We start from the raw sequence: 115,343 nt of genomic DNA, 5'->3' as shown, positions 1-115,343 counted from the left end.
TAATAAAATGGTAACAAAGAGCGTCTTCGGCGCTCCAAAGGGGACGACTGGGTTCTATGGGGGGAGCGGTGGACTGCTGGGCAGCTAGATAGGCCATCACGTATACGTGGTTAAAGGCCAGGCGTTCGCCGCTATATTCGCTCAAAAGCCCCGTATCCAAGAGTGCCAGGAGAATGCGATTAGCGGGGCGCATCGTTTTCGATGTTGACGCGGCTAGGGGCTTTTCGTCGATGCTTGGTTCCTCCTCCGGAGAGGTTAGGGCGAGACTCTGGAGTTCAGTGACGCTTTGTTCAATTTCGCGGATAGTGAGAGCAGGCTTGCGGCTTTCTATAAAAGTGCGCGCCAGGGTGATCAGTGAGGCGGTGGGAATCTTAGGCCCGCAGAGGCGATTCACGTAAGCATCTATTGCGCGTGGAATGGTATTGGACAAGTCTCCTGCTAAAAGGGCCCACAGGTAAAGCGTCCATTCCAGAGGCGAGTAAACCGGTGTGGGATCAACCCATCCTCGAACCAGCAGATCATCGAGAGGGACGAGCCCGGTTTTCTGGGAAATTTGGGAGCCAATCTGTTGGTTCCACAGCCGACTCCATCGCGCAATGAATTCTGCGGTTTGATCCCGCGTCCAGGCGGCCAGGAAAAGGGGCTCAATGCCTAAACCTAACAATCCGTCCAAGTATTGGTCAGAAGCCGCCAGCATTAAGCGGACGTGGGGATAGCGCTCAAGCAGGGACCTAAGGTAGGAGGTGGCGGTTCCCAGCATTTCAGGAGGAATTTCATCAACCCCGTCTAACAATAGTGCTATGTTGCCATCGCCAAAAGCACTCTTAAGGAAGCTCCATAGACGGGGTTGGGCGGAAAGAGGCAAAATGCGACTGAGTGCCTTGTAAATAGGCTCCAGCGGGTCCTTGGTATCGGGCAGAAAAGGCTCGATATCCAGGTAATGTAAGAAAACGGGGGTAAGATTGTTAGCATATTCCAGGTCAGTTTCGCGGCGTGCAAGGAGAGAGGCCAGGAAAGCTAGGGTGACCGTCTTGCCGCTCCCTGGTTTGCCGAGGATGGCAACGCGTGCTTGCTGAGCCAGGGCTTGGAGAGGGGTAAGCCTGGGGGCACCATAGCGAGAGGCAAACTCGGGCCATTCTGGTAAGGGTGGGAAAATTTGCTCATAAACATAGGGCAATCGCGAATCGGCCTCCTCCAATGGGAGCGGAGGCGGCGCGAGCAAGCGAGGGGGAATCACAATCTCATCCAGCGAAAACAAAGCAGCCGAAAGGTGACTACGCTGGGCGCGCCTTAGAGCGTCCTGCCGAATCGCAAACTCTGTTCCAGCCAACTGGCGTTGTCTGAGATGCTTAAACCATTGCTTCAGGCCCTCACGAATTGCCGGCCATTCCTTGCTCAGGCGTGATAAAACAAACCAGAATAGTGTTCCGGTCAGAAATCCGATCCAGAAAGAAAGGCGATCAAGTTGCAAGCCAAAGAAATTCTGCATGATCTACCCCGCGTAAAGGATTCGTCCACATGAGGAACAAAAGACTAACTGATGGGGGAAACGAGCCGCTTGACGTTCTGCGGGAGTTAATGTAGAGCCACACGCCGAGCAGGTTTCATCTATCACTGTGGCTACAGCAATTCCGCGTTTGCGCAAGCGTAATTGCTGATAGATGGCCTGATTCTGGGGCTCAATTTGGTTGAGGATAACTTCGCGTTCGCGCAGCAGGCGCTCCCGGCTACGTGAGAGAGAGTCGAGTTCGCCTCGTAGGCTGGCGTGCCGCTCGGCTTCTTTGGCTTGCGCTTGTTGCACTTGAGCCTCCGCTTGGCGATACTCCGTCTCGGCCTGTTCAAGTTCTATCATGGCTTCTAATTGACGATCTTCAAGAGTAGCCAGCGTACGTTTTAGCGCTTGAACTTCATTTTCTAGATCGCGCAGTTCCTTGGGGATTTTCACTCGTCCTGAGTAAAGGTTTTCTTCGCTTTGCTCCAGTTTGATCCGCTTGGCCTGGACATCTTGTTCTATGCGTTTGAGCGCAAGTTGTTTTTCTCTGAGCGTCATCTCGGCTTGCTGAAGGTGACGTTGGGCTTCTTCTAATTGAGAATGATCTGACAGCAAGGAGCTGATCTCTTGGGAGCGGGTTTCGATCTGGTCAAGTTGTGAATCAATTTTCTGGAGCTGTAGGAGATGAAAGGCCTGACTCATAGGATCAACTTCCAGGGGAGGGAATTTGGGAGTACATGTTGGTCATTCGTTCCAAAGAGCTTTCATTATAGAATGCATGCTGGAGATAGTTGCTTTGAAGTTGTTGGAGAAGGGGTTTAATATTTAGCCAGTCCAACGCTAAAATTGTAGCATGAAGTTGGATGCCTAGGTCAGACTTCTCTCTTTTACGCTGGAGTCATCCGATGGCGTCTGCATTGACATTAGTCTGCAAAAACTCAGACATATTTTTGCCCGCTATGCTGCATATTGCGAGATTGGGCAACGGTTTTTTTTCTCTTGGCTTAGTTAGTAAATGGCAGTTTACAAGCACGATTCAGAGATGTCACTTGCCGGGCGTTCTAGTCGCGCAATCTTCTCGCATTCGATGACGCTAAAAATGCTGGACGTAGGGTGGTTCTGCAAAACCCGGCAGACATTCACAAAGGGGTAATCGTTTGGAAAACCCATCGGCAAGCACCTTGTCCTCAGGGCTTCTATGATTTGCGCCACAAGGTCCTGTACAGAGTGGTTTATGCGGGCGCTCTGATTGTCTGTGATAATTTAAGACCGCGTCCCGAACTTGTCTGGTCCGCAAGTGCACCAGTTGGCGCAACCGACCTTAAAGTGTTTCTGCCTGCAATTATCGTGGTTTCTCCAACCATGCGGATGTTGTTACCGAAAAGGTCCATGGGACCGCTATCAGCCAACCACACATAACCGACTCTCAAGCTAACCATCCTCGATCCGTGTTGGTAGGTGATGGTTGGTTTTAGTATACTTTTTAACATGGCAAAGCAGCGGTTCCCATGGATTGGCAGTCTAATGATTCTTGGGGTGGTGGGGTTACCATATATTTTTGCGGCTCTTGTCACTCCAGAAGGATACGTTTTTGGAGGTTTCTTATTTAACCCTCTAGATGGAAATTCTTACCTAGCCAAAATGTATGAGGGCTTTCTAGGGGAATGGCGATTTCGCTTGCCTTATACTGCCGAGGCGTCTTACTCAGTCTATCTTTTCACTTTTTATATCTTTCTAGGGCATTTGGCGCGACTTTTTCATCTACCCCTGATTGTTATGTTTCATCTGGCGCGTTTGCTGGCGGATTTGATTTTCATGTTGGCACTGTGGCGTTTTCTCAATGTCCTTATGGAGGATTCGGGTCAAGGAATTGTCCGGATGTATTACTGGGCTTTGCTTGGATCTGGTCTGGGGTGGTTATTCAGCCTGACCGGTGGATTTACGGCGGATTTTTGGCTGGCAGAAGCTTATCCACTGCTTTCCATGTTTGCCAATCCTCACTTTCCTCTAGGGACAGGGTTACTCTTGCTTTTCTTCTCCAATCTCTTGAAGCCATTTTCTTGCCCATGGGTGATTGTACTGTCGATTGTGCTTGGTGTAACCCTAGCCATTGTTTTACCGTTTGGGGTAGTGGTTGGTAGCCTGGTAGGGGGAGGATATTGCATATGGTTATGGTATAAGCGTCAGAAAGTCCCATTGAGTTGGATGTTTGGCTTTGCGTTGGGAGGGGGAAGCGTGTTAATTCTTCAATATACGGCGATTTTGCAAGATATATGGCTGCGGGGGTGGAATGCCCAGAATCTGACCCCATCCCCACCGCTGTGGGATTATCTGGTGGCCTTTTCTCCAGCGCTAATTCTGGCCTTCCTGGGACTGACCCAATCTAAACAGGGCATTTCATTAAGTCTCCCGTTTTTGATCATCTGGTTTATCGCGGGGTGGGTGATGGCCTACAGTCCGTGGGGGCTTCAGCGGCGTCTTCTGGTAGGTTTTTACATCCCTGTAGTAATCCTTGCCGTGCGAGGAGGAAGTTTGCTCCGGCACTGGCTGGGAAGGGTAGGAGGGTTTATCGAACAATTGGCATTGATTCTTGCCCTTCCCACAGGTTTTTTGATAATCCTTATGGGTCTAGCTGGGGTTCGTGCGCAACATCCGCTACTAACCCTGAGAGCCGATGAGTATGAGGTGTTGGAATGGATCTCCGAGCATACCCCGCCAGAGGCATTGGTGTTCGCTGCTCCTGAGACAGGTTTGTTTATTCCTGCTCATACCGGAAGGCGCGTAATTTATGGGCATCCCTTCGAAACCGTGAACGCTGAGGAACAATCGCGTTGGGTGACCGACTCACTTCTTTACGCTAGGGCACCAAAGGACTTGACCCAGCGGTTAAGGGAAAGGGGAGTGGATTTTGTCTTCTGGGGCCCTCGCGAGCAAAGCGCGGCACAAGTTAAACAATTGGATTTTCTGCCAGTATTGGTTCAAGCGGGAGATACTGCTCTTTACGCCATTCCGTTGATACCATGAGATCAATTCGTCACCCCCCCACAATAGCCTGGTTATTGATGATTCCGCTCCTCCCCTGGCTACCTGAAATGGGCAAGTGGGCGTTTCCTCCCGGTTCATCATTTACTGATGGGCTAATTGCTCATTTCACAAATGCTTGGTTGATCGCGGATGCGTGGCGGCGTTTTGGTGAAATTCCATTGTGGTCGGATACCTATTTAGGGGGATTCCCGCTAATTGCGGATCCGTTGAATGGATTGTGGTACCCCTTCGGCTGGCTGAGTCTAATTTGGCCCTCAGCCTGGGGTTTTAACTTAACCCTAATGGGACACCTTCTCATGCTTGGCGCGGGGATGTTTCGCTGGTTGAGGTTGGAAGGATATGATCAGCGGGCAGCCTTGTTAGGTAGTTGGGTACTTATGCTATTTCCAAAGGTTATAGCCCATTGGGGAGCCGGTCATTTTACCATGCTCTACGCTTTTGCGTGGACTCCTTGGGTGTTGGTTGCAGAGAGAATGCGTCGGGGGTGCTCTGAAGGCTCAATCCGAACGTTACTTTTGCCGGGCATGGTTTTAGGATTGGCCTGGCTGGCAGATTTGCGCTGGGGGGCTATTTTAACGGGTATATGGTTGGGGTATGCTATCTTTGGGGAGTGGCAAGGTGGGCGCAAAGAGTCCTTAGTGTATCAGGCAGGTAGGTTGCTTCTACAACCTATTGTTGGGCTAATGCTTTCGGCCCCGCTACTTCTACCCTTTCTGGAATGGTTGCCTCGGACCACGCGGAGTGGATTGCGCCCCGAGGAGGCGATGGTTTACTCGTTACCCCCTTATAGTCTGTTGGGGATCGTGTTTCCGGGGTTTGGGCGTTTTCACGAATGGGTCACTTATCTAGGAGTCGTGCCGGTATGTATGGTAGTACTAGTAATCGCGGTTCCTTCTCTGCGCCGTTCCTTGCGAGGGTGGTTGATCCTGGGGATTTTAGCGCTCATTGGTTCGCTCGGTTCTAACTTGCCCGGCTTTGAAGAGGCAATGCAACTACCCGGTCTGGCTCTGCTGCGAGTTCCTGCGCGACTCTGGTTTGGGGTAGGATTGGTTGCGGCGCTTTGTACAGCGGCAGGCGTGGACTGGTTGATGACTTCTCCTCGCATCATGCATCCGGATGTGGTTTTCTGGTTGAGTGCCATCTGGGGGTTCGTGGTTTTCCTGGCTATAGGATGGAGACTCCTTTTTAGGGAGTTTCCATGGCTGCTAACATTTGGGGCTTTACTGTTGGGGCTCGTCATTCTTGCTATTGCATTGTGGGAACGTCAGCGGCTGAAAAAGGAGATGGGTTGGGTGATCTTGGCTTTAATCTCCTTGGTGGATCTTGTTGTTGCCGGGAGAACATGGATCACGTTCCGATCGGATTCGGAAGTATGGAGAGGAACCTCCGGTTTGGTCAGTTTTTTGGTTGAGCAACCAGGGATATTTCGTGTTTATTCTCCTTCTTTCTCTTTACCTCAGTATGTGGCGGCTCGGTACGGTTTGGAACTGGCGGATGGGGTTCACCCTCTCCAGACAAAGGCCTACGTGGAGTTTATGCAAGAAGCCACCGGAGTGGCGCCAACAGGATACTCGGTTACTTTGCCGCCGTTTGTCCACGGAGATCCTGAGAAAGATAACCGCTTCTTCGTACCCCGTCCCGATCTTTTGGGTTGGTGGAATGTCAAATATGTTGTCTCTGCCTTCCCGCTTGAGGCCGAAGGATTGGAATTGATAGATAAGATAGATGATTCTCTGGTTTATGTGAATCGGTTGGCCTTCCCGCGTGTATGGGTCCAATCCCATCTGAATTGGCCGCCTCGGGTGGATGGAGAAGCGCGAATAATAGATCGGACCCCTAATCAGTGGCATTTGCGGGCACGTGGGCCAGGCTGGCTCATTCTAGCAGAAGTGAGCTATCCGGGGTGGGAAGCCACTCTGGATGGTCAACCTTGGAAAGTGGGCTCGTTGGGAGGGCTTTTTAGAGCGGTAGCCATTCCGGAAGGTGAGCATGTCGTTGTTATAAGATTTAGACCGCGTGCCTATGAAATGGGAATAGGCCTTGCGATACTGGGGTGGGGGATAAGCCTTCTTTCCATCGGCGTAAATCATCGACCTAAGAAACAGCGGGCTGAAAAATGAAGATCTCTCTCTGTATAAAATTTCGTGTAGTCAATACAATACTATCAAGTCCTTGGAAAATTCCGTATTACATCATATTTCTTCTCATGCCATTGTTCTTGTTAGGGGGGGCATTACTTCGGGGCAAGGTGCTTTATTGGGGATTACCTATTTTGCAATTTGTCCCCTGGCGCGTGTTGGCTTACGAGATGCTGAAGGAGGGAATATGGCCACTCTGGAATCCGTTCAATGGTTTAGGGGCTCCCTTACTGGCTAATTATCAATTGGCATGGTTCTATCCGCCGTCTTGGATATTGGGTCTCTTTTATGGCTTGGGAGGTGCACCCTGGTTGGCGTGGGGGTTTACATTGCTGGCTGCTTTTCATCTGGGATGGGCGGGATGGGGGATGGCGCGCCTGTTGAAATGTCTTGGAAGTGGGGAACTAGCCCAGGTGGTGGCTGGGCTAGCTTTTGGCTTTGGTCAGTATTTTTTGGCCCGGATTAATTTCTTCAGTATGCTCTGGACAGGTGCTTGGCTACCTTGGGTGGTGTTTGGTGTGGAAAACTTAATAAGCGCCCCTTCGAGGAGCGCTTTGAGATTGCGCCTCCTCTCCCTGACTTTAGTTTTGACCATGCAACTTCTGGCTGGTCATGCTCAGTTAACCTGGTACACCTGGTTATTTGCAGGGGTATGGGGAATTGTTCGGGGGCGTCAGATCCTTGAAAAGCAATGGGGCACGTTTGTCTTGTATGGGAGCCTGGCGTTAATTTGGGCGGTTGGATTGAGTCTGATCCAGCTACTGCCCACGGCTGAATATTTGCTCATGTCTCAACGATCTACCCAAGTGGATTATGAACAGGCTATGACGTATTCGTTGTGGCCGTGGCGTTTGACCGGGTTGGTAGTGCCCCGCTTGTTTGGAAATCCTGGGACAGATGGTTATTGGGGATATGCTAATTATTGGGAGGATGCGGTTTACATTGGTTTCTTGCCCTTCCTGATGGCATTGACTACTCTGAAAGATGTATTTCGGTTTCGGATTCCGAAAAGGGACGATCTAAAATTTAATCATCACATTGTGAGGGTTGCCTGGGGGATTATCCTGCTCAGCGTCATTTTGGCTCTTGGTAAAAATACACCGGTTTACTCGTTTTTGTATCACTATGTGCCCACGTTTGATATGTTCCAGGCGCCCTCACGTTGGTTGATTGGGACGATTTTTGGACTTGCGGTGCTAAGCGGCATTGGCGTAGAAAGTTGGCGGAAGCCCGAGGGACGCATGCTTTATGGATTGCGCCTAAGCATTATGGCCGCTTTTGCCATCATGTTGTCAGCGCGGTTGGCTCAAGTGGTGCTTTCAGATCTCAAGCCTTCATTTGCAACTGCCACTTTTCAGTTTGGTCTAGTGGCTCTGGGGGCAATGATTATTCTGCTTCTTACGCCTGGGGAGTCGGTGAGATCGGGGTGGCGGTTGGGGTGGGAGTGGTTGTTCCTTGCTGGGGTGACTATAGATATCCTCATGGCTGCTAGAGGATTGCTTCCCACCGTGCCAATGAAAATTTATGAGCCTCTGGACAACCTTTCTTACTTACGTGCTCAGGTTGGAAGGGGACGTCTTTATCTTTCCGCACAAGATGAGTATGCGCTGAAATTCAAGCGCTTCTTCCGCTTTGATCGGTATGAAGTTGAGGAGAGTTGGCGGGAATTGCGCTATTCCCTCTTACCTAATTTGAATCTATTAGAGCGTATCTCGAGTCTGAACAATTTTGATCCTTTACTGCCAGGGTGTTATGTTGCGTTGATGAATGAAATTGAGTCCCAAACTGAGCCCCTCAAGACAACCTGGTTGCAAGACCTAAATGTTACAGTTGTGGAGGAGCAAAATGATCATGGATTGTGGGGAGTTTCTTTTCGACAACTGGAAGGCAAAGGATGGTGGCAATGGTTTACCTGTGTGAAGAGCGAATCAACCCTCTCCACAACGTTGACGGCACTGAGGGGTGTGATAAACTCGGATTCGCGTTGTTTGATCATTACAGGGACTCAGAAGGTCCAGGAAGTAACACTACCCGCTTCCAAAGCAAAGGTTGTTATGGTTGCCTATAAACCGAACTTAGTGGACCTTGAAGTTGAAACTTTTGGACCAGGGTGGCTAAGGTTGGCTGATCAGTGGTATCCTGGATGGAAAGCCATTGTAGACGGGGTTTCCCAAAAGCCTTTGCAAGTTGATGGATGCTTACAGGCTATAATGCTTATGCCGGGCAAACACACTGTGCAGTTCGTGTATGACCCACTATCCTTTAAGGTGGGTGCATGGGGAAGTCTGCTGGCCTGGGTGGCGTGGATAATTCTGGGCCTGTTGACCCTAAGATCCAAGTCCTAGAGAAGGGATCAGGTTCATGGAAACGGCTGTCGAAAAAGTTCAGCGGTTTGCTGATAGACTACTGGCAAATCTGGAAAAAGTGATTGTGGGCAAGCGCCAGACACTCGAACTGGTGGTTATTGGGTTATTGTGTCAGGGGCACTTGCTCATTGACGACGTGCCGGGAGTAGGTAAAACTATTTTGGCACGGAGTTTGGCAAAATCCCTTGGTTGTGCATTCAGTCGCATTCAGTTTACCCCCGATATGTTGCCCAGCGATGTAACAGGGGTTTCAATCTTCAATCAGGTGACACGCCAGTTTGAATTTCGTCCAGGCCCGATTGTGGCTCAAGTGGTGCTGGCAGATGAAATCAACCGGGCTACCCCAAAAACCCAATCTGCCTTGCTGGAAGCCATGGAAGAGCGTCAGATTACCGTAGATGGTGTCACCCATCCTTTACCGCAACCTTTCATTGTTTTGGGGACTCAGAACCCCATTGAATATGAGGGCACATTCCCGCTACCTGAGGCTCAATTGGATCGCTTTCTGATGCGGATTCGGATTGGCTACCCGGCGCTCATAGATGAAATCCGGATTTTGGAATTGCAGCAACTTCGTCATCCAGTGATGGACTTAAAACCAGTGACCAGCATAGAAGAAGTACTGGAGGCCCAAGAGGCCGTTAAGACCATTTATGTCTCTCCAGCGGTTGCGCGGTATATTGTGGAGTTGGTACGTGCAACACGCGAACATAGCGATGTTTATCTTGGTGCCAGCCCGCGGGGTAGTTTGGGACTGTACCGTGCGGGTCAGGCGCGGGCCGCCATTAAAGGACGTGATTATGTTCTACCAGACGATATCAAGGTTCTAGCTGAGCATGTCCTGGCGCATCGCATGATCATCCAGCCAGCGGCCAAGCTCAAGGATCTAACCGCTGAACAGATTCTGCGGGAAATTTTGATGACCCTGCCGGTGCCGGGTGGGAGTGTAGTACAGAGGCTACAAAGCGAATGATTGTCCGCCGGACTGCCTTGTTCTTTTTGGGATTGTTAGCCGTTGTACTTGTTGCATTTCTTGTGGGTGGAGGTGCCACAGCGCGCATTTACCTGCGCTTAGCTTATGGGATTGGCCTCCTTTTGGTTTTTTCCTGGATTTGGACTTCAAGGGCTTTGCGACAGGTTGAGGTCAATCGGTATGTACGAGGTCTCCGATATCAGGTGGGGCAAACCTTTGAAGAGCGTTTCGAGATTCGTAACCGAGGTCGGTTAAGAATTATCTGGCTAGAAGTGCGCGACCTTTCACCGCTGCCAGGCAAAAATTTTTCACGCGTACTTTCGGAAATTGGGAGCGGTGAGGAGCGCTTTTTTGTGACACGAACTGTCCTGCGCCGCCGGGGAGCTTTCCCGTTAGGTCCCACTATGTTGATCTCGGGAGATCCCTTTGGCTTCTTTGCAGTACGACGCGAGTACCCGGCGCTAAAGACGCTACTTGTTCTTCCATATATGACGGAAATCAATGCCTTTCCTGCTCCCCTAGGGAGATTACCGGGTGGGCGGGCGCTTCGGCGGCGTAGTGCAGAGGTGACCCCTTATGCAGCAGGAGTGCGTGAATACTTACCGGGAGATCCTCTCAATCGTATTCACTGGCGAAGTACTGCTAGACATGAGCGGTTAATGGTCAAAGAATTTGAGCAGGACCCCTATGCAGATGTTTGGCTCTTCTTAGATGCTTATATAAGTGCTCACATTTCCCAAGAGGATACCATTTCTCTGCGCGGGCAACCTTTCTGGATTTGGATGCAGCGCTTAGAAACGGTCCTCCCCCCGAGCACGTTCGAATACGCAGTAGCCGCAACAGCGTCTGTGGCCCGGTATTACTTGCGACATGGGCGTGCGGTGGGGCTAGCCTGTGCAAGCCAAACGTTAAGTGTGTTACCTGCCGAACGTGGTGAGCGTCAGTTAGATAAATTACTGGAGGTGCTGGCATTCGTCCAACCCAATGGTCATTTGCCGATATTGGGCTTGGTGCAAACCCAGGCGAATTTCCTGGTGCGGGGCACAACGGTGGTAGTCATTACGGCTGCCAACGATTGGGATGTTGCCCTGACAGTTGAGGAACTGCTTCGGCGCGATCTTAACCCCGTCCTAATCGTCGTGGATCGTGCATCCTTTGGGGGACATGGCGATGTGGCTCCCCTCCGTGAGCGGATTCAGGCTTTGGGTGTGCCAATCTTTGTGCTCCGCAAAAATGATGATCTGCGGGCTGCGCTTGAGTCTCCCGTGCAAGGGGTTAAGACCTTAAGGTTATGGAACTAATTGCACCTCTTTTCGGTGACTCTATGTAGTTGTTGGGGAGGATTCCTTCGGCGCATGAACAACAACCGGGCCAACTTCGCTCTCTAAAGTTTTATGTGTTCCATCGCAGAAGGGAAATTGCTTGGATTTGAAACAACGACAGAGGGCAACCACCTCCCCAGGCTCTAAGTGCACCGTCGTACGTAGGTGACCAGCTCGATTCTCGGTGGTGTGTTCAGCCATAGGACAGAAACCTCCTTGCAGAAACACATTTAGGAAGGGATGTGATGGCCTTTTTCGGCCTCTGGGTTCTCTCGGATGAGGGCAATTGCATGGGGAAGGGCCGGAAGCACCGTCTCCAAATTCTCAATAGCCCCTTTTGGGCTACCAGGCAGATTGATAATTAGCGTTCGCTTCCGAATACCGGCTACCGAGCGCGAGAGCATGGCATGAGGCGTGATTTGGAGGCTGGCTGCACGCATGGCTTCAGCTATCCCAGGCAAGGGCCGCTCAATAACGCTTTGAGTGGCTTCAGGGGTAACGTCCCTGGGACCTACCCCAGTTCCCCCAGTGGTCAGGATTAGGTCGGCTACGTCGTCATCACACCACTGTAGGAGTACTTGGCGAATCCTTTCTATATCATCTGGGACGATTGCAGTTGCTGTGATCTGCCAGCCCTGATTGCTCATCAATTGTTCTAACTGGGGCCCCGAGGTATCGGGGCGTTCTCCGCGGTAGGAGCGATCGGAGATGGTGAGAATGGCTACTCGAGGTACTTGGCTAGTCATAAGGCATCTCGCGCGTTTAGGTTCTCAATAAGGCGAAGTAACTGTTGGGGTGCAAAGGGCTTTAGTAGAAAAGCATTTGCGCCTGCTTGATCCGCTTCTAGGCCTAAGTCCTCACCAGAGGTCAAGATAATCTTGGGGCGCTGCTCAGGATCCAGCGGCCGCAGCGCAGCCAGAATATCAAATCCACTAAACTCACGCAGGTGAGCATCGAGGATCATGATCGCTGGGTGTTCCTGCTGAACAACGCTCATAACACTCTGCGGTTCTGGAGTAGATGGCGTGAGGACGCGGTAGCCTTCCATTTCAAGCAATGTGCGCAACAACTGGCGTGTGTGGGTGTGATCTTCGATGAGAAGAATTTTTATCATAGGGCCTCTAAGGAGCAGGGGAGGGAGCGGGCTCAGTGACGGGCTGTTCAAGAGCATGCTGGAGTACCTCGTCTACGGTTTCGACCAGCACAAAGTTTATCGCCTGGCGAATTTCTTCGCTTAGGTCCTCAAGATCCCCTTCGTTGTCTTTAGGCAGGATAACGGTCTTAAGCCCGGCACGATGAGCAGCCAGCACTTTTTCCTTAATACCACCGACTGGCAAAACTTGGCCGCGCAAAGTAATTTCTCCCGTCATACCCACATCATGACGTACCAAGCGGCCTGTGAGAAGGGAGACCAACGCCGTAGCGATGGTCACCCCCGCTGAGGGCCCATCCTTTGGCTGCGCGCCGGCCGGCACATGGAGGTGAATATCGGATTTCTCAAAAATATCCGGATCAATGCCCAGTTCTACGGCATGTGCACGGACATAAGAGAGAGCAGCCTGAGCCGATTCTTGCATCACTTTCCCTACCGAACCGGTGGTAATGAAACCCTTATTGCCCGGCATCCGCGTGGCTTCCACAAAGAGAATTTCACCTCCTACCGGTGTCCAGGCCAAACCGATGGCAACGCCAGGGATCTCCGTCCGACGAATAATTTCCTGTGTAGCGAGATATTTGGGGCGACCCAAGAACTCGCGTACTTGTGCGGGTTCCACGCGCACCTGAGTGGTCTTGCCCTCGGTTATTAGGACAGCTACTTTCCGGCAGACGCCACCGATCTCGCGCTCCAAATTGCGTACCCCGGCTTCACGGGTATAGTGGCGGATGATGTTCAAAATAGCCTCATCTGTAAATTCGATTTCTTCCGCTTTAAGGCCGTTTTCGCGAATTTGGCGCGGGATGAGGTAGTAACGCGCGATGTTTAGCTTTTCATTCTCGGTGTATCCCGAGAGCTGAATAACTTCCATGCGGTCAAGCAATGGAGCCGGGATTGTTTCCAAGGTATTGGCGGTCGTGATGAACATGACTTGGGAGAGATCGAAAGCAACCTCGATATAGTTATCCCGGAACTCGGCATTTTGTTCGGGGTCAAGCACTTCCAGCAAGGCAGAAGCCGGGTCGCCGCGGAAATCAACCCCGAGCTTATCAATTTCATCTAGCATGAAAACGGGATTACGCGATTCTACCCGGCGCAGAGCCTGAATAATGCGCCCAGGCATTGCACCAATATACGTTCTGCGGTGACCACGAATTTCCGCCTCATCCCGCATCCCACCCAATGAAATGCGCACAAACTTGCGTCCGAGGGCGCGGGCAATGGACTGTCCAAGCGATGTTTTTCCAACCCCGGGCGGTCCCACGAAGCATAGAATTACCCCCTCACGCTCGCGGCGAATGTGGTTGGTAGAACTCTCGGCCTGTAAGGCCTCACGTCGCTCTTGGCGCAACTTGCGCACCGCCAAAAACTCTAAGATGCGCTCCTTAATATCTTCTAGTCCATAATGGTCTTCATCTAATACCCGACGCGCATTCTGGATATCCAGATTATCGGGTGTGGTAATTGACCAAGGTAGAGAAACCAGCCAATCCAGATAAGTGCGGATGACACCGTATTCGGCAGCGGCGGTGGGAAGTTTGGCCAGGCGATCTAATTCGCGGCGAGCCTGTTTTTCGGCCTCTTCAGGCATTTTGGCTGCTTCGATGCGCTTGCGAAATTCCTCAATTTCAGCAGCCTGTTCGTCTCCCTCACCCAGTTCGCGTTGGATGGCTTTCAGCTGCTCCCGCAGGAAGTATTCGCGCTGTACTTTGTCGATTTCCGAACGGGCTTCTTTCTGGATTTTCTGACTTAATTCTAGAACTTCAATTTCGCGTGTCAGGATGGTCACCAGTTTCTGGAGCTTTTCGCTAATGCGGTTAAGTTCCAGAATCTCTTGGGCGTCGTTGATGTCCATGCGCTGAATATTCGCAATGTTATAGACCAATTGAAGTGGATCGGGGATGGCCGCAATGGTGGCGACCAGTTCGCGTGGCATGGAGGGGATCAGTTCGGCCATGCGCATAAACTGCTCGCGAACGTTGCGTTCTAACGCTTCAACTTGAAGGCCAGTTTCTAGGATTTCGGGAAGGACTTCAACCCTGGCCATCAAGTATGGCTCAGTGGCCGTGAACTCAATGATACGGAAGCGAATTAATCCTTGAACAAGGAGGCGGATAGTACCATCAGGGGCTCGGAACATGCGGTGAATGATAGCGGCTGTTCCTACCCGGAACAGATGTTCTGGCCCTGGGGTTTCAATGTCAAAGACCCTAGAAGCCACTAGCCCAAAGAGGCGTTCACCGGCTACGACATCATCGACCAAACGGATACTGCGAGGCTGACCAATGGTGAGCGGCACCATGGTTTGGGGGTAAACCACCAGCCCCCGTAGCGGTAGGATGGGGAGGACTTCGGGAAGTTTGAGCATGCCCTCCGCGCTATTTTGTGCCTGGGGGTCGGAAGTGGAATGCGTGGGCGACTCACTGGAAGTGTTGAGGTTATCAGAGGGCAGAAGAATTTCCTGGAGATTCTCTTCCGAGCCAAAATCGTTTGTATATTCTTCCCAAGGTCTAAGAACAGGCCAACGGTAGGCTCCCATAGTTGGTTTTACCCCTCGGTCGTAATCTCGATGGATTTGGGTTGACGTTTGGGCAACTCAATACGCAGAAAGCCATTCTCATAAGTTGCCGTGACTTTGTCCCAATCAATTGGGGTCAGGATTTCTACTTCAGTGGCAAACTCACCAAATGGGATTTCCATTTGGTGAACGGCCCGGCGCTCATCTAGAGGTTGAGAACGGACTCCAGACACACTCAATCGGTTGCGGTCGAGCGAGACCACAAAATCCTTCTCGTGCATCCCAGCAACTTCAATAAGCACCACGATCTTATCTTCGGTTTCGTAGATATCTGTGGGTGGGCGCCACGCATGGGAGTGAATGGTAAAGTGATAGGATACACCACGAGCGATCAGCAAAAGGGTTTCACTCCCGGTTGAAGGTTTGTGCGGGTTTGAGCGAAAGACAATCGGAATCATGGTAATTTTCCTTTCCGCCAAAGACCTTATGAGGACGCCAGAGCGTTCCTGGCAGCTTGGAGAACAGCCTCATAGTCGGGTTCCTGACTTAGTACGGGCATATAGTCGGCATATGCCACTTGGTCATTTCGATCAATCACAAAGACTGCTCGGCGAAGAATACGCCTTTCTTTGATCAAACAACCATATTTTTGACCGAATTCAGCATCCATGTGATCAGAAACCACAAGAACGCGATCAATTCCTGCTGCACCGCACCAGCGCTTCTGAGTATATGGAAGATCAGTGCTGATGACAATGACCACAATATCTTCACTGAGTGCAGCGGCTTCTTGATTGAAGCGGCGAGTTTCACGATCACATGTGGTGGTCTCCAATGACGGAACGGCCGCAATAATGCGTACCTTGCCCTTGGTCGAAGCCAGGACAGGGATGGGTTGCCAATCCTGGGTTTGGGCAGTGAATTCTGGTGCCTCATCTCCTATCTGGATATCTGCCCCAACAATCGTAGCATCCTGCCCGGCCAGTTGAAGCAGTCCCTTTCTTTCAGGCCACGCTTGTTTGTTCATAACGCACCTCTAAATAAGAAAAGCGAACGCAGTTGTTTCTCCAGCAATCCAGTGCCCCTGGTGCGACTCGAACGCACAACCAACGGATTAGAAGTCCGCTGCTCTATCCTTTGAGCTACAGGGGCGTGGAAAGTAATCTTCACCAAAAATAATTCTACTGCAATAGGGGAGCGCTGGGCAAGCCTTTAAGAAATAGCTGATTACCGGGAGGGAACATAAGTCCCTCCCGGTGTGTTCTAAATATTATGCTCGGATTTCCTGCCGCTGGAAGAGTATGTAGGCCAGAGCAAACAGCAAGATGGTGGCCGCAATCAGGCCGGTCAAATGCGGCCAGATCAAAAGGACACTCTGGTGCAGCGGCAGAGGTGTCCCCAAGATAGCCCCCTCCAGCTGGAACGGAAGAACAAACCCTAGTGAGCGCACTGTTGGGTTGAGCAGAGCAATAGCGATTTCGGCGTAGAGTGTATTGGGCGAGATACGAGTCAGAGCAAGTTCAAGTTCTGCTTGAGCCAACGCTTCCTCAAGGAAACCATATTGGATAGGGCGCAGGGATTGGGCAAGGAGGCTGGCCAGGATGTTCCAGAACACAGTGAAGAATAACCAAGTTGCAATAGCTGCTAAGGCGGCAGTAGCCGGTTGTCGAAACACCACCGAAAACATCTGGGCAAGCACCAGCCAGATACCACCGTAGAAAATCGTTGCTAGCAAGAACCAGAGCAAACGTCCCACTTCTTCAGTATTGGGCGCTACCCCCAATCCAATCAATCCCATGCCAAAAATGAGCAACCAAATTGCTGAAAAGACCAGTGCCAGTGTGAAGAGCCCTGCCAAAAATTTACCTAGCAAGAGCGCATCGCGGTAAATGGGTTGAGCCAGAATGCGCGAGAGGGTCTTACGGTTAAATTCCCCGTTGACAGCGTCAAATCCCAAGGCGATGGCGATCAATGGCACCAGAAACCCCAGAAAACCAATTAAGGAGGGTAATGGATCTTGGGACAGGGTGAATAGTTTCAAATAGATAAAGCGGTCACTGCCAATAGAGGCGCGAATTTGCTGCATAGCCACGTAGACAGTCCCGCCTGCAGTGAGTAAGATCAGCAGTTCCAGGATGCGCATGCGCGCGCTGGTTAGATGATCGGCCATTTCCTTGGCTACAACTGCCCACAAGCCTGTCCAGGGTGATCCCTCGCGTAGACGTTTGACCTCAGCTCGTTCAAGCGCGGACATGTTCCACCTCCTGGAAGTATTGGGCATAGATTTCATCTAGGCTTTGGGCTTCCATGCTTAGACCGCGGAGCTGCCCACCCGCAGCGATGAGTGACCTGGCAATTTCATGGCGAATATCAGAGGTGGCTTCAACCTCGATGGTTGTCATGTTATTGAGGACGCGAGCGTTAACAGCGCCTGGAACCTGCTTCAAGGCTTCGACGATTTCGGGGGTTGTGTCGGGGGTTTCTACATAAATGCGAAAAGCCTTGCCCAGTATCTTGCGTCCCAACTCATCAACAGTGCCCTCCAGCATCATTTTCCCACGGTGGAAGAGGCCCACCCGGTCGCAAACGGCTTGCACCTGATGCAAGAGGTGCGAAGAAAGCAGAATGGTAATCCCCTCAGCGCGCAAAGTGCGGATGATATCTAAGAATTCCCTCGCCCCTTCAGGGTCCAAACCTTGGGTTGGTTCATCCATGATGATGATTTGTGGCTGTTTGATGAGGATTTCGGCCACCCCTAAACGCTGGCGCATCCCGCGTGAAAAGGTGGATACCGCTTTATCGCGCATCTCACTCAGGTTGACCTTTTGCAGAGCGGCCTCAATGCGCCGATCGGCTTCTTCGCGCGGGAGACCATTCAATTTAGCAATGTAGATTAAATTTTCGTAGGCGGTGAGCTCGTCGTAGAACCCAACTTGATCGGGCAGGTACCCTACATGTGCTTTGACCGTCAGGGGTTGTCGGGTTGGATCAAAGCCTAAGACACGGATACTTCCGGAAGTGGGCTCAGTAAGCCCTAGGATCATAAGGATGGTGGTGGTCTTCCCGGCGCCATTCGGGCCGAGAAGACCGAAGACCTCACCTTTATGAACGGTCAGATTAAGATGGTCAACGGCAACAAAGTCCCCATATTTTTTAGTTAGGTCTTTGGTTACGATGACCTCGCTCATATTTGAGCCTCCCGGGATCACCGACGACCAAAGCGAATCACCGCTAGCATCACGACCCCAACTGCAATGGCAATCAGAACAACTCCGGTAATGCCCCACAAGGTGGAGGTCAACACCGTGATGCGAAAATCCACGGACTTGGAAGCTCCCTGGGTGGGGGTTGCCCGCAGGGTTAGCATGTAGTCCCCCGCAATGGCGTTATCCGCCGGTTTGATTTTAAGCGTTACCTCGCTCTGGGCATTGGTAGCGATTTCATCCACCACCTCTGGATCAAAAGTCGCCGTCCAACCACTGGGAGCGCTGGCTGAGAGTTTCACCCCTTTAGCAGGAGCGCTGCCCGTGTTCTGGACGATCAACTTGAGCGAGGTTTCGCGCCCTGTATAGACCTGCCCGGAAAGACGACCATCTGGGGTGGTGATGCTCAAGGAGGGCTGTCCAGTAACCTCAGCGGTCAAGTCAAGTGATGCTTGGGTATCATTCCCCTGGGCTATAATGGTGATGGGGTAACTACCAGCGGTGATATCTACCAGTGGTTGGGCTTCCACAGTAATAGATTTGCTCTCTTTTGCCCCCAGCGGGAGGGAAGTGACGTCTTGGCCACCATACCGGAAATTCACCTGGAAACCACGCGGCGCATTGGCGCTTAGATTGACTGTAATCTCGTCATCCCCCTCATTTTTGAGGGTCACGCTGTAACGGAAGGTAGTGCTAGGAGAGCCCCGCAATACTGGAAGGTCCACATCAAACGAGAGTCGAGAAGGCTGTTTCTCTTTTATTGTGATTTCAATGGGGAGTTGAGCGCTTGCATTGGGAGTGCGTGCGGTTACCACCACCCGATAGGTACCTGCCTGAATGGTTTTGGGCTGGTCTAGGCGCAATTCTAGATTGGCTTCGCTATCTGCCTGGACATATACAGCCTGAACGGTTTTACCGCCTCCCCGTAAGGTTGCTGTCCATCCTTCAGGTACCTCACTGATCTGAAGACGCACTACTTCGGCTTGTGAAGCGACTCGAACATGCACATCTACAGAGACAGTTTCACCAGGTCCGACGACGAGGCTTGGATAGGTCGTGTAGAGGGTCAAATTAGGAGAATTGCTTTCAGGGGTAATATCCTGCGCATTAGCAGGGATCACCAGAGCAAGGGTGGTGATCAATACTGACACGAAAGCAAGAAAAAGGATAGAGCCAAGGCGTTTCATCGGTTCTTGCCTCCATGTAACATGGGTTTAAGGTGCTGGTTTTATGTCCTTTGTTAGCCTTATTTGGAGCATTGTGCCCCAATCAAACTGTGATGTACTATAGCACGAGTGTATAAAAAGAGTATTAAAAACTCATTTAGAAGAGGCTAATCCTCAACTATGGCTCGAGGACCTGACACTCGAGAGACGAATTGGGGGGAATCTCCAGTCTGCGCCGGATTTCAAGAGCAGTTTCAAGGGTTAGGCTGGAGTGAAAGTGTTCAGGGATCTGGGTTTGCTGTCCCATTAGATCAATGAGCGCTTCTGTGGAGCCTTGCAGGCGGTTGCAGATATGGATAAAAACTTTCCCAGCAGAGATTTCTAATGCGCCGGTATTGCTGGGATTTGCCACTTGTTGTGCCCAATGGCTTAAGAAGGTTAAGGCTGTGGTGTCTAGGACCAGATAGTCCTGCCAAGGAATGTGGTAAGCCAGAGAGGCCTGCTGAAGAAAGTCGGAAGAAATTTTATGGTTCCCTGCACGAATGTTGACATAATCAGGTAAATTTTTTTCGGGAAGTGTTACTGTAGAGAGGGGCTGGAAAATAAGCTTATGCTGAGGGTAATAAAGGATCAACGCCCAGAGGGCCTGGATCTCTGGGTGGGAATCACTGAGGTCGTCGACAATTATTACCAAAAAGTTACGCTGATTCGGCAACGTTGGGAGTGGGGTTATGGTGGCACGAGCAACCCCTGAAGAGGAGATTTGAAGGAAATAGCGATTTGTTAGATATCCTAAAATCAGGCAGGTTAAGAAGAGAACAGGGAGCAGGATGCGGAGTCTTTTTCCCATTTTTCAAGGTCGGTCGCGGCTCTTGGTGAGGGCCTGGTCTTTAGGGCGACCTAAGTGTGAATCGCCATTGCAATTTTGCTGGAGAAGCCACCTGATCCACGGGTAAAGGGGATGTCTTTCATTGGTTCCCAGGATAAGGCTTCTCGTCGGTGTGGGATCTGCGGGTGCTGGGTTCAGATCATACACAAAGACGGTCCCAATATACAACTGCGAACGGATTTGCACCAGCGCCTGGCGCCACCATTTCATCTCGTATTCGGTTGCCAGATAGGTTCGATCCTCTGGGTTTATTTTACCATCGGGAGCGGCCAAGCGGGTAATCCAGAGCATACCCTCTGCGTGGTGATGGGAGAGCATGACCTGGCGTACTTGCTCATAGTGTCGCAACACCCAAGGGGTTGAGGCACTGGCGGGCTTGAGGGGATCACCGCTCAACAGAGGGAGTTGGAGGCTCAAAATCGGCATACGAGAAACCAGCCCATTCTGATATAGCCCCTCCAGGAATTGGAGGTCATCCATCGCGCCGTTGGCAATTTGGGAGGGCGTTGGGGGTTGCAGGCCAGCGGCAACCAGGTGGACAGAAGGTATCTGATCCTGAAGTGCTTTCTGAACCTCAAGGTACAAGTGGGCGTAATGGGATGGGTTGGGCAAACTTCCCCATCCTTCCGGTGTATTGGCCCCAGGGAACAATTCCACGGCCTGCACGACGCCCGGGTAGCGTTGGGTTAGGGTGAGGATGAGCTGAGTCGTGAGGGTTGCGTCGGGACCGGAAGCAACTAGCGCCCAAGCGGGGGGTTGGGTCAGACTGATCATGACGGCAAGTCCCTCTCTGGCCGCTATTTGCATAAGAGGATCCAGGAAACTTAAATCGGGTGTGGTTTCGGGACTAGGTTGAAAACGCTGCCATGCAAGGGGAACGCTAACCCAGTGAGGCTTAAGTATCGCAAGACTCTGGAGGGCTACTTCTGAGAAGTGCCCCTCTGGATAAAAGGTTACTCCGAGAGCTAGATCAGGCGAACCCGGAACGCCCGGGGCAGCATGGCTAGGCTGGGTGATCAGAATCCCCAACCCAAGGGTGAGGATCCAAGCTAGATGGAGCCAACGCTTCATAAGTTATCCATCAATGCCAGGAAAGTTCTGCTAGGAGCATCCCAGCCACAAATCCACTGATTGCCGTAATCAACAATATTTTTACGTCTTTGGCTCGAAGCGAGCGCGGCCAGTGACGATAGATCACACGCAATATGTGTTGGAGAAGGGTAAAGCGGCTCAAGGTTTGAATAACAAGGTCCCACCAAAACATCTCGATATGTCGCAAGAGAGGGGTAAGCATGAAAACCTCCTTTGTTTGCCGCCTAACGGGAGATAGTGGTTTTGAGGATTTTTCCGGTTTTTGTTACAGTGGCTCGGACGATGTGGTGTAGGGTTTTGCCATCTTCAGTCGTGGCTCGGCCTTCGAAAACTAAAAGGTAGATTTCCTCGGTCTGGGGCTTGACTTTGGGCTTCTGCCCCCGGATCTGGGGAAAACGCGTATAAATTTGACGACAAACTTTCTGCAATACTTGGGCGTCCATAAGCAGTCCTTTAGCGGGTGCGGCGACGCAAGAAAGCCGGAACATCCAGGTTATTGGCAGTTGGGATCTCGCCTTCTGGATTGGTAGAAGGGGGCGTTATTGCAGGTTGTAGTGTTGGGGTGACCTCTGCTGAGCGTGACCAGCGGGAACGCGCGGCTTGGGGCATTTCCACGGGGGTTGCACCCAGGCCTGTAATGACTAGGATGACCTGCACGCGATCCTCCATAACGGCATTGGTCACGACACCGGGAATAATTTCGATCTGATTGTTGGTACGCGATTGTAGATCATTCAGGGCTTCCACCACTTCCATGAAGGTCAGATCCGGGCCAGCGGTAAAATTAACAATAAGAGCAGAAGCATTTTCCAAGTTAATTGAATCCAATAACGGGTGATGTAATGCCTGTTCAATAGCTTTTTGGGCCTTATGTTCGCCCTGTCCAAAACCGATGGAGAGCACCGAGCCGCCACCCGACTGCATGACCTGGCGAATGTGGGCGAAGTCAATGTTGATCAGGCCGGGTTCAGTAATTAACTCGGAAATGCCTTGAATCCCTTGGCGTAGCACATCATCGGCCAGGCGGAAGGCCAGTTCCAAGGGAAGATTCTCTGGTGCAATGGCTAACAACCGGTCGTTGGGAATAGTGATCAAAGTGTCAGTGTAAGGGCGAAGACGCGCCAGGCCCTCAGAGGCATTAACCTGGCGACGCCCAACTTCCCACACAAAAGGCAGAGTGACCACGGCTACCGTGACTGCTCCCAGCGAGCGAGCAACTCTTGCGGCGATGGGGATTGCGCCTGTGCCAGTACCACCCCCCATACCGGCAGTGAGGAAGACCATGTCAGCTCCACTCAGGGCGGCGCTGAGCTCGCGGTAACTTTCTTCGGCAGCGGCCTCGCCAACACTGGGATTCCCACCTGCTCCCAGGCCTCGGGTAAGGCGAGGGCCCAGTTGGATCTTGACGGGGGCCAGGGATTGCTGCAGGATTTGGGCATCTGTATTGGCAGCAATGAACTCCACCCCACTGATACCCAACTCAATCATGCGATTGACGGCGTTACAACCTGCACCACCTAGGCCGATGACCTTAAGAATAGGTTTGGGAGCGCTGAGCTCGGTAGTTTTAGAAGTGGTCTCGAGAAATCGGAGATTCATAGTTCACCTCGTCTGATTACAAGGGATGGGAATCAAGATCCGAAGTAAGGGTGTGGACTACACAGCCACTGGCTTTTAATTGACTCAGAACCTCGGGAGCAAACTTTTCTGGTTCTACCAAGGTGACACGTTGAGCAAGAACGGCTTCAGAGAGTGAGGTGCCTAGGGTAGGGGTATCCCCTGCAGGCGCTTGTGAGAGCACCTTGAGGACCAGCTCGGGATGAGCAGCCCAATCGGGGGGCAAGAGAATGTAATGGCCAATGGGACGACCCAAGCGTTCGACCAGAGATGCATCCTTGAAATCAGATGGAGTATTGGTTGGCCTCACTGCTACTTCTGCTAATTTGGATACGGCATCGTTAGCGGGTTTTCCATCCCGAAACCAAGCATGGGCTATAAAAGGGCTGTCAATAGAGGCGGAGAGTAGCCAAAAGTTGCAGGAGAGCAGTGAGGGAGAGTAATCCGCTGGGGGAGTCGAGGCAGTAATGTTTTTAGGATCCAGTGTGCTATAGAGAACCTGAATAGTGGGCATCTCGGCCGGATGGGGAGCGTTAGGGCGACCAAGAAGAGTTTGAGGATCATTGGGCAAACCTGCATGGTAGAGATGAATAGGAAGGGGACGCTCAATTAGAGATTGAGCAATTGCTTCATACCACTCAAAGATGCGGAAGCCGCGTTGATCTTGTGTATCTAAAGATTCATGATAAGGGCGCGCTTCAGGCCATGCCAGTGGACCCCCTTGTCCCCATTCAAGGGGATGATCATGAGTCCAAGCATAGGCAGAAAGGTGCAAATTTTCAATGACCCTAGTTTGTTGGCGCCGTTCAAGAATGGCGAGCACATTCTGGAGGAAGGCGGTGTCCCAGTAATCCCCTCCCGGGGATAAGGGGGGAAAGACGGGATACCCCCCGCAGTAAATAATCCACTGGGCCCAAGGCAGGAAGGCATCTACAAATGCCTCGGCTAAATCGGGATGCATCCAGAAGGCGGCTCCCCAAGTTACTCGAAGGTTAGGCCGGTCAAACACTTGGATGTGAAGGGCCCCCCATTTGATATAAGCCTCAATGATAGGTGCTACTTCTCTTAGTTCGGGCGGGGTAGCGGGAGAAAAGGGAAATTGAATGAGGGGGGAAATGCCCTGTCTGAGCAGATTGCGGATGAATCCTTCGGGGATGGCCCGCGTGACCGGAGACTCCAGCACCAACCAACCCACGTTGAGATGTGAGAGGAGCGGCAGCCAGGTTTGGAGGTCACGGGTCGTGTAATGTAGCGCGTCAGGGTAATAGTGAAACCCCAGGCGATTGACCGAGACATTCTGTGAAGAGGTTGTGGATTTGGAGTATTCAGCGCGTCTCATAGTAATGGGTCGGGTAGCAAAGTAGGGTTATCTTCTCTAATGCAAGAAGTGTGCCAGTTACGTCAAAGGTCCAGGCCTTTTCTCCATAACTGCGAGATATGCGCAGGATCGGTGTGCGCTTGACTTGACAGTCTAGGTCCTTCCGATTAGAATTTGATTACCCTTGATAAGGGCCTGTAGCGCAGTTGGGAGCGCGCTTCAATCGCACTGAAGAGGTCAGGGGTTCGAATCCCCTCAGGTCCACTTGGTGCAGGCCGGAAGGAAAGCGCACCTTAAAAATTTAGTAAGGGCCCATAGCGCAGTTGGGAGCGCGTCTCAATGGCATTGAGAAGGTCGGGGGTTCGAATCCCCCTGGGTCCACACGAGATGTGAGCCAGGAGCCATCTCCCGGCTCACTTTGTAAGACCAGGGCAGGAGTAGTAGATCATCCGTCAGCGAGCTAGGGAAGGTGGAAGCCTAGCGGGGCCTCTGCGGAAGGCCAGTCAAGATCGAACTCGCCTGCCGCCTCGAAACTCGGGGCAGGTCGCCCGGGTGAAGATCAGTAGCCAGGGACGGGTGATGCCCGTTAGCGCATCAAAGAGTGGTCCGGGGTGTGGATTTACCCGGGCAATTGGGGTGGTACCGCGGAGAGCAACCTTCGTCCCTGTGTGGTGGCGAAGGTTGTTTTATTTTGAAAAGATTGTCTTGCTAGGAGTGATCAAGGATGAATTTCTCCATTCCAACGTATAACCCAACTGAAATAGAGCGTAAGTGGCAAGAAAAGTGGGAAACGGATGGGCTGTATCATGCGGATATTGATTATAGCCGTCCCAAGCACTATGCACTAACCATGCTGCCGTATCCCTCGGGCGATTTACACATTGGTCATTGGTATGCAATGACACCTTCCGATGCTCGAGCGCGTTTTATGCGTATGCAGGGCTATAACGTACTTTTCCCGATGGGATTTGATGCCTTCGGACTACCCGCGGAAAATGCCGCCATCAAGCATAACATTCACCCCAAGGAATGGACCTACCGCAATATTGAGCGCATGCGCAGGCAACTCAAGAGCATGGGGGCCATGTTTGATTGGCGGCGCGAAGCCATAAGTTCAGATCCTGAGTATTATCGCTGGACGCAATGGTTTTTCCTGCAATTCTATAAGCACGGTCTAGCTTACCGCAAAGGTGGAATGGTTGACTGGTGCCCTTCCTGCAACACTACCCTGGCGCGTGAACAGGTTGTAGGGGAAGAGCGCGTCTGTGAGCGATGCGGGACACCAGTGATTAAGAAGAACCTGGAGCAGTGGTTCTTTCGGTTGACCAAATACGCAGAGGAGTTATTATCATTTGAAGGTATTGATTGGCCTGAACGAGTGCGCACCCTGCAAATCAATTGGATTGGTCGCTCTGAAGGGGCAGCGGTGACGTTCCGGACTGAGCAGGGAGATCCGATTGAAGTCTTTACCACCCGTCCGGATACCCTGTGGGGAGCTACTTTTATGGTGCTGGCACCGGAGCACCCGCTGGTAGAGAAAATCACAACGCCTGAACAGAAACCCGTGGTTGAGGCGTATGTTTACCAGGCTTTGCGGCAATCGGATATTCAGCGTGAGGCCGCTGATCGTGAGAAAACAGGGGTGTTTACAGGTGGATACGCGATTAACCCGGTCAACGGAGAACGCATTCCCATTTGGATCGCTGATTATGTGCTAATGAGTTATGGCACAGGTGCGATCATGGCTGTTCCCGCCCATGATGAACGTGATTTTGCTTTTGCGCGTAAGTATGGTCTGCGCATCGTCCCAGTCATTCAACCGGAGGGGGTTGTCTTTGATGGCGAGACCATGGAGGCGGCTTATACGGGGCCTGGCTATATGATTAACAGTGGGCCACTCAACGGCACCTATATTAATGGCAAAGGGCATGATGATCCAGGTATTCGAAAGGTCATTGCCTACCTGGAGGCGCACGGCATGGGGCGGGCTGAGGTTTCCTATAAGTTGCGGGACTGGTTGATTTCGCGTCAGCGCTATTGGGGTGCCCCTATTCCAATCGTCTATTGCCCGCACTGTGGTACGGTGCCCATTCCAGAGGATCAGCTTCCCGTGTTACTTCCGGAGGATGTGGAATGGCGGCCGACGGGTGAGAGCCCCTTAAAACTGCATCCGACTTGGCGCTTTACCACTTGCCCATCCTGCGGTGGGCCGGCGGAGCGGGAAACGGATACCATGGATACCTTTATGTGTTCTTCTTGGTATCATTTGCGTTATTTGAGTCCCCACTATGATCAGGGGCCCTTTGACCCCCGCGAGTATGATTATTGGATGCCAGTGGATACTTACACGGGGGGTATTGAACATGCTACCATGCACTTGATTTACACTCGCTTTTTCCATAAGGCCTGCCGAGATATTGGGATTACCAAAGGCAACGAACCTATGCTACAACTCCGCAATCAAGGGATGGTGCTGGGTGAGGATTCGGAAAAAATGTCGAAGAGCCGGGGGAACGTGATCGCTCCGGACGATCTAGTAACCCGTTATGGGGCGGATACCGTGCGGGCTTATCTAATGTTCTTTGCACGCTGGGATCAGGGTGGACCGTGGAACAGTGGTGGTATTGAAGGAGTGCATCGGTGGCTCAAACGGGTGTGGTCGGTTATCCTAGAACCGACTCCTGAGTCAGGTAAGGCAGATGAGACAACCTTGCGCCAGTTGCGGCGAAAGGTTCATCAGACGTTGCGTTCAGTCACGCGTGATTTTCGGGAGTTTGAATTCAATACGATTATCTCCTCGCTTATGGAACTGCTCAATGAGATGAGTAAAGCCAAACAAAGTGGCGCTTGGGGTACTCCGGCGTGGGAAGAGGCGGTAGATATCTACTTGCGGATGCTGGCTCCGGTGTGTCCACACGTTAGTGAAGAGATGTGGGCCTTGCTGGGTAAGCCCTATTCTGTACATACCCAGTCCTGGCCTCAGGTCGATGAAGAGGCTGCTAAAGAGGAGATGATCACAATCGTGGTACAGGTTAATGGGAAAGTCCGAGATCGTCTAATTGTGAATGCTGAAATCGGTGAGGATGAGATCAAGACCCTTGCACTTCAGAGTGAAGCCGTTCAGCGCCATCTAGGAGGCAAAGCCCCACGGCAAGTCATTTACGTGCCACGACGTTTGGTCAGCATTGTGGTGTAATGGGGTGGTATTCGAGTGCTGCTCAATCCTATTGAGCAGCACATTTTTCTTTGTAAGGAGATAGGCATGCGTTTGGAAGATCTCAACTGGATGGATGTTGAGGAATATCTACGGCGAGACGATCGGGTGATTCTAGTTTTAGGGGCCTGTGAGCAGCATGGTTACCTGAGTCTTCTAACAGATGTGAGGATCTCGATGGCGCTTGCAGACGCGGCTAGTCGTCAAAGTGGGGTTCTGGTTGCGCCGCCCCTTAATTTCGGGATTTCTCCTTATTTCCTGACTTATCCAGGAACGATTTCGTTACGCACTGAGACATTCGTCAGAGTGGTCGAAGATATTGTCCAAAGTCTTTATCATCAAGGTTTTCGTCGCTTTGTGGTCTTAAATGGTCACGGAGGAAATATCGCGGCCCAGAATGTCCTAACCGAGATAGCCAACCGTCACGCGGGCATGCGCGTCGCTTGGTATGCATGGTGGCAGTCGCACAGTGTTGAAGAGGTAGCGGCTCGTTATGGACTTAAGATTTACCACGCCGGATGGGCGGAGGCGTTTCCGTTTACTCGGGTAACTGAACTTCCTTCAGGGGAGAAGCGTGTTGAGGGTTATCAGGGCTTACTCAGTGCGGAGGAAACACGGACTACGTTTGGGGATGGTGTGTTTGGGGGAGCCTATCAGGTGGATGATGCTATCCTGGAGGAACTCTTTGACGTTGCTCTTCAGGATGTCTTGGCGCTCCTAAATTTTTGATAACATTCCTCTAATCGGATAATAAATTTGACTTGTCATGTTAAGAAATCGTGTATAATTGATTAACAAATTCTGATATTCTCTTTGCTGCTGTGCCTAGTCAAGATGGCTCTGTGGGCCCTAAAGGGTCACACAGTTGGAGTTTTAGGGTTTCGAATAACGACAAAAAGGGAATGGGTTCACCGACCAGAAACGGAACTGGATGGGTAACAGGGTGTGAATACGGTAGGAAGGGTCTTTCAATTATTTGACATCTTACTACGCCGCGGGCTGGGCATGTAATGGAGAAGCTGATCTTTGGCCCGAGTGCATGGTTTTTACCCATTCAGATAACTGAATCTGGTCATCCCACCGGCAATATGCGAACGAGCCGATAAGACGGGCGAAGCAGCGCGCTGATATTTGACAAAATGGAGCACAAGATCACGGCGCTGCGCGTACAAAAACGCAACCCTAACCGGGTTAACGTTTATCTGGACGGAACCTTTGCTTTTGGGCTGTCACGCATTGTCGCTGCTTGGCTGCGAGTGGGTCAAATGCTCAGTGATGAAAAGATTGCAGCCTTGCAAGCCGAGGAAACGCGGGAAGCAGCCTATCAATCTGCTTTAAGATTCTTAAGCCATCGTCCGCGCTCTGAAGCCGAACTGCGAAGCAAATTGGAGAGCAAAGGATTTGAGCCGTCGGCTGTTGAAGCAACCCTACAGCGCCTGATTGAAGAGGGTTGGGTGCGCGATGATCGCTTTGCCCGTGCCTGGGTAGAAAGTCGGAGTGCCTCTCGTCCGCGTAGTCGGCGTTTGATTACCCTGGAACTCCGGCGTAAGGGGATATCAGAGGAAAATATCCAACAAGCGGTAGCCAATCTTGAGGATAATGAATTAGCGTACCAGGCGGGTTTGCGCTATGCACGTCGGCTTGAGGGCCTGGATTACACCACGTTTTATAGGCGAATGGTGGGTTTTTTGCAACGCCGTGGTTTTGCCTATGGAACTGTTGTGGCAACTGTGCGGCGAGTTTGGGAAGAGATTCAGGCTACCCGCGATACTAAAATGGAATAATGAGGTTAGAAATGGGTGCAAATGGAAATTTTCTACTAATGACGCTGTTACTTTTAATAGGGGATATCATCCTGGTAGGGGTGGTCATTTACTTTGTGAGGCGTTCATTGATCGCTCGTTTGCAGCGGGAGCAGAAGGAGATTGCAGACAGTCTGATAACCAATGCTACCGAACAGGCCAAGCTGATTGAGATTGAAGCCCGTGACAAAGCCCTTAAGATTCTGCAGGAGACCGAGGCTGAGGTCAACCGTCGGCGTTCGGAGATTGCCCGTGAAGAGGACCGCCTGCAAAAACGCCGCTTGGAATTGGATAATCGCATTGAGCGTTTGGAACAACGTGAACAGGCGCTCAATAAGCGGCAGTCCTCTCTCGATAAACGCGCCAACGAAATTGAGCGGCTCTATGAGCAACAAATAGCCGAGTTACAGCGTATTGCCCAAATGAGCGTTGAGGAAGCGCGTAGCTTGCTCTTGGCGGAGGTCGAAAAGGAGGCTCGTGCTGATATGGCGCGTGTGATTCGACAAATTGAAGCCGAGGCACGTGCCGAAGGGGAGAAACGTGCACGCGAGTTAATTGCCGAAGCCATTCAGCGCGTGGCTTCAGATCATGTGGCAAGTGTCACAACCTCTGTTATTTCGCTGCCCAATGAGGAGATGAAAGGCCGTATTGTGGGCCGTAACGGGCGGAATATCCGTGCATTTGAGCAGGCTGCAGGCGTGGATGTCATCGTGGATGATACGCCGGAAACAGTCACCATCTCATGTTTTGATCCCATCCGACGCGAGATTGCGCGGCGTTCGTTGGAGCGTCTCATCAGTGATGGTCGCATCCATCCTGCCCAGATTGAAAAGATTCTAAACGAGGAGCAGCGGGAGGTTGAGAAGGCGATTGTGGAAGCGGGAGAACAGGCGGCTTATGATGCCGGAGTGACAGGGTTGCATCCGGAGATTATTAGGGTGCTGGGGCGGTTAAAATACCGCACATCTTATGGGCAAAACCAACTTGCCCACGCTGTGGAAGTGGCGAAGCTGGCGGCTGTTCTGGCGGCTGAACTTGGAGCCGATGTGGAAGCAGCCCGCATGGGAGGGCTTTTGCATGATTTGGGCAAAGCAATGGATCACAACACCGATGGCACCCACGCTATGATTGGCGCAGAATTTGCTCGTCGGTATGGTGTACCGTCAAAAGTTGTTAACATCATTGCCTCTCACCATCATGAGGTGGAACAAGAAAGCCTCGAAGCGGTGATTGTGGAAGCGGCGGATGCGATTTCGGGAGCTCGACCTGGGGCGCGTCGTGAAGATCTGGAGCAGTATATCAAGCGCCTACGCGCCTTGGAGGAAATTGCCAACTCGTTCAAGGGAGTGAGCCAGAGTTATGCCATTCAAGCGGGACGCGAGATTCGCATAATTGTGCGTCCGGAGGAAATAGATGACTTGGCTGCACTCCGACTGGCGCGTGACGTTGCTAAGAAGATCGAAGAGACTATGCAGTATCCGGGGCAGATTAAGGTCACTGTCATTCGCGAGACCCGCGCGGTAGATTACGCCAAATAGTGCTATGAAGCAGGTACTCAAAGATCTACGTAGTGGACGCACGCTGGTGGTGGATGCTCCAGTGCCTGTTCCGGGACCTGGCACGGTTCTGGTACGTAATGTGGCTTCCCTGGTTTCGGTGGGTACCGAGCGGATGGTCGTTTCGTTTGCCGAGAAGAGCCTTTTGGGCAAGGCACAATCTCGCCCGGACCTGGTGCGTCAAGTGTGGGAAAAGGCACGTCGCGAAGGAGTGCTCACGGCAATAGAAGCAGCGCTTAACCGGCTGAATCAGCCCATTGCTCTTGGTTATTCTTCAGCCGGGATTGTTGAACAGGTGGGTGAAGGAGTCAAAGATCTCCACCCGGGTGATCCGGTAGCGTGCGCTGGAGGAGGCTATGCCGTTCATGCCGAGTACGTGGTCGTGCCGCGTTTGTTGGTAACCCCTCTCCCTAAGAGTGTGGATTTTGAAAGCGGGGCCTTTGTTACCCTTGGTGCAATCGCACTCCACGGTTTCCGTCTGGCTAAACCGCAGATTGGGGAATATGTGGCTGTTATTGGACTAGGGGTCTTGGGCCTTCTAACACTGCAATTAGCCAAGGCGAGTGGTTGTGAGGCGGTCGGTATTGATATTGATCCCTGGCGGGTCGAAAAAGCTAGCTCTCTGGGGGTTCAGGCAACCTTGCGCTCAGAAGCCGAGTCTTTCACGAATGCGTTTACCCAAGGGCGAGGGTGTGATGCAGTGATCATATGCGCCGATACTCCTGCGAATGATCCGGTTGTTTTGGCGGGGAGGCTGGCGCGTGATCGAGGACGTGTGGTAGTCATAGGGGCAGTGGGGCTGGAATTACCGCGCAAACTTTACTATGAAAAGGAACTCTCTTTTATCGTCTCGCGCTCTTATGGGCCGGGACGATATGATCCTAACTATGAGGAAAAAGGATGGGATTATCCATATGGGTATGTGCGTTGGACCGAGGGGCGCAACATGGAGGCAGTGGCTCAATTGATTGGCGAAGGGCGCATTACAGTAAAGCCGCTCATTACCCACCGATTTCCTATCGAAGCAGCCGAACAAGCCTACGCATTGATTGCGGCTAAGAAAGCCCCTCCAAGCCTGGGCGTATTGATCACTTATCCCCAAACGGAGGTTCGATCACCTAGCAGACGGGTTGCCCTCCCCCGGTCAACTATGGTTCCATCGTCCGGAGCAAAAGTACGGTTGGGGGTTTTAGGGGCCGGCAATTACGCTACCGCCATGTTTCTGCCGAATTTGAAGTCTTTGACGGGGGTAGAAAAAGTCGGAATTGTTTCGGCAAATGGCCTGCACGCACGGCACGCGGCCGAAAAGTTCGGTTTCGCTTATGCGGGTTCGGATGAGGGCGAGATCTGGAACGATGCCACTATCAACGCTGTGGCAATCCTGACTCGTCATCAACATCACGCTCGACAGGTTGAGAGCGCTCTAACATCAAGAAAACACGTGTTTTGTGAAAAACCGCTGGCAATTCACTGGGATGAAATTGAGCGGATAGAAGCGTTGCTCCAAAATGAAGAACTACCTTTGTTGACAGTAGGTTTCAACCGTCGTTTTGCTCCCTTGGCCCAGCGGCTAAAGGCCTTCTTTGAGCACCGCGCTCAGCCCCTGTATGTTTATTACCAAGTCAATGCCGGTTATTTGCCATTAACTCACTGGTTACATGACCCTCTACAAGGGGGTGGACGCATTGTGGGTGAGGGGTGTCATTTTATAGATTTCTTGGTGTACCTAGTCGGGGCGGTGCCGATAAGGGTATCGGGCAAGGCTTTGCCCGACCGTGGTATATATTGTGAAGACAATGCGACCCTGGTCTTGGAGTTCCCAGATGGCTCGATGGGGATTGTTTCTTATTTGGCGAATGGGGATAAAAGTTATCCCAAAGAGCGTGTGGAGGTCTTTGGCGAAGGGAAAGTGGCTGTATTGGAGGATTTTCGGGAACTCCACCTGGTTGCAAACGGCCATCGTCGAACTTTCCGTCACTGGTTACGTCAGGATAAGGGACATCGTCGCTTGTTGGAAGCGTTTATCAACGCTATTACAACGATAGGCGCTCCCCCTATTCCATACGAGCAAATTATCGGGGTAGCCAAAGCAAGTTTGGCTGCTCGGGAAGCCCTGAGAACCCAACGCCCGATTGAGATTTTATAAAGAAAAGCCGCGCTTACCCCGTGACCTGGTTGACAAAAGCCTCGAAGATTCTCAAAACCCTTGGACCAACCCGGGTGACACTTTATACAGCCTATCGGATCGGGTTGGCAATGGGGTGGTGGCGGCGGGCAACACACTCTCGAAGTGTGGATTTGGCTGAGGTGCCATCCGTGCAAGGAACTTTGTTTGAGGTTCCAACTCCTCAGCATCTAAGAGCAATTTTGGGGCCGGATGAATCGGCTCAGGCAATAGCACTAGCCGATGAAATTGTACAGGGGAAGTATCGTCCTTTTGGGGGTACACCTGCACCGTTGATCTTAGATCCTCCGCAGCCATTAGAACCGTGGGATCGGTATGGAAGTACTGTAGGGGGCAAAGATATCAAAGAATACTGGGAAGCTGCTCGTCTGGGATGGGTCTTTATCCTGGGGCGCGCCTACATTTTGAGTGAGGACGAAAATTATGCTCAGGCCTGCCAGCGTTATCTTGATCACTTTTTAGGCGCTAATCCCGTTGGCTTTGGCCCTAACTGGGCTTCCGGTCAGGAAGTTGCTTTGCGCATTCCCGCACTGTTATTTGCGTTGCAGGTTTTTAAGACCTCCGTTTTTTTTAAGGTGGAGTTCCAACACCAATTGACGCTCGCCATCCTTGAGCATGCACGCCGAATCCCACCCACTCTGATTTATGCACAGGCTCAGGACAATAATCACCTGCTCAGTGAGGCTCTGGGCTTGTATTTGGCGGGGGTTATGCTGCCCAAATGGCCTGAAGCCCCCAAATGGCGGGAGATGGGATGGTATTGGTTAAACCGAGGCTTCCAGCATCAAATTTCAGCGGAGGGATGTTATGCTCAAAATAGCCTGAATTACCACCGCCTGATGCTTCACTTGGCACTCTTATTCGCTCGGGCAGCCAGAATTGAAAGGCGCGATTTACCACCACCAACCCTGGAGCGATTGGCTAAGGCGGTTTGTTGGTTATGGGCGCGGATGGATGAGGTTTCGGGGACGGTTCCGAATTACGGGCACAACGACGGAAGTAATGTATTGCCCTTTGGTAGCCACGATATTTTGGACTATCGCCCTACGTTGCAGGCAGCAGGGGAGGTCTTTTTGCGTAGTCGGTATCTTCCAGTGGGAATGTGGGACGAATTGGGTCTTTGGTTAGGAGCGCAATCCCGGGGCACAAACCTTATCTCTCACAAATGCTTTTTCCCAGGAATTTTGAAGCCCCGGGGTGAGGCGACATGGGCCTTATTGTACGGGGGAATGTGCCAGGGGCGGGTGGCTCATGCAGATTATCTTCATGTGGATCTATGGGATGAGGGAACAAATCTCCTTCTCGATCCTGGGACGTATGCTTACAATCTTTCCTCGCCTTGGGATAATGGTCTAGCGAAGACTTTAGTGCATAATACCCTTAGAGTAGATGAACGAGATCAATTAGAGCGTCTGGGACGGTTTCTGTGGGACAACAAAGCAACAGTTCGCTTCCTACCTGAGCGTTGTAAGCCAGATCAGAGATGGGTGGCGGAACATGACGGTTATCGCGCACTTGGGCTTATTCACCGACGAACGCTCTCCTGGCTGGGAGGCAAGCACTGGCAGGTTATTGATGAGGTAATCCCCGTTAATAAAAAAGGCGATCAAGTGCATTGTTTTGACCTGCATTGGTTGATTCGCATGGGGGAGTGGCAATGGGATGGTCCAAGGTTGTGGGTAGTGTACCCGGAGTTAAAGAAGCAAGTGCACTTGAGGGTGACGTGGGAAGCCGACGAAGGTCGGATTCAGGCGTTTGCTCAACGGCTGGTTTGCCAGGGCAGTGTGGTGGCTGGTCCTGAGGGAAAGTTTGATCTCCTGGGGTGGTACTCGCCCACTTATCTCGTCCGAGTGCCTGCCCTTTCATTCCTGCTTTCATGGCGCGGATGCGCACCATTAAAACTTGTGACAGATATTGAGGTGGGGATGCAAGGATAGGGGGGATTGGTTAAAATTAGGCTGATGCATATCTTGTTAATCCATCAAGCCTATGCTTCTCTGGATGAAGCTGGCGGTACCCGCCATGAAGAGATGGCCCGATATTTGGTTGCCCACGGGCATCGGGTAACCGTTGTTGCTAGTTCGCTCAATTATTTAAGTGGTAAGCCTAATTCTGAGGCGAAGAAATGGGTCAGTTGTAAGGTCATTGAACCTGGTCTGACGATCTTGCGATGTTACACTTATCCGGCGTTTCATCGCAGCTTCTTCCATCGGACGCTTGCGTTTATAAGCTTCATGCTTTCCTCATTCTGGGTTGGCTTGGGGGTACCTAAGGTTGACGTAATATGGGGAACCTCTCCCCCAATATTTCAAGCCCTGACTGCGTGGTTACTAGCGTTTCTTAGGCGGGTGCCATTTGTGTTTGAGGTGCGTGATCTGTGGCCAGAATTTGCGATAGCCGTGGGGGTTTTGCGTCAGCCTCTCCTAATTTGGGCCTCTGAGAGATTGGAGCGATTCCTCTACCGTCGCGCTAAACGAGTGATTGTCAATTCGCCAGGGTTCATTGATCATGTGCGAACTCGTGGGGCTAGGTGGGTCGAATTGGTTCCCAATGGGGCCGATCCTCGGATGTTCGATCCGCACTCCCGGGGCGACGACTTCCGCAAGCGGTATGGGTTGCAAGACGCCTTTGTGGTTCTCTACGCGGGGGCCCATGGTCTTTCCAACGATTTGGGGGTTGTGTTAGATGCCGCTGAGTTGCTTAAGGGCTATCCCTCAATCCGTTTTGTGCTGGTAGGGGATGGGAAGGAAAAACCCGGGCTGGTGCGTGATGCACAGACCCGGGGATTGGAAAACTTAATCTTCTTACCCCCGTTCTCGAAACGTGAGATGCCTCGGGTTCTGGCTGCGGCTGACGCCTGTATTGCGATTTTGAAGCCTCTAGAAGCCTACAAGACAACTTATCCTAACAAAGTGTTCGATTATATGGCAGCAGGGCGGCCTGTGATCCTTGCTATTGACGGGGTTATTCGGCAAGTCGTAGAGGAAGCGGGGGCAGGTATAGTGGTTCCCCCGGGCAATCCTCGGGCTTTGGCGGATGCAGTTCTGCGACTGGTAGAAAACAAAGACCTAGCTTGGCGCATGGGAGCAGCGGGACGTAAATGTATAGAAGTCAATTTTCGGCGTGATCAAATGGCATGGCGTATGATGAGCATTTTCGAGGAGGTGACAGGGCATGGGTGAAAAAATCTTGATCGTTGAGGATGAAACCACTTTGCAGGAGGCGCTGGCTTATAATCTGCGGCGCCAAGGGTATGAGGTAGAAGTGGCCAGTGATGGCCCTGCTGCTTTGAATGTGGCGCGGCGCTCGCGACCAGATTTGATCATCTTAGATATTATGCTACCGGGGATGGATGGATTTGAGGTCTGCCGTATTTTGCGCCAGGAGATGACAACCCCAGTGCTGATGCTCACAGCACGCGATGATGAAATAGATCGCGTGGTAGGACTTGAAGTGGGTGCAGATGATTACCTGACTAAACCCTTTTCAATGCGCGAGTTACTGGCACGTGTCAAGGCCCTATTACGCCGGGTGCGTATGGTGCGCGAGGAAGTGGGAGGTGGTCATACCCGAAGCGAGAGCCAACCGCCGAGCCTCCAATATGGTAATCTATTGATTAATATTGGGCGGCGTGAGGTTTTGTTGAATGGTAATCCTCTTCCTCTGAAACCTAAAGAGTATGAACTTTTGCTTTATTTAGCACAACATCGAGGACAAGTGCTCACTCGTGAGCAGATTCTGGAGCGGGTTTGGGGTTGGGAGTATATTGGTGATTCGCGCACAGTGGATGTTCATATTCGCTGGCTGCGGGAGAAAATCGAACCTGAACCGGCCAAGCCGCGACGAATCGTGACTGTGCGTGGGGCGGGTTACCGTTTTGAGGGATAGATGCATGCGCGCTTCTTTGACTTGGCGCATTGCGTGGCCTTTTGTGTGCTGGTCTATTCTGGTGGTGACCGGTGTACTGATTATTATGCGGATTTCTTTTGAACATCAGTATCTGGAGCAACAGAAAAGTCATTTATTAGCAGAGGCGCAAATTCTTGGAAATCATCTGGAGTCCTTGCGTCAGACAAACCAGATGGCTGAGATTCGCGAGGAGTTGCTGGCGTTTGCCCGCGCTGCGAATGCCTGGGCGGCGATCTATACTCCTCAGGGCGAGTTGGAGGCCGAGGGTTGGGGGGCGATGTGGCATTTGCAAAGACTTAAATTGGCGCGCTCGGTTGCCTTACCTGAGGGTGTGCTCCATTCTGCTGAGTTCTCTTTCGTGCGCGATGCGTCAGAACGCTTGATGATGGTAACGCTTCCTTTGATAAGCCAGGATAATGGACAAATCTATGGCATTCTTCGTGTAGCCATATTAACAACCATTTCGGACCAAATCCTGAACCAATTGACCTTCCACCTGATCCTTGTCGGCCTAGCGGCGGTTCTACTCGCAGGGAGCATGGCCTTGCTGGTTTCTCGGTTGGTTGTTCTTCCTTTGCGACAACTAACAGAAAGCATTACTCAACTGTCACATAATGGGACTTCTCTAGCACTGATCCAGTCTCGCGAGGATGAGATAGGTCATCTGGCTCGAGCATTTTCGGACATGGCTGGTGAATTGCGCTCTCAAATCGAGGCTTTAGCAGCAGAGCGAGTGCAGTTTGATGCAGTGCTAGAATACATGACCGATGGTGTGATCATTGTTGACGCTGAGGGAAAGGTGCATTTGACCAATCCGGCGGCCGAACGTCTGTTTGGCACTCCGCCTGAAGGCGGTGAGGCAAAATCGTTGATTGAGGTGGTGCGTCACCACCAGTTGGTTGAACTCTGGCGCAAAGCCCTAAGCAACAACCGTCAGTACACTACCACACTGGAGATGACCCCTAATCGTCTGTTTGTACAGGCAATTGCTACGCCTCTGGGAGGAGCGCTCAAGGGAAATGTCTTGCTGGTGATTCAGGACTTAACACGAGTTAGACGGTTGGAAACGGTGCGTCGTGATTTTATTAGCAATGTTTCTCATGAATTACGCACCCCTTTGGCTACCTTAAAGGCGCTTACGGAGACATTGCAAGAGGGAGCCTTGGAAGACCCGCTCATGGCGCGGCGATTTTTGGAACAGATGGACAAAGAAATTGACAACATGACCCAACTGGTGCGTGAGTTGTTGGAACTTTCACGCATTGAGTCGGGTAAAGTTCCGCTTAATCGCCAGCCAGTTTCACCTCTCAGTCTGCTCGAAAGTGCTGCTTCGCGAATGCGCTTGCAAGCCGAGCGGGTTGGTTTGACGTTGGACGTGCATGCAGATTCTACATTGCCCATGGTACTGGCTGATCGCGAACGGATTGAGCAAGTGCTGATAAATTTGCTGCATAATGCTATTAAATTCACACCGCCAGGTGGGCGTATTGATCTGGCGGCTCAAATGGGTGAAAGCGAGGTGATTTTTAGCGTGAAGGATACTGGGGTCGGTATCAGTTCTGAGGCCTTACCGCGGATTTTTGAGCGTTTTTACAAGGCAGACCAGTCACGGTCAGGGGGTGGAACGGGGCTGGGGCTCTCGATCGCGCGTCACACGGTTGAGGCTCACGGTGGGCGGATTTGGGCGGAAAGTGAGATTAATCGTGGAAGCACGTTTTTTTTCTCACTCCCGGTTGCCACTCAGCAGTAGCAAGTGCACCTTAGCGGGGTTATATCTTTAGAGGTCACAAAAGGATGGTGAAGTGATGTTTGGCACAATTGAGATTGATATAGAAATCCCGGTTTATCCAGAGAGGATCTACCGGGCGTGGCTGGATAGCTTTGAACACGCTCAATTCACCCATAAACCCGCCCGGATTGAGGCTAAAGAAGGGGGATCATTTTGGGCACTGGATGGGAGGGTTTGGGGAAGATTACATCGTATCGTTCCTTATAACCACATTACACAGAGCTGGCAGGTTCAGGATGAACCGGTGTCGGCTGATTCGAGTATCGAAATCCGAATTGAGCCCACCTGTACCGGAAGTTTGTTTCGAGTTTGGCATCACGGCGTAAAAGTAGAGAGCGCAAAGGCCATGATAGGTTGGTGGGAAGTCAATTATCTGCGCCCTTTGCAAGATTATTTTGAGGCATTAGTGGGTGACTACATTGCCGATCTAAGTGATGGTTAGCGTCACAATTCGCGCAGGTTAAGTTATAATAAAGATTACACGGGCGGATAGCTCAGTAGGTTAGAGCGCCTCCCTTACAAGGAGGAGGTCGTGGGTTCGAGTCCCGTTCCGCCCACAGGCACGGGTTATCCGGTTGCTTGGCCGCCAGAATCCCACATATGGCGGTCATTATTTTTTCTTGTTCTGGAGACCAAGGCGGACCAGCGTACTAATAATCTGGCCTGTATGAGTTGCGAGAGGGCCTTCCGCGATTTGGAAGATCTGCTAGGCATGAATAGACCAATGAACAAACGAAAGAGTAGGGTTTTCCCAAACGAAATTTCAACCCAACTGTTATCATCATATGGCATTAGGTTGAAGGTGTAGAAAGCAACAGTTTAGAACCATCGTCGGCGGGTGAAATAAATCGCGGTGACCGCCACTAGGCTGATGCAGATGAGCAGAATGATTTGCCAAGCAAAAGATAACTCTTGAAGCGGTAAATCAACGTTCATGCCATAAAAGCCTGTAATAATGACGGGGACATTGAGCAAGATGGTCACTGAAGTAAGGAATTTCATTACCACATTGAGGTTGTTGGAGATGATAGAGGCAAAAGCATCCATCATATTGGTAAGAATGGTGCTTGAAATATTTGCCATTTCAATGGCTTGCTGGTTTTCGGTGATTACATCCTCAAGGAGATCCTCATCGTCGGGGTACATACGAAATAGTTGGGCGCGTTGGAGCCGTTCAAGGAGGAGTTCATTGGATCTTAGGGCGGTGGTAAAGTAGACGAGGCTCTTCTGATACTTTAGGAGTTCCATGACTTCGCGGTTTTGCATAGAGAGTTGGAGTTGGTCCTCGACGGATTCTACAGTACGATTAATCTCACGAAGGTAAGACAGATAGAGATTGGCCGTACTGAGAAGGATGCGAAGGACAAAACGAATGCGTTTAGCAGTCGAGAGATGGCGAACGCGCCCTGAAGTAAATTCATTGATAACTTCATTGGGGTAACGGCACACGGTGACAATAAACTGATCGGTAAGAATGATGCCCAATGGAATTGTGATATAGGGCACGTCTACCATTTGACTCTGAAAGTAAGGGATACGTAAAAGGATAAGCATTTTACCATCGTCTTCACGTTCGGTACGGGAGCGCTCGTCCAGGTCGAGAGGGTAAGTTAAAAAATCCTGCGGAATCCCCTCACAGATCAGCCGCTCAATTTCATCTGAGGTTGGATCTACGACATTGATCCAACATCCGCTTATAATCTCTGGAACTGTCTCAAGAACCCCTTCTCGGCTGCGATAGATGGTGATCATAGTCTCTCTCCCTAATGGTAAGTTTTTCAAGTGTCTGGATTTTACCCCTTCTATGTATCTGCGCAAGTCCTGTAGGATGGAGCCGGGCGAGCGAAAAACACACAATTGAACAACTGGTCTCGATGGTATAATTGGCACGCCTCATATGGTGGGCAATTCTACGCTAAGGGTAATCAATCATTGCGATGAAAACCATTTGTACCGGCTCTATTGCGTATGACTATTTGATGACCTTTCCCGGTCACTTTCGTGAGCATATAGTACCTGAGCATCTGGAGTCCCTTAGCCTTTCCTTCCTCGTTGATTCGATGGTGCGTCAGCGCGGAGGGGTAGCCACGAATATTGCTTACACAATGGCACTTTTGGGCGCGCGGCCAATTGTTTTTGGTACTGTGGGTGAGGACTTTGGGGAGTATCGTCAATTTTTAGAATCAGTTGGGGTGGATACGCGTTACATTCGGGTTGTACCTGGGGTTTTCACTGCCTCTTTCTTCGCCAACACTGATCTAGATAACAATCAGATTTGTTCATTCTATCCTGGCGCCATGACTTTTGCGCGTGATTTAAGCCTTAATGAACTGAGGGATGATCAGCCGGAACTAGTGATCATTTCTCCTAATGACCCGGTAGCAATGGATCGGTATGTGGCAGAATGCAAAGCCATGGGATGGCGCTATATTTACGATCCGAGCCAGCAAGTTGTGCGCGTTAGTGGAGAGGAACTGCGCCGGGGTGTGGAGGGGGCCTTTGGCCTTTTTGTCAATGAATATGAATTTGAATTGCTTCAGAAACATACCGGTTTGAGTGCAGCGTCCATTTGTAATCAAGTTCCTTTGGTGGTGGTGACGTTGGGGGCAAAAGGAGCAATTATCTACACTGAGGGTCAGGAGCTCCGTATTCGGGCAGTAAGCCCTCGGCACATTGCGGATCCAACCGGTGTTGGAGATGCTTTTCGCGCTGGTTTTATCCGCGGACTACAATTAGGGTTAGACTGGGTAACATGTGGTCAAATGGGAGCCTTAGCGGCTGCCTATTGCCTGGAACAGAAGGGTCCTCAGAGTCATGTCTTCACTCGCGAGGAATTTGTGCAGCGCTATCACCAGAATTTTGGTGATTGTGGAGCGCTGAGTATATTGCTTGAGGATTCTATCAACATCTTCTCGGAGGATTAAATGATCAAGTACGATGTCAAAGACTTGAAACTGGCTGAAGGAGGTCGCCGTCGTATTGAGTGGGCGGCGCGTGAAATGCCAGTGCTGGGATTGATCCGTGAAAGATTTGCTAAAGAGCAACCCTTCAAGGGATTGCGCATTTCAGCCTGCCTGCACGTGACAACCGAGACGGCCAACCTGATGCACACCCTTCAGGCTGGGGGAGCAGATGTTGTGCTTACCGCCTCGAATCCCCTCTCAACCCAAGATGATGTAGCTGCTTGTCTGGTCACTCATTATGAAATCCCAGTTTTTGCAATCAAGGGTGAGGACAATGTTGTTTATTACAAACATATTCATGCGGCGTTGGACCATAAGCCCCACTTGACAATGGACGATGGGGCAGATCTAGTCAGCACCCTTCACAAAGAGCGGCGTGATCTGCTAGAAAATATCATCGGTGGAACAGAAGAGACGACAACAGGGGTTATCCGTTTAAGGGCGATGGCTGCAGATGGGGCTTTGGCTTACCCGATTATTGCGGTCAACGATGCAATGACCAAGCACTTATTCGATAATCGCTATGGTACGGGGCAATCTACCATTGACGGAATCATCCGTGCCACTAATGTGCTTTTGGCCGGTAAGAACTTTGTGGTGGCAGGCTATGGTTGGTGCGGCCGTGGTCTGGCGATGCGAGCGCGTGGGATGGGGGCCAATGTTATTGTAACTGAAGTGGATCCGCTCAAAGCGCTTGAGGCGGTAATGGACGGATATCGCGTGATGCCGATGCTTGAAGCCGCCAGGATCGGGGATATCTTCTGTACGGTTACTGGGGATATCAACGTGATTGACCGCCATCATTTGGAAGTGATGAAGGACGGGGCTATTTTGGCAAATTCAGGCCACTTCAATGTTGAAATCAACATTCCTGCGCTGGAAGAAATGGCAGTCAGTAAGCGCTTGGTGCGCCCATTTGTGGAGCAGTATGAACTGAAGGATGGCCGATCCATCTTTCTTTTAGGTGAAGGGCGTTTAATCAACCTGGCGGCGGCGGAAGGCCATCCTGCTAGCGTGATGGATATGTCCTTTGCTAATCAGGCATTAAGCCTAGAGTACCTCGTTAAACAAGCAGATAAGATGGAGCGCAAGGTTTATAGCGTGCCTGAGGAAATTGATCGAGAGATTGCTCGCTTGAAACTGGCAGCCATGGGGGTTGAGATTGATACCCTTACCCCTCAGCAACTGGCTTACTTGAATTCATGGGAAGAAGGCACTTAAGCCTTGGGCGCTGGAAGTTTTTAGTATCTGCACCTGATACCAGATCAGGTGCAGATGTTTTATGGGGTTGAGGTTGGTGAAATCACCTCAATTTCAATAAAGACCGGGTCACCAAAGGGAAAATCATTCGGATCAAATGCCTGCCAGGCGCTCCGATAGCGGCCCTCCTCGGCAGGAGCCTGAAAAAGGATGCGCAAAATAGCGTGGGTACCACTGCGGGCTGGGTAGAGGGCTTGTTCAGGACTGTTGGCACCCAAGAGCGAACCGGCAATGAGGCGTAAGCGATATCGTTCGTCCCAGTCACAGTTTCCGCTATTGATGACCTCCCACCGTTTGTCTAGGATTGCCCCAGTGGGGACAGAACTTCCATCAGGGATGGTGAGATCACTAACAAAGGACAGGTTGTTTTGGCACATGCTGGTGGGAGAAGGGACATGCGCAGGGGTGGTTTCTGCCTGAGGCAGAGGGGGTGGGGCAGAGGGTGGAATAAACGGTGGAGAAAGGGTGTAGTCCAGAACAGACCGCTGGGGGGCAAATCCCGAGCACCCCACCAGTAACCCACCCAATACCATTAATCCAATATAGCCGAACCTGGGCAGCCAGGAAAAGGGTGACCGAGTTCGGCGGAGGCGTTTCATGGCGCTACTGGGAGAGGAAGCGTTTTTTACAACTCTTCAAGATCGGCTTCTTCTGCTGCGCCTCCGGCTAGGGAGAGAGGGATTTCTCCACTCAAAGCCCGCTGACGAATCGCCACCTCGATTTCGTTGCACAGTTCGCCGTTCTGGCGCAGAAACTCTTTAGCATTTTCGCGTCCCTGACCTATACGCATGTCACCGTAGGAATAGAAAGCTCCCCGCTTTTGGATGATGCCATACTCGGTGGCCAAATCAAGGATATCACCGTATTTGGAAATGCCTTCGTTGTACATAATGTCAAACTCAGCAGTGCGGAAGGGCGGAGCTACTTTATTTTTGACTACCCGGGCGCGAACACGATTGCCGATGACTTCAGCCCCCACTTTGATGGATTGAATTCTCCGAATGTCCAGGCGGACAGAAGCATAGAATTTCAGGGCCAGGCCGCCAGGTGTGGTTTCAGGGTTGCCAAACATGACCCCAATTTTTTGACGTAATTGATTAGTGAAGACTACCGCTGTCTTAGTTTGGTTGATCGCACCAGAGAGTTTGCGTAGGGCCTGAGACATCAGACGCGCTTGCATACCCATTGTTGCGTCTCCCATGTCCCCTTCGATTTCTGAGCGCGGCACCAATGCAGCGACTGAGTCAATCACTACTAGATCCACTGCCCCTGACCGTACAAGCGTCTCTGCGATTTCTAGCGCTTGCTCGCCGGTATCGGGCTGCGAAATGAGCAAATCTTCAATGTTGACACCAACGCGGGCGGCATAACTAGGATCAAGAGCATGTTCCATATCTATGTATGCAGCCGTTCCACCCATGCGCTGTGTTTCGGCGACCAGATGCAAGCACAGAGTGGTTTTACCTGATGCCTCAGGGCCAAAGATCTCGGTAATGCGTCCGCGGGGGATGCCTCCCACACCCAGTGCGATATCCAGTGAAAGGGAACCCGTTGGAATAACTTCCACTGTTAAGTGTTGGGCTTCGCCCATACGCATAATTGCGCCATCTCCATAGCGCTTAATGATCTCGCTGAGAGCCTTATCCAGAACAGCCCGCTTAGCATCATCCATGCCTGGGTTGCGATCGGGGTGGCTGGGAAGCGGCTGAGCCGGGGGAACGGGTTTGCGTGGCATATTTTTGATCTCCTCTCACTTGCGGATGTTATTATTATAACGGTGCTCCGGATTTCAAAGGGCCCCTTTATTATAGCACTTATGTTCGAATTACAGGCAGACAATACAGATGATTCCTAACTTTGGTTTTTACATAACGAGTTTTGTTGTTGGGGTAATTTTGGGAAGCAAGAAAATTCCGCAAAATCTTGCTTTAGGAGATTGCGCTTTTTGAGGTTTACGACTATAATCATGGGCAGTTGACGGGGCGTGGCTCAGCCCGGCTAGAGCGCTGCGTTCGGGTCGCAGAGGTCCCCGGTTCAAATCCGGGCGCCCCGACTAGGTAGGTTTATGCAAAGGCAAAAGAGGCCTTTGCTTTTTATTTCTCATCCATTTGTGCTATTGAGGTGAGGGTGTTTATAAAAGGTGTATATTGAGAGATCCCATGGAGGATTTTCAGGGGTGTGACTCATTGGCATGAGACCGAGAATGCTAACCCTCAAGATACGTTGAACGACATGATGATCAGTTCAGGCCGTGAGTACCAGCCTGTGGCTTGCCAGAAAGCAATGGCGTCCTGGTTATCCGCATAAACGAAAAGATGAGCCTTTTCGACCTTCATGGCTTTGAGCTGATCCAAGCATCGCTCAACCAGGGCGCGGCCAATTCCCTGGCGCCGATAATCAGGATGGACGGCCAAGTGGTAAAGATATGCACGTCGCCCATCATATCCGCATAACAGAGTGCCTACAAGGCGCTCATGCTGTCTGGCTATCCAATTTAATCCGGGATTGCGCTCTAGAAACACGGCAATGGCCTCGGGAGAATCTGCGCGGCTAAGTCCTATGCCTGGGCTGTTTTTCCACAGCGCCATAGCCTCTTCGTAATCTTCGGGGCGAAAAGGGAGAATTGAGATCATGGAAAGATGCCCTCCAAAAGGGATTTATTCTCCGACATGCCACGAGGTAATCATGGCACACTGCTCAGCAGTTTCGGGGGAAGAGCGCCACCATTTAGCGGTTTCTCTGCGCAAATATTGTAAACGCTCTAATGCCTCTGGACCACTGGCGCCATGGCGCACCAGATAGCATCCTACCACGGTCCCAGTACGGCCTAGCCCAAACCAGCAATGTATGTAAGTGCCCAAGTTAGCTGCAAGCGACTGGTCAATAGAGTCTAAGATTGCCCGCATGGTAGTGCGACTGGGTATCCCAAGGTCAGCAATGGGAAAGCGAATGTGTTCCACCTCTATGCCACGCTCGGTGGCTTCCTGGCGGAGTAATTCTTGGTAAGGTTCTCCTTCTCCTTCCCAGGTGAGATCAATAAACACACGCACTCCCAGGTCTAGCAGGGCACGCAGGCGTTGCCGGGTGTGCTCGGGATCATGACCTCCTGGGTACTCGCCAGCCAGAAGTTTTCCCGGTACCACCCAGTAGGAATCGGGTAACCAATCTGAAGGATAACTTGAATTCATATATAACAGAACCTCGCTTTGAGATGAGAGTATAATTTCGTTGGTTTTCTGTTTGTGCGTGCTTGATGATTTTACATCAATCGAACTTCTTCAAGGACTGCCAAGATGATGCGCCCGACTCTGGATAATTCACCTCACTGGTTAGACCGTCCCCTCTGGAGCGTTGGAACTCCGTTGCGTCTGGAAACATTTCTGGTGCTAGTGATCCTTGGCCTCGCCCTGTTTACCCGTCTGTATCATTTGGGGGATCGGGTGATGAGCCATGATGAAGTTAACCACGTCGTTCCTTCGTGGGAGCTTTACATGGGAAGGGGCTATCGGCATGACCCAATCACTCACGGCCCATTCCAGTTTCACGTGGTTGCCCTCGCCTATTTTTTGTTTGGGGACAGCGATTTTACCTCTCGCATTCCAGCGGCACTTTTCAGTGTAGCAACAATTGCTGTCGTGCTCCTGGGTTATCGGCGTTATTTGGGACGAAGTGGCGCTTTAATCGCGGGTGTATTGTTTCTGATTTCACCCTATATGCTCTTTTACGGTCGTTATACCCGCAACGAGGCCTTTGTGGCTTTTTGGGGTGTTGTTACCCTATTGGCGGTCTTAAGATACCTCGAACAAGGTGAGAAACGCTGGCTTTATATCCTGACGGCAGTTACAGCGCTTCAGTTTGCGACCAAAGAAACTGCCTTCATTTACACAGCTCAGTTGTTGCTTTTCCTGGCGCTTCTGTTTATGGCGCGGAGTGTCCATTTCCCATGGCCGGAAGCCCGTAAACATTTCCTGTTTAACCTTGTTCTGTCCGGAGCATTGTTGGCCCTTGTGCTAGCCGTTGTATTGGCAGGGTGGAATGCCATCGCCAATCGCGGGGTTACCGCATCGGAAACAGGTGGCATCAATCCGGCTCAAGTAATCGAGGTTGGATTGGCGCTGATTGGATTGGGACTGGGTGTGGTGGCGGCTATTCTCTTGTTGCGTGAAGTGGGATGGCCCTATTTAAGACAGGAACGCAGTCTGGATATGTTGCTTTTAGTAGGCACAATGGTGTTACCTCAATTGACGGCATTTCCGGTTAAGATCATTGGCGTTCTACTGGGACAAAACTGGAACCCGTTAGATTACTCACCCCAAGGAATTCTGCGCAGTGGTATTGTGTTGGTAATGTTGATGCTCGTTGCGGCGGGGGTTGGGTTCCTGTGGAAACCTCGCTTTTGGCTGACCAATTTTGCCCTTTTCTATGGGATTTACGTGGTGCTTTATACAACGGTATTTACCAACGGGTTTGGTTTCTTTACCGGCATTGTGGGATCACTAGGATACTGGTTGGAGCAACAGGGGGTCAACCGGGGCACCCAGCCATGGTATTACTATGCTCTTTTACAGATTCCAGTGTATGAGTATTTGGCGGCCTTAGGTACGTTGTTAGCGATTTGCCTGGGTTGGCGTTACCGTCGCTTCAGCCAGATCTCAGGGGAATCACCAGTGGAGAGGGCGACAGCATTACCCAACGAAAATGTCTTATCCGTCTCAGAAGGAACTGTTGTTCAAACCCCGGACCAGGATGACAACTCGGAATCACCTGCTGAGAAGGTAGAAGCACTTCCGGTGCTTAGTTTGCTGGTCTTTTGGGCGGTGACGAGTTTAGGGGCTTACTCTCTAGCGGGTGAGAAGATGCCCTGGTTAACCGTCCACATTGCCATGCCCTTGTTGTTGTGTGCTGGTTGGGGGCTAGGAGTGTTGGTAGATAGGACACCTTGGACCGCCATCCGCCAGGGACGAGCATGGCTAGGGTTACTGCTAATTCCCGTATTCCTTAGCGCGGTAACTGGCGCCATAATGGCATGGATGGGCCCCATCCTACCCTTCAGTGGTTACACCCTCGAGCACCTTCAGGTGACTACCACGTTCGTGTTTGCGATCACAGTGGCGTTACTTAGTGGTGCGATGATCATTTACGTTTTCAGGGGGTGGCGACGGTTGGATGTGGTTAAGTTGTTGCTCCTCTATCTCTTCGCCTTTCTAGGACTCATCACTCTCCGTACAGCGGCGACGGCGGCCTATATCAATTACGACACTGCTAAAGAGTTTTTGGTCTACGCACACGCGGCCAGTGGTCCTAAAGAAATCCTGGCACAAGTGGAGGAGATCTCGCGCCGTACAACGCGAGGTTTGGATATCCAGGTGGCTTATGACAACGATGCCTTATATCCTTATTGGTGGTATCTTCGCGATTACCCCAACAAACGATACTTTGCTGAAAACCCCACTCGCGATTTACGGGATGTGCCTGTGATCATTGCTGGCAACAGTGCGAATTGGAGTAAACTGGACGCTATTACCAAGGGGGAATTTGTTCAGTTTGAATATATGCGTTTGTGGTGGCCGATGCAGGATTATTACAACCTGACCTGGGATCGAATATGGGGAGCTTTACGCGATCCCAAGATGCGGGCAGCCGTCTTCCAAATCTGGTTTAACCGTGATTATTCGGCTTATGCTCAACTAACTGGCAATCAAAATCTGACCCTGGAAACGTGGGAGCCGAGTGCAAAACTCCGCTTTTACGTTCGCAAGGACATAGTGGCTCAAATGTGGAATTACGGCGTTTTACCTGAGCAGGTTCCCACCATCGTAACGGATCCGTATCAAAAGGGAATGACTCAACTGACACCGGATTTGGTAGTGGGGCAGGTGGGAGTAGCGGGCAATCTACCCGGACAATTTCAGAATCCGCGTGGGGTGGCCGTGGCTCCAGATGGTTCAATATACGTGGCTGATTCGCGTAATCACCGCATTCAGCATCTCTCTGCTCAAGGCGAAGTGTTAAGTGTGTGGGGCAGTTTTGCTGATCTGACAACCGGCCAGGCGCTGGGAGGCACATTTAATGAGCCCTGGGGAGTAGCAGTAGGGCCAGATGGAAGCGTTTACGTGGCCGATACATGGAATCACCGGATTCAGAAATTTACCCCTGAGGGACAATTTATCACTATGTGGGGATATTTTGGTCAGGCTGAGCGCCCTGAGGCTTTCTGGGGGCCACGTGGAGTAGCCGTAGATGCGCAGGGCCGCGTGTATGTGACAGATACAGGTAACAAGCGGGTGGTAATTTTCTCGGCCGATGGGCAATATATTGCCCAGTTTGGTGGGGCTGGAGTAGAGGCCGGTAAGTTTGACGAGCCGGTAGGCATTGCCCTAGATATGAAAGGAAACATTTACATTGCTGATACCTGGAATCAACGGGTTCAGGTGTTGCGTCCTGACTTCATCAACAATCTCTTTTTGCCTGTGCAGGAGTGGGAGATCTCTGGGTGGTATGGCCAGTCACTGGATAACAAACCGTTTATCGCAGTGGCTCCTTCGGGCCATGTCCTCGTGACTGACCCCGAAGGCTACCGCATCCTTGAGTTTGATCCGCAAGGCAATTTCGTGCGCGGTTGGGGGGATTATAGTACAAGCACAGATGGCTTCGGTTTGCCTTCGGGTTTGGCTGTTGATGAAAAGGGTCGCGTTTGGGTTAGTGACGCAGGTAATCAGGTCATATTGCGCTTCGTGTTACCTTAGCGTAAATACCCCTTTATTCCCCTCAAGAAACATTTATCAAGCGTTTATCCCTTCTTAACACCCCTTCAACGGGGTGTTAAGCCTTTTAGGGTATGCTTACAGTAACGGAGGGCTATTGTAATGGCAAGCAGAATTCACAGTTATCCTCATATCCTAGTAACGAATGATGATGGTGTGCTCTCACCGGGATTGTTGGCATTGGCACAGGCCATGCGAGCATGGGGGGAGGTAAGCATTCTTGCCCCCGAACGCAACTGGTCAGGTGGAGGACATGTGAAAACATTGGATCGTCCTTTGCGGGTACGAGAGTATCGGCTATCTGACGGCACTTTGGCCTTTGCCAGTGATGGCGCTCCCTCGGATTGTGTCTCTTTGGCCGTGTTGGGGTTCTTTAAGCGGCCAATCGATCTGGTTGTATCGGGAATCAACCAGGGTGCTAATTTGGGGTATGATGTTACCTATTCGGGTACGGTCACCGCAGCAATGGAGGCCGTAATTGCCGGAATCCCAGCCGTGGCATTCTCACTGGAAATTAGCGAAAACGGTTTGGATAAAGGGGTGGATTATCAACTTGCTGCACAGTTAGCTCAAAAGATCGTTGGACAGGTGCTTAAGAACGGGATTCCGAAGGGTATTCTGCTTAATGTCAACATTCCTGCTCTGCCAGAGGGAAAGATACGCGGATTTCGTATTACCCGCCAGGGCTTACGAGTGTATCATAATCGTCTGGATGAACGCATTGATCCACGGGGAAAAACATACTACTGGATTAGCGGTGATGTACCCACAGGGATTCCTGAAAATGGGAGCGATGTGGGGGCGTTGGCAGAAGGTTTTGTCTCCATTACCCCTTTACAGCTTGATTTGACAGCCTATCGTGCTATCTCAGATCTCTACACATGGAAATGGGAAGCAGAAGACTTGCTCCCCTCAAGCAACGGACACTTGAGGGAAGCGGTTGAGGCTTTCAAAGTGGTTTGCCCGGCAGATTTCTGGGATGAATAACGCTCATGTGCGAGGGTTTGGGCAAGTGTGTTTATTTCTTGCGCATATCCTCGATAAAGAATTGGCTGATGAAAAGGATGATGCTTACCACCAGTGAGCCGAGGAACGCGCCCCAGAAACCACTTACTGTGAACCCAACCCCAAACTGATTGCCAATCCATCCAGCCAGGGCGAACAGGGCGGTATTGATCACGAGAATTCCCAAGCCTAGGGTCAGGATGATGAAAGGGCATCCCAGGATGATCAAGATGGGGCGAACAATGGCATTAATCACTCCAAAAATTAATGCTAGCCAGATAAAGCTCAACCAATTACTTGATGAAGGTTGAATGTATTGGGGACTTAGCAAAGCCACGGCGACATAAAAAGCCAGCGCCGTTACGAACAGGCGAATTAGAAAGCGTTTCATTTATTTCTCCTCCGTTTGGGCACATGTTTGTACACATTATAAGGGTAGTTCCATCCAGATAAGGGTTTGCTGGGGGCTAAATCCACAGGTCAGGAACGCCTCGTTATCTTCACCGGCTGGATAGTTGACCGAAAGAGGACGTTGTTTCCCAAATCGCTGGCGCATAGTCGGGAGCAAGGTCTGTAGGGCTTGAGAAGTCCAACTTGGACACGGGGCAACCCATAACCAGTCTGCATAGTAGAGGGTGGCTTCCCATGTGCAAAAACCCAACGGTTCTCCCCTTTCTAATGCTGTGAAGTGGAGCCGAGGAGTCTCGCTGACCAGGTTTCGCAGGCAGTTTAAGAATCCTGGCCGGAAGCGTTGTAAATCCAGCGGTAAATTCCAGACTACTTGTTCAGGATAGATTCGTTCCAGCCAAGCGGCTTGCAGTGGCCACTCTGCTGGTTGGCGTGGCCGAATATGAGCAGATAAAGGGCGAGGGTGTGTTTTGTTCGAAGGCGTTGCCGTCCAAGTTGTGCGTCGAGCGCGCTCCCGAAAACCCAAACCCTCGTAGAGGCGAAGCGCAGCTAGGTTGTCTTCTCTAACTTGGAGCCAGACCGAAGGATAATCCCAGGATTTGAGGTAATGAATGGCTTTTTCGGTTAATCGTTTGGCGATCCCGCGACGGCGGTAATCGGGGTGTACTGCCACATTCACAATAAGAGGGTGCTGCGACTTAACCCTAGGCATAACAATGTTCAGATTACCCACAATTCGGCCCTCTTCTTCCCACACAAATCCGTTCATTGGAGGTGGTGAAGCCGGTGAAGCGGAAAAACCATTGTGATATTGAAGGCCCCAGGTGCGCATACGTCTCAGATATTCCCAACCATCGGGGTCCATGGTATTGGCAAAGCAGACCTCGATTAAGTCGGCAACTGCTAGGATGTCCTGAGGAAGGTGAAGGGGGCGAATAGGGACTTTTTCTTGAGTGACAACTTTTTCCATACCAAGGTATTTTACCCTATCCGTTCGAACTCAGTATTTTGTTTGACCAGACGCATACAAAATTCTTATGCAAGGCTTCTATTTTGTTAATCTGAAGGTGCTATAATTCCTTTGGACAGATTGTTAGTTTCCTATAATATAAAGGGATGTTACGCTTATGATGCGATTTGACCGATTTACCGAACGAGCACAAGAAGCGGCTCAGCGCGCGGCTGAGATTATTCAGCGCTATGGTCATAACCAGATTGACACCGAGCACATCCTGCTAGCGCTGATTGAGCAGCCGCAGGGTGTGATTCCTCAGATTCTTGAGATCCTTAAGGTAGATGCCAGCATGCTGGCAGACCGCTTGGATTACATCTTGCGCACCAGTCCTAAAGCCAGCATTTTTGGCGGAGGAGCAGGGCAGATTTTCATAACACCGCGGGTCAAGCGAATTATTGATCAGGCAAACGAAGAGGCAAACCGCCTCAAAGATGAGTATATCTCTACGGAGCATATCTTTCTGGCTATCCTGAGCGAGCGCAACACGCCAGCCGCCCGTTTGCTCGAGGGTGCGGGGATTACGCGGGAGCGGGTGTTGGATGCAATCATGCAAATACGGGGTGGTCAGCGTGTGACCGATCCTCAGGCTGAAACCCGCTATCGAACCCTGGAGAAGTATTCGCGAGACCTGACCGCATTAGCACGTGAGGGCAAACTCGATCCAGTCATTGGGCGCGATCAAGAGATCTTGCGAGTCATGCAGATTCTCTCGCGCCGAACCAAGAATAATCCAGTGCTGATCGGTGAAGCCGGCGTAGGGAAGACGGCCATTGTAGAAGGGCTTGCTCAAAAGATTGCGGCCAATGACGTGCCGGAAATTCTGATGGGTAAGCGGGTTGTTCAGCTGGACTTGGGCGCAATGATTGCCGGGAGTCGCTTCCGTGGGGAATTCGAGGAGCGCTTGAAGGCCGCCATTGAGGAAGTGCAGCGTTCCGAGGGTGAGATTATCTTATTCATTGATGAACTCCACACCGTGGTGGGTGCAGGAGCGGCTCAAGGAGCCATGGACGCTTCCAACATGCTTAAGCCTGCGTTGGCGCGCGGCGAGTTACAGTGTATTGGGGCGACAACTCTGGACGAGTATCATAAGTACATTGAGAAAGATGCCGCCTTGGAACGTCGTTTTGCCCCTGTTTACGTGGATGAACCCTCAGTAGAGGAAACCATTGAGATGTTACGTGGTTTGCGGGACCGCTATGAAGCTCACCACAAAGTGCGCTTTTCGGATGAGGCATTGGTAGCGGCGGCGCGGCTTTCGGCTCAGTATGTCACTGAACGTCATCTACCGGATAAGGCAATTGACTTAATTGATGAGGCGGCGGCAAAACTGCGTGTTGCACTGTATTCACTTCCGCCTGAACTGAAGAAAATGAAATCGGAAATTGATCGTTTGCAAGCCGAAGAGGAACAGGCGGGGTTAGAGCGGGATTATGAGCGGGCAGCGCGCAAAAAAGCTGAACGCTTACGCCTCCAAGAGGAATTTGAGAAATTACGTGACCAGTGGGAGTCTGAGCACAAACTGGATGAAGTGGTGGATGTGAATGACATTGCTGAGGTGGTTGCTCAGTGGACGGGGATTCCGGTCAGCCAGATGATGGAGTCGGAGGCTGAGCGTCTGGTACACATGGAAGAACGGTTGGCTGAACGCGTCATTGGGCAAGAAGAGGCAATCCGCGCCATAGCTGATGCCATCCGCCGGGCACGAGCAGGTCTCAAGGACCCACGCCGGCCAATTGGATCATTTATTTTCATTGGCCCTTCGGGAGTAGGTAAGACGGAGCTGGCAAAGGCCCTGGCCGAATTCCTGTTTGGCGATGAAGACGCATTGGTGCGTCTGGATATGAGCGAGTATCGTGAACAACACACGGTCTCACGGCTCTTTGGAGCGCCTCCTGGTTATGTCGGATACGAGGAAGGCGGCCAACTGACCGAAGCCGTACGGCGACGGCCCTATCGGGTCATTCTCTTTGATGAAATCGAAAAAGCCCATCCGGAAGTCTGGAATGCCTTGCTTCAAATTTTGGACGAGGGGCGTCTGACAGATGGACAGGGCCATGTGGTGGATTTCCGCAACACCGTGCTCATCATGACCAGCAACCTTGGTACTGAGTTCGTACGTCGTGGAGGGACGCTGGGCTTCCTGCCGGATAACCAGAATGATGAGGATCGCATTAACCAAGAAAAGATCCAGAAGGCTCTCAAGAGTACCTTCCGCCCAGAGTTTCTCAACCGCATTGATGAGATTATCATGTTCTCACCACTGACCCAGGAGCACATGTATAAGATTGTGGATCTTCAAATGAAAGAAGTGCGCCAGCGGCTGTTAGAGCATGGGCTGGATGTGGTGTTGAGCCCAGCGGCACGGCGTTGGTTGGCGGAAATTGGATATGACCCCAGTTTTGGAGCGCGACCTTTGCGGCGAGCGATTCAGAAGTACATTGAAAGCCCGCTATCGGTCAGCATTCTTTCGGGGCAATTCCGGGTGGGCGATAAAATCGTGGTGGACTATCAGGAAGGCGATACTAGGCCGACCTTTCGTCGAGCCGAGGAAGTGGGTGAAGCTGTTTTGCAGCAAGAGCCAGCCGAGTCTGCGCGTAACTAAACAAACCAAACTGAGGGTGCAGAGCAATTTGCACCCTCAGTTTTATGCTGAAAGATCAGGCTGTCTCCAGGAAGCGCTCTAACTCCCAATCGGTGACTTGGATGTGAAACTCCTCCCACTCGGCTAGTTTGGCGCGGCGATAAGCGTAGTAGAGGCTTGGATCAAAGGCGCCCTTGACGACCTCATCTTTATCCAATTCCTGGATGGCCTCGTAGAGTGAGCCAGGCAGTTCTTTAACTCCCATTTCTTCCCGCTCTTCAGGCGAGAGTTCATAGACGTTGACGTTATTAAGAGGAGCCGGGCAAGCGAGCTGGCGATCAATTCCGTCCAGACCTGCCACGAGCATTGCGGTAAAGGCCAAGTAAGGGTTAGCCGAGGGGTCAGGGAAGCGCAATTCAGCGCGGGTGGCTTTGTGTTGCCCAGGCGTATAACGCGGGATGCGAATGAGAGCCGATCGGTTGATCTGCGCCCAGCAGATGTAGACCGGGGCTTCATAGCCAGGAACTAAACGTTTGTAGGAATTGACCGTGGGAGCAACAATGGCCGCCAGTGCACGGGCATGCGCCAACTGGCCGGCAATGAATCCATAGGCCAGCGAAGAGAGATGAAATTCATCCTGAGAGTCAAAAAACAGATTGTTCCCTTGTAGGTCAAATAAAGATTGGTGGCAGTGCATTCCTGAGCCGTTGATCCCAAACACTGGTTTGGGCATGAAGGAGGCGATCAACCCATGCTGAGCAGCGATGGCTTTGACGGTGTACTTGAGCGTAAGGACATTATCAGCGGTGCGCAAAGCATCTGCAAAGCGGAAATCAATTTCATGTTGTCCTACAGCGACTTCGTGATGTCCAACTTCGATTTCCAATCCCATGCTTTTCAGTGCTGCCATCAACTCAGTGCGCACTCGAACGGCTTCATCGTCTGAAGAAAAATCAAAATAACCCACGACGTCGTGAGGCACCGGGCGGATTGTCTCGGTTCCATTACGACGAAAGAGAAAGAACTCGGGTTCTGGCCCCACGTTGTACACCCACCCCCGCTGTTCGCGGAGTTTGGCAAGCGTGCGCTTAAGGGTACCGCGTGGATCGCCGGGAAAAGGGGTGCCATCAGGTTGGTAAATATCGCAGAAAAGGCGGGCTCGCCGCATATCTGGAGGGGACCAAGGCAGAACCGCATAAGTGTCGGGGTCTATATGGAGATGCATGTCACTTTCCTGAATGCGGGCAAACCCCTCGACGGAGGAGCCATCGAACCAGACACCATTTTCGAGAGCGCCCTCTAGTTGGTCTACGGGTATATCGACGCTTTTTACCATTCCCACTACATCCGCAAATTGGAGGGAAATAAACTTCACATTGTCTTCCCTGACTCTGGCAAGCACATCTTTGGTATCCATAACACACAGCCTCCTTGGCTTAAAAAGTTTATGGACATGCTCGGCATGCCCACTTTGGCGATGAATGGGTGCCCCTTCATACAGATCTAGCCGGCACAGATTTTCTGCCGGACTACCACCGGGTAGGCTTTGGTCGGTTGTCGCCAACCGCTTTTGAACCCAAACCCTTGTTTCGAAGGGAGAAAGAAGCCTGTGGTCGGGCTTCAGAGGCATCCGCTGATCGTTCCGATTTTCCCCTGATTGCATCCCCCCTCAGGGTTAGCACTCTCTTCGCAGAGAGGAACCTCCACCTCGTCACCTCTCAGCCTTGGGCTGGGAGGCTCAGTCGCTATTTCTCTGTTATTCAATTTTTAGGTACTCTCTAAAATAATGGCGCAATCTTACAGAGATTTTTGTGGGTTGTCAAGGGTCATTAAGGGTAATTTTCTCGTGAATTTTGAGGAACTTGGCCCCAGGCAAAAAATGTTGGTACGAAAAGGATGCGTTTTCCTTGCTCCCAAGCTATGCGGTCGCGCCTCTCCCAGCGTTCGAGGGATTCTAGGGGAATCTCTTCTTGCAAATCCATCTTGAGAAGCGACCACCCGCTGGTGATCTCCTGGGGATTAGGGGGATATTGCCAGTAGGCCCCGAGAATCCCAACTCGCAAGTGGATCAATCCCGCCTGAGTAAAAAGCTCAGCCAGTTTGCGCCCAATGAAGGGATTCCCCCCTGCCTTTTGAATGGCACGAATTTGATAATCTCCTAGAGGGCAGAATTCGGGTGGATAATCAATGCGCCCACCATAATCGGGTTCGGCCAGGGCAGCCACAAATCCCCCTGGGCGTGTTACACGGACACATTCCCTCAGAACCCTCCCTGCGTTGACCCATAGAAGTAAATAATGGGTATAGCAGAGATCAAAGGACGCCCTCGCAAACGGGAGGACGTGGGCATCTCCCTGGCAAAGGCTAGCCGCGGGGATTGTAGCCTGGGCGTATTTCAGATAAGCCCAGTGAATATCAAGGCCAATGCGTGTATATCTTGACCAAATGGGCTCTGAAAGAATGGCGCCTGTGCCACATCCCACTTCAAGGATGCGACGGATGGGCAATGGGGCAAGTTCATTGAGAAGGTGCTGGCGAACTTGAGCGCTCCAGCGGGCTTGAATTACAAATCTTTGATGCCAGAGGGTTTCAGTGTGGTTTTGCACGTTTCCAAATGACGTCCCAGGAGTCAGTCAATAAATTTCCCAAAACTTTTGAAGCCCCTTGGTAAGGGAGTACATCACCATCCGGTTCTACATAAAGCCAAGCTATCCCAGCCCCTTGTGGGGGGGACTCTAGAGCTTGGCTCAGTTCTAAGGCCACCGGATTGAGATGCGAGTACGGAACGGGTAGGTCCCATACCAAGTGCATGCCCGAGCGAGCAACGTATTCCCGGGTGCTTTGCAGAGCTGAATGGAGCTGCGGATGAGTTGCCGAGAGGCTGATTCTGGAGACCCCCATGCGCGATAGGCGTTCGATCAAACCCATCAGAGCGTTTTGATTATCCGGGGTGATGGTCAAATGGACAGTTATGGCCAGGTCGGCGGCCAGAGTATCACGAATGGCTTCCCACGAAATTTCATTAAGCGGGTCAAGCACAATCATGACATGATCCAGGCCACTAGCTAAAATGCGAGTGAGATAGTCCTTCTCAACTAATCTTAATCCACTGGTGAGCAGGCCGCTGACCATTCCCAATGACTCCACAAAAGCGATCAAGTCAATCAAATCTGGTCGCAAAGTTGGCTCACCCCCGGTAAAAATGACGTGGGGGATGCCTGCATCCCAGGCCTTCTGTAAGCACTGTTGCCATTCCTCAAAAACTAGTTCTCGCCGGACACGATCGACGGGTGCTACATGGCGGATGGACTCATCTTCGGTGCGGTAGGTCAGAGCACAGTCAAGACGTAGAGGGGCGCTAAGGAGTTCCTGATAAGGTGTATATCGTTCCAAGCCCAGATAGATCTCAGGATCAAGGTCAGGGGTGTTCAAAAGACTCTCTAAACGTTCTAGGAATGCATGGTAGTCCGCAAGGGCTTGAGACTTGGACACACGGTAACGTTTGGCAATTTGTTGGGCTACTTCCTCAGCGGGTGTACCAAGGATTCGATGATAAGCGTATTCGGTGGCCGTTTGGTTTAAGTGCAAGACTGTGGAAGCATCCAAGATCAGTAAACCCTGCCCATCGGGTTCTATCCGCAAATGTAAACGATGGGGTTGGGGTGCATCGGGAGGGGTTTGCCAGTGAAACATGCCCGGTGATAGCGGCTTGTTTGGGGCAAGAAATAGTTTCTCGACCCATTCGCGGAATCTTTGCCTCATTCTCGCCTCCGTGAGCGGCTCATATAGTGCTTGGATCTAAAGGAAAGCCAACTAGGGTTGAATAAGTTAGAGGGCATCCTCCCCCGCACTCCTGGAGCAAAGCGCAATCATGACAGGCATCTGGAACATAACGCCGTTCGCGCAATGCCAAAGCCAGCTCGTGATTCCAGATCTTTTCCCAGGCATCTTCCAGGATGTGCCCCAAAGGTTGATAGTAGGACTGACAAGGTAAAACGTAACCGTCAGGTTCAATGCACATGTTATACCAGGCGGCGGTGCAGCCTTTCAACCCCAGCCCATTGAGCACTGGGTCAAAGTGACAGTAGCGCGTAGGGGTATACCAGACCAAACGTTGCCCATTCTGAGAGGTCTTCTCTCGGGCAATGGCCAAAAGATCAGTGAGCTGGGCTTCAGGAACCCCTGTATCTATCGTGGCACCCCCACCAGAATGGATCAGCCCGTTAAGACCAACAGTGGGTACGCCTAGTTCAGCCAGGAAATCCAAGGTTTGCGCAAGATAAGGGGCGTTCACGGTTAACAAGGTGGTGTTGGTCATTACAAAAAGGCGGGTTCTTAAGGCGTTGCGAATCCCTTGAACGGTTTGCTGCCAGGCACCAGGGCGACCTACCATACGGTCGTGAATGGCAGGATCGTGTGATTCTAAAGTGATTTGAACATGATCCAATCCGGCTGTGCATAAAGATGTGAGGTAATTGAGATCGCTCAACCGTCGTCCATTAGTGTTCAGCCCGGTTATTTGTCCTAAGTGTTCGGCATACGCAATTAATTGGGGCAGATCCTTACGCACGGTGGGTTCACCCCCGGTAAAAACTATGTGAGGAATACCCAGTTCCCAGAGCCGGTCGAGAATGGCTTGCCAGGTCGGGGTATCCAGTTCTGGATATGATCGGGGCCTGGCGTTATAACAATGGGCACAATCGTTGTTGCAACGGTAGGTGAGGGCTAAATCCATGCGGTAAGGCGCATTGGAACGGGTGGAGAAGGGGGGCAGGGTTTCCAGGTCAAGGTCACATATAGGGCAACTGTCTCCTGGCTCAATTAGCGCCTTGAAGCGGGGGAGAAAGGCTTGAAAATCTCTCGTCACTTGGGCTGGATTTGCCCGGAAGTGAGCCGTGATCGTTCTAATGATGTTCGGCTCGGGCTGCCCGGCGAGGACAAGATAGCCCATCAAGGTGGCGGTGGGATTCAGGTGATAGATGCGGCTGGCGTTGACTAATAGGCTTCCGTGTCCCTCTGGCTCAATTCGCAAGTGAATACGTGCCTTACCCTGGGGGGATTCGCGTAGAAAGTGATAAACTCCTGGTGAGGGCAGAGGGGAGATGGCTTTCGGCGAAGAAAACAAGTTATTCCAGAGCCCCATGACACCCTCCAGCCTTCAACGTCCTCCGCCTGCGCAGGCACATGCACATCCTGCGCAAGCGCAGGCGCATGCACAAGCGCATGAACCACCTCCGCCCCCTCTTCGCGATGCAGAAGTGCTGGTAGGGGGTGGCGGAGGGTTGGTGCGGGCTGTAATTTTGCCTGTGAAGTCAGTTAGATTACCAATGACACTGGCAGAGAAAGTCTCTACTCCACGCACCATAGAGGCGGCAAAGTCGGAACCAGGCAACTTGGGGAGATTAATGGTGGTTTTTGAACCACCACTTGGTGCTGGAGCAGAGGAAATTGGGGGAGCAGGTGCGGCGCGGCGGAAATCTGGATCATAGCGCCCCCACCAGGTGGGCACGAAAACAGGTCCCGAGGTAAAGATTTCGCGGGTCTGATCTTCCCAACGACGATCCAGCATGGTCCAGTCCATGACTTCATCGTAGGTCAAGGCACGGACCTCTGGGGTTTCGGCGGCTTTGACCTGCTCCCAGGCTTTTTTGACAATACCCTCATAATAAGCAATGGTTTCCTTGCGGCTGAAACCGCGCATTTTCTCTGAAACAGCATTGATAAGATTAACCATCATTTCCTGTAACTTCCTCTGCCGTTTTCCCGGATTCTCTAGACGCATGGCGTCGAGAAACTCGACTTCGTAGGGTTGGAGCCCTTCCGGCAGTGGAGAAATGACCTCAATTTTGAGAGGTTGCTGTTGGTTGACAGTGGCGGCACCTTTTTTGAGGACCGAGAAGAGGATCATAGTGAGGATTTTGTCTACCGGTTGTTCCATCAAAATAGCGGCTTCCACGGCGGTTAACCCTCTTTTGATGCCATGCCCTTCAATAGCAATCTTGGGCGGCAAATACTGCATACGTCGTTTCTGATTGGAACGATACCCTGCGTAGACCACGGCAACGAGGATACCCACGAATCCCACACAGCAGAGAAGACCTATCAGGTCTTCGTTGATCTGGAACGAACGCGGGTTGGGGCTTGGAGTTGCAACAATAGCTGCCGCCGGCACCAGACGGGCTGGAAAACTGGCACCAAATATATACTGGGTATAAGCATTTGCTTCTGTAGATCGCCAGGTATAGTACACCCGCCCTTGGGCGTCAAAGTTGAAATATGGCTCATCACTACCTGGCCAGTTATGGCTGGGTTTGTGGTAACGAGGTTCTTCGGCTGTCAATCCGGGTGGGAGGATAATGGTAACTGAATAATCGGTCTTCCCTTTGACAAAAGCCTTATCAAACCAGGAGGGGCTAAAAACGATGCTAGCGTAGGGCTCGGTCAGTTGGAGGGTTGATTCTCCAATTGCACCTTCAATTCCCTCAATAGTGATATGAAGAGTACCTGATCGCCCCGGTGCAATTGTCCGGGCGCCCAAGCCAATGGCAATTCCAGGCTGCACATAAGGCGAGGGCTCGATATCACTAAGGGGATAGCCATCAATATCCGCTTTGATGTTTGAAAGGCTGTAGTTGTCATTTGGAAGACCAATATCTACAAAGTCAATCGGGCTGGCGCCGGGCTGGTTATGGAATTCAATCTCATAGTAGAGGGTAATCGTCCCATCAGGATTGACATAAAGATCAACTTCTTGGCGCAGGACTTCAAATGCGTAATTCTGAGCAGTTACTGGTTGTACGTAGTTGAGTAAGGCCGCGCTCAGAAGTAAGGTGAGCAGCAAATTAAGCCATTGCCTCATAGTAGTTCCCTTACCCGGCTGGTTTACCATTTGGGTTCTTCGGTGAGTTGATAACTGGTGCCACAATAGGGGCAGGTCACGACAGGCGCTCCCGCTACTATTTTGATATTCTCGGCTTTTAAGGTTCCACCGCACGATTTGCATTTTAGTGTGTCTAGGTTAATATTAGCGGGCAAGTCGACCTTGAGAGTGACCTGGGGGGGCGTTTCCTGCTTGGGACGTCGAGCTGCCCAGAAAATTAACACTAGCCCCAGAGCAATGGTAATCAGTCCAATGGGAATCCACATTAAATCGCCCTGGTCGCCAGTAGCACCCCAGACAAACAGAACCCCGAAAAAAATTAGGATTGCGGCTACAATATAAGCAATGATTTTACCTGCGCTCATTGTTTGCCCCTCCCAAGCAGTGAACTTTAAAGTAGTGTAGCACGCTTCTCTTGGGGTGGCAATGTGAAAAACTATATATCGCCTCGAAAAGTTGCTAATCTGCCCTTAGGTGGGTTTTGCGAGTAGAGCCTACGCGGGGGATGCTATAATTTTGAAACGGAGGTGAGCGGTCAATGGAGACTCTATCGCTAGATGCCTTGCGTGAAGAATATGAACGTCTGAAACGCGAGATTAACTTCCATAACTACCGGTATCATGTTCTCGACTCCCCCCTAATCAGTGATTATGAATTCGATCAGATGATGGCGCGCCTGCGAGAGATCGAGGCAGCCCATCCCGAATGGGTAACTTCTGATTCACCCAGTCAGCGTTCTGGAGGACCACCCCTGGAACGCTTTAATAAGGTTCGCCATCCACGACCCATTCTTAGCTTGGCAAATGCTTTTACTCTGGAGGATGTACGTGCCTGGTATGAGCGCTTAGTGCGTCTGGATGAGCGAGTTCGTCAAGCAGATTTTGTGCTGGAACCAAAAATTGATGGATTAACGGTCGTGCTTCACTATCATCAGGGGCAATTTGTGTTAGGGGCCACACGTGGTGACGGCGAAGTAGGTGAGGATATTACTGCTAACTTGCGCACCGTACGGGCGTTGCCGTTGCGGATTCCCGTCGAAACAGAGGCTCTTCATCCTCCCGAGCGATTGGTGGTGCGTGGAGAGGCTTTCATTACAATCCGAGATTTCGAGGAGCTCAATCGGCGGTTGATTGCGGCGGGAGAAAAGCCCTACCTCAATCCACGCAACACGGCTGCAGGATCACTGCGTCAATTGGATCCTTCTCTTACTGCCTCGCGACCGCTTACTCTGTTGACCTATGCCATTGTAGAAGCTAGTGGTGAGGTTCCTAATACCCAGTGGGAGACCCTGCAATTCTTAAGAGAGTTGGGCTTCCCGGTGACAAGGGATGCTGAATATTGTGCTAATTTGGAGGCTGTGCTTGAGGGGTGCTCGCGCTGGTTGGAAAGGCGTGATACTCTACCCTATGAGGCGGACGGAGTGGTCATCAAAATCAACGATTTGCGTTTGCAAGAGGCGTTGGGGGTTGTGGGCAAGGATCCTCGGGGAATGCTGGCGTTTAAGTTCCCGGCCCGTGAGGTGAGTACGATCTTGCGCGACATTGAGGTAAGTGTTGGTCGCACCGGTGTGCTTACCCCTACAGCAGTTTTGGAACCTGTCGAAATTGGGGGAGTGGTGGTTAAGCAGGCCACTTTGCACAATTTTGACTACATTGCGGAAAAGGATATTCGCATTGGAGATCGCGTACTGGTTAAGCGAGCCGGGGACGTGATTCCTTATGTGGTTGGTCCCATTGTCGAAGCGCGCACGGGCCAGGAGCGCATTTTTGAGCCGCCGCGAATCTGTCCGGCCTGTGGTCAACCCGTTCAGCACTATGAGGGGGAGGTTGCTTGGTACTGTGTTAACGCGGCCTGTCCGGCTCAAATTATTCGCAACGTGGAGCATTTTGTTTCACGTTCGGCCATGGATATTACTGGGTTGGGGATTAAGATCGTTGAGCAACTTGTGAACAAAGGCTTTGTTCATGATGTTGCAGATCTCTATTATCTAAAAAAGGATGACTTGCTAACCCTGGAGGGCTTTGCAGATAAGAAGGCCGAAAACATTCTGCGTGCTATCGAGGCCTCAAAGCATCGTCCACTGGCACGCTTGATCAATGCGCTTGGGATTCATGGGGTGGGCGAGGTGATGGCGGCCACCTTGGCAAGCGTATATCCGGATTTAGAGGCGCTATCTCGGGCAACAGCGGAAGAGTTGCAACAAATTGAAGGAATTGGTCCTAACATTGCCCAGAGTATTGTGGACTGGTTTGCTCGGCCTACTAATCGCAAAGTGCTTGAGAAGCTCAAGGCAGCTGGGGTTTGGCCGGTAGAGCGACAAGAAGTTATGCCGAAACGTCCCTTGCCCTTAGCAGGGCTTACTTTTGTAGTCACGGGTACGCTTAAACGCTTTTCACGTGAAGAAGTTAAAGAATATATCCAATCTTATGGTGGTAAGGTGAGTGAGAGCGTTTCCCGAAATACCCATTATTTGGTGGTAGGTGAGAATCCAGGGTCGAAGTTAGAGCGGGCGCGGACGCTCGGTATACCAATTATCTCGGAGCAAGACTTGATAGCCATGGTTGAGCGTTCTCCTGTAGAGGATGAGGAAAGGGCGTGAACGTTGTCAGGTCATCTATTGAGAAGCGCCTAATCTTAAGGCCCGGTCGCGAACGCTCAGTTTTACAGAGGCATCCGTGGATTTACTCAGGCGCTATTGCCAGGGTTGAGGGCAAACCCGGAATGGGAGAAACGGTTGCCGTGTATTCCGCAGAGGGCCAGTGGCTGGCTTGGGCTGGGTATAGTCCTCATTCCTCGATTCGAGCGCGGATCTGGAGTTGGGACACTGAGGATGATGTTGGCCCCGCCTTTTTTGAGCGCCGAATCGCTCAGGCCATGGCGCGTCGTTGGTGGTTGCAAAATAATGATGATGCAATTACAGCCTACCGTCTCGTCCACGCGGAATCGGACGGATTGCCAGGCCTGATCGTGGATCGTTATGCCAATTGGTTGGTGGTGCAGATTCTGACTGCAGGTATGGAGTTCTGGCGCACTGAGATTTTTTCTACTTTACGCCGATTGACTGGCCTGACGCATATTTACGAGCGTTCGGACGTAGATGTACGCGAACTGGAGGGATTGCGCCCTCGCACAGGAGCTGTGAATGGAGGGGTACCCCCAGAGCGGGTAAAAATTCGGGAGCATGGTCATTGCTTCTGGGTGGATATTCTACGCGGGCAGAAGACCGGTTTTTATCTTGATCAGCGTGAGAATCGACGCATAACCAGTAATTTGGCTGCAGGGCGGGAGGTGTTGAATGCCTTTTGTTACACTGGAGCCTTCTCTGTATACGCGTTGGCTGGTGGGGCGAAATCAGTATGTTCAATTGATTCATCGGGTGAAGCCCTTGCGCTGGCTCGCGAGAATGTAGCTCTGAATGGCTTTAACCCAGATCATCAGGAATGGATCGAGGGAGATGTGTTTCAGGTGCTGCGCCGATTTCGTGATCTGGGGCGAAAATTTGATTTGATCATTCTTGATCCCCCCAAATTCGCTCCAACAGCCGCACAAGTTGCCCGTGCCGCGCGAGGTTATAAGGACATCAATTGGTTGGCATTCAAATTGCTTCGGCCGGGTGGGATCCTGGTCACCTTTTCCTGCTCGGGTGGAATTACCCCTGAGTTGTTCCAAAAAATCGTTGCTGATGCTGCATTAGACGCCAGAGTTGAAGGGCGTATTTCCAGGCGCTTGTTTCAGGCGCCGGATCACCCGGTTGCTTTAAGCTTTCCAGAAGGACTCTACTTGAAAGGATTGGTGGTGGATATATAAAATCAAGAGCGAGTCAATTGTTGTTAAGCTCGCTCTTGAGAGGTGGAGATGGCGGGAATCGAACCCGCGTCCGAAAGATTCGACCCTCGAACATCTACGAGCGTAGTTGGTCTTTGGTTTTCGCGCTACTCCCGACGACCAACAGAACGGGAGCCACGCTAGCTGCTAAGTCTTTCGCACAGCCCGCAGCGTGCTGTACGGCAGCCTGGCTTTCTCACGCCCGCTCTACCACCGGCCAGGCAGCGGGGTAGGCAGACGTGGTCTCACACTCGGGAGACCAGGGTGCTCGTCCCTATTGGCTTACGCAGCCAAGGGGAGAGCAGCGTAATTCGTGCGGTTGGCACTTATTTTTTGCGCTGATTTTACGAGGTCGGCGCCTCTCGGCTCGCCGTTCGGGATCAGCCTCTTCCGTCGAAGCCGTTCATCCCCATGGCATTTATATTATATAATACATTGTCAAGTCTGGCAATCTGCACTCGTGGAGGTCATGGATGCGGCTAGTGCGTTTTCTTCATGAGGGGGACATTCACTTTGGTTGGGTGTATGGAGAGTTCATTGGTCCCATTGAAGGAAATCCCTTCTACGAATTTCGGCGCCAGGAAGCTCGTTTACCCCTCTCCTCGGTCAAGTTATTGGCTCCTGTTCAACCCACCAAGATAGTCTGTGTGGGACGAAATTATATTGAACATGCTCACGAACATGGGGCTGAGGTTCCGGAGGTGCCTCTGCTATTCCTTAAACCTCCCTCTTCTGTCATTGGGCCGGACGAGCCGATTGTGTTACCACCTCAATCCCAACAAGTCGAACATGAGGCTGAATTGGCCGTGGTGGTGGGGCGACGTGGCCGGTGGATTCGTGCGGAAGAGGCTGAGCAATATGTATTGGGATACACGATTGGGAACGATGTAACAGCGCGAGATTTGCAACGTAGAGATGGGCAATGGACGCGGGCAAAGGGATTTGATACATTCTGTCCTCTGGGACCGTGGATAGAGACAGATCTGGATATTGGAGATTTGCCTATCATCTGTCGTGTGAATGGTGAAGTTCGTCAATTGGGGTCCACGCGTGAGATGGTCTTTTCGGTGGCTCAATTGATTGCCTTTATCTCTTCCATAATGACCTTGGAACCCGGCGATGTCATTCTTACTGGCACCCCTGCGGGCGTTTCTCCTATTCATCCGGGAGATGTTGTGAGTATTACTATTGATGGGATTGGCGTACTGACCAACCCAGTTGTAGCCGAGGGACCTATTTCGTAAAAGAACTGAGGGTGTGAGAATTGACAGAGAGGGTTGAGTGAATACAATAAACTCTGGTATAGGGCAAAAATCGGAGGTAATGTTATTCCATCTGATTTTTGCTTAAGGCCAAACCCCACACATCTTCTTGGAGGCTAGTATGGATATACTGGGTCTTTCCAGGCACGGTTTGACAACACCGTTTGAGCAACTGGGCGTGCTTGGAGTGTTGGTTGTCGCCGTCATCAGTTTGCTTTATGCTTGGTTCTTGCGTTCCAAGGTCGTGCGTTATGACAAAGGAACGCCTCAAATGCAGGAAGTATGGGAAGCCATTCGTCAGGGGGCAGAGGGATATCTCAATCGGCAGTTGCGTACCATCTTACCTGCAATTGCCCTTTTGACCATCGCTTTATTCCTAAGCGTAGCCATCGTAGAGCCTACCCCAGAGGCTCAGCGTGAGTTTGGGTACTTGGGTGAACGTAATGTGGTGCTCATTGTTGCGTTTGGGCGTACCATTGCGTTTATCATGGGAGCAACCTTCTCGCTTCTGGTTGGGCAGTTGGGCATGCGCATGGCAATTCAGGCTAGTGTGCGGGCAGCCTCAGCAGCCCGGCGTAGTTTTAACGAGGCTCTCACCGTGGCTTACTATGCCGGTACGATTACTGGAATGCTCACCGATGGCCTGGGGCTAATGGGAGGGACGCTCATTTTCATCGTTTTTGGTCGTGCGGCGCCAGATGCCTTGCTTGGCTTTGGTTTCGGTGGAACTTTACTGGCCCTTTTCATGCGTGTAGGAGGTGGAATTTATACCAAGGCCGCTGATGTTGGCGCCGACCTGGTAGGAAAAGTGGAGAAGGACATTCCAGAAGATGATCCGCGTAATGCCGCCGTTGTGGCGGATCTGGTAGGGGATAATGTGGGTGACTGCGCTGGGATGGCGGCCGATATCTTTGAATCTTATGAGGTGACCATTGTTTCGGCACTCATTTTGGGTTTGGCGCTGTTTGAAAGCACCGGGGAAATTAAATGGATTGTCTATCCCCTCCTCATTCGGGCCATTGGCGTGATAAGTTCCATTATCGGTACTTTCACGGTACCAATTTGGGAGCGTTTCCCACTTAAGCTCCTCCGTGCTCACGATGCGGAAGAAGCCATGTTCCGCTCGTATGAGGTTTCCAGTGTTAACACCATTCTTTTCTCATTCTTGCTGGCTGTTTTTTACGCCCATGACTGGCGCCTGGGGCTACTGACTACGCTGGGGGTAGGATTGGCAGTGGCATTTAACCCCCTTACCTCGTATTTCACCTCCACAAAACGCGCGCCCGTCCAGGAAATTGTCAAGGCCACCAAAACAGGCCCCGCGACCACCATTCTTTCGGGCCTGGCGGTGGGCATGGAATCGAGTGTGTGGGCCCTAGTTGTGATTGCGATTTCCTTTGTGGGTGCTTTGCTCATTTATCAGGCAGATGGGCCTCAGTTTGTTCTGTATGCAGTTTCAATGATTGGCATCGGTATGCTCAGTCATACCGGTAACAATGTGGCGATGGACTCGTATGGACCGATTTCGGATAATGCTAATGGCATTGCCGAAATGGCATGGCATGATTTGACGGATGAGGTCACGCTCAAGGCCCGTCAGATTATGGCGGATCTAGATGCGGTTGGAAATACCACTAAGGCGATTACAAAAGGCATTGCCATTGCCTCAGCGGTTATTGCTGCCGTAAGTTTGTTCGCCTCCTATATCACAGATGTCAATCGTGTCATGCCGGGAGCATTGGAAGCCATTCGGGTTTCGGATACCACAGTCTTTATTGGCTTTTTACTGGGCGGTGCACTTCCCTGGCTTTTCAGTTCACTTTCTATCCGTGCTGTTTCACGAGCAGCAAGCCAAATTGTGGAAGAAGTACGAAATCAGTTTAAGATCCCAGGCATTATGGAGGGAACACGCAAGCCCGATTACGCTCGCGTAGTCTCGATTTCCACGCGTTCTGCCCAGAAGGAACTCATTCCACTAGCAATTATTGCGATTGCCATGCCACTACTGGTCGGTTTGATCTTGCAGGTGGAATCCTTGGGCGGCTACCTAGCGGGTGTGATCTTGAGTGGGCAGTTATTGGCCGTCTTTATGGCAAACGCTGGTGGGGCCTGGGACAATGCCAAGAAAGCTATTGAGGATGAACCGCGCAACCTAGAGCAAAATACTGGCAAAGGGTCCGAACGGCATAAAGCCGGAGTTGTTGGTGATACCGTGGGCGATCCGCTCAAAGATACGGCTGGTCCTGCCCTTAACCCAATGATCAAAGTGGTTAACCTAGTTAGCCTGTTAGCTGCACCACTCATTGTACGGGCTCGTTTGGGCGACCCCGTGATCTGGGTAGCCATTGCGATTCTCTTTGTGGGTATGGTCTGGGCAATTTACCAGAGCAAACGCCCTGTGCCCGAGCTAGAGTAATGGCACTTTGAGAGGCCAGTGGTAAGAGTGTCCCGGTACCCCCGGGATGCTCTTGCTTTAAGCAGGTATGAGAATTTCGAGCAGGGAAGTGAAATCGGATGGGTAGGGGGCCATCAGGGTTATTCTCTTCCTCGGCGATTGAGGATGGCGGAAAGACAGTGCAAAAGCATGAAGCGCGACACGCTGAGTGGCAGGTGAATCGGGAGCCAAGGGGTATATAGGCCGATTCGGAGGCACAGGGTGGGGCTTATAAAGTTTATCGCCAAGAATTTGTAAGCCTAAAGCACTCAAGTGAGCTCGAATTTGATGCGTGTAGCCACTTAAGGGTTGGGCCTCGAGGAGCAGAAAGTCGTTCTCAAGACGTTTTAAAATGCGAAAAATCGTACAAGCCGGCTTGCCTCGAAAGGGATCTACCACTGTACGGTGACGGCGGTCAGCGTCAACCCTTAGGGGGTGGGTAACTTCAATCTCTTCCTGAGCCAGATGTCCGTAGGTGATTAGATGATAAATCTTTTGAACCTGACGACGTTCAAATTGAAGGCTGAGAGACCGATGGACCTGTGCATTGCGCGCAAAGAGCAAAACCCCACTGGTGTCGCGATCCAGCCGGTGGACAACCCATAGGCGGCCGAAATGCTCACTCAGCAAGTGACTAAGAAACGGTTTCGCCGCATCGTACCCATCTTGAATTGTCAAGATCCCAGCGGGTTTGTTAACGGCTAGAAGGTGTTCATCTTCGAAAAGAATTTCTATTGGTAGGTTCATAGGAGTAGTAACCTTCTTCTTGGCAATTGTATCAAATCCTCAGGTGAGCCTGCGATAAAATTATCATGAATTCCAAACGGGCTCGAAGGGAGGCTGATTATGCACATTGTTCTCGTTCACGTCCATGTGAAGGAAGAGGCACTTGATGCTTTTAAGGTGGCCACGTTGGAAAACGCTCGCCATAGTATCGAAGAACCGGGGATTGTGCGCTTCGACGTATTGCAACAGGTAGAGGACCCAACTCGATTTGTCCTAGTGGAAATTTACCGCCAGCCCGAAGACCAGGCAAAGCATCGAGAGACCGCTCATTACCAAAAATGGCGAGACACGGTTGCAGAAATGATGGCGGAACCGCGTCAAGGTATCCGTTATATCAACCTGTTCCCTAGTGATGAGGCGTGGAAATGAAGCCTTTTGAATTTGCTACGGCGCAGCGAATTCGTTTCGGGTGGGGAGTTTTGGAGGAATGTGGGGATATTGCCAGGACCTTGGGAAATCGGGCATTCCTGGTACGGGGTAAGATGCACCCTGATTTACCACGCCTAAAAGAGCTATTGGCTCAAAGTCAGGTTGGTGTTGAGGAATTTGTGGTCACGGAAGAGCCATCTGTAGATCTGGTCAGGCAAGCCGTGGACCAAGCGCGGGCAACAGGGTGTGATTGGGTTATCGGTTTTGGGGGAGGAAGTGTTCTAGATACCGCCAAGGCAGTTTCGGCACTGTTGACTAACCCCGGACGTTTAGAAGATTATCTCGAGGTGGTAGGTTCAGGACGGGCGCTTACAGTGCCGGCCGCGCCATGCTTGGCCATACCAACCACCGCCGGCACTGGCTCGGAGGTAACTCGGAATGCCGTTCTAAGTGTGCCGGAGGCAGAGATTAAGGTCAGTCTGAGAAGCCCTTTGATGCTACCCACCGTGGCGTTGGTGGATCCCGCATTAACGTGTTCTCTGCCTTCTCAAATTACGGCTTACACCGGCATGGACGCATTAACCCAAGTCCTGGAGCCGTATGTTTCTGTGCGTGCTAATCCAATGACCGATTTGTTTTGCCGGGAAGGGCTGCAGCGAGCTGGTTGGGCCCTCTTGGCCGCTTTTAGGGATGGCAGTGACAGAGAAGCGCGAACAGCCATGGCTTGGGTGAGTTTGTTGGGAGGGCTTGCTCTGGCGAATGCAGGCTTGGGGGCTGTGCATGGTTTGGCAGCCCCCATTGGCGGCATGTTTAAGGCCCCCCACGGGGCAATCTGTGCGCGATTATTGCCATTGGTTACGCGTGTCAATCTGCAAGCCTTGCGTAGCCGTCAGCCTGAAAACTCGGTTCTAGATCGTTACCGTGAGATTGCAAGGTGGTTGGTCCGACGTGAGGAAGCACAGCCAGAAGACGGGGTGACCTGGTTAGAAGAAATGGTGAGTACGCTGGGCATCCCCGGTTTAGCAGCGTATGGGATGACCCGGCAACATATCCCCACCGTTGTAGAAAGGGGCTTGCGTGCCAGCAGTATGAAAGGTAACCCCATTGTCCTTACCGCCGAGGAATTGGCAGCAATCCTCGAAGAAGCGCTGTAGCATACTAGGCGGCGGTAAAGTAACTCACTCCTAGCACACCCGGACCGGCATGGACCAAAATGGCAGGAGGCAGATCACAGATAGGAACGTTAGACAGGCCAAGAGTAGTCTTAAACTCTTCGGATAGTCGTTGGGCTTCTTCTTGCGCATCGCCGTGCATGACGGTAAGGAACGCATTATCGTTGCGAGGGCACTCACTATACACAAGTTCCTTCAACCGCTCTAAAGCACGGCGTTTTGTGCGCTGGGATTCCACAGGCTCGGTGCGGCCATTTTTGAACTGTAGAATGGGCTTAATTTGGAGGAGGCTACCCACTAGCATTTGAGCACCGCCGATCCGACCGCCCTTATGTAAATACTCTAGTGTATCCACAACGAAGTAAACCCGCTCACGGACGGCCCATTCTTTTACCCGCTGAATGATGGTATCGGCATTCTCGCCTGCTTGGGCCCATTGATGAGCTAGGCGTACAAGGGTGCCAAGGCCGGCTCCAATGGTACGTGTATCTACGATCCGAATATCTGCTCCGGGAAAGTCCTTAGCAGCCACCTCTGCGCTTCGGTAGGTGCCACTAACCTCTGCAGAAGGGGCAAGAACAATAACTGTGTTGCCGGGTTTGGCATATTCCTGATAGATTGGGTAGTAGAGGGCGGGAGGAGGCGCCGCTGTTTTGGGCAGTACTGGCGAGGTTTTCAAGCGCTGCAGGAATGTTTTTGAGTCCATTTCGTAATCATCCCGATACGTCTCATCCCCAATTACAATAATTTGGGGAATGTATGGGATGCCTAAGCGCTTGGCTTCCTCAGTGGGAATCGTGGAGGTTGTATCTGCTACTATAATAACCATCGAATGAGTCCTTTTAGAAAACCAGAGTAAAAATATTATACCCGAGGATGGGAGCGAATGGCATCCCATTCTCCTATAGTGTAGAGCAGGGCAAAGTTAGGTGGCCGCCGTAACCCGACTGGAAAGCCAGTGATCACAACGATCTGTTGTCCCGGTTTGATCGTCGTGGCCGAACGGATGGCAGCCTCTAGGCTCAGGATCAAGCTTTCAACCGTTGAGGAGAATGGCACCAGGAACGGGGTTACACCCCAGTACATTCCCAGCCGCCGGTATGTACGTTCTTCGGGCGTGAAGGCGAGAATGGGTACTTCTGGGCGGGATTTCGACATCAGTAGAGCAGTTTTTCCGGTTTGGGTAAAAACGGCAATCCCGGCGGCCTGGCGATCGTGAGCAAGTTCTCGCGCAGCGCGGGTAATGGCAAAAGCATTCTCTTCGCTGGCATCAACGGGACTGGTGGCGTAGTGCCCCCAGGTTTTGGCGTTGGCTTCTGCTTCCCGAATGATGCTATCCATCATTCTGACGCTTTCTATCGGGTATTTACCGCTTGCGGTTTCGCCCGAGAGCATCACAGCATCTGTGCCATCGAAAATAGCATTAGCAACGTCCGAGGCTTCGGCTCGGGTGGGGCGGGGGTTGGAAATCATTGAGTCGAGCATTTGGGTTGCGGTAATGACGTATTTAGCGTGGCGGTTGGCCATATCAATAATGCGCTTTTGAATAATCGGCACAGTAGAGGGGGAGGTTTCTACTCCCAGGTCACCTCGGGCTACCATGACCCCGTCGGCTACATGGATGATCTCATGGAGGTTCTCAATGGCTTGGGGACGCTCTAATTTGGCGATGATGGGGGTGTCGGCTTTCTCTGGGGCCATCTGGCGGATGGCATTGCGTACCGTTTCTACGTCTTCTGCTGTGTGCACAAAGCTGATAGCTACCACGTCCACCCCGGCCCGCAGACCAAATTCCAGGTCAGCGCGATCTTTTTCGGTAAAACAGGGGATCCCCAGCGAAACTCCCGGTAGATTGACGCCTTTATGCGGGTATAAGATGCCCCCTAGTATGACTTGGGCTTCGATGATGCCATCTTTGACGTCAAGGACTTCCAACTCCAGGTGACCATCGTCGAGCAGGATTCGATTGCCCTTTTGTACAGCACGGGCCAAGTTTGGAACTTCCATAGGAATAAGGGTGTGCTCACTAAAATGGTGGGCAGAGTCACGCAGTTGTTCACTGGGGGCTAATAAGATTTTCTCTCCAACGTTTAGGGGAATCCCCTCTTTGGGTAAATCGCCCACGCGCATTTTGGGGCCTTGCAAATCTTGCAAGATGGCAATGGGTTTGTCAAGTTCTCGAGAGATTTTGCGAATGGCGGTAATACGAGCTGCATGTTCTTCATGTGTGCCATGGGAGAAATTGAGGCGTGCGACATCAAGCCCTGCTTCAATCAGATGACGAAGCGTCTCCTCACTTTCCGAGGCTGGACCAATTGTGCCAACGATTTTCGCCCTACGTTCCATAGATCCTCCTGTGGATGGAATTAAGGATAACACGAATTGAACAAAAGTGATGCGGAAGGTCAGCAGGATTAGGCATGATGTTCGACACTTATTGGATCGAGCTGGGTGCTATTAACATGAAGCATGTGAGACGGTAAGTTGTCTTGCCGGCCGATGGTTTTTGATGTAAGGGATGGATTGCGATGACTCTATGGGGTTATGTGGATGAAGATGGGCGCTTGGTCATTCCCGATCCTCTGGCCAAGATGTATGGTGTGAGACCAGGGGCAAGGTTTGTGGTCTCAGAAGATCAAAATGCGCTTCGATTGAACCGTTCTCCGCTTCAATTGAACCGGATTTACTTGGAGGTGACAAATCAATGCAACCTTTCTTGTGCCATGTGTATCCGTCGCACCTGGCATGAGCCAATGGGCTTCATGGGCGAGGAGGTTTTTCAACGCTTGGAATCGGATCTCTGGGATCTGGAACCCAAGCCTTCGGTATGTCTCAGTGGGTTAGGAGAACCTCTTTTTCATCCCAAAATTGTAGAATGGGTATGGCGATTGAAACAAACAGGGGCAAGTGTCGAGATTATTACGAATGGAACCCTGCTTTCCCGTGAACGCTCTAAAGGGCTGATTGAGGCGGGATTAGATGTGCTGTGGCTTTCACTGGATGCGGCGGATCCCATTCAATATCAGGCTATCCGGCAAGGGGCCGTTTTGGAGCATGTGATTGAGAACCTTCAAACCTTCAGGGCTCTACGTCCCCCTAGCCATAAGCCTACGCCCCAAATTGGAATTGTGTTTGTGGCAATGCAAAGCAATTTGCATGAACTTCCCCAGGTGATTGAATTGGGACAAAAACTGGGGGCGGTGCATTTTATTGTCAGCAATGTCTATCCCTATACAGAGGAAATGGATAGAGAGCGATTGTATGTTTATTCACCGAAGAGCATTACCTACTTTAAGTCACCTTGGTTGCCCACGTTGCGTTTCCCCAAAATGGATTTAGAGGCTTCAGAGGCGGTGCAAAAAGCACTGCATCTGGCTTGGAGTGGTCTTTGGAACCTTGAATTTGGTGGCATCAACTTGAGCCAGACCTGCGATCATTGCCCTTTTGTTGAACGAGGTAGCGTGGTGATCGGCTGGGACGGACGGATCAGTCCATGCATTGTGCTCTTGCGCTCTCATACCACATATTTGCATGGAAAACCCCGGCAAGTGCGAGCCTATTCAGTGGGGACGCTTGGCAAGCAATCTCTCCAGGAGATATGGATGGCACCCGATTATGTTGCTTTTCGGGAGCGGGTCCAGGCCTTTAGTTTTTCACCCTGTACCTTTTGTGGGGGGTGTGATCTCTCAGAATCGAATGAGGAGGATTGTTTGCGCAATCCGTTTCCAACCTGTGGAGGGTGTTTTTGGGCCCAGGGAATTATCCAATGTCCCTAGAGGTTTTTGAAGCATTGCCCGCCTGTATGGGAAAATTGGTTTTGCTCATGATATACTTTGCATGTAAATTATTCCCAGAGAGGACTGGAGCAAGCCATGAAGCGCGATTTTATTCATGTCTCAGATTATTCTCCTGTTGAGTTACAAGCCATGTTGGATCTGGCCATCCAGCTCAAGAAAGAATGGCAGGCTGGAGGGAACCCGCCTCTGCTGAAGGGCAAAGTGCTGGGAATGATCTTTCAAAAACCCAGCCTACGTACTCGGGTGAGTTTTGATATGGCCATGCGTCATCTGGGGGGCGATGCCCTTTATCTCTCACCTAATGAGATTGGTCTGGGTCAACGTGAATCTATCGCCGATGTGGCGCGTGTGCTCTCGGGTTATGTGGATGCAATCATGGCACGGGTATTTGCCCACGAACATGTTTTGGAATTGGCAAGATGGGCCAGCGTGCCGGTTATTAATGGGTTGAGTGATTATAACCATCCCTGTCAGGCGATGGCCGATGCCTTAACAATCCAGGAAGAATTTGGCAGTCTAAAGGGGTTAAATGTCACTTTTGTGGGTGATGGTAACAACGTAGCCGTTTCCTTGATGCATATCTGCGCAAAGTTGGGGGCAAACTTCACGATTGCCTGTCCGGAGGGTTATGACTTACCTTCGCAAGCCGTTGAACTGGCCCAATTTTTTGCATCTACCAGCGGCAGTCGCTTGCGTTTCCTGCGCGATCCTCATGAGGCCGTGCGCGATGCGCATGTGATCTATACGGATACCTGGACCAGTATGGGACAGGAAGCTGAGGCTAAAAAACGTGAGGCGGTTTTCCCACCTTACCAGGTGAATGCGACGTTAGTTTCTGAAGCACGTCCGGATGTGATTGTCATGCACTGCTTGCCGGCTCACCGCGGTCAGGAATTGACGGATGAAGTTGCAGATGGACCGCATTCGCGCATCTTTCCGCAGGCTCATAACCGCTTGCATGCCCAAAAGGCTATTCTGGTTAAGTTACTGGCGAGCTGAAACGGTCAAGGGTGAAAAGATATGGTGACAAAAACACACGAATTAGTTGAACTGGAAGAGCTCTATGGCGCGCACAATTATCATCCCCTGGATGTGGTACTTACACGGGGTGAAGGAGTGTGGGTTTATGATGTTGAAGGGAAGCGCTATCTCGATTGTTTGAGCGCTTACTCTGCTCTCAACCAGGGGCATGTTCACCCGCGTATCCTGGAGGCCATGATTGAACAGGCGAAGAGAATTACCCTGACCTCGCGCGCATTCCGGAATGACCAATTGCCCCTTTTTTACAAGGAAATCACTGATCTCACTGGGTATGAAATGGTGTTGCCCATGAATAGCGGGGCAGAGGCTGTAGAGACCGCGATCAAAGTAGCCCGGAAGTGGGCTTATCAGGTTAAAGGAATCCCTCGTTATGATGCCGAGATCGTTGTGGCGGAGGGGAATTTTCATGGGCGCACAATTACGGTGATTTCTTTTTCTTCTGAACCTTTGTATAAAGACGATTTTGGACCTTTCACTCCTGGTTTCGTGACCGTTCCTTATGGAGATGCTTCTGCCCTCGAACAAGCAATTACCCCGAACACGGCTGCTGTACTGCTGGAACCCATCCAGGGAGAAGGGGGGGTCAGAGTCCCACCCGAGGGTTACTTAAAACAGGTTAGTGAGATTTGTCGTCGCCATCATGTGCTCTTTATTGCCGATGAGATCCAAACCGGGTTGGGACGAACAGGTAAGTTATTTGCCTGTGATCACGAAGGGGTACGCCCGGATATTATGGTCATTGGAAAAGCCCTTTCAGGCGGTTTCTATCCTGTTTCGGCTGTGCTTGCAGATCGCGAGGTTTTGGGGTTAATCCAACCGGGTGAGCATGGTTCTACCTTTGGGGGCAATCCTCTAGCGGCGGCGATTGCGCGGGCAGCTCTGCGTGTGATCACTGAAGAAGGGTTGATTGAAAATGCAGCCCGAATGGGAGAGTACTTCCTGGAACGTTTGACCGAGATCCCTCCCCGATATATCCAGGAGGTGCGGGGAAAGGGCCTCTTGATCGGGGTAGAGATGAAGCACGAGTTGGGTAATGTGCGACGGTATTGCGAGGCATTGCGCGAGCGAGGTATCCTGGTCAAAGAAACGCATGAACATGTTATTCGATTTGCGCCTCCTTTGATCATCACCCAGGAAATTATTGACTGGGCCATGCCTCACATTCAGGATGTGCTTACTGCTGATCTGTGAAGGAAGGTTTGGTTAGTTGTTTTGCTCCTAAGGGTTGTTGTCTCCCCTTGGGAGCGATTTTTGTATCAACCGATGCAGGGTGAGAATCCCCAGGATAAAAGACACTGTGAAAGGGCGCTTTTCGTCTGTTGTTCCTTATCTTGTCCTTCTATTAGGAATTCTCGCTATTTCGACGGCTTCCATCCTAATTCGCTTTGCCCAACGCGAAGTCCCCTCGCTGGTTATTGCGGCATACCGTCTTGGGATTGCTACCCTCCTTTTGTTGCCAGTGGGCTGGCGGCAGAAAGAGTTTGCCCCTCTTTCCGCCCGTGAACGCTTATGGGTTCTAGCAAGTGGGCTTTTTTTAGCCTGTCACTTTGCTGCTTGGATCACTTCCCTTGAGTACACCACCGTGGCCAGTTCTGTCGTTTTGGTGACCACTACACCTTTGTGGGTGGCGCTTTTCTCTCCCTTGCTATTGCGTGAAAAAAACCGCCAAGAGGTCTGGCTGGGGTTGGTCTTGGCAATGATTGGGGGAATTTGGATTGGGCTTCACCAGAGTTGTAGGATAGAGGGACTGAGATTAATTTGTGGGTGGGTGAACCCGGATCAGAAAAGTACCATCTGGCTCGGAAACTTGCTGGCTCTCTCGGGGGCATTTTTTGCCTCGGGTTATATGATTGCAGGACGGCGGGTCCGTCCTAAGTTATCTTTACTTCCTTACATTACAGTTGTATATGGTGTGGCTGCGATTGTGCTTTTGGGGTTTGCAGTTATAACCCGCCAGTCTCTATGGCCTTACTCGCCTCATGCTTTGATGTACTTAATGGCTCTAGCAGTTATTCCTCAAATCGTGGGACATTCAGCGTTTAATTGGGCCCTTCGCTTCCTGCCCGCCTCTTTTGTAACTTTGGGACTCTTGGGCGAACCAGTGGGGACGATAATTCTGGCCTCCCTGTTTCTTATGGAGATGCCCACCTGGAGTGAAGTTTTGGGAGGCGGGGTCATTCTGCTGGGTATTTACCTCGCCTCCCGGGCTAATCCTCCTAGTTAGATTTCTTCAGAAGCGGTTGGGGTAGGGTTGCGGCGGAATAAGAAGTTAATCTCAGCCAAGCGCTCGGCCAGGCCAGGGGTCAGGTCGGTGGCTTTCATACGCCACGCCCAGTTCCCATAAGGTCGTCCGGGGTAATTCATGCGTGCTTCATTCCCAAGGCCGAGAACGTCTTGCATGGGGGTCAGGGCCATGATGGCGACCGATCCCCAGATTGCTCGAATCATGTACCAGGCAATGTCTTGCTCCTTACAGGCTAGGTAGCGGCGGGCATAATCCCGGGATTTCTCGTCCACGCGCTCGTACCACCCTCGTGCAGTGTCATTATCATGGGTGCCAGTATAGGCCACACAATTCTTTTCATAGTTATGAGGTAGGAAGGGGTCCTCAGGACCACCCTCAAAACCGAATTGCAGGATTTTCATCCCCGGGAAGCCAAAGTGCTCTCGTATTGCGACCACATCTGGGGTAATCACGCCCAGATCCTCGGCAATAAATGGCAGATCTCCCAAGGCATCCTGAATTGCTTCAAAGAAAGGGATCCCAGGGCCGGGTACCCATTGCCCCTTCTCTGCGGTGGGCTCGCCGGCAGGTACTTCCCAGTAGGCAGCAAAGCCTCGAAAATGATCCAGACGAATGATGTCCACGACTTGCAAGGTGGCACGAATACGTTCAATCCACCACGCATAATTATGGCGAGCATGGTAATCCCAGCGGTAAAGCGGATTGCCCCATAACTGACCGGTGGGTGAAAAATAATCCGGGGGCACACCGGCTACAACAGTTGGGTTGCCTGCCGAATCGAGGTAGAAAAGCTCAGGATTGGCCCAAACGTCGCTGCTGTCGTAGGCAACGAATATGGGAATGTCACCTATAATGCTAATTCCTTTACTATGAGCATAGGCGCGCAAAGCTTCCCATTGGCGAAAGAACAGGAACTGAGAAAATTGGTGGCGCTCGATGCATTCACTATGCTGCTTTTTGAATTCTTCTAAGGCCTGAGGATGCCGTTGGCGTAGCGGTGCCTCCCATTGGTTCCAGGGAGCCCCTCCGTGTGTTTCTTTGAGCGCCATGAAGATGGAAAAGTCCTCTAACCAAAAGGCTTGAGCATGTCTAAAAGCCTCAAAGTCCTCAGCCCATGGAGTGGGGTTGTGTCTGAAATGATGGAACGCTCGCTCTAGCAGATAAAGTTTCCAGGGAATGACCTCTCCAAAGGAGACGAAGTCGTCAGAAAAGGTAGGACGCCGATCTAAATCTTCCTTTTGTAGCAATCCTTCTTCATAAAGCAAAAGGGGGCTGATCAGATAAGGGTTTCCGGCAAAGGCGGAAAAGCATTGATAAGGAGAGTCCCCATAGCCGGTTGGACCAAGGGGAAGCACTTGCCATAAAGAACATTGCGAGTCGGCTAGGAAATCAATCCAGTGATAGGCCTCGGGTCCCAGGTCGCCAATTCCGTCTGGGCCGGGCAGGCTGGTGGGGTGTAAAATGATGCCGGATGCGCGTGTAAATTTCATGCAGGGTCCTCCAGGAGTGCTGAAATTCGTTATAAGTTAAGTAACTTTTTGTAGAGTTCAAAGTAAGTGCGGGCTGAGCGCTTCCAGGAGAAATCCTTTTGCATGGCCCGCTTTTGAATCTCCTGCCAAAGTGTGGGATTGTGAAAGCAATCCAGAGCCTCATGGAGTTTCTGAGCAAAAGCCTCGGGGGTGGCTTCTTTGAAAAGGAAGCCTGTAGAACGCTGGAGCGTAGGATCATCATCGATGGTGTCTTTCAATCCCCCTGTGGCGCGTGCTAAAGGAATACACCCATAGCGCATTGCGATCATTTGGGCCAGTCCGCAGGGTTCGTATCGCGAGGGCATCAGCAGGATGTCGCCACTGGCATAAAGGCGCCGAGCTAGTTCTATATCGATCCGCTGAATGAAACGAGCCCGCTCAGGGTAAGTTCGGGCAAATTCATGACACTTGTTTTCCAAAACTGGGTCACCGCGACCAAGGATAATTAGGTTCCAAGCCTGATTGTGCAGCTGCATTAAGCCGTCTAGAGCAATGTCAATTCCTTTTTGTTGGTCCAGGCGGCTGATAATGATCAGGAGCGGAGTCTGCATTTGGCGATCCAGTTGCATTTCGTGTAGCAGTGCTTGCTTGTTGATCTGGCGTTGGTGAAGTGTTTGCCAGGTGTATCGGTTGACCAATGCAGGATCCTTGGCTGGATCCCACTCTTGTTCGTCCAGGCCGTTCAAAATACCACTTAGGTGTTCCTTGCGCCCCTGCAGAAACGTTTCCAACCCACAACCGTACTCAGGGGTCAGGATTTCTTCAGCGTAGGTTGGAGAAACTGTATTAATGTGGTCGGCTGCCCATAGTCCCATCGGGAGGGGCAGGCTTTGGGCCCATTCAGGTAATGCTGTTAGGTGGGCAGGGGGGATTTGGAAGCGCTGTAAAGCGGGGCGGGCTTCCTGTCCCATAAAAGGTAAGTTATGGATGGTGAGCAAGGTACGTACATGTTTGAGAGCTGGATGTTCGATTTGGCGCATGCGCAACATATAGATCGTCAGTGCAGTGTGCCAGTCGTTCGCGTGAAGGATCATGTTTCCCCAAGTGGTAGCCAGTTGCTCGGTCAGAGCAAGAGCAGCCAATGAAAAGAAGACGAATTTGTCGCCGTCCGCTTCGCCACCAGAGTAAACCGGCGCATCAGGGGGGATGGGTGGGCCACTGATCAGGTAGAGCGGGAGGCCTTGATAGTCTGCCTGGTAGATAGAAGCCGGGAGAATCTCGCCCGTGAGCGTTTCAATATTCACTTCGGTGAAGAGGTGGCGTGTCTCCACCCTATCGGCGAGGCCTGCGTGCATAGGGAGTACCAGGCGTGCATCACATAAGGGTGGATCAAGGCGGCGTAAGGCGCGGGGTAGAGAGCCGGCTACATCTGCCAGGCCCCCGACTTTAATTAGAGGAGTGGCTTCAGCAGCCAAAAAGAGCACATGCAGGGGGGATGAGGAGGGCACAGATTCCATCAAGACCTCGGTCACGATTGAAGCGAGAGGTTGCTCTCCAGAATCATTTCAATATAATCCTGAGAAGTGGCGTTTTCAGGAGAAGCTCCCAATTGCTGGATTAAGTCTATCATGCGCTGGGATTTCTGCTCCGCATCCTTGCGGCTCCAGGTGCGGCTCTTTACCTCCAGGAAAGTGCCCAGCGGTGGGTGCTTCACACTATCTACATTGACGAAAAACTCTGTTCCTTGAAAGCGCACCAGGTAACGATAGCGCTCTTTTTCAATTTCAACAATCTGCTGGGGCTTGAAGTACTCACGGTAGAAGCGAAGACTATGGGTAGCTGTAGCCAGATAACGACTACGGGAGAGCAAAACCTGTTTTGGAAATTGACCTTCACGACTAGGGCCAATCAGAGTTAACCGGGTACGTACGCGAGAAACACGCCCGTCTTCTTCAACAAAGTGATCCTCACGAAAGCGCAGCCGACTATTCTCGGGTGGGCTAAAGAGGAAGTAGGTATCATATTCCTGGTAATGGCGGCGGCGAAGAATTTCAATTTCCGGATGACTTTCAATGGTTTGACGAATTGCCAGTGGGTCCTCAACCAGGACCTTAGCCTGTACTTCAAAGGATTCCTCTTCCGCAGTTTCTTCACCCAAGGCGAGTAATTTAGAGAGCAGAGATTGTTCACGCTGGATCAAGAAGGCATCAATGCGCCGGGCATAATCAAGACTAGCACGAATGAGATCCGCCTCGTTGAGGCGAAGAAGCTCGCGATCGCGCATTAGCCAACGCCCATTGACCATCACGTCAGTCACGTCCGTTGATTTGGCGGCGTAAACGAGTTGGGCGTATATGCCTTGAGGGTCGCGATGAAAGCGGGGTGAATTATGCAGTGCTCGTAAGTCTACTAAGATCAAGTCGGCACGCTTGCCGGGCTCAAGTGAGCCAACAAGGTGACCTATGTGAAGGGCTTTAGCGCCGAGGCGGGTTGCCATGGCTAGGGCCTGGCGCGCGGGCAGCGCGGTTGGGTCACCGCTAGCACCCTTGGCGAGGAATGAAGCCAAGCGCATTTCCTCAAATAAGTCCAGATCGTTATTAGACGCTGGGCCATCGGTGCCAATACCAACGTTAACTCCTAGTTCCAGCATGCGCTTTACCGGTGCAATGCCGGAGGCTAACTTTAAATTCGAAGATGGGTTGTGAGCAACCCCTGTATTGTGATGAACTAAGGTGCGAATTTCGCCTTCATCGATGTGAACACAGTGGGCTGCAATGACTTTTGCCTGAAGCACGTTTTGTTTCTTGATATAGGGAACCACCGGCATTCCCTGTTCAAGTCGCATGGTCTCCACTTCTTGCTGAGTCTCGGAAACGTGAATGTGGAGGGGAACATCAAACTCCATTGCCAGTTCAGCAGCTGCTTGCAGCATTTCTGCTGTACAGGTATAAGGGGCGTGTGGACCAATGGCGGGGATGATCAGGGGATGTCCTTTCCAGTGCTGGATGAATTCACGGGTATAGGCAAGAGCCTCTTCAAATGATTGGGCATCAGGAGTGGGAAACTTAAGCACCGTCTCTGCACACACAGCGCGCATACCAATATCAGCGGTGGTTCGTGCAATCTCATCTTCAAAGTAGTACATGTCGGCAAAGGCAGTTATACCGCTTCGGATCATCTCCGCACAAGCGATTTGGGTACCTAGGCGGACAAAATCAGGAGAGACGAATTCTCGTTCTACTGGCATCATATAACCCAAGAGCCAAACATCTAACCGGAGGTCGTCTGCCAGGCCGCGAAGCAGGGTCATGGGTACGTGGGTGTGAGCGTTGATTAATCCGGGCAAAAGAACCTTGCCCTGACAATCAATGGCTTGGAGGGAGGTATACTGGGTAAGGATCTCGTTCTCTGGACCCACGGCCAGGATAGTGTCTCCTCGGATGGCTAATGCGCCAGGCTCATATGTGCGGAAAGCGTCGTCCATGGTTAGAACAATGGCGTTTTTCAGGATCAGATCAGCGGTTTGCATAAGTGAAAAACTCCTAAAATGAGATCAAATTCTATGGTAGATACTGGATTAAGGTGCGGCGCAAAAAGTCCAAGGTCACATTGGTAGCCCAAATAGGGCGGTTCAACGGGGGACCGCCAAAATAGCGTTTTTCAGACTTCTGTACTCCTGGCGTTCTAAGATATAAGTCAAGCTCAGCTTTATCGGGATCACCTTTTAGACTTGCAATCAGGAAAACGTCAGCTGGTTCTTCAAATAGCGCGCTTTCCCCCTCTACAGAGGGTCTCTCTTCTGGGCAAGGGGCCTGTCTAATTTCAGCATTGAATTTATCAAGAGCATGCTCAATGGTTTGGGTGAGAGCGCCATTTAAACCGCACTCAAGTAGGTTGAGTGACCAATTCAGTGTGCGTAGCAGTTTCGCCACTACGCTGGCAAGGGTTTCATTGTCTTCACCATAAAGGGCTTGACCTAAGAGAGGGCGAATCTCGCTAGCAAGGGTTTCAATCATTTGATCGGCTTCAGCCTCTGAGGCGGCTTTGGCAGTGATACGGATATCGACCATGCCGGGATGTGCCGAGAGCCCTACCGTTGGATTACTAAAACGTTCGTAGTCTGCCAACCATTCATCTATTTGAGACTCAGGAACACCGGCAGTTCGCAGTACGCGTGTTTTGATGATCCCCTGTAGGCCAAAGCGTTGGCGAAGGTAGGGAATGACGGTTTTTTCCATTAGAAATTCAAGTTCACGGGGGACACCGGGTAAGCTAATCACCACGCGCTCACCTGTTTCGAAATAAAACGCTGGTGCCGTACCTACTGGGTTTTCAATGGGCACCGCACCTTTTGGAATATAGGCTTGGCGACGTGCGTTTTCTCCAGGGGAACGGCCAAAGCGTTGGTAGCGTTCTGTAATTTGTTGCCAAAGTTCTGGGCGAAATTCCAATGGCACCCCAAAGGCCATGGCAATGGCTTCGCGGGTGGGATCATCCACTGTAGGACCCAGCCCCCCGCTGGTAATAACCACCTCAGCCCGCTGAAGTGCCTCTTGAACAAGTTGTGCAATGCGTGCTGCATTGTCCCCCACTAGGTTTGCTCGATACATGTCGATGCCCAAGTCGCGAAAGACACGCGCAATGAAGCGAATGTTGGTGTCCTGGATTTCTCCAAGGAGTAACTCTGTCCCAATGGCAATTACCTCTCCTGTCGCCATAATAATTACTCGTCTCCATTCAATACTTGATCTCCGATTATACTCATCCTCCAAGCACCGCGGGGGATGATGAGATCGTTCCCTTCGAGTACAGCGAGTGAGTCCAAATGTGCAATGCCTTCTATAAGATGTGACGGCTCAGTGAGGAGTGGGTAAACGTTTTTTATCCATGGGTTTGAAGGCTCCTCTCGCGCCTTGTTCTGGCATTGAAGCACTAGGACAGCTATAAGCGTCGGTTGCGAGAAAAATTCCACCAGGGCGCTTTCCATAGACTCATCTGTACTGTAGGTGTCCCAAATGCTCAATGCAAGAGAATGCCCCTTAATCTTTTTATTGCTAATCACCCGATTTAGGTTTTCAAGGATGTTTCTTGTTTCAGGGCAGGATCGGTCACCACTGAGAGGAGCGATGACACCAAATTGAATAGTTTCCTGTGACTGAATCACGAAGCAACCCGCGGGATCAGGACAAGGATAGGTTGCCTGGGTACACCCTGCTAGCGCGAGTAGGAGGAAAACTGTCAATAGCAAGAAACTAGGTTGAAACAAAATCATTTCGCTTCAGAGATATATCCAGAGTTTAGCACAGAAGGGAGAAATTTCCAAACCGAAGACCAATTTTGAGAATATGGTAAAGGTAGGTTAAAATCAAGGTTGAGAACCGCTATGAAATCCCACAATCGTTCACTAGGCGCTTGGGGTGAGCGCTTGGCTGCCACATTTCTGACCGAACGTGGTTTTGAAGTTCTGGGACGAAACATTTACACTCCTTATGGAGAACTTGATTTAGTGATTAGGCAAGCCGACGAGGTTGTTTTTGTAGAGGTTAAGACGCGTGCTTCAGACACATTTGGATGGCCTGAGACAGCCCTTACCCCCAGGAAGCGTGAGCGTCTTTTGAAAGCGGCTCTGTATTATCTAGAACAGCATCCAGAATTTGAGGGAGATTGGCGGATTGATGTGATCGCTATCCGTCGGCTGACGGGTGATACCTCTCCAGAAGTGATATGGATTGAAGATGTCTTGGCGTGAGATTCCCTACCCAGTGGTTGTCATTGTTGGCCCGACTGCGGTGGGTAAAACTGAGGTAGCCATCCAAGTCGCTCAGCATTTGGATGCTGAGATTGTGTCTGCGGATTCGCGGCTTTTTTACCGTGGTATGGACATCGGAACGGCCAAGCCTTCGGTGGAAGAGCGCCAGCACGTTCCCCATCATCTAATTGATGTGGCGGAACCTGACGAGATATGGAATCTGGCGCTTTACCAGCGCGAGGTCGTGCGCGTTATCGCTGATATTCATCGGCGGGGAAAATTGCCCCTTCTCGTGGGAGGAACGGGGCAATATATACGGGCGATAATTGAGGGGTGGGAGATTCCTCCCCAAGCACCAGATACCCGATTACGGCACGTACTAGAACGGTGGGCGCAAGAAGTTGGTGCTAATGCCCTGCATCAGAAATTAGAACTATTAGATCCTGTCGCGGCGCAATCTATTGATCCCCGTAACGTTCGGCGAACCATCCGGGCATTGGAGGTAATTTTTAGAACGGGAAAGCGCTTTTCGGCCCAACGGCGGCGCGGGGGAGTTCATTATTCGTTTTTGATCATCGGCTTAAAACGCCCACGGCCGGAACTTTACAGACGTATTGATCAACGAATTGAGCAAATGCTGAATCAAGGGTTGGTAGGCGAAGTACAGGCGTTGCTGGCTAAGGGGTATTCCCCCGATTTGCCCCCCTTGACGGCGATTGGATATCGTGAAATTATTCAATATTTAGAGGGGAAAATTTCGCTGGATGAGGCTGTAACCCTAATCAAGCGGCGCACTCGGGACTTTGTACGCCGTCAGGCGACGTGGTTTCGTGAAGATGATCCTCGTATTCACTGGCTCGAAGTGGATGAATGGACGGTGAAACGTGTTCTGGCTCTGATAGAGGATGAGCGAGCCTGGCAGATTTATTGTGGAGAAGATGAAAGAAAGATCCAATCCCAGGTATCTGAGAAACAGGAGCAAGGCCGATGGAAAGACCCTGGTTAAGGCATTATGATCGGGGTGTTCCGTATACAATTAACTACCCTGAGGTAGCACTCCCCTGGTTTCTAAAGCAAGCCTCTCAGCGCTATCCTCTTCGACCCTGTACCATCTATCGCGATCAGAGGCTTTCGTATGCTCAAGTTGAAGCCATAAGCACGCACCTAGCACGGTGGCTGCGAGAGTTGGGAGTACATAGAGGGGAGCGTATTGGGCTAGCATTACCTAACTCGCCTCAGTTTGTGATCGCTTTTTTTGCCGTTCTAAAGGCAGGTGGCATTGTAGTAGCACTAAATCCAGCCTATAGAGAACGTGAGTTGGCCTACCAGATCGCCGACGCAGGGATCCAGACCCTTATAGGGGTTCGCGCGCTGAGAGAGACACTGGTCTCTCTTTCTGAATATACTCCTTTGGAGCGTTGGATTCTCACCGATGATGAGGATTTGAGAGGGCTTGAGATTTGGTCAGAGCCTCCCGAAAAGGGAAGGGCCTTGTTACGCAGTGAGCGTGAAATGGCTTTATCTGAATTATTGCACGCGGGATTCGAAGGACTGCCTGCTTTGCCTATATTGGGCCCTGATGATGTAGCCGTTTTTCAGTACAGCGGGGGCACAACGGGGACTCCCAAAGCAGCGATCGGATTGCACCGGAATCTGGTGGCCAATACCCTGCAATTTCGCCATTGGTTGGTAGGAATGCAAGAAGGCAATGAGGTGGTCTTAGCGGCCATCCCCCTTTTCCATGTTTATGGAATGGTTATTGCCATGAGTGTGGGAATAGCGTTGGGGGCCAGTCTAGTGCTAATTCCTGATGCAAGGGACACCGATCAGGTGATCCATCATATTCAGGCATACCGGGCTACGCTTTTTCCGGGTGTCCCTTGGTTGTATCAGGCAATTAACCGTCATCCCAGCGTTTTGGCGAGAGCAGTTGATCTTTCTTCTGTCAAAGCATGTATTTCGGGATCAGCCCCTCTATTGCGTGAAACCAAGCAGGAGTTCGAGCGACTGACGGGTGGGAAGGTAATGGAAGGATATGGTCTTTCAGAAGCGCCAACCGCTACTCATTGTAATCCCATGTTCGGTGAAAATCGGATTGGCTCAATTGGTTTGCCTCTCCCCGATGTGGATTGCCGCATTGTCAGTTTAGAAGATGGTATAACTCCCTGTAATATAGGTGAGGCTGGAGAGATGATCATTCGTGGACCTCAAGTGATGGCAGGTTATTATCGGCGTCCTGAGGAAACTGCACAGGCTCTGCAATCGGGTTGGCTTTACACAGGAGATATTGCCTATATGGACGCAGAAGGCTACTTCCACCTGGTGGATCGCAAAAAAGATCTGATTAAAGTGGGAGGTTTTCAGGTCTGGCCAAGGGAAGTAGAAGAGATCCTTGCAGCCTACCCAGGAGTAAAAGAGGTTGCGGTGGCGGGGATACCTCATCCTCAAAAAGGCGAGGTTGTCAAAGCCTGGGTTGTTCCGGATCCTGGGATCAGGCTGGAGGTTGAGGATTTGAAGCGTTGGTGCCTAGGACATATGATTCGTTACAAGGTACCTGAGGTCATCGAATTTGTACAGGCTTTACCCCGTACTGGTGTGGGCAAAGTCCTGCGGCGTGAATTGGTGCGCATGGAAATTGAGCGAGCCCGGAAAGATGAAAAGGCCGGCATTTAGCCGGCCCTAAAAGCGCATGAAAGTGGTTTTTACTTCAAGGGTTTCTTCTTCAAGATGATGCGCGCATCAACCACCTTGACACCTTTGCCGACCTCGTAGACCAATACAGGATTGGCATCTGATTCGTTGATTTCATCAGCAAGGTCAAGGATCATGGTTGCGTAGCGGCAGATCGCGTCCGCCAATGCCTGACGATCGCGAGGCCCCTCGCCACGAACCCCTGCCAAGACGGGAGCTCCTCGGATCTCATCGAGCATCTGTTGCGCCTGAGCCGTTGAAACAGGGGCTACACGGAAAGTCACATCCTTGAGCACCTCAACAAAGATACCACCCAGCCCAAACATTACCGTGGGACCAAAGGTAGGATCATTGATGGAACCCAAAATTACTTCGGTTCCCCAGGGAGCCATCTCCTGCACGGCAATGCCATGGATGCGAGCATCGGGCTTGTAAGATTTGGCGTTATTAATGATGGTTCGATAGGCTTCGCGAACCCCTGCATCATCTTTGATGTTGACCTTAACCCCGCCCGCGTCCGATTTGTGGATAATATCGGGGGAGACAATTTTCATAACCACCGGAAAGCCAATCTCGTGGGCTAGACGAATTGCTTCCTGCTCACTGGTTGCCAAGCGCGTTTCAGCAACCGGTAGATTGTAGGCGGCAAAAACTTCTTTGGCTTCGATTTCGGTGAGTACATCGCGCCCTTCTGCGCGCGCATGGGCAATAATTCGGCGAGCATGTTCAGGGTCGTTAGGCTCGCACATGGTAAAGTTTTCGCTCAGGGTTTCCTTGTTGCGGGCGAATTCACGCAAGGCGGCCAAGGCATTGACCGCAACATCGGGCGCACCATAAGCCGGGAGCCCATGTTCAACTAGCCAGCGCATTGCCTCTTCACAACGCTCACCACCCACAAAAGATACTGTCACAGGCTTATCGGTGACACCGCTTTCGTCAATGGCGCGCTTGATGCTCTCGGCAATCTCTTGAGGATTAGTCATCGCTGTTTCACAATATAAGACTGCTAAACCATCTACCCAGTCGTGCGGAAGTGCGTGGCGAATGGCGTCGAAATACCAATCTGATCCCGCCATGCCGGTTAGATCTACCGGATTCTTGGGAGAGCCAAATTCTGGCATGTATTGGCGTAACTCATTTTGGAGGTCGGCTGGAGCAAACTGAAGCGGCAAGCCATATTTTTCAGCCGCATCGGTGGCTAATACGCCTACACCGCCTCCGTTTGTGATGATCAGTAAATGATCCCCACGCATTGGCGGTTGTAGTGAGAGAGCCAAAGTGCGGTCAAAAAGGTTATCGAGATCGCTGGCTTGTACCACCCCGGCCTGCTGGAAAGCAGCCCCATAAACCCGTGCAGCACCAGCCAAGGATCCTGTGTGCGAAGCCGCTGCCGCTGCTCCGTGGGCAGAGATCCCGGCTTTGAGGGCGATAATGGGTTTACGCGCGTTGCGTGCGGCTTCAATAAAGCGGCGGCCTTCCTTGAAACCCTCGATATAAAGAGAGATACAAGAAGTGTTTTCATCCTGATCTAGCCAAGTGATTAGATCAGCGAAATCAACATCCGACATGTTGCCAATGGAAATGAGTTTATCAAAGCCCACACGCCGAATAAAGGTTGCTGCGTCAATGGCAATCAGAAGGGCACCGCTTTGGGAAACTAATGAGGCTTTGCCGGGCAAGGGGAGGAAGGGGGCAAATGAGCCGTTGAAGCGGTCTGTATTGTTGAGCACACCCACAATATTGGGGCCAAGGATGCGCATTCCATAACGATGAGCGGTCGCTACTAGGGACTGCTCAAGGTCTTTTTGACCCACCTCGCTAAAACCTGAGGTGATGACGATCAACCCCTTGACACCCTTCTGTCCGCATTCTTCGACGGCAGGGAGCACTGCTTTTGCGGGGATGGTAATAATAGCGGCATCCACGGTGTCGGGGATGGCAGAGACATTGGGATAGACTTTGAGGCCCAGTAATTCGGTTGCATTGGGATTAACAGGATAAATGCGCCCCGTGTATCCTCCTTCTATAAGGTTTTTTACTACGGTGTAGCCGATTTTTCCGGGCTGAGTTGACGCGCCAATAACGGCCACGCTGCTTGGGCGCAGTAACCTATTCAAAGCATCTTGGTCCACGGTATCCTCCCATTTCTGGTGTCATTAACATACTGGATTTTAACTGCATTTGGTCTGAACAAATGTACCGTTTTGGGGGGTCATTAATCACAATATATGGGTTGTTATGAATATACCTCGGGGTTTGCACAATATGGCAACGGTCGATCTTCAAGACCAGCCAACACGTTTTCAACCGCCATCAAGGCCATGCGGCGCCGTGTTTCGCGGCTAGCACTGGCGATATGAGGGGTGAGGATTACATTTTCCATTTGGAGTAGGGGATGCTCATGAGGAATGGGTTCCGGGTCAAAAACATCTAGGGCAGCGCCGGCAATGACACTATTTTGCAGTGCCCAGACCAAGGCTTCTGAATCCACAACGGCACCTCGTGCTGTGTTAATCAAAATAGCGGTGGGTTTCATCAAGGCCAGGCGTTCTCGATTGACCAAGTGGTGGGCGGCAGGAGTGTAGTTTAGATGCAGGCTGAGGATATCTGAACGACGAAAGATTTCCTCCAGATCCACATAAGTTGCCCCCAGAGCCCGTTCGGCCTCGGGTTTGCGTTGCCGGCTATAGTAGAGAATGTGCATATTGAAACATTTTGCCCGCTGTGCCACGGCCTGCCCAATCCGGCCAAAACCGATAATTCCAAGCGTGGCGCCGTATACATCCAGCCCGGTTAGTACATCTGGTCCCCAGGGCTTCCAAATACCCTGGCGCACTTGGCGATCAGCCTCCACGATACGGCGTGCTGCTGCCAGAATGAGCGCCCACGCAAAATCTGCTGTGGTCTCGGTGAGTACACCAGGCGTGTGCCCTACGGGAATTCGTCGTCGCGTGGCGGCTGCTATATCAATATTATCAAAACCGACCGCCATTTGGCTGATAACCTTGAGAGAGGAAGAAGCTGCTTGGATCACCTCAGAATCAATGGGATCGGTGAGCATTGTCAGGATCCCATCTGTGTAAGCGATCTTTTCTAATAACACAGTTTTAGGGGGAGGGCTTTCTTGTAGCCATACCTCCACCTCGGCTTTTTCGCGTAAACGTTCGATGGCTTCAGAGGCAATCTGTCGAGTGATGAACACAAAGGGTGTGGGCATTGCAGATCACTCCTGCGCGCTTTTAGATCGTAGGGCGTACAAAAGGATTTCTTCAGTGCGCTTGACCATTTCACCGGGATTAGCCAATAGCCCCTCGAGTAACAGAGCGCTCTCAAAGATTTGTTCGATTCCTAGACGCAACAGGGGGTCCTCATCTGGCAAAGTACTCAAGTTACGGATAAGTGGATGATGCGGGTTGATTTCCAATATCGGCTTGGGAAATGAGAAGTCAGATTGGAGCAGGCGGTAGACGCGTTGAATCTCTTGAGACGGACTATCCTGAGGTAAGGCTAGACGCGCCGGAGACTCACTCAAACGTTGAGTTAGGCGTACATCAGCGACTTTTTCAGCCAAGATGGACTTAAAACGAGCAATTAACCGATTTTGTTCCTCTTCCGAGAGAAGAGAGAGGTCTCTATCCTGCTCCTCTGAAGGGGTGTCAAGGGGTGGAAGTTCCTCTGAGGCTGCATTAGCCAATTCAAAATTCTGGTATTTTTTGAGGCGAAGCATCATAAAGGGATCCAACGGGTCTGTCATTAGAAGTACGTCGTAGCGATGGCGACGGTAAATCTCAAGATGAGGACTATTCAGGGCACTGCTCAGTGAATCGCTGAGCAGATAGTAAATTTTCTTCTGACGGGCTGGCATGGTAAGGATGTAATCTTCAAGGGCGAGCCATTGATCGGGCTTGAAAAGAGTGGGAAAACGCAACAAAGGAGCAAGTAATTGCCCATATTCCTCGTCGCTGGCAATCCCCTCGCGAATGAAACGTCCAAAGCGCTGCCAGAAAATGGCATATTGATCCGGCTTTTCCTTGGCCCAGTTTTTCAGGGCTTCGATGAGTTTGTTTGTCAGAACGCGTTTTAACTGGGCCAGAATACGTGTGGCTTGGACAGACTCGCGGGAAACATTAAGAGGAAGATCTTCGGAATCTACAACTCCATCTACAAAGCGGAAGAAGGACGGGAGTAGGTCGCGGTTAAATTCTTGAATGAGAACCTTGCGCGCGTATAACTTCAATCCCTCTTCATTGCGTGCGCTGAGGGGGCCGCGCTCGGGCGAAGCCGGAATGTATAACAGGGCGTAAACTTGAACCGGAGCGTCAATGATCAGGTGCAAGTGAAAGAGTGGGGAATGGAAGTCAAGAGTAAATTGCTTGTAGAAGGCTTCATAGTCCTCACGTTTGACCTGCTGAGGGGACTGCCGCCAGAGGGCGCTTTGACGGTTAATCGGCTCTTTATCCTCTCCTAAATAGATTGGATAGGGGATGTATTCTGAATGTTTTTTGATGATCTGACGCAGACGCATCTCTTGCGTAAATTCGACTGCGTCTTCTTTGAGATAAAGAATGACCTCAGTGCCACGATTGATCTTTTCGCAGGGCTCGATACTGAATGTTTCGTGGCCTGTGGAGATCCAGCGCGCAGAACTGGCTTGGGGTTTGTAAGAGCGAGAGATGACTTCAACCCGCTCGGCTACCATGAAAGCTGAATAGAAACCCACTCCAAATTGTCCGATAATGTCATTCGGATTGGCATTGCTCTCTTTAAGCGTCTGAATAAAAGCGCGTGCTCCCGAATGGGCAATGGTTCCCAGATTCTTGATCATTTCATCTGCCGTCATACCCACGCCCGTGTCAATAATACGCAAGATCCGCTTTTCGGGCTCGGGGATGATGGTGATGGTTAGTTCAACCTCTGGATCCAGAACGTCACGGTCGGTGAGGAGGATAAAATGCATACGGGTAAGTGCATCTGCCGCATTCGAGATCAATTCACGCAAGAAGACTTCACGCTCGGTGTAAAGAGAGTGAATTAGAATATTAAGCAGTTGTTGGGTCTCGGCCTTAAAGCTCAGCGTCCGAGTCTTGGGTGGGGTATCAGACATTGATTCAACCATTGCTACACCTCCGGTCGGTGTTGGGTTAAGATGGACAATGGTTAAATCTCGTATTTCTGAGAACTCATCTAACCAGTTTGACTAGCCAGAGCATAACGCTGGCGAATGGCAGGGATTAGGTACTCCGAGAAGGCGCGTTCGAGATTATAGTCGGGTTGCCAGCCCCAATCCTGACGCGCGGCTGAGTCGTCCACATCCTCTGGCCAGGAGTCTACAATTTTCTGCCGGTGTGAGTGAGGCTCAAAGGTGATTTCTGCCTCAGGAAACGCGTTTTTGACGATTTGATAAAATTCTTCCGCACTGATGCTGAAACTGGTGACATTATAAACTAATTGGCTGAGAGCATCACGGGGAGCGGATTCCAACATCAACAATGCCTTAATTGCATCGGGCATAGCCATGAAGGGCAGGCGTGTGTCGGGGCGTACAAAGCACTTGTAAGGTAACCCTTGAGCAGCATGGTGTAGCATTTCGGGACCATAATCGCTGGTTCCGCCTGTGGGGACCGTAACAGCACTGATTAGGCCAGGAAAACGAATACTGCGAAAATCCACACTGCTTTGCCCATAATCTGCGGCCAGTTGCCGATAATAGCGTGCATAATAACGCCCCAAATGCTCACAGTAGAGTTTATTGCACCCGTACATAGTTGTGGGCTCGAGCCAGTTATACTCTTTGACCTTCCCGGCGCAGCGTTTGGTTTCCAGGTCGGGCAGTCCATACACGGCGATGGAACTGGGATAGAGAAATTTGACCGGTTTACCCTGCCATTGGGATTGTTCAACAGCTAATCGTAGCAGATTTAGCGTCCCCTCAACGTTGACGCGATGGGCGGCTTCGGGATTGTACTCGGCTTTTGTGGAGAGAATAGAAGCTAAATGATAGATGGTGCGAATTTCGAACTCTGCCACCAAACGGCCTAAAAGCATGGTGTCTAGGATATCCCCCTGAATGGCGCGCAAGCAGTAGGGTTTGAGATGTTCATCCAAAGGTTGAACATCCAGGGCAATGATGTCATAGTAACCTTGCTGACCCAGGTGTTGGATTAAGCCATGGCCCATTTCACCATTGGCTCCGGTGATCAACACCACTTCTTTACGCATGGAAAATCTTCTCCTCTTAGGTATTTTGATTAGACAAATAGAATTCAAACTGCAGCACTACTATTGTAGTCGTGTTCACCGTTTGCGTCATTCGTCAGATTTCTTGAATTTGGTAGAAGATTGACACAATTTCAATAAAAACCGGTTACCAGACTTTCTGGCAACCGGTTTTGTTGCACTATGTATTGTTCTCTTTAGGCAGTAGCCTGGCGCTTAAACCAAGTCTTCCATTCCTGATTTTCCCAGACAACTAGGATTGGGGCAGCGACAAAGATAGAAGAGTAAGTACCACTAAACAGTCCTACTAACAGAATGACCGCAAATTCACGCAACGTGACACCCCCGAAGAGAGCCAGGGCAAGCAGCATGAACTCCACAGTCATCAATTGGGTGTTGATTGATCGCTGAAGAGTCTGAACAATGGAATGATTGGCCAGTTTCTCAAAGGGTAGTTTACGGTAAATGGTGCTATTTTCACGAATGCGGTCAAAGACCACAATTTTGTCCTGAGTCGAGAAGCCCACTACAGTTAGCAAGGCAGTTAGAAAGAGGGAATCCATTTGCCAGCCGAAGAAGACGCTGCCAATGCCAACAAGGCTGAACACTACCAGAATATCATGGATCATCGCAATGATGGCACACACCCCATACCGGAATGCATGGGGGATGCCACGGAACGCATAGGTGATGTACAAAACTACTGCCAGTGCAGCTACAGCCACGGCAAGGGCCGCTCGTTCGGTGACCTGTTGCGCAATTACCGGTCCCACACTATCAAAGCGATTTACAACGATATCAGGCGCATTGAAGCGCTTCTGCATGGTTTGAACAATTTTGATTTTGGTTTCGTCGTCAATAAAGGGAGAGCGGATAACCAGCAGGTCACGTTGGCCGTTTGCGCTGATGGCAGTTTGAACTTGAACTTCCTTGAAGCCCAACTCGGTGTAGAGGTTGACCACTGATTCGGTATCGGGCAAGTTACCACTTGGGAAGCGCAGTTCAAGAATTGAACCGCCTTTGAAATCGATTGCCAGAGGAAGGCCGTTAATAGCCAGGATTAGCAATCCTGGAATAATAACCAAGAGCGAGATAGCGAAGAATAGATAGCGTTTTCCAAGGATGTCTAACATGGGTGCTCCTTCTAGAGACCGAACCAACCGGGTTTTTTATCTGCATCCTTAAAGAGATCAAACACAGCGGTTTCAAGGAGTGCACGAGTGACGACCAAGGCTGTAAAAAGGCTAACCATTACACCGAGTGCCAGGGTTAGAGCAAAACCTTTGACGAAACTGGCTCCAAAGGTGGAGCCGAACCAGAATAGAATTGCGCTGGTAATCAGCGCAGAGATATTGGAGTCACGAATGGACGACCATGCGCGCTTCCAACCCAAATCGAGGGCTTGACGCAGGTTGCGACCGTTGCGGAGTTCCTCTTTGAGACGCTCAAAGATCAGGATATTGGCGTCCAGAGCACTGCCGGTGCTGAGCAGAAAACCAGCAATACCCGGCAACGTGAGGGTTACAGGAATGGTCTTGAAGATGGCGAAAGTGATTGCAGCATAAGTAAGGAGCGCCAGATTGGCGACCACGCCAGGCAGACGGTAGTAAATTCCCATAAAGAGCATGACAATGATGAAGCCAATCACACCAGCCAGTAGACTTTTCTGCAAGGAGTCTTGTCCCAGTGTTGGTCCAACAACGCGAATCTGTTCAATGTTGAGGGGGATGGGCAGTGCGCCATAGCGAAGTTGCACAGCCAAAGCATTGGCGCTCTCACTGGTGAAATTACCTTCGATTTGTCCACGCCCTTCAGTAATGGGTTCGCGGATTACCGGAGAGGAAATAACGCGCTTATCTAACACAATGCCCAGGTACTTACCAACATTCTGGGTAGTCCACTCCTTGAAAATACGGGCCCCTTCATCCGTGAATTCAATATCCACTACATAGCGCCCTAGAGTGTCGCGGCTTACTCCCACTGACTTTAAATCGCGCCCCGTGAGCACTGTGTGGTAGCGGGTTGGCACAGGGGTGGGAGAGGCCTCTGGGGTTGTTTCAGGGGTTGGGGTTTCAGTGGATGCTGCCGTTGGGGTGCTTTCTGGGGCTGAATTCTCGGTCAGACCAAAGTCGGTTTCAATGAGGGTGCCTTCTGGAAGGGGGGTATCGCCAAAATCCACAAATTCTAGCTGCCCCACCTGACGGATTTTGTTGATCACCTCCTCGGCGTTTGTGGCGCCTGGAAACTCACCTACAATGATGCGTTCGCCAGCAGTCTGGAAGACTACTTCGCTGACCCCTAAGGCGTTACTGCGGTTTTCCAGAATAATCGCTGCATCCTGAAGATTCTGCTGGGTTACTGAGATCTCAGGGGGAACACTCAAAATTACCTGCATGCCGCCACGTAGGTCAAGTCCTAGAACGGTCTCGAAACGTTTTTCAAAATTCCCGATTTTGATACCAGGGTTCTGGGGGAGATCAATCCAAACTGCAGCAATCAGGAGAATTGCAATGAGGATCAAATTGACGTGACGTTGTTCCATGCGCATTGGCCTCCGATTCGCAACAATTGCCAGCATGGGCGCTGGTGCACGCACGGATTATACTCCGGTTGAGTTGGTTGGGGTAGGTGTGGGGTGGGGTGGGCGGGGATGAGATGAAATAGGGAAGAAAGGCCTGGCGCTATTTTGGTCTCTGGTCAGGAGAAAAATTTGCGCATAAAATTCAGTCGCCCATGATAGAACCGGGTTTTTCTAAAAAAAGCTCTACCAAACGGTTTTCACCTTGGCGAGTAGCGGGCACTCTGCTTGGGCTGGGGTTAACCGTTTATCTGCTTTTCTCTTACGGGGTGGATGAATTTATTCAAACCCTTCAAACAGTGCCATTTGCCGTTTTTGCACTGGCTTTTGGGCTTACTTTGCTTTCACGATTCATGGTGACCCTTCGTTGGTTAGCCCTTCTCCGTTCGGCAGGTGTTAGGATGGGTTTAAGGCGGGCGTTGCGCCTCGTTTTTATGGGATTGTTTGCTTCCAATTTTTTACCTACCACCGTAGGAGGAGACGCCGTGCGATTGGTAGGCGTGCTACGGCATGAGTTAAGCGCCAGCGCAGGGGTGGCTTCGTTGGTAATGGATCGAGTTGTTGGTTCAGTTGGGATGGCAACGTTATTGCCTTGGGGAATTCCCATGATATGGTCTGGGATGGCGCATTTATTATCCGCTCAATGGTTAGGGGGTATGTTGCTCACCTCTTTTTCAGAAGTCTTCCATCGCGGTTTTCGATTGCTAAAGGGGGTGTTTGATACCATTGGGGTCTGGCTGAAGCACCCGCGAGGAATTGCTCTGGCCCTTCTGGCTACATATGGACATATGGGGTGTACCTTTCTGGCGGCCTGGGTACTCCTAACCAGCATGGGGCAGTCCATCTCGTTGCTCCAAGTAGGGGCTTTATGGAGCCTTGCCTATTTTATTACATTGATCCCGATTTCTATAAATGGCTTAGGTGTTCAAGAGTTTTCAATTGCGTATCTGTACACTCACTTTGGGGGAGTAGAGCCCCAGGCAGGGATGGTTTTGGCAGCCCTCATGCGGTTACTCTACATGCTGGCTAGCCTTCCGGGGGCTTTATTCCTGCCAGAGTTGGCAGAGGGACTTAAGTCCAACAAAAATTAAATCTCCTCGCCTTCCAAGCTATCTAGCAAGCGAAGGAAGTGTTCGACCACTTGTGGATCAAAGTGCCCGCCTGATTCTTCTTGTAGGTAAGCGCGTACTTTTTCCTCTGGCCAAGCGGCTCGGTAGGGGCGGTCATGGCGCAGAGCGTCCCACACATCCACAATTGCGAAAATGCGTGCGGGAAGAGGGATTTCTTCACCCTTAAGACCAAAGGGGTATCCGGTTCCGTCCCAACGCTCGTGATGGTAAGTGGGGATGGCCAAGGCAGGACGCAGGAAGGCGATGGATTCGAGCATTTGGCGAGCAAATAGGGGATGCAGGCGCATGATAGCCGCTTCCTCTTCGGTAAGCGAACCCGTTTTGCGTAGAATATGATCAGGAATTGCCATTTTTCCAATATCATGTAGAATGGCTCCACGACGGATTTGCACCAAATCCTCCCCTGAAATTCCCATGGCTTGAGCCAAACGCACAGTCATTTCTGCGACCCGTCGAGTGTGATTCTCGGTGCTAGAATCACGCATTTCGAGGGCTAGAGACCAGCCCAATATGGTTTCGTCATAGGCTTGGATGAGTTCTATATTACTCCGTTTTAGATCCTCGATTAAGCGGGCATTGTCAATTGCAATTGCAGTAGTGGATACCAATGATTCAAGAAACTCTTTCTGGTCGCTGTCGAGAGATAAGGGCTTGCGGTGGAATAATTCCAGGACGCCATGCAGGCGACCACGAGAGATGAGTGGGAGCCCGTAATAAGCAATAAAACCCTCTTCTTCAAGAGGGACTGAATGATGAGTGGGGGTCTCACTTTCGCGCAAATCGGGGATAAAGAGAGGGGTACCTCTTCGGGCTACTATCCCTGGTAGAGAGTACTCTAACTGAAGGGGTGTGGTGCGAATGTTAAGTCCACGAAAGCCGTAGCCCCCGCTGTAGCTCAGTCGACCACTCTGTTCATGATATATCCAGATATCAACGGCATCCACGTTGAGCCGATGAATGACTTGGTCCAATAGAATGTTCAGAGTGAATCGTAGATCGAGGTTGGCGTTAATGGCCGTTTCGATGGTACGAAGAGCAGTCATCTGATTAAGGCGTTTTTCCGTCTGTTCGGCGAGAATGACCCGTCTTAGTGTCACCGCAGCAATATCTGCAATGGCAGTGACTAAGCGAACTTCATTGAGAGAAAACGAGTGACTTCGTGCTACTGCTAATGCTCCGAGTGTTTGTTCGTGATCAATAAGAGGAACGGCAAGCAAAGATTGAACAGTTGGAGAAAACACCAGATCGGGATCAAGATCAGGGGTTACTTGGTCCACCAGATGAACTTGTGCATTCGCAATAACCCAGCCAAGAATTCCGCGTTCGGAAGAGGTGTGTTTCCCGGCAAGGTCCTCAAAGCATCCCAGGCCCTTTTCGTAGATTATTTCTTTATTGGCTGGGTCATAACTCACTAGAATAACCCCTTCGGCATTCAAGTGACGATTTAGACGAGCCAGTATGATTGGATAAACCTCGTGACGAGACCGAGCACTGCGCAAGGCATGGCTTAGGTTGGTAATGACCTCAAGTTCCTCTTCTCGTTGCTTAAGATCGGTAATATCACTGATATAACCCTCAAGGGCCTGGAGACGCCCACTGGCGTCAAAAATACCTCTTCCCTGTTCCCATACCCACCGCACGCGCCCGTCAGCGTTTCGGATACGGTAAACCAATTGATAGGGACGATGTTCTTCAACCGCTTCCTGGACTTGTTCCCAAACTTGCTGGCGATCTTCGGGCAGGATAATGTCGGCAAATGAGCGCTTGCGATTGTTGATAAAGTCTTCTGGTGGATAGCCAGTAAGCGTGTAGCACCCCTGGCTGATGAATTCCATCTTCCACTGAGGATCGTTGCGGCAACGATAAGCAGCGCCTGGCAGGTTGGCTAAAAGGGTGCTCAAAGTGGCCTGGCTTTTCACGAGGGTTTCAGTTAGTGCGGGGCTTTCTGGACCACTGCGAAATGTTAATAAAAGCACCTGTTCTTGGGCAGATAGGGTCAGTAACGCGGCGCGTAGGCGAGTGTGTACTATGTCACCGTTACAGTTTTTCAGATCAATCTCGAACTCATGTGGGGATGCGGTTGTTTTTTTCCACAGATTCTGACGGAAAGTCCATGCCTCATCCGGCCAATAAGGTCCTGGCCGATGTAGAACTTCTTGGGCTGACCACCCAAATAGTTTGGCTGCATCTGCATTCCATGCCAAAATATTCCCATTTTGATCCTCGACAGAGGCGGCCACTGGCAGAACTTGTAGAATTGCCTCTAGATTGGGGTTGGAGAGTGCCATGATGAGCTCGCTCAAAATTAGATATTTAGGGAGACTCCTTTGTCTCCCTGAGCCCACTAATAACTGATAACACGTTTATATTCTATTCCGTCTATGCCAAAGTGCAAAGTCGTTTTATATTCTCACTCTGGGGTATAATTTCATTGATGGAAATAGAATTAGTAAACGATCAAATTCCACCTTAAACGTCTGGTTATCGTAGATGGGATCGCTGGTGAGGGGAAAGTGTAGGTTTTTTAGTGATCAACGCACTATTCTTAAAGGTCAACCCAAAGTGGGAGGAAGCGCGTGAGTTACAACGTCGGGTCGCCTGGCGGAAATTGCGCGCCTTACTGGGGGCTATTGGACTAACAGCTTTCCTGGGGCTTTTTCTGTGGGTAATAAATATAGAACTGCAATGGAAGATTGTGGGGGGAGTTCTGATCTTTTCCCCTTATCTTTTATTTTTTGGACTAGAAGATTTGATTGGGGAAGAAAATTCTAATGCGCAATTGCTTTCTGCGCTGGTGTTCTTGATTGCTATGCTTTTGACTGTTGCGGCGGGGTTTAGTTTTCCTCGATGGGACTCCCCGATTTCACCAGATTGGCGTTTCCTGGGGATTGGGCTTATGCCTATAATCCTGGTGGTGTTACTTATTCGTGCGGGGTGGGGGGCACCTTTGAACCTTCGCGCATTAGGATTCCAAAGGCGCTTGTGGCTTGTTTATGTTGTTGAAGGAGGGTTGATGGGGCTGGCACTTGGGGCACATTTGATTTATGTGCTTGGATTCCTTCCTGTGGGTGGTTTTTTAGAACCAGACCGTTTGAGTCTGTGGCGGCTCGTATGGTGGAGCAGTGTAGCGGGGACCCTTTTGGCGCCGATTGAAGAACTTGCCCTAAGAGGCCGAGGTATCATATTGCTCAAAAATGGATTAAGTTTATCGGAAAGGAACAGTTTAGTTTTTAGTGTCGGTCTGAGTCTTTTTGTCTGGCTTCCTCTTGCATTAGTGCTTTGGTCTGGGCCTGTCGCGGCTGTGTTCCTAGGATATCGCATGGTTTTGGCCTTTTTGAATGCCTATGTACGTTTGCGTGACCAGTCCTTAATCTTTGGGATGGCCTCTAATCTCGGATTTAGTCTATTGGCAGGGTGGGTGTTGTTGGCTTGAAACGCAAGATTATTTCCTGGGATCCGTTGAGACTAGATTCAATACAGGGGCATTGGGGGAAAGGGATTACCCTGCTGTTGATTTGTGTTGTGATGGTGATGCTGATTCGTGGGGAGGTGGTTCTGGGTAGTGCCAATCAAAGCGCTTTGCTTTATTTGGCTCTCTTGCCGGTGATCATGGCGGCTTTCTTTTATGGCACCTTACCGGCTCTGTTTATAGCCCTCTTCTTTGATACCGCCTTTGTGGTGCGTCCCCTTGTACGCTATCAAATGGCGCCTAGCCTAATACCGGCTGTGGAATTGACAGGTGTCACTCTTGCCATGACGATTTTGGCGCTTGTAGTGGGTGATTTGGCGGAAGGGCTTCGAGGGCGCGGTGAATTGCAAACAACTCTTGAAGCCAGCATGAGACTGATGGGGCGGACGCTAAACTTGCAAGATGTGTTAATTTTAATTTTTCAATATGCTCGGCGACAGGTTCCTGTTGCTGGAGGAGGATTTCTAATCCGAAATCCGGTAAGCCAGGAATGGGAAATTATGGGCTTCCCTGAAAGCGGCTACTGGAAACGTGAACCGTTATCGTTGACTCTGTATCCCAATTCTTTAGCGGAGTGGTTACTGGAGCGACCACACCCAGTTTACTTGAACAATTTAGGCGGTTTGCAGGGGTTCCTGGAAATTGCAGAAGAGGAAATCCTTAACATTAATTCCATATTGAGCATTCCGCTAACGCGCTCCGATGGCGAGTTATTGGGGTTTTTGATTATGCTAAACAAGGAGCAAGGCTATTTTGATCAGAGGGATATTATTCGTCTGCAAGCTTTGATCGACTTAGGAGAGCAAGCCTTAGAACAGGCCGGTTGGCATACCATTACCGACCAAGCGTTGGAGCAACGGGTGCGCCAACTTGGGATCATCCAGAAAGCCTCGCAGCAGTTAAACGAGCTTCTGGATCCTCAGGCTATTGTGGATATTACACTTGAGATAGCAATGACATTGAGTCAGGCCAAAGCTGGGCTTATTCTGCTTGAGGATGGGGACGTTTTTTCTCAATTGGAAGAATCTCGTCGATCATTGGGGGAAACTGAGCGTTTGAGGCGGGTTCGTGCGATGTATTCTCTCCATCGTCAAACCAGGCAGCAGGCAAAATCGTCTCAACCTCTATATTTCTTCCCCAGTTCTAAGGCTCAGTTAGTGATTCCGATTCGCAGGGGGAAGACTTTCTGGGGAATTATCGTGCTTGAATCAGATGATGAGAAGCCCTTCGATCAAACTGCCCGATGGGTGGTATTGCTTCTTGCCGATCACGCTGCGACTTCTTTGGAAAATGCACAACTGTTCCGGACTATCGAAAAGGAGAAACACCGCTTGAGCCTAATTGTTAATGGGATGACAGAAGGGTTAATTACAGTGGATGAACATGGAGGTATTTTATCAGTAAATCCAGCTGCTAGTGCTCAGACCGGATGGGAGTCAACTGCTCTTGTGGGGCAATCTATCTACACGATCGTTGATGGCGAAGACTTTGAAAGACGTGTTTCGAATGCGCTTCAGCATGTCTTGACCGAGCGCCATCCTATATTTTTGGAAAATGTACCATTGCGCCACCAGAGTGGTGGGCGGCGAGTAGTCTCCTTGAGTCTGGCACCGTTAATCCAGGCTGAGGAACGCATCGTGGTTCTATTAATGCGGGATATTACTGAGCGTGAAATGTTGACCCGATTGCAAAATGATCTCATTTCTGCGCTCTCCCACGAAATGCGCACCCCGTTAACAAAGATTCGATCGGTTGCAGAACTCATCCTTTCGAGTGTGCAGGCTGAAAACGGTTTTGGGGGTTATGAAAAATATCTAAGTCTTCTGATCTCTGAAAGTGATCGCCTTGCCGACTTTTTAGACTACATTTTAGATGTGTATGCTATGGAAGCCCAAGGGTACAAGGTCGAGTTACGCCCTATCCCCGTAGAGTATCTTATCTCGGAGATTGTTACTCATTGGCGGCTGATCACACCGGAGCGGGAATTTTCCATAGAAGGTGATTCGGCACCCGTTTGGGCACTGGCAGACGAGCAAGCCTTTTACTCGGTTTTGAATAATCTTTTAGAAAATGCGATTAAGTACACCCCGGAAGGAACCCCAATCCGAGTTGTGCTCAAGCGTATAGACACAAAGTTGGCACAAATTTGTGTCATAGATCAAGGCCCGGGAATCGCGGCGGAGTACCAACCCTATTTATTTGATCGGTTTTACCGAGTTAATGGGGGAGATGCCCAAACGGTTTACGGCCATGGAGTGGGTTTATATGTGGCCAAGATGCTTGTCGAAGCGATGCGAGGTAAAATATGGGTAGAGAGCGAGCCTGGCAAAGGAAGTTGTTTTGCTTTTACCCTTCCAATTGCCGAGGAGATGAACCTTGAGCCCTAAGATACTTGTGGTTGATGATGATCCAACCCTCAACGAATTAGTACAACTTAACTTGGAGCGGAAAGGGTTTTCTGTTTACTGTGCCAAGGATGGGGAAGAAGCCCTGCGTCTGGCATACGAGATTCACCCCGACCTTGTTATCCTAGATATTATGATGCCCCGGGTTGACGGATATGAGGTTTGTCGGCGCCTCCGATCCTTAACAGATGTGCCGATTTTATTCTTGACCGCCAAGAGTCGGGATACGGATGTTTTGCGCGGGTTTGATGCAGGGGCTGATGATTACATGCGTAAGCCTTTTAGCCTGCGTGAGTTAGAAGCTCGGGTTCGGGCTTTGCTTAAGCGGAGCGGGCGCAAAGAACGCTCACAACTCACCGAGGTTTTTGATGATGGACATTTGCGAATCGATTTGAATACGCAGGTTGTTTATCGTGGTGGACAACCCGTTCGGTTAACGCCTACAGAGTTTCGTTTATTGGCCTGTCTGGTGCGGGAACGCGGAAAGGTATTGACTCATGAGGAGCTATTGCGTAAAGTCTGGGGGGAAGGGTATGTGGATGCAATACCCACTCTTTCTCTCTACATTCGCTACTTACGCGAGAAAATCGAAGATGATCCCGGTCGTCCACAATATATACGCAACAAATGGGGAGTAGGGTACTGGTTCTCGCAGCCAGGTGAAGAATGATCAGCGGGGAGACAGTTTATGCCTTGATTGGGGGGGGACAATGTCGGTAGATCTTACCCCACTGAAAACAGTCATTCAGGATTTAGAGCAGAGTTATTTAGAAGCATGGCTATACAGCCAAGGAGGATGTTGGTCTAAACCAGTATTAATAGTAAAGCCAGATTGGCAAATTGTCTTTGTTACACCCTGGGTAGAGCAATATCTCCGGCCTTCAAGGCGTGTCCTAGGAAAGCATTTGCGGATCCTAAGCCGCAGCGGGGTTGAGCAGCCAGCAAGTGTATGTAGTCTAAACCCAAGTGAAATGCCATATGAGATTCGTTCTCAGAGTCTATCTTGGCAAGGAACTCCTAGTCAATTGCTAGAAATTCGGCGTGCGCAGGAATTAGAAGCCCCACAGACGACCTATCCCTTCGTTGCACGAGTAGGGCGCTCAGTTGACTTGTATCCGGCCTTATTGGATTCTCCACAGGAAAGCATCTGCCTTTTGCTAAGCCAACTGGGAGAGGACCTAGGGGCCGACCGCGTGTCTCTCTTTTCGCTGTTCTCTCGAGAGGGGCATTTGTTGATGCGTCGCCAATATGGTTGGCAAACTCAAGAAATCAATGTAGAGCGTGATTGGGGAGGGTGGGGGAAAACCGGGTCGTTGGTGGCTTACGGGTTGGATTTATGGGAAGAATCACTCAAAGAGGGTGAAATTTCGCATGCTCACGTACGTGATCTTCCAGCCCGACAAAGTGCGATTCTATGCGCTTTGGGTATTCGCTCATTGCTGGTAGCACCGGTCTTCGTACGCGGGGCCTGGTGGGGAATACTACAGGTGGATGTTTGCCAGCAGGAACGTTTCTGGTCGGAGGAGGACATTTACTTTGTGCGAGGGATTGCGGGGCTCTTAGGCGCTGTGCTCTTGCGCCAAGAGGCGAGTGAAATCATTTCCGCTTTGCTACAAAATGAAGTGGAGGCTCGCAAGAGGGCTGCGACTTTATTTGAAGCCTCTCTAAGCCTTGGTTCCATTATGGATTGGGATGTAACGCTGGATCGAGTCCTGTACCTGTTGCGTGAGATTGTTCCATTTGATGTGGGCAGCATCATTTTAGTAGAAGGGGATTATCCGACAATAGTACGAGTGTGGGAAACGAGTAAAGGAGCCGGACGAATTTTGCGCAACCCTCCCTTGCCAGTATTCTCAATTGAAAAGACTGAGTTCTTCTATCCTATTCTAAAAGACGGGAAGCCACTTCTAGTCCGAGACACCGCTGCCCATGCAGAATGGATTTCACCGGAGTCCAATCCCCGAATACGATCGTGGATGGGGATCCCCATTCGGTTTGAGAATCAAATTGTTGGCTTTCTTTCGTTGGGGTGTAATGATCCGTTAGCATATACCGAGGAGCACTTAGGATGGGCATTTGCCTACGCTCAGGCTGCGGGGCGTGCGTTACAGAATGCGCGATTATTTGAGGGAGTGGCTCAGGCCTTGGTTAGTGAACAACGGTTAAACGAAATCTCCCGGCTGATCAGTAGTACTTCAGATTTGGGAAATATGTTGCAATCTGTGTTGAAGTTAACCACTCAACTGGTATCCGCCGATATGGGCACATTGGGCCTGTATAATTCCGAAGATGAGGTGCTAATTGTAGCCAACTCCTTTAATACACCGCGCCCTCTATTTCAGACGCGGCTTATCAAGGGGCAGGGGGTGGCTTGGGAGGTTCTGTTGAAGAAATCTTCATTGATGTTACGCGAGTACGCCGAACATCCTCAAGCGTTGGCGGAGTGGGTGCAAATGGGGGTGCACGCCTATTTGGGAGTACCGCTCATTGCGGGAGAGGAAGTGCTGGGTGTCATTAATCTGTTCAAACTCTCACCGCAGCGCGCTTTTCAGGAGAGAGATCGCATTCTAGCTGAAATTGTGGGACGGCAAACCGGCGTGGCCATACAGAATGTGCGACGTTTTGAGCAGGCTCAGCGCTTGGCGACCCGCGATGCGCTTACCGGTCTTTATACCCGCCGCCATTTTTTTGAGGTTGCGCGGTTGGAATTTGAGCGAAGTCGGCGTTATCAACGTCCCATTGCGGTTATCCTTCTGGATATAGATAACCTGAAACCCATCAACGACACGTATGGCCATCCGGTCGGGGATACGGTGTTACAGAAGGTTGCACAAGTTTGTTTGCGTTTGTTGCGGCAAATGGATGTGGTGGGGCGATACGGGGGCGATGAATTCATTGTTTTGCTTCCCGAGGCCTCGCGTGAACAGGCACTACAAATCGCTGAACGCCTGAGAGGGGCTGTTGAGGCAATTCCTCTTTCAACTAATGGAAATATAGTGTCTATTTCCATCAGCCAGGGTGTAGCTGCCAGTGAGAAGGAATACACTTCTCTAGAACAACTTGTGGAATATGCGGATCGGGCTCTTAACCAGGCCAAACAAAGGGGCAAGAATCAAGTTGTGGTTTGGGATTCCCCAAGGTGATTGGGTATCTGATGAGATTGGATAGGAGGGGAAATAAATGGTAAATATAAAGCCATTAACCACGAGTGTGATTGGCAGTTATGCCTGGCCTGCGTGGTATGTTTGGGCAGTGGAGGCGATTCGCCGAGGTGAGTTTGGCCCTCGGGATGTAGAGGAAACGCTCAATGATGCGGTGGACTGGGCATTACGCGAGCAGGAAGAAGCGGGGGTAGATATCCTGAGTGACGGGGAAATGCGGCGCCTGGGCTTTTTTACCGCGGGTTTCTACGGACGCCTGAAGGGGCTGCACGAATTGGCGCCGGAGCGCCGCTTGGGCATTCCGGGTCATGATCAGCGGGAAAGGTACGAGGCCGTGGAGCCACTTGCGGCTCCCGAGGGTTTGGGAGTGGTGCACGAATATGTTTATGCGCGCCAGCGTACCCAGCAACCCCTCAAGGTAACTTGTCCAGGTCCCTTTACGTTGGCCGGACGGATTCTGCCAGGAAAGATATACCGTGATCGGATAGAAGTGGCGTACGCGCTCGCAGATATTATCAATGCGGAATTGCGTGCTGTCATCCAAGCAGGTGCGGATTTTGTCCAGCTTGATGAACCCAGCATGGCAGTTCACGGCGGAGATCCAAAAGTGTTTCTGGATCTTCTCTCGCGAACCCTGAATGGGGTCGGGGTACGTAAAGGACTTCATCTTTGTTTCGGTAATTTTATGGGGCGTCCGGTTGCACGTCGGCGCTACAGGTTAATTTTTCCCAACATTCTGGATGCGGAAGTAGATGAATTGGCGCTGGAATTTGCGAACCGGGAAATGGCCGAGGTGGAAATAGCCCGGGAGGTAGCAGCCGCTGGAAAAACACTGGCAGCGGGTGTGGTGGATGTTAAGAATTACTACATAGAGACTCCTGAAGAGATCGCCGAGCGCATTCGTAGCCTTTTGACATTTATTGCGCCGGAGCGTTTGGTGATTGTTCCGGATTGCGGCTTTAGCCAGACGGCGCGTTGGGCAGCCAGAGCAAAACTCAGGGCCATGGTTGCAGGCGCGCATATTGTGCGGCACGAATTAGGACTTGAATAACCCCTGGCCCACTTCTTGCACCCCTTGAAAGCGGTCTACGAACCACTCTTTTGAGGGTAAAATAAATTTATGTTGCGCCGATGCTTTGTTGGGATGATTATTATCGGTTGGGTGCTTGCCTTGCTCTCAATGCACGTGCCGGTAGGTGCCGAGCGTGGAAAAGTGCACGAGGTCACAGCAGATCAGGATGTAGTCCCCGACGAGTTGCTGGTGGCGATCCAACCGGGGTATATGCCTTACCTGCGTCTCAGTGCGTTATCTGCCACTGCTACGGGAATAAGCGAACTGGATCTCATAAACCGAAGACTTCGAGTACGTAGCATACAGCCCTTGCTTGGGCCAGAATTTGGATACATGACTGCGCGGCGAGGATCTAGTGGGCTGGAACGCGTGTTTGTGGTTAAGTTGCCTCCGGGGAGTGATCTGGAAGCAGCACTGCAGTTGTTCCGCCAGCAAAATTTTATTGAATATGCTGAGCCCAATCATGTGTACCGTGCGCTTGACTTTATCCCCAATGACCCATTTTGGCGGGATCAATGGGCTTTGCCAAAGATCCAACTGCCCCAAGCCTGGGAGATTTCTCAGGGGCAGTCTGACCGGGTGATTGCGGTTCTGGATACAGGGGTGGACTACAGGCATCCCGACCTAAAGGACAAGGTCTTGCATGGAGGCCGCAACTTCGTCAATAATAATGACGACTCTGACGCTATGGATGATCAAGGTCATGGTACCCATGTGGCCGGAATTGCCGCCGCGGCCACCAACAACGAGGTGGGAGTCGCGGGTGTGTGTCCGCAGTGTCAGATTTTGCCCATCAAAGTACTTGATAGCCAGGGAACCGGCAATGCCACAACCGTAGCGCAGGGGATAGAGTATGCCGTTGAACAAGGCGCACGAATTGTCAACCTCAGCTTGGGGGGCCCCAACTGTTCTGAAACCTTGGCGCAGGCGATCAACGGGGCCTTTAATCGAGGGGTATTAATCATTGCTGCGAGCGGAAATAATGGATCCAAGATCTCAATGTCCTACCCTGCGCGTTCGCCGCGTGTGGTGTCCGTGGGTGCGGTGGATCAGTATGATGTTGAGGCACAGTTCTCCCAACGTGACGAGACGCTGGACTTACTAGCGCCAGGGGTTGATATTTATAGTACTGTGATTAATTCAGGGTATATGCTCTCTAGCGGTACCTCCATGGCAGCCCCTCACGTGGCAGGAGTTGCAGGGCTGCTTTGGAGTCAGAATCCGGGCTGGAGAAACACCGAGGTCTGGTGGGCGCTACGTTATACTTATAGTGCAGGATCGCTAGCCATTGGAGAGAGCCCGTGGCGGTTGTACTTACCGCTCGTTGCTAATTCTCAAGTTGCCCGCCTCAATGCTTATCGTGCTTTGCAGGTGACAAGCCCGGGTCAGGTTGAGGCGCCAGAGGATACCTGTGCCAATTAGTGTTGCATAAGTTGTTACAACCCTTATTGGGTCTGTGAGCGATCGCCCAAGGTTTCTGGTAAATATTGCGACGTAACAGTTGTTGTCACTTCAAATGTCCAAATATAGGTTGTATCCGGACCGTTAGGTGCAACGGCAATGGTTAGCAAGACCGTATAACTACCGTCTTTCAATGGGGCTTGGGGGATGAGCACAACGGCATCCTGAGCGTTTAGGATGGAGCGGGCCAGGTTCTGCTGGGAGGAATCAGGGTTGGTGTAGGTGTTTTCGGTGTAAATGCAGTGAGGAAGGGAATTGCCCTGCCCATGCAAATCGCTGTGCTTGATTTGGGGGGATAAATTCCCATTTCCCAGTTGAATTATGATCGGCAGACCGCTGGGTGCGTGATAGCCGCATGGGGCAAGGGGATCAGGATATTCCCCACCGACGTAGCGGTTGAGCCATGTGATCTGTCTATTGCCAGGCCAGAAAATGGGGTAACCGATTGCATCTAAGGGGTATGTTGTGCGCCCACGCAGCACGTCCATGACAGCTCCTGTTTTGTAAGTACCAATATCTTCGTGATAAATGCCAAAGCCCGTCCATTCAAGGCGAGGGTGCAGGATGCCCAGCGCGTGAAAAGGCCCTTGCAACCACAAGTCAATTGCTTGGGCCTCTGTGTAGGAGAACGAAGTACTGATCATCACATTGCCGTTGCGGCCTGCAGTCTCGCCTTCTGGGGAATACCACTGATTTTTTGGATCTTCCGTGTGGGTGATGAGATCGTTCTTAACCATGTAACGAGCGTGTTTCCAAGCTCCCTCACTCCAGGTGGGTTCTTCTTTAAGTGAGGGCAAAAGTGCTTGGGCCCGATATTGATTGAGATATTGTAGCCATTCAGGGGTGGGTGGGTAACTAACACCTGAGGGATCGGGTTTCAGGATGATAGGGAGGTAAACCGGTGGCGGGCTCTGAGCCAGGGTCACGGTTGGCTGGGAAAGCCGTATTAGAAAAATGAGTAGGGCAAGGGGAATGATCCCTATAAGTTGGAACCTGGCTCTGGGGTGCAAGGATATCAAGCTGCATTCCTCCTCTTAGGAATAGGATAAAGGCATTATACCCGGCAATTTTTGAGGAATGCTTAAAACATAGTTTTTGACAGCACACGCGGCTCTTTTAAGCTGCTCGTTCAGGTGCCGATACGGGCTCTAAGGTGAGCAGGCCCTGATTATCGTCATAAGCAAGCAACTCGGCGTAGCGTCCCCAATCAATCAGAATGTCTAGTTGGCGCTCGGCTTCATCAGGAGGGAACTCAAGTTCCAGGGCAGAGCGTACTACTTCCCATTCGAGCGTATTTTGTTCAGCGCGTCGCAGCAAATTCAGTAACCATCGCATCAAAGGCAACCGCCGGATACGGGTAGCAAAAATTTCTTTGCGCGCCAAAATACTAGCCTGAGCAAAGGTTTCACCCAGTGGAGTCAGTTGAATATCGCCCTTTTCAACCGTTGCAAAACCGAGCAACTCGGCGGCCTCAGTTAATCGCAGAATGTGGTCAGAGTCGACGCCGAGATCTTCAGGAAGGTGGAAGATATCGGCTCGATAGTCTGGCTGTTCGTTCAGGTATTCTAAAAAACCGGCCAGGTCGTTGATGGTTATCTGAGGTAGAGTACGCGTTTTGCCCGGTTCGCCAGGGGCTGCACCCAATTCAATGGGCTCGGGTTGGGTCTGGCCTGCCAAGAGCGCATATACTTGATCTACTAGACTTTGGAATTCGGGGGCCTTGCGTTGCCGTGGGTGGGGCAGGTTGATCGGCATTTCAGCCACGATACGTCCGGGGTCCTTGTCCATAATGATCAATCGGTCGGCCATGAAGATAGCCTCTTCAATGTTATGGGTCACCATCAGGATGGTGCGGGTAGGAATGTTCCCACTAATCCAGAGTTCCAGTAATTCGCCGCGCAGGCTCTCGGCACTCAGCACGTCCAAGGCAGAGAATGGTTCGTCCAAGCAAAGCAATTCCGGTTCTACCGCCATGGCCCGAGCAAAGCCAACTTTCTGGCGCATACCTCCCGAGAGTTCACGCGGATAAGCCGTTTCAAAACCGTCTAAACCCACCCGATCAATCAGATCTATTGCGCGGGTTTTACGCTCTTCGGCGGGTACCCCACGGGCAAGTAGAGCCAATTCAACGTTTTCTTGTACGGTCAGCCATGGAAAGAGAGCAAAGGTTTGAAAGACAATGGTGGCATATGGGTTTACACCTTCCAGAGGTATGCCCCGATAAAGCACCTGTCCCTCAGAGGGCCTTTGAAGCCCTGTGATAATTCGCAGGAGAGTACTCTTGCCGCACCCCGAAGGCCCCAGCAAGGCTACAAATTCTCCCTCATTAACCGTTAGATTGACATCCTGAACCGCCACGAAGCGACGTCGGCCGCTTGTGTAGAGCTGTTGAATGTGAATGAGCTGGAGTAATGGTTTTTGGTCGGTCATGATCTCACTCCATACGGTATTTTTCTTCGGCAATGAGGTACAAACGTCGCCACCATAAGCGGTTGATCAAGACGACAGTAAGCACCATGCTTAAGGTAGCTGCTAGCAACAAGGCGTAATCCCCGCTGGTCGTTGCCTGAGCAATTAGCGCTCCAATGCCCAGAGTTGAATAAGTCTTTCCGCCGAAGGTAACATATTCGGCAACGATACTGGCATTCCAAGCCCCACCGCTGGCGGTAATTGCTCCTGTCACTAGGTAGGGGAAAAGTGCCGGGAGAATAAGTGTGCGCCAGCGCTGCCAGTTAGATAGGCGCAAGAGGGCGGAGGTGAATTTGAGATCTTGGGGAATGGCCGAGGCGCCAGCAATGATGTTGAAAAGCAGATACCACTGTGTTCCCATAAGCATGAGGAGGACAGCCGCCAGGTTAAGTCCGCCAGGAAAGGTGAGAAAGAAAAGCAAGATCACCGGGAAGATGGCCGTAGCGGGTATGGATGCGGCGATTTGGACAATGGGCTGGAACAAAGCCGCCAGACGAGGTTGAGTTCCGATAGCCACGCCTACAGGGAGGGTCCAGGCTAGGGCGAACAAGAGAGCAACCAGGACACGCACTAGGGTTACGCTCACCCCCAGCCCGATGGCTAGCCATTGATGGAGCGGAAGGCTCAAAAGCATTTGAGCAGCTCGAACCCCCCCATAAAGCAGTCCCCCTGCTAGGAGGGTGCCGACCCCAATGGTGTACCAGGTTGGTTGAGGAGTGGCTACCCCCTTCTCACGCATAGGGTAACGATGCACTGCCCACAAATCGATGCGCTCTGTAAGGGGAGACAACACATATTCGCGTAGCCAATTGATCAGTCGGGAACCGTTGAGTAGGTCAAAGAACCACGAGGTAGGTGGGTTGTCACTTTCTACCATCTCCAGTTTGAAACGGTCCGACCAAGCAAGGAGCGGGCGCCAAATGAGTTGATCCAGGGCCACAATTGTTAGGATTAGGGTGAACAACCCCCATAAAATTGCTTGAAGATTGCCTTGATTGGCTGCTTCTTGTAAGTAGGAGCCTAGGCCTGGGAGGCGAAAATCGCGTTCACCAACGGTGAAAATTTCGGCAGCCATTAGGAAGAACCATCCTCCTGCCCAGCTCATCATACTGTTCCAGATCAGGGTAATCATCGCAAAAGGGAGTTCTAAGTAACGGAAACGTAGCCAAGTGTTGAGGCGGAAGATGTTGCTGGCTTCATTAAGTTCTTTAGGAATGGTGGTTAGGGATTGATACCAACCAAATGTCATATTCCATGCCTGGCTGGTAAAGATCAACACGATGGAGGCAAGTTCGGCGGCTACCGTCTCGGGCAGGATCGCGCTCAAACTCAATAAGACGACTGGGAGAAAGGACAAGATAGGAACACTTTGCAGAACGTCCAGTAGTGGCATCAACAGGCGTTCTGCCCGTTTGTTGTAGGCAGCGGCGCGACCATAAAGCAATGTGAAAAGCAGGGAAAGGGCGTAAGCAGCTGCCATTCGCCCTACTGAAAGCAGGGTATACCAAGGGAGAGCGGTTGGTGCTAATGAGATGGTGGGGCCCTTAACGCTAGGGGGCGCATTAACTGCGAGAGATACGCCGGCATATAGTAGGACAGCGATAAGGATCAGAACTAAAACATCCCCCAAAGTAAAGAGGCGTTCTTCGCGCGGTTTAGGCAGTAGCAGATCGCGAAGGGTTGCCATGCCACCTCCCAAAACAATCGCCCCGCACGGGTTGAAGTGCGGGGCGTGAGGTGGTTAATGGAAAAGCGCCTCGCCCGGCTTCAACCGCTTATGCCATGCAGGAGCGAAGTGTAACTATGGTAATCGGAGTCGAGAGCAGCCAACTCGTCCATTTCTGGTTTCTCAAATATGTCTCAAATATAGCCTTAACATCCCTTGCTGTCAAGAAACTTTTTTGAGCTTTCCCCGTGTATACCTGCTTTTATTCGCTAAAGGGAACGTAAGGAAATTTTCCTAGAACTATACCCAAAAAGCGAGGAAATGCGTATAATAGCCCACAATTTAAGAGGCTTACAATTCGTATCCTTTATAAGTAAGCAGGAGCAGCAATGGCAGCAGGTCCGCATTCCCACAATCTATTGGTGATGAAGTTCGGCGGTACTTCTGTCGGCGACGCGTTAGCGGTCCAGCATGTGGTGGAAATCGTGCGTGAGGCGCGCTCAACCTGGGCATCTCTTGTGGTGGTTGCCTCGGCGCTGGCTGGAGTGACCGAAACCCTGCTTTCTCAGGCTTATAAAGTGGCACACGGGGATGAACGTGAAATTGAGGCTACCATCCAAAATCTGCGTGAGCGGCATCAAGCGTTACTAAATGCCTTTGAGATCGCGGAAGAGAAGCGGCAAGAAGCCCTGCAATCCATTGAGGATTTGTTACAGCGGCTGGCCTCTTTGTGGCAGGCCATTGCTGTATTGGGGGAAGCCACCCCACGGGCTTTGGATGCTGTGGCGGGGATGGGAGAACGGATGAGTGTGCGCGTTTTGTCTGCTATCTTCCAAGCGTCAGGAGTCCCGGCGCAAGCCGTAGATGCTACCCATTTGATTGTGACGGATGCGCAATTCCAATCGGCTCATCCGGATATGGAAGCCACGCAGGCAAAGGTGGAAGCACATTTACGCCCATTATTGGCAAGTGGTGTGGTTCCGGTGGTGACCGGTTTTATTGGAGCGACTCCTGAGGGTATTCCCACCACTCTAGGGCGAGGTGGAAGTGATTACTCGGCAGCAGTCTTGGCAGCTGCCTTACATGCTGATGAAGTGTGGATCTGGACTGATGTGGATGGAGTGATGACGGCGGATCCGCGCCTCATTCCGGAAGCCCAAACCATTCCTCGATTGACTTATCGTGAAGTTGCTGAACTGGCCTACTTTGGGGCTAAGGTTTTGCACCCCAAAACCATTCGTCCCATTATT

The 115,343-nt window shown here is 51.2% G+C and carries 87 protein-coding genes, 5 tRNA genes and 1 other RNA gene (1 of these 93 running past the window's edge); 45 read left to right on the top strand and 48 right to left on the bottom strand.

Features of this window, described 5'->3' with window-relative positions; translation table 11 throughout:
• Positions 1–1,489: the 5' portion of a HEAT repeat domain-containing protein gene (locus Q0721_RS08230; RefSeq protein ID WP_299028106.1), read on the bottom strand. 995 nt of this gene lie to the left of the window's left edge; only the first 1,489 of its 2,484 coding nucleotides appear in the window; it begins with the start codon at positions 1,487–1,489; its stop codon lies beyond the left edge, outside the window.
• Positions 1,490–1,492: 3 nt separating this feature from the next.
• Complete coding sequence (locus Q0721_RS08225) at positions 1,493–2,194, bottom strand: C4-type zinc ribbon domain-containing protein (RefSeq protein ID WP_299028104.1); 702 nt, start codon at positions 2,192–2,194, stop codon at positions 1,493–1,495.
• Positions 2,195–2,980: 786 nt separating this feature from the next.
• Between Q0721_RS08225 and Q0721_RS08220 the strand changes: the two genes are divergently transcribed.
• From Q0721_RS08220 to Q0721_RS08200, 5 genes are all read left to right on the top strand, one after another.
• Positions 2,981–4,516: a hypothetical protein gene (locus tag Q0721_RS08220; RefSeq protein ID WP_299028102.1), complete on the top strand. Its 1,536-nt coding sequence runs from the start codon at positions 2,981–2,983 to the stop codon at positions 4,514–4,516.
• The gene (locus Q0721_RS08215) at positions 4,513–6,657 is read left to right on the top strand and encodes a hypothetical protein (RefSeq protein ID WP_299028099.1); all 2,145 of its coding nucleotides are present in this window, start codon (positions 4,513–4,515) and stop codon (positions 6,655–6,657) included. The genes Q0721_RS08220 and Q0721_RS08215 overlap by 4 nt, the downstream gene beginning before the upstream one ends.
• 86 nt (positions 6,658–6,743) lie before the next feature.
• Positions 6,744–9,020, top strand: coding sequence for a hypothetical protein (locus Q0721_RS08210; protein WP_299028096.1), 2,277 nt, complete (start codon positions 6,744–6,746; stop codon positions 9,018–9,020).
• A 16-nt stretch (positions 9,021–9,036) separates the two neighbouring features.
• Positions 9,037–10,014, top strand: coding sequence for a MoxR family ATPase (locus Q0721_RS08205; protein WP_299028093.1), 978 nt, complete (start codon positions 9,037–9,039; stop codon positions 10,012–10,014).
• Entirely contained in the window at positions 10,011–11,315 is a 1,305-nt protein-coding gene (locus Q0721_RS08200; protein ID WP_299028090.1) for a DUF58 domain-containing protein, read from the top strand. The genes Q0721_RS08205 and Q0721_RS08200 overlap by 4 nt, the downstream gene beginning before the upstream one ends.
• 21 nt (positions 11,316–11,336) lie before the next feature.
• Here Q0721_RS08200 and Q0721_RS12380 read toward each other — a convergent pair whose 3' ends face one another.
• The 15 genes from Q0721_RS12380 to Q0721_RS08130 form a co-directional block, all read right to left on the bottom strand.
• Entirely contained in the window at positions 11,337–11,537 is a 201-nt protein-coding gene (locus Q0721_RS12380) for a CDGSH iron-sulfur domain-containing protein (protein ID WP_366519204.1), read from the bottom strand.
• Positions 11,538–11,566: 29 nt separating this feature from the next.
• The gene (locus Q0721_RS08195; protein WP_299028087.1) at positions 11,567–12,082 is read right to left on the bottom strand and encodes a MogA/MoaB family molybdenum cofactor biosynthesis protein; all 516 of its coding nucleotides are present in this window, start codon (positions 12,080–12,082) and stop codon (positions 11,567–11,569) included.
• Positions 12,079–12,450, bottom strand: a complete 372-nt coding sequence (locus tag Q0721_RS08190; RefSeq protein WP_299028085.1) for a response regulator — start codon at positions 12,448–12,450, stop codon at positions 12,079–12,081. Before Q0721_RS08190 ends, Q0721_RS08195 begins: the two co-directional genes overlap by 4 nt.
• Before the next feature lie 7 nt (positions 12,451–12,457).
• Positions 12,458–14,860, bottom strand: coding sequence for an endopeptidase La (gene lon, locus Q0721_RS08185; RefSeq protein WP_366519207.1), 2,403 nt, complete (start codon positions 14,858–14,860; stop codon positions 12,458–12,460).
• 179 nt (positions 14,861–15,039) lie between these two features.
• Positions 15,040–15,468: an Hsp20/alpha crystallin family protein gene (locus Q0721_RS08180; protein WP_299028079.1), complete on the bottom strand. Its 429-nt coding sequence runs from the start codon at positions 15,466–15,468 to the stop codon at positions 15,040–15,042.
• A gap of 26 nt (positions 15,469–15,494) precedes the next feature.
• Positions 15,495–16,037, bottom strand: coding sequence for a thiol peroxidase (tpx, locus tag Q0721_RS08175; RefSeq protein ID WP_299028076.1), 543 nt, complete (start codon positions 16,035–16,037; stop codon positions 15,495–15,497).
• A 52-nt stretch (positions 16,038–16,089) separates the two neighbouring features.
• Positions 16,090–16,162: transfer RNA gene (locus tag Q0721_RS08170), tRNA-Arg, on the bottom strand.
• A gap of 118 nt (positions 16,163–16,280) precedes the next feature.
• Positions 16,281–17,264 (bottom strand): ABC transporter permease, encoded by a 984-nt coding sequence (locus Q0721_RS08165; RefSeq protein WP_299028073.1) that lies wholly within the window; start codon positions 17,262–17,264, stop codon positions 16,281–16,283.
• Positions 17,251–18,198, bottom strand: a complete 948-nt coding sequence (locus tag Q0721_RS08160; protein ID WP_299028070.1) for an ABC transporter ATP-binding protein — start codon at positions 18,196–18,198, stop codon at positions 17,251–17,253. Before Q0721_RS08160 ends, Q0721_RS08165 begins: the two co-directional genes overlap by 14 nt.
• Positions 18,199–18,215: 17 nt before the next feature.
• Entirely contained in the window at positions 18,216–19,400 is a 1,185-nt protein-coding gene (locus Q0721_RS08155; protein ID WP_299028067.1) for an NEW3 domain-containing protein, read from the bottom strand.
• A gap of 157 nt (positions 19,401–19,557) precedes the next feature.
• Positions 19,558–20,229 (bottom strand): hypothetical protein, encoded by a 672-nt coding sequence (locus tag Q0721_RS08150; protein WP_299028065.1) that lies wholly within the window; start codon positions 20,227–20,229, stop codon positions 19,558–19,560.
• A gap of 3 nt (positions 20,230–20,232) precedes the next feature.
• A complete protein-coding gene (locus Q0721_RS08145) occupies positions 20,233–21,339 on the bottom strand; it encodes a hypothetical protein (RefSeq protein ID WP_299028062.1) in 1,107 nt (368 codons plus the stop codon).
• A gap of 10 nt (positions 21,340–21,349) precedes the next feature.
• Complete coding sequence (locus tag Q0721_RS08140; RefSeq protein ID WP_299028059.1) at positions 21,350–21,562, bottom strand: hypothetical protein; 213 nt, start codon at positions 21,560–21,562, stop codon at positions 21,350–21,352.
• 251 nt (positions 21,563–21,813) lie between these two features.
• Positions 21,814–22,959: a cell division protein FtsZ gene (ftsZ, locus tag Q0721_RS08135; RefSeq protein WP_299028056.1), complete on the bottom strand. Its 1,146-nt coding sequence runs from the start codon at positions 22,957–22,959 to the stop codon at positions 21,814–21,816.
• Positions 22,960–22,975: 16 nt separating this feature from the next.
• Entirely contained in the window at positions 22,976–24,316 is a 1,341-nt protein-coding gene (locus Q0721_RS08130; RefSeq protein ID WP_299028053.1) for a hypothetical protein, read from the bottom strand.
• Between the two features lie 170 nt (positions 24,317–24,486).
• Between Q0721_RS08130 and Q0721_RS08125 the strand changes: the two genes are divergently transcribed.
• The 13 genes from Q0721_RS08125 to Q0721_RS08065 all read left to right on the top strand — a co-directional run bounded on the left by Q0721_RS08125 (position 24,487) and on the right by Q0721_RS08065 (position 39,307).
• Positions 24,487–24,559, top strand: a tRNA-Ala gene (locus Q0721_RS08125).
• Positions 24,560–24,603: 44 nt separating this feature from the next.
• Positions 24,604–24,676 (top strand) — tRNA-Ala (locus Q0721_RS08120).
• Between the two features lie 343 nt (positions 24,677–25,019).
• Positions 25,020–27,491: a leucine--tRNA ligase gene (gene leuS / locus Q0721_RS08115; RefSeq protein ID WP_299028051.1), complete on the top strand. Its 2,472-nt coding sequence runs from the start codon at positions 25,020–25,022 to the stop codon at positions 27,489–27,491.
• Positions 27,492–27,557: 66 nt separating this feature from the next.
• Positions 27,558–28,238, top strand: coding sequence for a creatininase family protein (locus Q0721_RS08110; RefSeq protein WP_299028049.1), 681 nt, complete (start codon positions 27,558–27,560; stop codon positions 28,236–28,238).
• A 410-nt stretch (positions 28,239–28,648) separates the two neighbouring features.
• Positions 28,649–29,293: a RecX family transcriptional regulator gene (locus Q0721_RS08105; protein WP_299028047.1), complete on the top strand. Its 645-nt coding sequence runs from the start codon at positions 28,649–28,651 to the stop codon at positions 29,291–29,293.
• Between the two features lie 11 nt (positions 29,294–29,304).
• Complete coding sequence (gene rny / locus Q0721_RS08100) at positions 29,305–30,849, top strand: ribonuclease Y (protein WP_299028044.1); 1,545 nt, start codon at positions 29,305–29,307, stop codon at positions 30,847–30,849.
• Between the two features lie 4 nt (positions 30,850–30,853).
• A complete protein-coding gene (locus Q0721_RS08095) occupies positions 30,854–33,013 on the top strand; it encodes a bi-domain-containing oxidoreductase (protein WP_299028040.1) in 2,160 nt (719 codons plus the stop codon).
• A gap of 20 nt (positions 33,014–33,033) precedes the next feature.
• Positions 33,034–34,989, top strand: coding sequence for an alginate lyase family protein (locus Q0721_RS08090; protein ID WP_299028037.1), 1,956 nt, complete (start codon positions 33,034–33,036; stop codon positions 34,987–34,989).
• 6 nt (positions 34,990–34,995) lie between these two features.
• Positions 34,996–36,234, top strand: a complete 1,239-nt coding sequence (locus Q0721_RS08085; protein WP_299028034.1) for a glycosyltransferase family 4 protein — start codon at positions 34,996–34,998, stop codon at positions 36,232–36,234.
• Positions 36,227–36,940: a response regulator transcription factor gene (locus Q0721_RS08080; RefSeq protein WP_299028031.1), complete on the top strand. Its 714-nt coding sequence runs from the start codon at positions 36,227–36,229 to the stop codon at positions 36,938–36,940. Before Q0721_RS08085 ends, Q0721_RS08080 begins: the two co-directional genes overlap by 8 nt.
• 4 nt (positions 36,941–36,944) lie before the next feature.
• Positions 36,945–38,711, top strand: a complete 1,767-nt coding sequence (locus Q0721_RS08075) for an ATP-binding protein (RefSeq protein ID WP_299028026.1) — start codon at positions 36,945–36,947, stop codon at positions 38,709–38,711.
• 55 nt (positions 38,712–38,766) lie between these two features.
• Positions 38,767–39,192, top strand: coding sequence for an SRPBCC domain-containing protein (locus Q0721_RS08070; RefSeq protein ID WP_299028023.1), 426 nt, complete (start codon positions 38,767–38,769; stop codon positions 39,190–39,192).
• 41 nt (positions 39,193–39,233) lie between these two features.
• Positions 39,234–39,307 (top strand) — tRNA-Val (locus Q0721_RS08065).
• A gap of 262 nt (positions 39,308–39,569) precedes the next feature.
• Here Q0721_RS08065 and Q0721_RS08060 read toward each other — a convergent pair.
• Positions 39,570–40,502 (bottom strand): magnesium transporter CorA family protein, encoded by a 933-nt coding sequence (locus Q0721_RS08060; protein ID WP_299028020.1) that lies wholly within the window; start codon positions 40,500–40,502, stop codon positions 39,570–39,572.
• A 185-nt stretch (positions 40,503–40,687) separates the two neighbouring features.
• Here Q0721_RS08060 and Q0721_RS08055 point away from each other — a divergent pair, with 185 nt between their 5' ends.
• Positions 40,688–41,674 carry a carbohydrate kinase family protein gene (locus Q0721_RS08055; RefSeq protein ID WP_299028017.1) on the top strand — a complete coding sequence of 329 codons (987 nt, stop codon included), beginning with the start codon at positions 40,688–40,690 and terminating at the stop codon, positions 41,672–41,674.
• The gene (gene ahcY / locus Q0721_RS08050; protein WP_299028014.1) at positions 41,675–42,934 is read left to right on the top strand and encodes an adenosylhomocysteinase; all 1,260 of its coding nucleotides are present in this window, start codon (positions 41,675–41,677) and stop codon (positions 42,932–42,934) included.
• 59 nt (positions 42,935–42,993) lie between these two features.
• Here the strand turns inward: ahcY and Q0721_RS08045 are convergent, their stop codons facing one another.
• Together Q0721_RS08045 and recA are read right to left on the bottom strand one after the other, a co-directional pair.
• A complete protein-coding gene (locus tag Q0721_RS08045) occupies positions 42,994–43,572 on the bottom strand; it encodes an NBR1-Ig-like domain-containing protein (RefSeq protein ID WP_299028012.1) in 579 nt (192 codons plus the stop codon).
• Between the two features lie 26 nt (positions 43,573–43,598).
• The gene (recA, locus tag Q0721_RS08040) at positions 43,599–44,645 is read right to left on the bottom strand and encodes a recombinase RecA (protein WP_366519206.1); all 1,047 of its coding nucleotides are present in this window, start codon (positions 44,643–44,645) and stop codon (positions 43,599–43,601) included.
• Between the two features lie 306 nt (positions 44,646–44,951).
• Between recA and Q0721_RS08035 the strand changes: the two genes are divergently transcribed.
• Positions 44,952–45,026 (top strand) — tRNA-Pro (locus Q0721_RS08035).
• 160 nt (positions 45,027–45,186) lie between these two features.
• Here the strand turns inward: Q0721_RS08035 and Q0721_RS08030 are convergent.
• Positions 45,187–45,606, bottom strand: coding sequence for a GNAT family N-acetyltransferase (locus tag Q0721_RS08030; RefSeq protein WP_299028006.1), 420 nt, complete (start codon positions 45,604–45,606; stop codon positions 45,187–45,189).
• Between the two features lie 24 nt (positions 45,607–45,630).
• Positions 45,631–46,161 carry a hypothetical protein gene (locus Q0721_RS08025; RefSeq protein ID WP_299028004.1) on the bottom strand — a complete coding sequence of 177 codons (531 nt, stop codon included), beginning with the start codon at positions 46,159–46,161 and terminating at the stop codon, positions 45,631–45,633.
• A 105-nt stretch (positions 46,162–46,266) separates the two neighbouring features.
• Here Q0721_RS08025 and Q0721_RS08020 point away from each other — a divergent pair, with 105 nt between their 5' ends.
• Entirely contained in the window at positions 46,267–49,719 is a 3,453-nt protein-coding gene (locus tag Q0721_RS08020) for a flippase activity-associated protein Agl23 (protein WP_299028002.1), read from the top strand.
• A gap of 120 nt (positions 49,720–49,839) precedes the next feature.
• Positions 49,840–50,724 carry a 5'/3'-nucleotidase SurE gene (gene surE / locus Q0721_RS08015; RefSeq protein WP_299028000.1) on the top strand — a complete coding sequence of 295 codons (885 nt, stop codon included), beginning with the start codon at positions 49,840–49,842 and terminating at the stop codon, positions 50,722–50,724.
• 31 nt (positions 50,725–50,755) lie between these two features.
• Here surE and Q0721_RS08010 read toward each other — a convergent pair whose 3' ends face one another.
• Both Q0721_RS08010 and Q0721_RS08005 read right to left on the bottom strand, forming a co-directional pair.
• Positions 50,756–51,133, bottom strand: a complete 378-nt coding sequence (locus tag Q0721_RS08010; protein ID WP_299027997.1) for a phage holin family protein — start codon at positions 51,131–51,133, stop codon at positions 50,756–50,758.
• A 36-nt stretch (positions 51,134–51,169) separates the two neighbouring features.
• Positions 51,170–52,120 (bottom strand): GNAT family N-acetyltransferase, encoded by a 951-nt coding sequence (locus Q0721_RS08005; protein WP_299027994.1) that lies wholly within the window; start codon positions 52,118–52,120, stop codon positions 51,170–51,172.
• 160 nt (positions 52,121–52,280) lie between these two features.
• Between Q0721_RS08005 and Q0721_RS08000 the strand changes: the two genes are divergently transcribed.
• The gene (locus tag Q0721_RS08000) at positions 52,281–54,767 is read left to right on the top strand and encodes an AAA family ATPase (protein WP_366519205.1); all 2,487 of its coding nucleotides are present in this window, start codon (positions 52,281–52,283) and stop codon (positions 54,765–54,767) included.
• Positions 54,768–54,822: 55 nt separating this feature from the next.
• Here the strand turns inward: Q0721_RS08000 and glnA are convergent, their stop codons facing one another.
• The 6 genes from glnA to Q0721_RS07970 all read right to left on the bottom strand — a co-directional run bounded on the left by glnA (position 54,823) and on the right by Q0721_RS07970 (position 61,991).
• On the bottom strand, positions 54,823–56,163 hold the full coding sequence (gene glnA, locus Q0721_RS07995) for a type I glutamate--ammonia ligase (protein WP_299027990.1): 1,341 nt from the start codon (positions 56,161–56,163) through the stop codon (positions 54,823–54,825).
• A 412-nt stretch (positions 56,164–56,575) separates the two neighbouring features.
• Entirely contained in the window at positions 56,576–57,352 is a 777-nt protein-coding gene (locus Q0721_RS07990) for a class I SAM-dependent methyltransferase (protein ID WP_299027987.1), read from the bottom strand.
• A complete protein-coding gene (locus Q0721_RS07985) occupies positions 57,336–58,508 on the bottom strand; it encodes a PqqD family peptide modification chaperone (RefSeq protein WP_299027984.1) in 1,173 nt (390 codons plus the stop codon). The genes Q0721_RS07990 and Q0721_RS07985 overlap by 17 nt, the downstream gene beginning before the upstream one ends.
• A 19-nt stretch (positions 58,509–58,527) precedes the next feature.
• Positions 58,528–59,889, bottom strand: coding sequence for a radical SAM protein (locus Q0721_RS07980; RefSeq protein ID WP_299027981.1), 1,362 nt, complete (start codon positions 59,887–59,889; stop codon positions 58,528–58,530).
• Between the two features lie 15 nt (positions 59,890–59,904).
• Entirely contained in the window at positions 59,905–61,605 is a 1,701-nt protein-coding gene (locus tag Q0721_RS07975) for a hypothetical protein (RefSeq protein WP_299027978.1), read from the bottom strand.
• 23 nt (positions 61,606–61,628) lie between these two features.
• Complete coding sequence (locus Q0721_RS07970) at positions 61,629–61,991, bottom strand: hypothetical protein (protein WP_299027975.1); 363 nt, start codon at positions 61,989–61,991, stop codon at positions 61,629–61,631.
• A gap of 173 nt (positions 61,992–62,164) precedes the next feature.
• Between Q0721_RS07970 and ligA the strand changes: the two genes are divergently transcribed.
• On the top strand, positions 62,165–64,225 hold the full coding sequence (gene ligA / locus Q0721_RS07965) for an NAD-dependent DNA ligase LigA (protein WP_299027972.1): 2,061 nt from the start codon (positions 62,165–62,167) through the stop codon (positions 64,223–64,225).
• Positions 64,222–65,433 (top strand): class I SAM-dependent methyltransferase, encoded by a 1,212-nt coding sequence (locus Q0721_RS07960; protein ID WP_299027969.1) that lies wholly within the window; start codon positions 64,222–64,224, stop codon positions 65,431–65,433. Before ligA ends, Q0721_RS07960 begins: the two co-directional genes overlap by 4 nt.
• 40 nt (positions 65,434–65,473) lie before the next feature.
• On the opposite strand, the gene ssrA is transcribed toward Q0721_RS07960, so the two are convergent.
• Positions 65,474–65,862, bottom strand: a transfer-messenger RNA (tmRNA) gene (gene ssrA / locus Q0721_RS07955).
• A 62-nt stretch (positions 65,863–65,924) separates the two neighbouring features.
• Here ssrA and Q0721_RS07950 point away from each other — a divergent pair.
• Positions 65,925–66,695, top strand: coding sequence for a fumarylacetoacetate hydrolase family protein (locus tag Q0721_RS07950; protein WP_299027965.1), 771 nt, complete (start codon positions 65,925–65,927; stop codon positions 66,693–66,695).
• Between the two features lie 139 nt (positions 66,696–66,834).
• Positions 66,835–69,129, top strand: a complete 2,295-nt coding sequence (locus Q0721_RS07945; RefSeq protein WP_299027962.1) for a sodium-translocating pyrophosphatase — start codon at positions 66,835–66,837, stop codon at positions 69,127–69,129.
• Positions 69,130–69,186: 57 nt separating this feature from the next.
• Here Q0721_RS07945 and Q0721_RS07940 read toward each other — a convergent pair whose 3' ends face one another.
• Entirely contained in the window at positions 69,187–69,894 is a 708-nt protein-coding gene (locus Q0721_RS07940) for an RluA family pseudouridine synthase (RefSeq protein WP_299027959.1), read from the bottom strand.
• Positions 69,895–69,993: 99 nt separating this feature from the next.
• Between Q0721_RS07940 and Q0721_RS07935 the strand changes: the two genes are divergently transcribed.
• Together Q0721_RS07935 and Q0721_RS07930 are read left to right on the top strand one after the other, a co-directional pair.
• Positions 69,994–70,302 (top strand): antibiotic biosynthesis monooxygenase, encoded by a 309-nt coding sequence (locus tag Q0721_RS07935; protein ID WP_299027954.1) that lies wholly within the window; start codon positions 69,994–69,996, stop codon positions 70,300–70,302.
• The gene (locus tag Q0721_RS07930) at positions 70,299–71,456 is read left to right on the top strand and encodes an iron-containing alcohol dehydrogenase (protein ID WP_299027950.1); all 1,158 of its coding nucleotides are present in this window, start codon (positions 70,299–70,301) and stop codon (positions 71,454–71,456) included. Before Q0721_RS07935 ends, Q0721_RS07930 begins: the two co-directional genes overlap by 4 nt.
• Before the next feature lie 4 nt (positions 71,457–71,460).
• Here the strand turns inward: Q0721_RS07930 and Q0721_RS07925 are convergent, their stop codons facing one another.
• Both Q0721_RS07925 and pyk read right to left on the bottom strand, forming a co-directional pair.
• The gene (locus Q0721_RS07925; protein ID WP_299027947.1) at positions 71,461–72,303 is read right to left on the bottom strand and encodes a DegV family protein; all 843 of its coding nucleotides are present in this window, start codon (positions 72,301–72,303) and stop codon (positions 71,461–71,463) included.
• A 35-nt stretch (positions 72,304–72,338) separates the two neighbouring features.
• On the bottom strand, positions 72,339–73,820 hold the full coding sequence (pyk, locus tag Q0721_RS07920) for a pyruvate kinase (protein ID WP_299027944.1): 1,482 nt from the start codon (positions 73,818–73,820) through the stop codon (positions 72,339–72,341).
• A 182-nt stretch (positions 73,821–74,002) separates the two neighbouring features.
• Between pyk and Q0721_RS07915 the strand changes: the two genes are divergently transcribed.
• The 4 genes from Q0721_RS07915 (at position 74,003) to Q0721_RS07900 (ending at position 78,536) form a co-directional block, all read left to right on the top strand.
• The gene (locus tag Q0721_RS07915) at positions 74,003–75,250 is read left to right on the top strand and encodes a radical SAM protein (RefSeq protein ID WP_299027941.1); all 1,248 of its coding nucleotides are present in this window, start codon (positions 74,003–74,005) and stop codon (positions 75,248–75,250) included.
• Between the two features lie 96 nt (positions 75,251–75,346).
• Positions 75,347–76,270 carry an ornithine carbamoyltransferase gene (gene argF / locus Q0721_RS07910; RefSeq protein ID WP_299027938.1) on the top strand — a complete coding sequence of 308 codons (924 nt, stop codon included), beginning with the start codon at positions 75,347–75,349 and terminating at the stop codon, positions 76,268–76,270.
• A 21-nt stretch (positions 76,271–76,291) separates the two neighbouring features.
• Positions 76,292–77,503, top strand: coding sequence for an ornithine--oxo-acid transaminase (gene rocD, locus Q0721_RS07905; RefSeq protein ID WP_299027936.1), 1,212 nt, complete (start codon positions 76,292–76,294; stop codon positions 77,501–77,503).
• A 106-nt stretch (positions 77,504–77,609) separates the two neighbouring features.
• Positions 77,610–78,536: a DMT family transporter gene (locus Q0721_RS07900; protein WP_299027933.1), complete on the top strand. Its 927-nt coding sequence runs from the start codon at positions 77,610–77,612 to the stop codon at positions 78,534–78,536.
• Here the strand turns inward: Q0721_RS07900 and malQ are convergent.
• Genes malQ through Q0721_RS07880 form a run of 4 tightly spaced genes read right to left on the bottom strand, consistent with a single transcriptional unit; the run spans position 78,533 to position 84,744 of the window.
• Positions 78,533–80,047 carry a 4-alpha-glucanotransferase gene (gene malQ, locus Q0721_RS07895; protein WP_299027930.1) on the bottom strand — a complete coding sequence of 505 codons (1,515 nt, stop codon included), beginning with the start codon at positions 80,045–80,047 and terminating at the stop codon, positions 78,533–78,535. The genes Q0721_RS07900 and malQ overlap by 4 nt on opposite strands.
• Positions 80,048–80,076: 29 nt before the next feature.
• A complete protein-coding gene (locus Q0721_RS07890) occupies positions 80,077–81,543 on the bottom strand; it encodes a glycogen synthase (protein ID WP_299027927.1) in 1,467 nt (488 codons plus the stop codon).
• A gap of 11 nt (positions 81,544–81,554) precedes the next feature.
• Positions 81,555–83,555 carry an amidohydrolase family protein gene (locus Q0721_RS07885; protein WP_299027924.1) on the bottom strand — a complete coding sequence of 667 codons (2,001 nt, stop codon included), beginning with the start codon at positions 83,553–83,555 and terminating at the stop codon, positions 81,555–81,557.
• A 31-nt stretch (positions 83,556–83,586) separates the two neighbouring features.
• A complete protein-coding gene (locus Q0721_RS07880) occupies positions 83,587–84,744 on the bottom strand; it encodes a CinA family nicotinamide mononucleotide deamidase-related protein (protein ID WP_299027921.1) in 1,158 nt (385 codons plus the stop codon).
• Positions 84,745–85,409: 665 nt separating this feature from the next.
• Between Q0721_RS07880 and Q0721_RS07875 the strand changes: the two genes are divergently transcribed.
• Genes Q0721_RS07875 through Q0721_RS07865 form a run of 3 tightly spaced genes read left to right on the top strand, consistent with a single transcriptional unit; the run spans position 85,410 to position 88,448 of the window.
• Entirely contained in the window at positions 85,410–85,775 is a 366-nt protein-coding gene (locus Q0721_RS07875) for a YraN family protein (protein WP_299027918.1), read from the top strand.
• Positions 85,762–86,781, top strand: a complete 1,020-nt coding sequence (miaA, locus tag Q0721_RS07870) for a tRNA (adenosine(37)-N6)-dimethylallyltransferase MiaA (RefSeq protein WP_299027916.1) — start codon at positions 85,762–85,764, stop codon at positions 86,779–86,781. The genes Q0721_RS07875 and miaA overlap by 14 nt, the downstream gene beginning before the upstream one ends.
• Positions 86,763–88,448 carry a long-chain fatty acid--CoA ligase gene (locus tag Q0721_RS07865; protein ID WP_299027913.1) on the top strand — a complete coding sequence of 562 codons (1,686 nt, stop codon included), beginning with the start codon at positions 86,763–86,765 and terminating at the stop codon, positions 88,446–88,448. Before miaA ends, Q0721_RS07865 begins: the two co-directional genes overlap by 19 nt.
• A gap of 29 nt (positions 88,449–88,477) precedes the next feature.
• Here Q0721_RS07865 and Q0721_RS07860 read toward each other — a convergent pair whose 3' ends face one another.
• The 6 genes from Q0721_RS07860 to secD all read right to left on the bottom strand — a co-directional run bounded on the left by Q0721_RS07860 (position 88,478) and on the right by secD (position 97,224).
• Positions 88,478–90,598: an acetate--CoA ligase gene (locus Q0721_RS07860; RefSeq protein WP_299027910.1), complete on the bottom strand. Its 2,121-nt coding sequence runs from the start codon at positions 90,596–90,598 to the stop codon at positions 88,478–88,480.
• A 104-nt stretch (positions 90,599–90,702) separates the two neighbouring features.
• Positions 90,703–91,683, bottom strand: a complete 981-nt coding sequence (locus Q0721_RS07855) for a D-glycerate dehydrogenase (protein WP_299027907.1) — start codon at positions 91,681–91,683, stop codon at positions 90,703–90,705.
• Positions 91,684–91,689: 6 nt separating this feature from the next.
• A complete protein-coding gene (htpG, locus tag Q0721_RS07850) occupies positions 91,690–93,582 on the bottom strand; it encodes a molecular chaperone HtpG (RefSeq protein ID WP_299027904.1) in 1,893 nt (630 codons plus the stop codon).
• Between the two features lie 68 nt (positions 93,583–93,650).
• On the bottom strand, positions 93,651–94,685 hold the full coding sequence (locus Q0721_RS07845; protein WP_299027900.1) for an NAD-dependent epimerase/dehydratase family protein: 1,035 nt from the start codon (positions 94,683–94,685) through the stop codon (positions 93,651–93,653).
• A gap of 194 nt (positions 94,686–94,879) precedes the next feature.
• Positions 94,880–95,815 carry a protein translocase subunit SecF gene (gene secF, locus Q0721_RS07840; RefSeq protein ID WP_299027897.1) on the bottom strand — a complete coding sequence of 312 codons (936 nt, stop codon included), beginning with the start codon at positions 95,813–95,815 and terminating at the stop codon, positions 94,880–94,882.
• 11 nt (positions 95,816–95,826) lie between these two features.
• A complete protein-coding gene (secD, locus tag Q0721_RS07835; RefSeq protein ID WP_299027894.1) occupies positions 95,827–97,224 on the bottom strand; it encodes a protein translocase subunit SecD in 1,398 nt (465 codons plus the stop codon).
• Positions 97,225–97,415: 191 nt separating this feature from the next.
• Between secD and Q0721_RS07830 the strand changes: the two genes are divergently transcribed.
• Complete coding sequence (locus tag Q0721_RS07830; RefSeq protein ID WP_299027891.1) at positions 97,416–98,351, top strand: lysylphosphatidylglycerol synthase transmembrane domain-containing protein; 936 nt, start codon at positions 97,416–97,418, stop codon at positions 98,349–98,351.
• Here Q0721_RS07830 and Q0721_RS07825 read toward each other — a convergent pair.
• Entirely contained in the window at positions 98,348–100,678 is a 2,331-nt protein-coding gene (locus Q0721_RS07825) for an HD domain-containing phosphohydrolase (protein WP_299027889.1), read from the bottom strand. The genes Q0721_RS07830 and Q0721_RS07825 overlap by 4 nt on opposite strands.
• Before the next feature lie 239 nt (positions 100,679–100,917).
• Here Q0721_RS07825 and Q0721_RS07820 point away from each other — a divergent pair, with 239 nt between their 5' ends.
• The 6 genes from Q0721_RS07820 (at position 100,918) to Q0721_RS07795 (ending at position 109,919) form a co-directional block, all read left to right on the top strand.
• Positions 100,918–101,823, top strand: a complete 906-nt coding sequence (locus tag Q0721_RS07820) for a hypothetical protein (protein WP_299027887.1) — start codon at positions 100,918–100,920, stop codon at positions 101,821–101,823.
• A complete protein-coding gene (locus Q0721_RS07815; RefSeq protein ID WP_299027883.1) occupies positions 101,820–104,246 on the top strand; it encodes an ATP-binding protein in 2,427 nt (808 codons plus the stop codon). The genes Q0721_RS07820 and Q0721_RS07815 overlap by 4 nt, the downstream gene beginning before the upstream one ends.
• Positions 104,236–104,934 carry a response regulator transcription factor gene (locus Q0721_RS07810; RefSeq protein WP_299027880.1) on the top strand — a complete coding sequence of 233 codons (699 nt, stop codon included), beginning with the start codon at positions 104,236–104,238 and terminating at the stop codon, positions 104,932–104,934. The genes Q0721_RS07815 and Q0721_RS07810 overlap by 11 nt, the downstream gene beginning before the upstream one ends.
• A gap of 301 nt (positions 104,935–105,235) precedes the next feature.
• Positions 105,236–107,407: a diguanylate cyclase gene (locus tag Q0721_RS07805; protein WP_299027877.1), complete on the top strand. Its 2,172-nt coding sequence runs from the start codon at positions 105,236–105,238 to the stop codon at positions 107,405–107,407.
• 37 nt (positions 107,408–107,444) lie between these two features.
• The gene (locus Q0721_RS07800) at positions 107,445–108,476 is read left to right on the top strand and encodes a hypothetical protein (RefSeq protein WP_299027874.1); all 1,032 of its coding nucleotides are present in this window, start codon (positions 107,445–107,447) and stop codon (positions 108,474–108,476) included.
• A 69-nt stretch (positions 108,477–108,545) separates the two neighbouring features.
• The gene (locus Q0721_RS07795; RefSeq protein ID WP_299027871.1) at positions 108,546–109,919 is read left to right on the top strand and encodes a peptidase S8; all 1,374 of its coding nucleotides are present in this window, start codon (positions 108,546–108,548) and stop codon (positions 109,917–109,919) included.
• 23 nt (positions 109,920–109,942) lie between these two features.
• On the opposite strand, the gene Q0721_RS07790 is transcribed toward Q0721_RS07795, so the two are convergent.
• From Q0721_RS07790 to Q0721_RS07780, 3 genes are all read right to left on the bottom strand, one after another.
• Positions 109,943–110,977 (bottom strand): CAP domain-containing protein, encoded by a 1,035-nt coding sequence (locus Q0721_RS07790; protein WP_299027868.1) that lies wholly within the window; start codon positions 110,975–110,977, stop codon positions 109,943–109,945.
• Between the two features lie 97 nt (positions 110,978–111,074).
• Positions 111,075–112,388 (bottom strand): nitrate/sulfonate/bicarbonate ABC transporter ATP-binding protein, encoded by a 1,314-nt coding sequence (locus Q0721_RS07785; protein WP_299027866.1) that lies wholly within the window; start codon positions 112,386–112,388, stop codon positions 111,075–111,077.
• Between the two features lie 4 nt (positions 112,389–112,392).
• Positions 112,393–114,114, bottom strand: coding sequence for an ABC transporter permease subunit (locus tag Q0721_RS07780; RefSeq protein ID WP_299027863.1), 1,722 nt, complete (start codon positions 114,112–114,114; stop codon positions 112,393–112,395).
• A gap of 368 nt (positions 114,115–114,482) precedes the next feature.
• On the opposite strand from Q0721_RS07780, the gene Q0721_RS07775 reads away from it, so the two are divergent.
• A partial coding sequence (locus Q0721_RS07775) for an aspartate kinase (protein WP_299027860.1) occupies positions 114,483–115,343 on the top strand: 861 nt, incomplete at its 3' end.

The sequence above is a fragment of the uncultured Thermanaerothrix sp. genome, from assembly GCF_938028735.1.
Taxonomy (GTDB): domain Bacteria; phylum Chloroflexota; class Anaerolineae; order Anaerolineales; family Anaerolineaceae; genus Thermanaerothrix.
The sequence above is the reverse complement of the archived record's forward strand: the minus strand, read 5'-3'. Positions and strand labels throughout refer to the sequence as shown.

What these genes read in the sequence shown, in the direction of transcription:
- Q0721_RS08225 (WP_299028104.1), bottom strand. Translation starts at nt 2,194, where the DNA reads ATGAGTCAGGCCTTTCATCTCCTACAGCTCCAGAAAATTGATTCACAA.
- Q0721_RS08220 (WP_299028102.1), top strand. Translation starts at nt 2,981, where the DNA reads ATGGCAAAGCAGCGGTTCCCATGGATTGGCAGTCTAATGATTCTTGGG.
- Q0721_RS08215 (WP_299028099.1), top strand. Translation starts at nt 4,513, where the DNA reads ATGAGATCAATTCGTCACCCCCCCACAATAGCCTGGTTATTGATGATT.
- Q0721_RS08210 (WP_299028096.1), top strand. Translation starts at nt 6,744, where the DNA reads ATGCCATTGTTCTTGTTAGGGGGGGCATTACTTCGGGGCAAGGTGCTT.
- Q0721_RS08205 (WP_299028093.1), top strand. Translation starts at nt 9,037, where the DNA reads ATGGAAACGGCTGTCGAAAAAGTTCAGCGGTTTGCTGATAGACTACTG.
- Q0721_RS08200 (WP_299028090.1), top strand. Translation starts at nt 10,011, where the DNA reads ATGATTGTCCGCCGGACTGCCTTGTTCTTTTTGGGATTGTTAGCCGTT.
- Q0721_RS12380 (WP_366519204.1), bottom strand. Translation starts at nt 11,537, where the DNA reads ATGGCTGAACACACCACCGAGAATCGAGCTGGTCACCTACGTACGACG.
- Q0721_RS08195 (WP_299028087.1), bottom strand. Translation starts at nt 12,082, where the DNA reads ATGACTAGCCAAGTACCTCGAGTAGCCATTCTCACCATCTCCGATCGC.
- Q0721_RS08190 (WP_299028085.1), bottom strand. Translation starts at nt 12,450, where the DNA reads ATGATAAAAATTCTTCTCATCGAAGATCACACCCACACACGCCAGTTG.
- lon (WP_366519207.1), bottom strand. Translation starts at nt 14,860, where the DNA reads ATGCTCAAACTTCCCGAAGTCCTCCCCATCCTACCGCTACGGGGGCTG.
- Q0721_RS08180 (WP_299028079.1), bottom strand. Translation starts at nt 15,468, where the DNA reads ATGATTCCGATTGTCTTTCGCTCAAACCCGCACAAACCTTCAACCGGG.
- tpx (WP_299028076.1), bottom strand. Translation starts at nt 16,037, where the DNA reads ATGAACAAACAAGCGTGGCCTGAAAGAAAGGGACTGCTTCAACTGGCC.
- Q0721_RS08165 (WP_299028073.1), bottom strand. Translation starts at nt 17,264, where the DNA reads ATGTCCGCGCTTGAACGAGCTGAGGTCAAACGTCTACGCGAGGGATCA.
- Q0721_RS08160 (WP_299028070.1), bottom strand. Translation starts at nt 18,198, where the DNA reads ATGAGCGAGGTCATCGTAACCAAAGACCTAACTAAAAAATATGGGGAC.
- Q0721_RS08155 (WP_299028067.1), bottom strand. Translation starts at nt 19,400, where the DNA reads ATGAAACGCCTTGGCTCTATCCTTTTTCTTGCTTTCGTGTCAGTATTG.
- Q0721_RS08150 (WP_299028065.1), bottom strand. Translation starts at nt 20,229, where the DNA reads ATGGGAAAAAGACTCCGCATCCTGCTCCCTGTTCTCTTCTTAACCTGC.
- Q0721_RS08145 (WP_299028062.1), bottom strand. Translation starts at nt 21,339, where the DNA reads ATGAAGCGTTGGCTCCATCTAGCTTGGATCCTCACCCTTGGGTTGGGG.
- Q0721_RS08140 (WP_299028059.1), bottom strand. Translation starts at nt 21,562, where the DNA reads ATGCTTACCCCTCTCTTGCGACATATCGAGATGTTTTGGTGGGACCTT.
- ftsZ (WP_299028056.1), bottom strand. Translation starts at nt 22,959, where the DNA reads ATGAATCTCCGATTTCTCGAGACCACTTCTAAAACTACCGAGCTCAGC.
- Q0721_RS08130 (WP_299028053.1), bottom strand. Translation starts at nt 24,316, where the DNA reads ATGAGACGCGCTGAATACTCCAAATCCACAACCTCTTCACAGAATGTC.
- leuS (WP_299028051.1), top strand. Translation starts at nt 25,020, where the DNA reads ATGAATTTCTCCATTCCAACGTATAACCCAACTGAAATAGAGCGTAAG.
- Q0721_RS08110 (WP_299028049.1), top strand. Translation starts at nt 27,558, where the DNA reads ATGCGTTTGGAAGATCTCAACTGGATGGATGTTGAGGAATATCTACGG.
- Q0721_RS08105 (WP_299028047.1), top strand. Translation starts at nt 28,649, where the DNA reads ATGGAGCACAAGATCACGGCGCTGCGCGTACAAAAACGCAACCCTAAC.
- rny (WP_299028044.1), top strand. Translation starts at nt 29,305, where the DNA reads ATGGGTGCAAATGGAAATTTTCTACTAATGACGCTGTTACTTTTAATA.
- Q0721_RS08095 (WP_299028040.1), top strand. Translation starts at nt 30,854, where the DNA reads ATGAAGCAGGTACTCAAAGATCTACGTAGTGGACGCACGCTGGTGGTG.
- Q0721_RS08080 (WP_299028031.1), top strand. Translation starts at nt 36,227, where the DNA reads ATGGGTGAAAAAATCTTGATCGTTGAGGATGAAACCACTTTGCAGGAG.
- Q0721_RS08075 (WP_299028026.1), top strand. Translation starts at nt 36,945, where the DNA reads ATGCGCGCTTCTTTGACTTGGCGCATTGCGTGGCCTTTTGTGTGCTGG.
- Q0721_RS08070 (WP_299028023.1), top strand. Translation starts at nt 38,767, where the DNA reads ATGTTTGGCACAATTGAGATTGATATAGAAATCCCGGTTTATCCAGAG.
- Q0721_RS08060 (WP_299028020.1), bottom strand. Translation starts at nt 40,502, where the DNA reads ATGATCACCATCTATCGCAGCCGAGAAGGGGTTCTTGAGACAGTTCCA.
- Q0721_RS08055 (WP_299028017.1), top strand. Translation starts at nt 40,688, where the DNA reads ATGAAAACCATTTGTACCGGCTCTATTGCGTATGACTATTTGATGACC.
- ahcY (WP_299028014.1), top strand. Translation starts at nt 41,675, where the DNA reads ATGATCAAGTACGATGTCAAAGACTTGAAACTGGCTGAAGGAGGTCGC.
- Q0721_RS08045 (WP_299028012.1), bottom strand. Translation starts at nt 43,572, where the DNA reads ATGAAACGCCTCCGCCGAACTCGGTCACCCTTTTCCTGGCTGCCCAGG.
- recA (WP_366519206.1), bottom strand. Translation starts at nt 44,645, where the DNA reads ATGGATGATGCTAAGCGGGCTGTTCTGGATAAGGCTCTCAGCGAGATC.
- Q0721_RS08030 (WP_299028006.1), bottom strand. Translation starts at nt 45,606, where the DNA reads ATGATCTCAATTCTCCCTTTTCGCCCCGAAGATTACGAAGAGGCTATG.
- Q0721_RS08025 (WP_299028004.1), bottom strand. Translation starts at nt 46,161, where the DNA reads ATGAATTCAAGTTATCCTTCAGATTGGTTACCCGATTCCTACTGGGTG.
- Q0721_RS08020 (WP_299028002.1), top strand. Translation starts at nt 46,267, where the DNA reads ATGATGCGCCCGACTCTGGATAATTCACCTCACTGGTTAGACCGTCCC.
- surE (WP_299028000.1), top strand. Translation starts at nt 49,840, where the DNA reads ATGGCAAGCAGAATTCACAGTTATCCTCATATCCTAGTAACGAATGAT.
- Q0721_RS08010 (WP_299027997.1), bottom strand. Translation starts at nt 51,133, where the DNA reads ATGAAACGCTTTCTAATTCGCCTGTTCGTAACGGCGCTGGCTTTTTAT.
- Q0721_RS08005 (WP_299027994.1), bottom strand. Translation starts at nt 52,120, where the DNA reads ATGGAAAAAGTTGTCACTCAAGAAAAAGTCCCTATTCGCCCCCTTCAC.
- Q0721_RS08000 (WP_366519205.1), top strand. Translation starts at nt 52,281, where the DNA reads ATGCGATTTGACCGATTTACCGAACGAGCACAAGAAGCGGCTCAGCGC.
- glnA (WP_299027990.1), bottom strand. Translation starts at nt 56,163, where the DNA reads ATGGATACCAAAGATGTGCTTGCCAGAGTCAGGGAAGACAATGTGAAG.
- Q0721_RS07985 (WP_299027984.1), bottom strand. Translation starts at nt 58,508, where the DNA reads ATGAGGCAAAGATTCCGCGAATGGGTCGAGAAACTATTTCTTGCCCCA.
- Q0721_RS07980 (WP_299027981.1), bottom strand. Translation starts at nt 59,889, where the DNA reads ATGGGGCTCTGGAATAACTTGTTTTCTTCGCCGAAAGCCATCTCCCCT.
- Q0721_RS07975 (WP_299027978.1), bottom strand. Translation starts at nt 61,605, where the DNA reads ATGAGGCAATGGCTTAATTTGCTGCTCACCTTACTTCTGAGCGCGGCC.
- Q0721_RS07970 (WP_299027975.1), bottom strand. Translation starts at nt 61,991, where the DNA reads ATGAGCGCAGGTAAAATCATTGCTTATATTGTAGCCGCAATCCTAATT.
- ligA (WP_299027972.1), top strand. Translation starts at nt 62,165, where the DNA reads ATGGAGACTCTATCGCTAGATGCCTTGCGTGAAGAATATGAACGTCTG.
- Q0721_RS07950 (WP_299027965.1), top strand. Translation starts at nt 65,925, where the DNA reads ATGCGGCTAGTGCGTTTTCTTCATGAGGGGGACATTCACTTTGGTTGG.
- Q0721_RS07945 (WP_299027962.1), top strand. Translation starts at nt 66,835, where the DNA reads ATGGATATACTGGGTCTTTCCAGGCACGGTTTGACAACACCGTTTGAG.
- Q0721_RS07940 (WP_299027959.1), bottom strand. Translation starts at nt 69,894, where the DNA reads ATGAACCTACCAATAGAAATTCTTTTCGAAGATGAACACCTTCTAGCC.
- Q0721_RS07935 (WP_299027954.1), top strand. Translation starts at nt 69,994, where the DNA reads ATGCACATTGTTCTCGTTCACGTCCATGTGAAGGAAGAGGCACTTGAT.
- Q0721_RS07930 (WP_299027950.1), top strand. Translation starts at nt 70,299, where the DNA reads ATGAAGCCTTTTGAATTTGCTACGGCGCAGCGAATTCGTTTCGGGTGG.
- Q0721_RS07925 (WP_299027947.1), bottom strand. Translation starts at nt 72,303, where the DNA reads ATGGTTATTATAGTAGCAGATACAACCTCCACGATTCCCACTGAGGAA.
- pyk (WP_299027944.1), bottom strand. Translation starts at nt 73,820, where the DNA reads ATGGAACGTAGGGCGAAAATCGTTGGCACAATTGGTCCAGCCTCGGAA.
- Q0721_RS07915 (WP_299027941.1), top strand. Translation starts at nt 74,003, where the DNA reads ATGACTCTATGGGGTTATGTGGATGAAGATGGGCGCTTGGTCATTCCC.
- argF (WP_299027938.1), top strand. Translation starts at nt 75,347, where the DNA reads ATGAAGCGCGATTTTATTCATGTCTCAGATTATTCTCCTGTTGAGTTA.
- rocD (WP_299027936.1), top strand. Translation starts at nt 76,292, where the DNA reads ATGGTGACAAAAACACACGAATTAGTTGAACTGGAAGAGCTCTATGGC.
- malQ (WP_299027930.1), bottom strand. Translation starts at nt 80,047, where the DNA reads ATGAAATTTACACGCGCATCCGGCATCATTTTACACCCCACCAGCCTG.
- Q0721_RS07890 (WP_299027927.1), bottom strand. Translation starts at nt 81,543, where the DNA reads ATGGAATCTGTGCCCTCCTCATCCCCCCTGCATGTGCTCTTTTTGGCT.
- Q0721_RS07885 (WP_299027924.1), bottom strand. Translation starts at nt 83,555, where the DNA reads ATGCAAACCGCTGATCTGATCCTGAAAAACGCCATTGTTCTAACCATG.
- Q0721_RS07880 (WP_299027921.1), bottom strand. Translation starts at nt 84,744, where the DNA reads ATGGCGACAGGAGAGGTAATTGCCATTGGGACAGAGTTACTCCTTGGA.
- Q0721_RS07875 (WP_299027918.1), top strand. Translation starts at nt 85,410, where the DNA reads ATGAAATCCCACAATCGTTCACTAGGCGCTTGGGGTGAGCGCTTGGCT.
- miaA (WP_299027916.1), top strand. Translation starts at nt 85,762, where the DNA reads ATGTCTTGGCGTGAGATTCCCTACCCAGTGGTTGTCATTGTTGGCCCG.
- Q0721_RS07865 (WP_299027913.1), top strand. Translation starts at nt 86,763, where the DNA reads ATGGAAAGACCCTGGTTAAGGCATTATGATCGGGGTGTTCCGTATACA.
- Q0721_RS07855 (WP_299027907.1), bottom strand. Translation starts at nt 91,683, where the DNA reads ATGCCCACACCCTTTGTGTTCATCACTCGACAGATTGCCTCTGAAGCC.
- htpG (WP_299027904.1), bottom strand. Translation starts at nt 93,582, where the DNA reads ATGGTTGAATCAATGTCTGATACCCCACCCAAGACTCGGACGCTGAGC.
- Q0721_RS07845 (WP_299027900.1), bottom strand. Translation starts at nt 94,685, where the DNA reads ATGCGTAAAGAAGTGGTGTTGATCACCGGAGCCAATGGTGAAATGGGC.
- secF (WP_299027897.1), bottom strand. Translation starts at nt 95,815, where the DNA reads ATGTTAGACATCCTTGGAAAACGCTATCTATTCTTCGCTATCTCGCTC.
- secD (WP_299027894.1), bottom strand. Translation starts at nt 97,224, where the DNA reads ATGGAACAACGTCACGTCAATTTGATCCTCATTGCAATTCTCCTGATT.
- Q0721_RS07830 (WP_299027891.1), top strand. Translation starts at nt 97,416, where the DNA reads ATGATAGAACCGGGTTTTTCTAAAAAAAGCTCTACCAAACGGTTTTCA.
- Q0721_RS07825 (WP_299027889.1), bottom strand. Translation starts at nt 100,678, where the DNA reads ATGGCACTCTCCAACCCCAATCTAGAGGCAATTCTACAAGTTCTGCCA.
- Q0721_RS07805 (WP_299027877.1), top strand. Translation starts at nt 105,236, where the DNA reads ATGCCATATGAGATTCGTTCTCAGAGTCTATCTTGGCAAGGAACTCCT.
- Q0721_RS07800 (WP_299027874.1), top strand. Translation starts at nt 107,445, where the DNA reads ATGGTAAATATAAAGCCATTAACCACGAGTGTGATTGGCAGTTATGCC.
- Q0721_RS07795 (WP_299027871.1), top strand. Translation starts at nt 108,546, where the DNA reads ATGTTGCGCCGATGCTTTGTTGGGATGATTATTATCGGTTGGGTGCTT.
- Q0721_RS07785 (WP_299027866.1), bottom strand. Translation starts at nt 112,388, where the DNA reads ATGACCGACCAAAAACCATTACTCCAGCTCATTCACATTCAACAGCTC.
- Q0721_RS07780 (WP_299027863.1), bottom strand. Translation starts at nt 114,114, where the DNA reads ATGGCAACCCTTCGCGATCTGCTACTGCCTAAACCGCGCGAAGAACGC.